Source organism: Pseudomonas sp. 05N36, from assembly GCF_056397385.1.
This window is the reverse complement of the sequence record NZ_JBFTNH010000001.1, coordinates 342,110-457,452: the sequence shown is the minus strand read 5'-3', so window position 1 is coordinate 457,452 and position 115,343 is coordinate 342,110. Positions and strand designations below refer to the sequence as shown.

General features: G+C 60.1%; 89 protein-coding genes, 2 pseudogenes and 1 riboswitch (2 of these 92 running past the window's edge). Of the genes and pseudogenes, 46 read left to right on the top strand and 45 right to left on the bottom strand.

Features of this window, described 5'->3' with window-relative positions; translation table 11 throughout:
• From AC1DIH_RS02070 to AC1DIH_RS01995, 16 genes are all read right to left on the bottom strand, one after another.
• Nucleotides 1–91, bottom strand: partial view of a DUF3261 domain-containing protein gene (locus tag AC1DIH_RS02070; protein WP_019691410.1) — the 5' end (the start) only. It extends 395 nt beyond the left edge of the window; only the first 91 of its 486 coding nucleotides appear in the window; it begins with the start codon at nucleotides 89–91; the stop codon falls past the left edge of the window.
• Nucleotides 91–831, bottom strand: a complete 741-nt coding sequence (locus AC1DIH_RS02065; RefSeq protein ID WP_477770410.1) for a class I SAM-dependent methyltransferase — start codon at nucleotides 829–831, stop codon at nucleotides 91–93. The genes AC1DIH_RS02070 and AC1DIH_RS02065 overlap by 1 nt, the downstream gene beginning before the upstream one ends.
• A complete protein-coding gene (locus AC1DIH_RS02060) occupies nucleotides 828–2,075 on the bottom strand; it encodes an NAD(P)/FAD-dependent oxidoreductase (protein ID WP_477770409.1) in 1,248 nt (415 codons plus the stop codon). Before AC1DIH_RS02060 ends, AC1DIH_RS02065 begins: the two co-directional genes overlap by 4 nt.
• A complete protein-coding gene (locus AC1DIH_RS02055) occupies nucleotides 2,062–3,222 on the bottom strand; it encodes a sodium:proton antiporter (RefSeq protein ID WP_477770408.1) in 1,161 nt (386 codons plus the stop codon). Before AC1DIH_RS02055 ends, AC1DIH_RS02060 begins: the two co-directional genes overlap by 14 nt.
• Nucleotides 3,219–5,558 carry an MMPL family transporter gene (locus AC1DIH_RS02050; RefSeq protein WP_477770407.1) on the bottom strand — a complete coding sequence of 780 codons (2,340 nt, stop codon included), beginning with the start codon at nucleotides 5,556–5,558 and terminating at the stop codon, nucleotides 3,219–3,221. Before AC1DIH_RS02050 ends, AC1DIH_RS02055 begins: the two co-directional genes overlap by 4 nt.
• On the bottom strand, nucleotides 5,542–6,126 hold the full coding sequence (locus AC1DIH_RS02045) for an outer membrane lipoprotein carrier protein LolA (RefSeq protein WP_477770524.1): 585 nt from the start codon (nucleotides 6,124–6,126) through the stop codon (nucleotides 5,542–5,544). The genes AC1DIH_RS02050 and AC1DIH_RS02045 overlap by 17 nt, the downstream gene beginning before the upstream one ends.
• A gap of 182 nt (nucleotides 6,127–6,308) precedes the next feature.
• The gene (locus tag AC1DIH_RS02040; RefSeq protein WP_477770406.1) at nucleotides 6,309–6,734 is read right to left on the bottom strand and encodes an acyl-CoA thioesterase; all 426 of its coding nucleotides are present in this window, start codon (nucleotides 6,732–6,734) and stop codon (nucleotides 6,309–6,311) included.
• Nucleotides 6,727–8,271 carry an HAL/PAL/TAL family ammonia-lyase gene (locus AC1DIH_RS02035; RefSeq protein WP_477770405.1) on the bottom strand — a complete coding sequence of 515 codons (1,545 nt, stop codon included), beginning with the start codon at nucleotides 8,269–8,271 and terminating at the stop codon, nucleotides 6,727–6,729. The genes AC1DIH_RS02040 and AC1DIH_RS02035 overlap by 8 nt, the downstream gene beginning before the upstream one ends.
• A complete protein-coding gene (locus AC1DIH_RS02030) occupies nucleotides 8,252–9,199 on the bottom strand; it encodes an LpxL/LpxP family acyltransferase (protein WP_477770404.1) in 948 nt (315 codons plus the stop codon). Before AC1DIH_RS02030 ends, AC1DIH_RS02035 begins: the two co-directional genes overlap by 20 nt.
• Complete coding sequence (locus AC1DIH_RS02025) at nucleotides 9,196–9,930, bottom strand: glycosyltransferase family 2 protein (RefSeq protein WP_477770403.1); 735 nt, start codon at nucleotides 9,928–9,930, stop codon at nucleotides 9,196–9,198. The genes AC1DIH_RS02030 and AC1DIH_RS02025 overlap by 4 nt, the downstream gene beginning before the upstream one ends.
• Nucleotides 9,923–11,602 carry an ApeI family dehydratase gene (locus AC1DIH_RS02020; RefSeq protein WP_477770402.1) on the bottom strand — a complete coding sequence of 560 codons (1,680 nt, stop codon included), beginning with the start codon at nucleotides 11,600–11,602 and terminating at the stop codon, nucleotides 9,923–9,925. Before AC1DIH_RS02020 ends, AC1DIH_RS02025 begins: the two co-directional genes overlap by 8 nt.
• Nucleotides 11,599–12,144, bottom strand: a complete 546-nt coding sequence (locus AC1DIH_RS02015) for a COG4648 family protein (RefSeq protein WP_477770401.1) — start codon at nucleotides 12,142–12,144, stop codon at nucleotides 11,599–11,601. Before AC1DIH_RS02015 ends, AC1DIH_RS02020 begins: the two co-directional genes overlap by 4 nt.
• A complete protein-coding gene (locus AC1DIH_RS02010) occupies nucleotides 12,141–12,395 on the bottom strand; it encodes an acyl carrier protein (protein WP_054595266.1) in 255 nt (84 codons plus the stop codon). Before AC1DIH_RS02010 ends, AC1DIH_RS02015 begins: the two co-directional genes overlap by 4 nt.
• A gap of 9 nt (nucleotides 12,396–12,404) precedes the next feature.
• Nucleotides 12,405–12,665: a phosphopantetheine-binding protein gene (locus AC1DIH_RS02005; RefSeq protein ID WP_054595267.1), complete on the bottom strand. Its 261-nt coding sequence runs from the start codon at nucleotides 12,663–12,665 to the stop codon at nucleotides 12,405–12,407.
• The gene (locus AC1DIH_RS02000) at nucleotides 12,646–13,455 is read right to left on the bottom strand and encodes a lysophospholipid acyltransferase family protein (RefSeq protein WP_477770400.1); all 810 of its coding nucleotides are present in this window, start codon (nucleotides 13,453–13,455) and stop codon (nucleotides 12,646–12,648) included. The genes AC1DIH_RS02005 and AC1DIH_RS02000 overlap by 20 nt, the downstream gene beginning before the upstream one ends.
• Nucleotides 13,431–14,150: a beta-ketoacyl synthase chain length factor gene (locus tag AC1DIH_RS01995; protein WP_477770399.1), complete on the bottom strand. Its 720-nt coding sequence runs from the start codon at nucleotides 14,148–14,150 to the stop codon at nucleotides 13,431–13,433. The genes AC1DIH_RS02000 and AC1DIH_RS01995 overlap by 25 nt, the downstream gene beginning before the upstream one ends.
• A gap of 359 nt (nucleotides 14,151–14,509) precedes the next feature.
• Between AC1DIH_RS01995 and AC1DIH_RS01990 the strand changes: the two genes are divergently transcribed.
• Nucleotides 14,510–15,280, top strand: coding sequence for a ParA family protein (locus AC1DIH_RS01990; protein WP_477770398.1), 771 nt, complete (start codon nucleotides 14,510–14,512; stop codon nucleotides 15,278–15,280).
• 143 nt (nucleotides 15,281–15,423) lie between these two features.
• Here the strand turns inward: AC1DIH_RS01990 and trxC are convergent, their stop codons facing one another.
• From trxC to tssD, 6 genes are all read right to left on the bottom strand, one after another.
• Nucleotides 15,424–15,858 (bottom strand): thioredoxin TrxC, encoded by a 435-nt coding sequence (gene trxC / locus AC1DIH_RS01985; RefSeq protein ID WP_477770397.1) that lies wholly within the window; start codon nucleotides 15,856–15,858, stop codon nucleotides 15,424–15,426.
• 112 nt (nucleotides 15,859–15,970) lie between these two features.
• The gene (locus tag AC1DIH_RS01980; protein ID WP_477770396.1) at nucleotides 15,971–16,198 is read right to left on the bottom strand and encodes a hypothetical protein; all 228 of its coding nucleotides are present in this window, start codon (nucleotides 16,196–16,198) and stop codon (nucleotides 15,971–15,973) included.
• Between the two features lie 47 nt (nucleotides 16,199–16,245).
• Nucleotides 16,246–16,572 carry a DUF6124 family protein gene (locus tag AC1DIH_RS01975; RefSeq protein WP_477770395.1) on the bottom strand — a complete coding sequence of 109 codons (327 nt, stop codon included), beginning with the start codon at nucleotides 16,570–16,572 and terminating at the stop codon, nucleotides 16,246–16,248.
• Between the two features lie 247 nt (nucleotides 16,573–16,819).
• Complete coding sequence (locus AC1DIH_RS01970) at nucleotides 16,820–19,291, bottom strand: toxin VasX (protein WP_477770394.1); 2,472 nt, start codon at nucleotides 19,289–19,291, stop codon at nucleotides 16,820–16,822.
• Complete coding sequence (locus tag AC1DIH_RS01965; protein WP_477770393.1) at nucleotides 19,291–19,863, bottom strand: DUF4123 domain-containing protein; 573 nt, start codon at nucleotides 19,861–19,863, stop codon at nucleotides 19,291–19,293. The genes AC1DIH_RS01970 and AC1DIH_RS01965 overlap by 1 nt, the downstream gene beginning before the upstream one ends.
• Nucleotides 19,860–20,903: a type VI secretion system tube protein TssD gene (gene tssD, locus AC1DIH_RS01960; RefSeq protein WP_477770392.1), complete on the bottom strand. Its 1,044-nt coding sequence runs from the start codon at nucleotides 20,901–20,903 to the stop codon at nucleotides 19,860–19,862. The genes AC1DIH_RS01965 and tssD overlap by 4 nt, the downstream gene beginning before the upstream one ends.
• A 443-nt stretch (nucleotides 20,904–21,346) precedes the next feature.
• Between tssD and AC1DIH_RS01955 the strand changes: the two genes are divergently transcribed.
• Entirely contained in the window at nucleotides 21,347–21,643 is a 297-nt protein-coding gene (locus AC1DIH_RS01955) for a type II toxin-antitoxin system HigB family toxin (protein ID WP_477770391.1), read from the top strand.
• Nucleotides 21,640–22,041 carry a helix-turn-helix domain-containing protein gene (locus AC1DIH_RS01950; RefSeq protein WP_477770390.1) on the top strand — a complete coding sequence of 134 codons (402 nt, stop codon included), beginning with the start codon at nucleotides 21,640–21,642 and terminating at the stop codon, nucleotides 22,039–22,041. The genes AC1DIH_RS01955 and AC1DIH_RS01950 overlap by 4 nt, the downstream gene beginning before the upstream one ends.
• A 6-nt stretch (nucleotides 22,042–22,047) precedes the next feature.
• On the opposite strand, the gene selO is transcribed toward AC1DIH_RS01950, so the two are convergent.
• The 5 genes and pseudogenes from selO to AC1DIH_RS01925 form a co-directional block, all read right to left on the bottom strand.
• Nucleotides 22,048–23,511 (bottom strand): protein adenylyltransferase SelO, encoded by a 1,464-nt coding sequence (gene selO, locus AC1DIH_RS01945; RefSeq protein WP_477770389.1) that lies wholly within the window; start codon nucleotides 23,509–23,511, stop codon nucleotides 22,048–22,050.
• 58 nt (nucleotides 23,512–23,569) lie between these two features.
• On the bottom strand, nucleotides 23,570–26,917 hold the full coding sequence (mscK, locus tag AC1DIH_RS01940; RefSeq protein WP_477770388.1) for a mechanosensitive channel MscK: 3,348 nt from the start codon (nucleotides 26,915–26,917) through the stop codon (nucleotides 23,570–23,572).
• A 34-nt stretch (nucleotides 26,918–26,951) separates the two neighbouring features.
• The gene (locus AC1DIH_RS01935; RefSeq protein ID WP_427537917.1) at nucleotides 26,952–28,694 is read right to left on the bottom strand and encodes a potassium/proton antiporter; all 1,743 of its coding nucleotides are present in this window, start codon (nucleotides 28,692–28,694) and stop codon (nucleotides 26,952–26,954) included.
• Nucleotides 28,695–28,983: 289 nt separating this feature from the next.
• Nucleotides 28,984–29,847 carry a methyl-accepting chemotaxis protein gene (locus tag AC1DIH_RS01930; RefSeq protein ID WP_408004026.1) on the bottom strand — a complete coding sequence of 288 codons (864 nt, stop codon included), beginning with the start codon at nucleotides 29,845–29,847 and terminating at the stop codon, nucleotides 28,984–28,986.
• Nucleotides 29,839–30,594: pseudogene (locus tag AC1DIH_RS01925) on the bottom strand (MCP four helix bundle domain-containing protein); the annotation flags it as partial. The pseudogene AC1DIH_RS01925 and the gene AC1DIH_RS01930, both read right to left, overlap by 9 nt.
• Before the next feature lie 290 nt (nucleotides 30,595–30,884).
• On the opposite strand from AC1DIH_RS01925, the gene AC1DIH_RS01920 reads away from it, so the two are divergent.
• The 4 genes and pseudogenes from AC1DIH_RS01920 (at nucleotide 30,885) to AC1DIH_RS01905 (ending at nucleotide 33,451) form a co-directional block, all read left to right on the top strand.
• Nucleotides 30,885–31,115, top strand: coding sequence for a hypothetical protein (locus tag AC1DIH_RS01920; RefSeq protein ID WP_019691434.1), 231 nt, complete (start codon nucleotides 30,885–30,887; stop codon nucleotides 31,113–31,115).
• Nucleotides 31,112–31,414 (top strand): cell division protein ZapA, encoded by a 303-nt coding sequence (locus AC1DIH_RS01915; protein ID WP_145018461.1) that lies wholly within the window; start codon nucleotides 31,112–31,114, stop codon nucleotides 31,412–31,414. The genes AC1DIH_RS01920 and AC1DIH_RS01915 overlap by 4 nt, the downstream gene beginning before the upstream one ends.
• 54 nt (nucleotides 31,415–31,468) lie before the next feature.
• Nucleotides 31,469–32,584, top strand: a pseudogene (locus AC1DIH_RS01910) (HAMP domain-containing protein); the annotation flags it as partial.
• Between the two features lie 21 nt (nucleotides 32,585–32,605).
• On the top strand, nucleotides 32,606–33,451 hold the full coding sequence (locus tag AC1DIH_RS01905) for a methyl-accepting chemotaxis protein (protein WP_477770523.1): 846 nt from the start codon (nucleotides 32,606–32,608) through the stop codon (nucleotides 33,449–33,451).
• Between the two features lie 142 nt (nucleotides 33,452–33,593).
• Here AC1DIH_RS01905 and AC1DIH_RS01900 read toward each other — a convergent pair whose 3' ends face one another.
• Entirely contained in the window at nucleotides 33,594–35,396 is a 1,803-nt protein-coding gene (locus AC1DIH_RS01900; RefSeq protein WP_477770387.1) for an acyl-CoA dehydrogenase, read from the bottom strand.
• A 256-nt stretch (nucleotides 35,397–35,652) separates the two neighbouring features.
• Nucleotides 35,653–39,606 (bottom strand): trifunctional transcriptional regulator/proline dehydrogenase/L-glutamate gamma-semialdehyde dehydrogenase, encoded by a 3,954-nt coding sequence (gene putA, locus AC1DIH_RS01895; RefSeq protein WP_477770386.1) that lies wholly within the window; start codon nucleotides 39,604–39,606, stop codon nucleotides 35,653–35,655.
• A gap of 460 nt (nucleotides 39,607–40,066) precedes the next feature.
• Between putA and putP the strand changes: the two genes are divergently transcribed.
• The 6 genes from putP (at nucleotide 40,067) to AC1DIH_RS01865 (ending at nucleotide 50,636) form a co-directional block, all read left to right on the top strand.
• Nucleotides 40,067–41,551, top strand: coding sequence for a sodium/proline symporter PutP (gene putP / locus AC1DIH_RS01890; RefSeq protein WP_477770385.1), 1,485 nt, complete (start codon nucleotides 40,067–40,069; stop codon nucleotides 41,549–41,551).
• A 258-nt stretch (nucleotides 41,552–41,809) separates the two neighbouring features.
• Nucleotides 41,810–43,819 carry a type VI secretion system Vgr family protein gene (locus AC1DIH_RS01885; protein ID WP_477770384.1) on the top strand — a complete coding sequence of 670 codons (2,010 nt, stop codon included), beginning with the start codon at nucleotides 41,810–41,812 and terminating at the stop codon, nucleotides 43,817–43,819.
• A complete protein-coding gene (locus tag AC1DIH_RS01880) occupies nucleotides 43,809–44,546 on the top strand; it encodes a DUF4123 domain-containing protein (RefSeq protein ID WP_477770383.1) in 738 nt (245 codons plus the stop codon). Before AC1DIH_RS01885 ends, AC1DIH_RS01880 begins: the two co-directional genes overlap by 11 nt.
• Nucleotides 44,546–49,213, top strand: coding sequence for an RHS repeat-associated core domain-containing protein (locus AC1DIH_RS01875; protein ID WP_477770382.1), 4,668 nt, complete (start codon nucleotides 44,546–44,548; stop codon nucleotides 49,211–49,213). Before AC1DIH_RS01880 ends, AC1DIH_RS01875 begins: the two co-directional genes overlap by 1 nt.
• Complete coding sequence (locus AC1DIH_RS01870) at nucleotides 49,206–49,580, top strand: hypothetical protein (RefSeq protein WP_477770381.1); 375 nt, start codon at nucleotides 49,206–49,208, stop codon at nucleotides 49,578–49,580. Before AC1DIH_RS01875 ends, AC1DIH_RS01870 begins: the two co-directional genes overlap by 8 nt.
• A gap of 216 nt (nucleotides 49,581–49,796) precedes the next feature.
• Nucleotides 49,797–50,636 carry a 23S rRNA (adenine(2030)-N(6))-methyltransferase RlmJ gene (locus AC1DIH_RS01865; RefSeq protein ID WP_123581938.1) on the top strand — a complete coding sequence of 280 codons (840 nt, stop codon included), beginning with the start codon at nucleotides 49,797–49,799 and terminating at the stop codon, nucleotides 50,634–50,636.
• A 115-nt stretch (nucleotides 50,637–50,751) separates the two neighbouring features.
• On the opposite strand, the gene msrA is transcribed toward AC1DIH_RS01865, so the two are convergent.
• The 5 genes from msrA to aceE all read right to left on the bottom strand — a co-directional run bounded on the left by msrA (nucleotide 50,752) and on the right by aceE (nucleotide 60,884).
• The gene (gene msrA / locus AC1DIH_RS01860) at nucleotides 50,752–51,399 is read right to left on the bottom strand and encodes a peptide-methionine (S)-S-oxide reductase MsrA (protein ID WP_477770380.1); all 648 of its coding nucleotides are present in this window, start codon (nucleotides 51,397–51,399) and stop codon (nucleotides 50,752–50,754) included.
• Nucleotides 51,400–51,476: 77 nt separating this feature from the next.
• Nucleotides 51,477–54,170 carry a sensor domain-containing phosphodiesterase gene (locus tag AC1DIH_RS01855; protein ID WP_477770379.1) on the bottom strand — a complete coding sequence of 898 codons (2,694 nt, stop codon included), beginning with the start codon at nucleotides 54,168–54,170 and terminating at the stop codon, nucleotides 51,477–51,479.
• A 363-nt stretch (nucleotides 54,171–54,533) separates the two neighbouring features.
• Nucleotides 54,534–55,937: an alkaline phosphatase D family protein gene (locus AC1DIH_RS01850; RefSeq protein ID WP_477770378.1), complete on the bottom strand. Its 1,404-nt coding sequence runs from the start codon at nucleotides 55,935–55,937 to the stop codon at nucleotides 54,534–54,536.
• Nucleotides 55,938–56,271: 334 nt separating this feature from the next.
• The gene (gene aceF / locus AC1DIH_RS01845) at nucleotides 56,272–58,227 is read right to left on the bottom strand and encodes a dihydrolipoyllysine-residue acetyltransferase (RefSeq protein ID WP_477770377.1); all 1,956 of its coding nucleotides are present in this window, start codon (nucleotides 58,225–58,227) and stop codon (nucleotides 56,272–56,274) included.
• An 11-nt stretch (nucleotides 58,228–58,238) separates the two neighbouring features.
• Nucleotides 58,239–60,884, bottom strand: coding sequence for a pyruvate dehydrogenase (acetyl-transferring), homodimeric type (gene aceE, locus AC1DIH_RS01840; protein WP_477770376.1), 2,646 nt, complete (start codon nucleotides 60,882–60,884; stop codon nucleotides 58,239–58,241).
• Between the two features lie 382 nt (nucleotides 60,885–61,266).
• Between aceE and glnE the strand changes: the two genes are divergently transcribed.
• The 16 genes from glnE to AC1DIH_RS01760 all read left to right on the top strand — a co-directional run bounded on the left by glnE (nucleotide 61,267) and on the right by AC1DIH_RS01760 (nucleotide 80,940).
• Nucleotides 61,267–64,206 carry a bifunctional [glutamate--ammonia ligase]-adenylyl-L-tyrosine phosphorylase/[glutamate--ammonia-ligase] adenylyltransferase gene (gene glnE / locus AC1DIH_RS01835; protein WP_477770375.1) on the top strand — a complete coding sequence of 980 codons (2,940 nt, stop codon included), beginning with the start codon at nucleotides 61,267–61,269 and terminating at the stop codon, nucleotides 64,204–64,206.
• Between the two features lie 196 nt (nucleotides 64,207–64,402).
• Nucleotides 64,403–65,437 carry a lipopolysaccharide heptosyltransferase II gene (gene waaF / locus AC1DIH_RS01830; protein ID WP_477770374.1) on the top strand — a complete coding sequence of 345 codons (1,035 nt, stop codon included), beginning with the start codon at nucleotides 64,403–64,405 and terminating at the stop codon, nucleotides 65,435–65,437.
• Between the two features lies 1 nt (nucleotide 65,438).
• A complete protein-coding gene (waaC, locus tag AC1DIH_RS01825) occupies nucleotides 65,439–66,500 on the top strand; it encodes a lipopolysaccharide heptosyltransferase I (RefSeq protein WP_477770373.1) in 1,062 nt (353 codons plus the stop codon).
• A complete protein-coding gene (locus AC1DIH_RS01820) occupies nucleotides 66,500–67,621 on the top strand; it encodes a glycosyltransferase family 4 protein (protein ID WP_477770372.1) in 1,122 nt (373 codons plus the stop codon). The genes waaC and AC1DIH_RS01820 overlap by 1 nt, the downstream gene beginning before the upstream one ends.
• Nucleotides 67,621–68,427, top strand: coding sequence for a lipopolysaccharide core heptose(I) kinase RfaP (rfaP, locus tag AC1DIH_RS01815; RefSeq protein ID WP_477770371.1), 807 nt, complete (start codon nucleotides 67,621–67,623; stop codon nucleotides 68,425–68,427). The genes AC1DIH_RS01820 and rfaP overlap by 1 nt, the downstream gene beginning before the upstream one ends.
• On the top strand, nucleotides 68,427–69,866 hold the full coding sequence (locus tag AC1DIH_RS01810) for a lipopolysaccharide kinase InaA family protein (RefSeq protein ID WP_477770370.1): 1,440 nt from the start codon (nucleotides 68,427–68,429) through the stop codon (nucleotides 69,864–69,866). Before rfaP ends, AC1DIH_RS01810 begins: the two co-directional genes overlap by 1 nt.
• A gap of 250 nt (nucleotides 69,867–70,116) precedes the next feature.
• Complete coding sequence (locus AC1DIH_RS01805; protein ID WP_477770369.1) at nucleotides 70,117–70,452, top strand: YceK/YidQ family lipoprotein; 336 nt, start codon at nucleotides 70,117–70,119, stop codon at nucleotides 70,450–70,452.
• A 173-nt stretch (nucleotides 70,453–70,625) separates the two neighbouring features.
• Complete coding sequence (locus tag AC1DIH_RS01800; RefSeq protein WP_145018522.1) at nucleotides 70,626–72,383, top strand: carbamoyltransferase family protein; 1,758 nt, start codon at nucleotides 70,626–70,628, stop codon at nucleotides 72,381–72,383.
• Entirely contained in the window at nucleotides 72,367–73,497 is a 1,131-nt protein-coding gene (locus tag AC1DIH_RS01795) for a glycosyltransferase (protein ID WP_477770368.1), read from the top strand. Before AC1DIH_RS01800 ends, AC1DIH_RS01795 begins: the two co-directional genes overlap by 17 nt.
• The gene (locus tag AC1DIH_RS01790) at nucleotides 73,497–74,393 is read left to right on the top strand and encodes an antimicrobial resistance protein Mig-14 (protein ID WP_477770367.1); all 897 of its coding nucleotides are present in this window, start codon (nucleotides 73,497–73,499) and stop codon (nucleotides 74,391–74,393) included. The genes AC1DIH_RS01795 and AC1DIH_RS01790 overlap by 1 nt, the downstream gene beginning before the upstream one ends.
• An 8-nt stretch (nucleotides 74,394–74,401) precedes the next feature.
• Entirely contained in the window at nucleotides 74,402–75,823 is a 1,422-nt protein-coding gene (locus tag AC1DIH_RS01785; protein WP_477770366.1) for a PIG-L deacetylase family protein, read from the top strand.
• A gap of 119 nt (nucleotides 75,824–75,942) precedes the next feature.
• Complete coding sequence (locus tag AC1DIH_RS01780; protein ID WP_477770522.1) at nucleotides 75,943–76,764, top strand: DUF6625 family protein; 822 nt, start codon at nucleotides 75,943–75,945, stop codon at nucleotides 76,762–76,764.
• The gene (locus AC1DIH_RS01775) at nucleotides 76,761–77,915 is read left to right on the top strand and encodes a glycosyltransferase (RefSeq protein ID WP_477770365.1); all 1,155 of its coding nucleotides are present in this window, start codon (nucleotides 76,761–76,763) and stop codon (nucleotides 77,913–77,915) included. The genes AC1DIH_RS01780 and AC1DIH_RS01775 overlap by 4 nt, the downstream gene beginning before the upstream one ends.
• A complete protein-coding gene (locus AC1DIH_RS01770; RefSeq protein WP_477770364.1) occupies nucleotides 77,912–78,796 on the top strand; it encodes a glycosyltransferase in 885 nt (294 codons plus the stop codon). The genes AC1DIH_RS01775 and AC1DIH_RS01770 overlap by 4 nt, the downstream gene beginning before the upstream one ends.
• 106 nt (nucleotides 78,797–78,902) lie before the next feature.
• Complete coding sequence (locus tag AC1DIH_RS01765) at nucleotides 78,903–80,159, top strand: glycosyltransferase family protein (RefSeq protein ID WP_477770363.1); 1,257 nt, start codon at nucleotides 78,903–78,905, stop codon at nucleotides 80,157–80,159.
• 55 nt (nucleotides 80,160–80,214) lie between these two features.
• On the top strand, nucleotides 80,215–80,940 hold the full coding sequence (locus AC1DIH_RS01760; protein ID WP_477770362.1) for a glycosyltransferase family 25 protein: 726 nt from the start codon (nucleotides 80,215–80,217) through the stop codon (nucleotides 80,938–80,940).
• 37 nt (nucleotides 80,941–80,977) lie between these two features.
• On the opposite strand, the gene AC1DIH_RS01755 is transcribed toward AC1DIH_RS01760, so the two are convergent.
• On the bottom strand, nucleotides 80,978–82,831 hold the full coding sequence (locus AC1DIH_RS01755) for an O-antigen ligase family protein (protein ID WP_477770361.1): 1,854 nt from the start codon (nucleotides 82,829–82,831) through the stop codon (nucleotides 80,978–80,980).
• A gap of 159 nt (nucleotides 82,832–82,990) precedes the next feature.
• Between AC1DIH_RS01755 and msbA the strand changes: the two genes are divergently transcribed.
• From msbA to hldE, 4 genes are all read left to right on the top strand, one after another.
• Nucleotides 82,991–84,796, top strand: a complete 1,806-nt coding sequence (msbA, locus tag AC1DIH_RS01750; protein ID WP_477770521.1) for a lipid A export permease/ATP-binding protein MsbA — start codon at nucleotides 82,991–82,993, stop codon at nucleotides 84,794–84,796.
• Nucleotides 84,797–84,980: 184 nt separating this feature from the next.
• The gene (locus tag AC1DIH_RS01745; protein WP_477770360.1) at nucleotides 84,981–85,685 is read left to right on the top strand and encodes a sulfotransferase family 2 domain-containing protein; all 705 of its coding nucleotides are present in this window, start codon (nucleotides 84,981–84,983) and stop codon (nucleotides 85,683–85,685) included.
• Nucleotides 85,678–86,289, top strand: a complete 612-nt coding sequence (gene cysC / locus AC1DIH_RS01740; RefSeq protein ID WP_477770359.1) for an adenylyl-sulfate kinase — start codon at nucleotides 85,678–85,680, stop codon at nucleotides 86,287–86,289. The genes AC1DIH_RS01745 and cysC overlap by 8 nt, the downstream gene beginning before the upstream one ends.
• A gap of 103 nt (nucleotides 86,290–86,392) precedes the next feature.
• Nucleotides 86,393–87,814 (top strand): bifunctional D-glycero-beta-D-manno-heptose-7-phosphate kinase/D-glycero-beta-D-manno-heptose 1-phosphate adenylyltransferase HldE, encoded by a 1,422-nt coding sequence (gene hldE / locus AC1DIH_RS01735; RefSeq protein WP_477770358.1) that lies wholly within the window; start codon nucleotides 86,393–86,395, stop codon nucleotides 87,812–87,814.
• A 143-nt stretch (nucleotides 87,815–87,957) separates the two neighbouring features.
• On the opposite strand, the gene AC1DIH_RS01730 is transcribed toward hldE, so the two are convergent.
• The 4 genes from AC1DIH_RS01730 to AC1DIH_RS01715 all read right to left on the bottom strand — a co-directional run bounded on the left by AC1DIH_RS01730 (nucleotide 87,958) and on the right by AC1DIH_RS01715 (nucleotide 91,493).
• Nucleotides 87,958–88,923: a metal ABC transporter ATPase gene (locus AC1DIH_RS01730; RefSeq protein ID WP_477770357.1), complete on the bottom strand. Its 966-nt coding sequence runs from the start codon at nucleotides 88,921–88,923 to the stop codon at nucleotides 87,958–87,960.
• Between the two features lie 43 nt (nucleotides 88,924–88,966).
• Complete coding sequence (locus AC1DIH_RS01725) at nucleotides 88,967–89,788, bottom strand: aldo/keto reductase (protein ID WP_477770356.1); 822 nt, start codon at nucleotides 89,786–89,788, stop codon at nucleotides 88,967–88,969.
• Nucleotides 89,785–90,960: an NAD(P)/FAD-dependent oxidoreductase gene (locus tag AC1DIH_RS01720; protein ID WP_477770355.1), complete on the bottom strand. Its 1,176-nt coding sequence runs from the start codon at nucleotides 90,958–90,960 to the stop codon at nucleotides 89,785–89,787. Before AC1DIH_RS01720 ends, AC1DIH_RS01725 begins: the two co-directional genes overlap by 4 nt.
• Nucleotides 90,961–91,160: 200 nt before the next feature.
• Entirely contained in the window at nucleotides 91,161–91,493 is a 333-nt protein-coding gene (locus tag AC1DIH_RS01715) for a DMT family transporter (protein ID WP_019691475.1), read from the bottom strand.
• A 103-nt stretch (nucleotides 91,494–91,596) separates the two neighbouring features.
• On the opposite strand from AC1DIH_RS01715, the gene AC1DIH_RS01710 reads away from it, so the two are divergent.
• Together AC1DIH_RS01710 and waaA are read left to right on the top strand one after the other, a co-directional pair.
• Complete coding sequence (locus AC1DIH_RS01710; protein WP_477770354.1) at nucleotides 91,597–92,487, top strand: LysR family transcriptional regulator; 891 nt, start codon at nucleotides 91,597–91,599, stop codon at nucleotides 92,485–92,487.
• 23 nt (nucleotides 92,488–92,510) lie between these two features.
• Entirely contained in the window at nucleotides 92,511–93,785 is a 1,275-nt protein-coding gene (gene waaA, locus AC1DIH_RS01705) for a lipid IV(A) 3-deoxy-D-manno-octulosonic acid transferase (RefSeq protein WP_477770353.1), read from the top strand.
• A gap of 57 nt (nucleotides 93,786–93,842) precedes the next feature.
• Here the strand turns inward: waaA and AC1DIH_RS01700 are convergent, their stop codons facing one another.
• On the bottom strand, nucleotides 93,843–95,282 hold the full coding sequence (locus AC1DIH_RS01700; protein ID WP_477770352.1) for a TolC family outer membrane protein: 1,440 nt from the start codon (nucleotides 95,280–95,282) through the stop codon (nucleotides 93,843–93,845).
• A gap of 195 nt (nucleotides 95,283–95,477) precedes the next feature.
• Nucleotides 95,478–95,583, top strand: a riboswitch (TPP riboswitch).
• 171 nt (nucleotides 95,584–95,754) lie between these two features.
• Between AC1DIH_RS01700 and thiC the strand changes: the two genes are divergently transcribed.
• Together thiC and cytX are read left to right on the top strand one after the other, a co-directional pair.
• Nucleotides 95,755–97,644, top strand: a complete 1,890-nt coding sequence (gene thiC, locus AC1DIH_RS01695) for a phosphomethylpyrimidine synthase ThiC (protein ID WP_477770351.1) — start codon at nucleotides 95,755–95,757, stop codon at nucleotides 97,642–97,644.
• A gap of 152 nt (nucleotides 97,645–97,796) precedes the next feature.
• Nucleotides 97,797–99,089: a putative hydroxymethylpyrimidine transporter CytX gene (gene cytX, locus AC1DIH_RS01690; protein ID WP_477770350.1), complete on the top strand. Its 1,293-nt coding sequence runs from the start codon at nucleotides 97,797–97,799 to the stop codon at nucleotides 99,087–99,089.
• On the opposite strand, the gene AC1DIH_RS01685 is transcribed toward cytX, so the two are convergent.
• The gene (locus AC1DIH_RS01685; protein WP_123581904.1) at nucleotides 99,058–99,804 is read right to left on the bottom strand and encodes an RsiV family protein; all 747 of its coding nucleotides are present in this window, start codon (nucleotides 99,802–99,804) and stop codon (nucleotides 99,058–99,060) included. The genes cytX and AC1DIH_RS01685 overlap by 32 nt on opposite strands.
• Nucleotides 99,805–100,027: 223 nt before the next feature.
• On the opposite strand from AC1DIH_RS01685, the gene AC1DIH_RS01680 reads away from it, so the two are divergent.
• The 8 genes from AC1DIH_RS01680 (at nucleotide 100,028) to AC1DIH_RS01645 (ending at nucleotide 109,006) form a co-directional block, all read left to right on the top strand.
• The gene (locus tag AC1DIH_RS01680; RefSeq protein ID WP_477770349.1) at nucleotides 100,028–100,645 is read left to right on the top strand and encodes an NUDIX domain-containing protein; all 618 of its coding nucleotides are present in this window, start codon (nucleotides 100,028–100,030) and stop codon (nucleotides 100,643–100,645) included.
• Nucleotides 100,636–101,088, top strand: a complete 453-nt coding sequence (locus AC1DIH_RS01675; RefSeq protein ID WP_019691483.1) for a DUF1249 domain-containing protein — start codon at nucleotides 100,636–100,638, stop codon at nucleotides 101,086–101,088. Before AC1DIH_RS01680 ends, AC1DIH_RS01675 begins: the two co-directional genes overlap by 10 nt.
• A 99-nt stretch (nucleotides 101,089–101,187) precedes the next feature.
• Nucleotides 101,188–102,003 (top strand): 3',5'-cyclic-AMP phosphodiesterase, encoded by an 816-nt coding sequence (gene cpdA, locus AC1DIH_RS01670; RefSeq protein WP_477770348.1) that lies wholly within the window; start codon nucleotides 101,188–101,190, stop codon nucleotides 102,001–102,003.
• Between the two features lie 236 nt (nucleotides 102,004–102,239).
• Complete coding sequence (locus tag AC1DIH_RS01665) at nucleotides 102,240–102,848, top strand: YqiA/YcfP family alpha/beta fold hydrolase (protein WP_477770347.1); 609 nt, start codon at nucleotides 102,240–102,242, stop codon at nucleotides 102,846–102,848.
• Between the two features lie 42 nt (nucleotides 102,849–102,890).
• Complete coding sequence (gene parE, locus AC1DIH_RS01660; RefSeq protein WP_477770346.1) at nucleotides 102,891–104,795, top strand: DNA topoisomerase IV subunit B; 1,905 nt, start codon at nucleotides 102,891–102,893, stop codon at nucleotides 104,793–104,795.
• A complete protein-coding gene (locus AC1DIH_RS01655) occupies nucleotides 104,795–105,778 on the top strand; it encodes an esterase-like activity of phytase family protein (RefSeq protein ID WP_477770345.1) in 984 nt (327 codons plus the stop codon). The genes parE and AC1DIH_RS01655 overlap by 1 nt, the downstream gene beginning before the upstream one ends.
• 78 nt (nucleotides 105,779–105,856) lie before the next feature.
• Complete coding sequence (gene parC, locus AC1DIH_RS01650; RefSeq protein ID WP_477770344.1) at nucleotides 105,857–108,121, top strand: DNA topoisomerase IV subunit A; 2,265 nt, start codon at nucleotides 105,857–105,859, stop codon at nucleotides 108,119–108,121.
• Between the two features lie 177 nt (nucleotides 108,122–108,298).
• Entirely contained in the window at nucleotides 108,299–109,006 is a 708-nt protein-coding gene (locus AC1DIH_RS01645; RefSeq protein ID WP_054595336.1) for a PqiC family protein, read from the top strand.
• Nucleotides 109,007–109,239: 233 nt separating this feature from the next.
• Here AC1DIH_RS01645 and AC1DIH_RS01640 read toward each other — a convergent pair whose 3' ends face one another.
• The gene (locus AC1DIH_RS01640) at nucleotides 109,240–110,781 is read right to left on the bottom strand and encodes an AhpA/YtjB family protein (RefSeq protein ID WP_477770343.1); all 1,542 of its coding nucleotides are present in this window, start codon (nucleotides 110,779–110,781) and stop codon (nucleotides 109,240–109,242) included.
• 134 nt (nucleotides 110,782–110,915) lie between these two features.
• Between AC1DIH_RS01640 and serB the strand changes: the two genes are divergently transcribed.
• Nucleotides 110,916–112,130 (top strand): phosphoserine phosphatase SerB, encoded by a 1,215-nt coding sequence (gene serB / locus AC1DIH_RS01635; RefSeq protein WP_019691491.1) that lies wholly within the window; start codon nucleotides 110,916–110,918, stop codon nucleotides 112,128–112,130.
• A 145-nt stretch (nucleotides 112,131–112,275) separates the two neighbouring features.
• Here the strand turns inward: serB and asd are convergent, their stop codons facing one another.
• The 3 genes in view from asd to AC1DIH_RS01620 are tightly spaced (at most 44 nt apart) and all read right to left on the bottom strand, a layout consistent with a single transcriptional unit that may run on beyond the window.
• The gene (gene asd / locus AC1DIH_RS01630) at nucleotides 112,276–113,136 is read right to left on the bottom strand and encodes an archaetidylserine decarboxylase (RefSeq protein WP_477770342.1); all 861 of its coding nucleotides are present in this window, start codon (nucleotides 113,134–113,136) and stop codon (nucleotides 112,276–112,278) included.
• Between the two features lie 18 nt (nucleotides 113,137–113,154).
• Nucleotides 113,155–113,970, bottom strand: a complete 816-nt coding sequence (locus AC1DIH_RS01625; RefSeq protein WP_477770341.1) for a rhodanese-like domain-containing protein — start codon at nucleotides 113,968–113,970, stop codon at nucleotides 113,155–113,157.
• 44 nt (nucleotides 113,971–114,014) lie between these two features.
• On the bottom strand, nucleotides 114,015–115,343 hold the 3' portion of the coding sequence (locus AC1DIH_RS01620; RefSeq protein ID WP_477770340.1) for an HDOD domain-containing protein. The gene runs 210 nt beyond the window's last position; only the last 1,329 of its 1,539 coding nucleotides appear in the window; its start codon lies beyond the right edge, outside the window; the stop codon is at nucleotides 114,015–114,017.

Sequence of the window (115,343 nt, the reverse complement as noted above, 5' to 3'; positions counted from 1 at the left end):
AGGCCAGTGTCGGGTTGCGCTCGGGCAGCGGCGGCTGGCTGGCGCAAGCGCTCAGCAGCAAGGCACAGCACACGAGCAGGAGGCGAATCATTAGGGCTTACCTTCGAGCGGTTTACGGGCAACCACGTTGACCAGGGTTTCTTCCCGTTGGCCAACCGGTTTTGGGCGGCGCAGTCCAAAGCGTTCGAGCAGACCGAAGTCCTTCGCGCGACTCCACCACAGATAAGGGTAGGACACGTTTTGCGGGCCGAATTCAAAACCCTGCTGGCGAATCATCTGCAAATACCCGTCGGCGCTCTTTTGCACGTGCATCGGGTGGCGGAACAACCAGCGAATCACCCAGGTGTCGATGTAGGCTTCGGTGGACTCGGCAAACATCAGATAGCCGCCCGGCTTGAGCACCCGATAGAACTCGGCGAGGGCTTGCTCCTGTTCCACCAGGTGGTGGAAGGTCTGGTGGCAGAACAGCAAATCGACGCTGGCGTCCGGCAGCTTGAGGGTCGCGCAATCGCTGCCGATCAGTTCGACGTCGATGTTCTGGCGCTGCGCCTCTTCGCCGCTGAGCATCAGGCTGTGCGGGTCGGCGTCGAGGCCGATCAGCCGTTGCGGGGCAAACACCTGATGCAGGTACTGGAACGACTTGCCCTGACCGCAACCGGCATCCAGCAGCACCGGATGGCTGGGCAGTGCTTCGCTGAACAAGCTGCGCAGGTCGTTGATTGCTACCCGCAGCACGTGGTGCTGCCAGGTGAAGCTGCGCAGGAACCAGAACCCGAAGCGGGTTTCTTCGACGTAACTGTCGCTGAGATAGTGTTGTTCGGTGTCACTCACGTTGCATCACTCGCACAAATCTCCGAGAGCATGCGCAACCGGCGCTTGGGTTCGCTGACGAACGGGTTGCGTTCGTCCCAGGCGTAACCGGCGAGGATCGCGCTGATCATGCGGCGGATCTCCGGAGCGCTGCCAGGATGGTAGATCACATCCTGGAAGGTCCCGGCATACCAGCCTTCGACGTAGCAGCGGAAGGTGTCGACACCGCGTTTCAGTGGCACCGCAAACTCGCGTTGCCAGTCCACGGTTTCGCCTTGCAGTTGGCGATGCAGAACGCCGGCGGCCATGCTCGCCGAACGCATGGCGATGGTCACGCCGGAGGAAAACACCGGATCAAGGAATTCTGCGGCGTTGCCGAGCAAGGCGAAGCCCGGGCCGTGCAAGGTTTTGACGTTGGCCGAGTAGCCGCCGATGGTCCGCGCGGGCGTGTCCCAATGGGCGTTTTTCAGCACCTTGGCCAAGCTCGGGGTTTCGGCGATGAAGCCACGCAGGCATTCGTCGAGATCGTCACCGCGGCCTTCGAAGTGTTCGGCTGCAGCAACCACGCCCACCGAGCAGCGACCCTGGCTGAACGGGATGGTCCAGAACCAGATGTCGCGCTGGGTCGGGTGGGTGGTGATGAGGATCTTTTCACGGTCGAAGTGCGGGCCGTCGATGTGGTCTTCGACGTGGGTGAACACGGCCTGGCGCAGCGGGAAGTTCGACGGTGCTTCAAGGTCGAGCAGGCGCGGCAAGACGCGGCCGTAGCCGCTGGCATCGAGCACGAAGTCGGCTTCCAGGCGGTATTCGCTGCCGTCTTCACGGCGAGCGCTGAGCTGGGGTTTCGCCCGCTCGAAGTCGGCACTGATGATCGTCTCGCCGTAACGTATTTCCACCCCTTGCAGCGCTGCCTGATCGGCCAGCAGTTTGTCGAAATCAGCGCGCTGGACCTGAAAGGTGGTCGGCTTGCCGTTGCTGAAAGTGTCGCCGAAATCGAACGTGCTGTAGCGCTCGCCCCAGGCGAATGCCGCACCGTTTTTCAGCTGGAAGCCGGCGGCTTGTACCGCTTCGAGCATGCCGGCTTCTTCGACGAAATCCAGGCAGTGCGAGAGCAGGCTTTCGCCGATCGAAAACCGCGGAAAGTGCTGACGTTCAATGATCAGCACGTCATGGCCGTTACGCTTGAGCAGCGCGGCGGCGATGGCGCCCGATGGGCCGGCACCGATAACGATGACCTGGCGACGTTCCGTATCAACTGTTGGCACTGGAGCTCCTGGCCGGGGCGGCGAGCGGTGAGGGGATTCGGTGCACGCCGGCGAGTGCCGGCAGCAGTGTTGCGATCAAACCCATCAGCATCAGCGCGAAATACAGCGCGGGACTGATCAGCTGTTGTTGCAGCAGCAGATTGAGAAAGACGATCTCGCTCAAGCCGCGAATGTTCAACAGCAGACTTTCGCGCCAGCGGTTGGCGCCGACAAACGATGTTCCGGCCCAACCGAGGCCGACCCAGTTACCCAGCAGTTTGCTGGCGATAGGAAATACCAGCAGCGCACCGAGCTGCATCCAGCTGAGGCTGTCCATGGCGCTGTGCACGTTGATCTGCACAATGCCGAAGGTCAGGATCAGCGGGATTGCGATGCCGTTCTGCAAGCGACTCATCCAGGCTGCCGATAACGGTAGCACCAGCGGTAGTTTGAGGGCAGCCATGCACAACAGATAACCGATGCCGAAAATCAGCGCATTGAGTTTGAAGTGTTCCGCCACCACCAGCAGCGCGAAGAAGCCCAGGCTGTGCAGCAGCGGCTGGCGCAACCCGAGCACACGCAGCAGCAACGGCAGGCAGGCGCCGGCCAGCGGCAGCAACAGGCTGCTCAGGTGCAGGCTGCCTTGGGCGAAGGCGAACAGGCTCCAGCAGGTCAGGTCAATGAGGATGGCGGTCTGTACCAGCCGGCGGGTCGCGGCCGGTGGATAGTTGATGTGCCGCAGGTACAGATACAGCACCGGAATCGCCGTGATCGCGAACAACAGGCCGACTGCCAGCGAACTCAACCACGGCTGATCCGGCAGCAACCAAATCGCTGTCGCCAGACCACAGGCGAACGGAATGCCGAAACTCGGCAAGGCGATTTTCAGGCTCTGACGGTCCAGCTTCAGGTCGATCACGTCGCTGAGGATATGCCCCAGCAACAGCGCGAAACTCAGGCTGTAGAGGTTTTTCAGCCAGCCTGGAGAGACCAGTTCGGCACCGCTCAACTGCCAGTACGGTTCAACCCAGAAATACATCAACAGCGGCAGGCCGAAGGTCGCCAGCAGCAACTGGCTGACAATCGGGATCAAGCCAAAATGACGCCCGACACGCGTCGCCACGGCGAACAGCGCCAAGGCCAGCAGCCAGAACAGCACGGTCATCATGCTGCCGGCTCCGCAACCGGCGCGGCGTGCGCCGAAGGTCTGGCCCACGGCGCGAGGATGAAGCTGAAGGCCAGCCCGAGGCTCACCGAAAGGCCGAAGTTGCTCACCGCCGGGGTGCTGGAAATCGCCAGCAGACCAAACGACAGCCAGGTGGTCGCCGCCGCCAGCAGCGTACCCAACAGGCTCACGGCGGCACCGCCGATCTGCTCGCGCATGAGGATCGCGTAATCGACACTGATCGCTGTCACCAGCAACAGCCCGAACACGCTGAACAGTGTCAGCGGCTGCCCCAGCCAACCGAGGCTGGCCAGGCTGCACAGGGCCGCCAGTAATGGCAGCGCGACGAGCCGCAGGGCGCCGCCAAGACCGAAGGGCAGAATCAGCAGCAACACGATCAATGCGCAGGACATCAGTTTCAGTTCAGCCGCGCTGATCTGGGTGGCGGCGAAGACCTTGTTCAGGTCGTCCAGACGATCCACCAACTGCACACCCGGCAAGTCCAGCGCTTGCACCCGCAGCAGCGCGGTATCGTTCAAGCCTTGCAGGCTGACCATCGCCGCCACGCCGTCATCCGAGGCGCCGATCCATAGCGGGCGCCATGGCTCGGCCAAGGGCCCGACCAGCGCTGCGTCGATGTCTTCGACCGGCAAGGCCTGCAACTGCGTCAGTTCGGCTTGCAGTGCGGTGGCCGGGATGCCGAGGTCGAGCAACGGTTGCCAGAATGCCGGGAGTTTATTCAGCGCTTCGCGAACCTGTTGCTGCTCGGAAGGCAGGCTGACCAGTTGGCTCAGCGCCAGGTAGCCTTTGAGCTTGTCCAGATTCACCAACTGATCCAGGCGGTCGCTGAGGGCTTTCTGGCGCTCGAGCAGTTGCTGCTGGTTGGCCGCGCGCACCAGGAAGAACTGGCTGGTGGGTTGATAGCCGGTGATCCGCGCAATGGTCTGCGCTTCGTTCATCAATTGCGGCGGCGCACTGACCCACTGACGGATGTCGTTTTTCGTGGTCAGGTGCCACAGGCCGCCCGCACAGAAGGCCAGGACCAACACCAGCAGGACCGAACTGCGCACGCGTTTGAGCAGCGCTGCACGCACGTTCACCAAGAACTCGGCCACCCGCAGCGGCCATTGCGCGGGCCGCAAGTCCGTACCCTTGAGCAGCGCCGGCAACAGGCACACCGCCGACAGGTAGGCGCCGAGCAGACCGGCGGCAGAGAACACGGCAATCTGGGTCAGCGCCGGGAACGGTGTCCAGGCCAGTGCCAGATAACCGATGCAACTGGTGGCCAGGCTCAGGGTCAGCCCCGGCAAAGTCACGCGCAGTGCAGGCCAGCTGTGCCAGGGTTTCAGGCTCCAGCTCTTGGACAGGTAATGCAGCGGGTAGTCGACCGCGACGCCGATCAGGCTCGATCCGAGCACCAGGGTCATCACGTGCATATGGCCAAACAGCGCGACGCAGGCTACCGCACCAAACAGCATGCCGACCAATACAGGGATGAAGGCCAGCAACACGCGGAATCTGCGGAACGCCAGCAACAGCAGCAACAGGATGCCGACGGTTGCACCACCGCCGACCCAGGTAATTTCGCGGGTCGCTTGCTGTTGCCCATTGGCGGCGTACAGCAGGCCACTGGCGGCGAGTAATTGCACGTCGGCCTGCGTGGCTTCTTCGCGGCTATGCTTGAGCAGCTCGGCGACCTTTAGTGGCAGGCGCATGTCGAATGCGTTGCCGCTGGTACGGGCTCGCAGCATGACCCAGCTTTTGCCGTCGGCGTCAGCGACCAATGTGCCGCTGCCAATGTCCAGTTGTACCGAACCGTGTTGCGGCTGGCTGTTCTGAATGCGTCCGGTCAGGCCCAGCCAGTCATCCTGGCTCGGCACCAGGCTGAAACCGGTAAAGGGGTCGAACAGCGCTTGCACGCGCTGCTGGATGAAGGCTTGTGGTTGTTCGATCAACTGTTGCCGATCGGGGGCCGAGAGCATCGCCAACCGACCTTGCAACAGCTGCGTGCGCAACGCGGGCAAGTCGGCTTGCAGGTTCCATTGGACCTTTTCGAACAATCCGCTGGCCAACCACTGTTCGCCGAGTTTTTGCGTCATGGCGATGGCTTGCTGGCGATCGGTGTGGCCGACCAGCACCAGCATTTCGCGGTTCAGCGGTTCCTGCATGCGCTGTTCGGCCTTGAGCTCCAGCGCATCCGGCGCGGTACCCGGTACCAGATCCATCAGGTTGGCCGACAGCGGTGCGCCGTCGTGCCATTGCCAACCGGCGAGTGCGAGCACCGCCAGCAGCAGGGTCAGAAATAGCCGTGGAAGCATCCGTTCACTCGGCAAAGTCATGTTGCTCCGCATCGCTCAATGGGGTGGCGCTGGTGGTGTCCTGCATGCACAAAACGGTGCTGTCGCCCTGGGTTTCCAGCAACTCGATACGCTGCACCAGTTCACCGCCGTCGATGTTGATCTGATTGAACACTTGCTTGAGCAGCATCGAACGCGGGGTCAGCGTGAGCTTCCAGTGCTGTGCTTCGCCGCTCAGCGACAACTCGAAATCCCGTTGCAACCCGCTGCTGTCGCCTTGCAGCACTGCGAGGAAGATGCGGTTCTGCTCGGCGCCGGCACTTTTGCCCGGCAGCATTTGCCAACCGCTGCTGTCACGCCGTGCGATGCCCTTGGTGCTGATCCGGTAATCCTGTTGCAGCGGCGTCTTGAGCAACCACAGCAAACCGTGATCCTTGGCCAGTACGAACGAGCCTTTACTGGTCAGTGGTTGCGGCAGGGCGCGCAGGTGTTTTTCCTGAATGAAACTGCCGTGGATCACGCTGGGTTTGGCCAGTTGATCGCTCAGCTGTTGCAGGTCGAAGGCGTTAGCCAGCGATGAAAAGCCGAGCAGCGCTATCAGTATCACCACAACCTTGTAGCCGCTACGTGTGGCGAGGGAGCTTGCTCCCGCTGGAGTGCGCAGCGCTCCCCAACCCAGACGACGGCATTCCGTCGGGGGGATCGAGTCGTCAGATTTACGGGTGCTGCGCGCCCGAGCGGGAGCAAGCTCCCTCGCCACAGGGCAGTCATCAAGTCGATTGGTGCTAAAGGTCATGGCAACATCCTCTCGACCGCATCGGTAAACACCTTCGGCGACGCCAGTTGCATCTCGCGGCTGGCGACATGCACGGCGACCTGCACCGAGCTGGCGCGGGTCAGGCGTTCGCCGGTGGCGAGGTCGCTGATCAGGTAGCTGATCTTCAGGCGGTTTTCCCATTCCACCAGGCTGGCGCGCACGTTGAGCGTCTGGCCGAACACCGCACCGCGCACATAACGCAGTTGCAGGTCGATCACCGGCCACGCGTAGCCGGATTCCAGCATGGCGGTGTAGTTGTGGCCGAGCATGTCGAGCAGGGCGCAGCGGGCGACTTCCAGGTACTTCACGTAATGGCCGTGCCAGACCACGTTCATCGAATCGACGTCGAAGAACGGCACGAGGATTTGCGTATCGGCGTGAAGCACTCCCTTGCTACGCATGCAGCCTCCAGTGTTGTTCGGCGATGCGTTGCAGACACAGGCGCAATTCACCTTCCAGGGCGCGGTCTTCAATGACCGGCGGGAAATCCTTGGCGAGCTCTGCGTGCATCGCCGCCAGCGCCGGCGGCAATGGCCGGGCGTCTTCTGCCTGGCTGCGCAACCAGACACCTTGATTGGCCGCCAACAGGGTCGCGGCGGCAACCTGTTCGGTCAGCTCCAGCACGCGGATCGCATCGCGGGCAGCGATGGTGCCCATGCTGACTTTGTCCTGGTTATGGCATTCGGTGGAGCGTGAGAACACGCTGGCCGGCATGGTGTTTTTCAGCGCTTCGGCGGTCCAGGCGCTGGTGCCGATCTGCACCGCTTTAAAGCCGTGGTTGAGCATCGCGCGCTCGGCGCTGGCGCCCGACAGGTTGCTCGGCAAGCCATGGTTGTAGCGTTCATCCACCAGCAATGCGAGTTGACGGTCGAGCAGGTCGGCAACGTTGGCGACGAGGTTTTTCAGGCTGTCCATGGCGAAAGCGATGTGCCCGCCGTAGAAGTGCCCGCCGTGCAGCACGCGTTCGGCTTCGGCGTCGATGATCGGGTTGTCGTTGGCGCTGTTGAGTTCAATCTCGATGAACGAACGCAGCCAGTTCAGGCTGTCGGCCAACACACCGAGCACATGCGGCGCGCAACGCAGCGAATAGCGGTCTTGCAGGCGATGCAGCGGCGCAGTCGGGGCGTCGATCGCCAGATCCTTGCGCAACCACGCAGCCACCTGCATCTGGCCCGGGTGCGGCTTGGTGGCGAACAGGCGCTCGTCGAAGTGCTCCGGGTTACCTTGCAGGGCGACCACGTTCAGCGCGGTGATGCGCGTGGCCAGTTGCAGCAGGTAGTCGGCACGGGCGAAGGCCAGGCAGGCAAGGCCGGTCATTACCGCTGTGCCGTTCATCAGCGCCAGCGCTTCCTTGGGCCGCAGTACCAGCGGTTCCCAGCCGAGTTCGCGGTGGACGTCGGCTGCCTGCCGGCGTTCGCCCTTGAACAGCACTTCGCGCTCGCCGGACAAGGTCGCGGCGACGTACGACAGCGGTGTCAGATCACCGCTGGCGCCCACCGAGCCCTCTTCCGGGATCAGCGGCAGAATGTCGTGTTCGAGGAAGGCGTGCAGGCGCTCCAGCAGCTCGATGCGAACCCCGGACACGCCGTGGCACAGCGACTGCAAACGCGCCGCAAGCACCGCGCGGGTCGCTTGGGCGTCGAGCAGTTTGCCCAGGCCGCAACCGTGGAAGGTGTACAGATGACGCGGCAGCGCTTCGACATGATGCAGCGGCACCGCGACCACGCAGGAATCGCCGTAACCGGTGGTCACGCCGTAGATCACGCCTTCCTTGTCCAGCAACGAATCGAGAAACCGCGCGCCCTTGGCGATGCGTTCACGGTATTCGCTGTCGTTTTGCAGTTGCACGGGCGCCTGACAGTTGGCCAGGGCCAACACGTCTTCGATGCGCAAAGGGGGTTCGCCGAAGGTTACCGGCTCAAGCAGATGCGTCGTCATCGGTCTTCCAGAATGGGTAAAAGTTGAACCATTGTTGGGGCGCCTCAAGGCAGCACTGGCCGAGGCGTTCGGCATAGCGCGTGGCCCAGTGGTGAATCACTTGCTCGCGGTCGCTGCGCTTCCATACCACCGCGTCGGCGAAGGGCTCGATGATCAGCCGATAGTCGCCCGCTGGTTTTTTCAGGCACATCAGAAAATTGACCGGGCACTTCAACAGGCCGGCCAGCAGCCACGGACCCTGGGGGAACGCGGCCGGATGACCGAGGAAGTCCACCGTCACACTGCGCCCGCCGTGCAGCGGTACGCGGTCGCCGGCAATCGCCAGCCACTCGCCGCGTTCCAGGCGCTGGCTCAGTTGCAGCATGATCACCGGGTCCAGTTCGCTGACCTGGATCAGCCGCAGATTGGTCGCGCCCGCTTCGCCCAGCAGGCGATTGAAACGCTCGGCGTGCTTGGTGTGCACCAGCACGTTCATGGTGACCCTTTCGCCGAGTTCGGCGAGGGCCCGGCAGACTTCGAGGTTGCCCAGGTGAGCGCCCACCAGCATCTGCCCGCGTGTGCCGCGCAATTGATTGCGCAACAGCGCCGGGTCGATGATTTCGATCTGTTCAATGCTCAACTTGCCGTTCCACACGTCGAGCTTGTCGAGCATGGAATCGGCGAAGGCCATGAACTGGCCAAACACCCGCCAATGAGTCGGGCGCAACTCGCTGCGGCCGCTCCAGTCGGCGAGGCGCTGCTGGTATTGCCAGGCACTGTGGCGGGCGCTGCGACCGAACAGGAAAAAATACAGGACGATGCCGTACAGCAGCGGGCTCAACAACCGACGCCCGAGCACTTTTGCGCAGAATGCGGTGAATTTCATCAGCCAGAAACTGCCGCGTTCCTTGTGGTCGGCCCAGTGCTCGTTGTCTGCATTGATGCTCATGTTCGCCACCGTCGCCAAAGAATGACCGGCGCCCGTAACAGCATGCCGAAGAACAGGCGGGTGTGCATGCTCGTAATCAGCACATTGTCGCGAAACAGCCGAAAATGCGAGACGCCATCCTGGGGGTAGTGAACCTTGGTGTGCAGCCAGCGCATCGGCAGATTGCGCCAGGCCAGGCGCACAATGATGTCAGTGTCGAAGTCCATGCGATTGCCGATCTTCACCGAGTTGATGAGCGCCAGCGTCGGCCGCAACGGGTAGAGGCGAAAACCGCACATGGAGTCGCGAATCTGCAACGAAAGGGTGTTGATCCAGACCATGACGTGCGTCAGGTAGCGGGCGTACAAACGGCCCTTCGGCACACTGGCGTCGTACAGCGGGTAGCCGCAGATCAGCGCATCGGGTTGGGCGCGTGACTGCTCGATGAAGGTCCGGACGTCACTGAGGTCGTGCTGGCCATCGGCATCCACTTGCAAGGCGTGGCTGAAGCCCAGGCGCGACGCTTCGCGAAACCCGCTCATGACCGCACCGCCCTTGCCCTGATTGACGGCGAGTTTGATCAGGAAAACCTGGTCACGCCGGGCCAGTTGCTCAAGCACCGCCGCACAGGCCGGGCTGCTGGCGTCATCCACCAGAATGCACGGCAGGTGGTTGGCGAGCAGCGCGTCGACCACGTTGGTGACGGCGGCTTCGTGGTTGTAGACCGGGATCACGGCGCAGGGGTTATGCATGCGCAGCCTCCAGCAAAATTCGTCCACTGGAGCAGGTAGCCGTCTCATTGCGATAGGCGAAATACAATTTGCTGCGCAATGGGTCGAAGCGCAGGTGCAGCTGGATTTCGTCGCCGGGGCGCACCAGTTGCTGGAACTTCAGCACTTCCATGCCGGCAAACTTTATCGGCAGCTCCATCAGTTGCCGACCCAGGTTCAGCGCCCATTCGACCTGCACCACGCCCGGTAATACGGGGGTTTGCGGGAAGTGGCCGCTGAAGTAGGCGAGGTCCGGCGGCACTGCCAGTTGCAGGCTCCACTCGCCGTCGGCTTCGGCCTGTTCCAATACGTGCGGCGCCTTTGGACGGGGCGCCAGCAGCAAGGCTTCAACGTCGGCTTGCGGCAGTTTGCCCTGGGCGTTCAGCGGCAGTTGACGCAGCAACCGCCAGCGGCGCGGCAGGGCCAGGGTTTCGCAATGTTGGCTCAAGTGCTGACGCAGTTCCTGGGTCAGCGTACGCCGGCCTTGATTACGCAGTGCATGCAGGCCTTGTTCGCTCAGCACCAGCAAGGCACCCAGCGAGGCGCGGTTTTCCTGAACCACGCCGAGGCGCGCTTCAGCGACCCAGTCGTGGGCCACCAGCGCCTGTTCCAGCATGGGCAACGAGATACGTTTTTCTTCCAGCTTGACGATCCGGTCCAGCCGTCCGAGCAGTTCGAAACGACCGTCGGCGTCGATGCGCGCGGCATCGGCGGTGTGTTCAACGTGGTCGACCGGCAAGTACGGCGAGGCGATGAGCAGGGCCCCGTCACGGTCCTGGCTGAGCACAACATCGGCAAACGGCTGCCAGAGATCGTCGCCTTGACGCCAGGCAATGCCACCGGTTTCCGAGCTGCCGAGAATCTCCGTCGGCCATTGTTGCAGGCGTGCGTGCAAGCGTTGTGCAGCCTCGGCCGGCAACGCGCCACCGGAAGAAAACACTCGGCGGACTGCGCTCAAGACCGGCCAGTCGAGGTTGTCGCCCATGCGCTTGAGCAGCGCCGGGCTGGCAACCCAAGCGAAGGCCGGGTGTTCGCGGCTGGTGCGCTGCAGGTCTTCCGGGAACGCCAACTGCCGGCGCACGAACGGACGCCCGGCGCACAGCGGCCACAGCACCCGAAACAGCAATCCATAGATGTGCTGCGTGCCGACGCTGCCGATGATGCAGGCGTCGCCCAGGTCCGCGCCCCACAAGTGCTCCAGCGCCTGAACTTCATTGGCCAGTTGCCGCAGGGTTTTCTCGATGCGCTTGGGTTCGCCGCTGGAGCCGGACGTGCACAGGCTCAGGTGACAGTGATCGAGATCCAGTTCGGCGGCAGTCAGCGGCGCCTGTTGGAAGTCAGTCAGCTGTGCGTCGTCTGCCACATCGGTCAGCCACAGGTCGACCGCCGTCGACCAGCGCAGACGGGTCTGGGGTTGCAGATCGGCAGGCAGCAGCACGCTGACCCCGGCACGCCAGGCGCCGAGCAGGGCGATGGCCAGTTGTGCGGCGTCTTCCAGGTGCACGGCGATGCGCGTTACACCTTGCGCTTGCAGGCCGGCGGCAAGGCGCAGGGCCTGCTCGCACAGGTCGGCGTGATTGAGCGCGGGATCCGCCGTGACGGCGCGCGCAGGTAGTGCCTTGAGCAACAGTTGCTCAAGTTTTATCCAATTCATGGGTGGCCTCGTACCCGTTGTCGTATGAGCCATTCAATGGCAAACAGCAAACCCATTAACCCGTAGGAGATCAGGCCGGTGTACAACATCCACCAACTCAGCGGCGCCCAAAGGGTCAGGGCAGCAGCGAGCAAACCGTTACAGAGGAAAAACACACTCCAGGCGATCGTCACCTGGCGGGTATAAACAATGGCCTTGTCCGGCAGATGCGGTTCGCGCAAACGCGCCAGCCGCTCGATCATCGGTTGCCCGAACTTCAGGCTCAGGCCAAACAGCGCCAGCATGAAACCGCTCATCAGCACCGGGTACCAGCGCAACAACACAGGGCTGTCGAACAGCGCCAGCAGCAGGCAAAACACAATGGCAACCACCGCCATCCAGACGCTGCCAGGGCGCCGTTCGCCCAGCAGCGCACGGGCCAGCCACAATCCACCCAGCAACAGACCGAACTGCCACGGGGCAAAGTGTTCCATGCCGAAATACACCGCAAAGGGGTACAGCAGGCCCGCGAGCAGCAGGCCGAGGCCGATCAGTCGGCTCATGCGGCCGGTTGAACCAGACGGTAGACCGCCTCGACCACGTCGCCGACGGTACGCACCGACTTGAACTCTTCGGCGGCGATTTTCTTGCCGGTCTGGCGTTTGATGTGATCGATCAGGTCGACGGCATCAATGCTGTCGATTTCCAGGTCCTGATACAGGTTGGCGTCCAGGGTCACGCGTTCGGGTTCCAGCTCAAAGAGTTCGACCAGGGCATCACGCAGGGTGTTGAAGATGTCGTCACGAGTTTGCATGGTCCGGTCTCAAGCTGCCTGTTTTGCAGTGACGAACGCCGCAAGGCTCGCCACGTTGGTGAAGTGACCACGAGTGTCATTGGCATCGGCGTCGATTTTGATGCCGTACTTTTTCTGGATCGCCAGGCCGAGCTCCAGTGCGTCGACCGAGTCCAGGCCCAGGCCTTCGCCAAATAGCGTCTGCTCGTCGCCGATGTCCTGCACGCCGATGTCTTCGAGGCCAAGGGCGTCAATGATCAGCAGTTTTATTTCAAGCTTCAGATCGCTCATCTTCGGCGAGCTCCTTAATAAAGTAATGGTGGAAATAATCGTTGAGCTTGCGCGAGGCCTGCGGTGCAGGGCCCAGCGCTGCGAAGGCCTGTGGGTCTATATCGGCCCCGACACGGAAACTGAAGTGCACGCGACGTTTGGGGATCCGATACCAGGGCTCGGCCTTGGTCAGGGTCGTGGGGCTGACCTTGATGACCACCGGGGTGACGATTCTCGCACCGCGCAGCGCAATTGCTGCCGCGCCCCGATGAAAGGCCGGTGGCTGGCCGGGTTGGGTGCGGGTGCCTTCGGGAAAAATGATCAGGGTCTGGTCGCTTTTCAGTGCGTCGGCAGCAGCGTCGAGCATCTCCATGCTGCCGTCGTTGCTGATGTACCCGGTGCGGCGTAGCGGGCCGCGTGTGAAAGGATTCTCCCAGAGGCTTTTCTTGACCACGCAGTTGGCGTGGGGCACCAGACCAATCAGGAACACGACGTCGATCAACGATGGATGATTGGCGATGATCATCTGTCCCGGACGCCCGAGTTTTTCTGCGCCCTGGATGTCGTAGGTCAGCACCCCCGAGCGGGCCATGAACCGGACAAAAAACCAGAATATCCGGCTGACGGTATAGCGCGCCCGTTGCCGATGGGTCTGGACATCGCCCGGCAAGCAGCTCAACAGCGGCAAAACCATCAATCGCAGGCACAGCGCGCCCAACCCGAAGAAGGTGAAGCTTGCGGCAGTGGCCAGCAAGCGCCAGTAATAGGCGTCGCGGTTTTTATCGGTTACTGGTTGCGTTGCCAGGTCCATACACGATTTTTCCAGGCATGTTGGCAGGTGGTCTGCTGGCCGAGCAGAGTACTCAACAGATTCAGCGCATGGGGCCAATGGGGTTTGGACAACGTATCCGTGGTGCTGTTCAGAGACAGCTGCCACTGATTTCCGGGCGTGATCAACAGGCCGACTGCATACGGGAACGGCACATCGTCGATCCAGGTCGAGTAGGCTTGCGGCGGTTGTTCTTCGGTGATCACCAGCAGTACCGCCGGCGCGCCTTCTTCAAGCAGCGCCGCAGCCTCGAGCATGCCGTGTTCAAGGCCATCGCCGGCCGCGGCGAGGGCGGTCATTTCGCTGGTTTCGCCGCGCAAGATCGACCACAGGCCGATGACGGCGTTGTGCACCGACAGACTGAACTGAGTCGGCGACAGCGGCTGATCGGCGGCCAGGTCGTTGAGAATCTCGAAGGTGCGCGGAGTTTCGCCGTGACGAGAAATGAAGACCAACGGTAGCTGTTCGTGACCCTCGGCCAACGGCCAGCCGACACTCAAGGCCATCCGCGCCAGACGGCTGAGTCGCCGACGCTGCATGGCCGGCAAAAACGATACGTCGGGGGCGGCATCGCTGTTCTCGAGCACGACCGGTTGTCGGCTCCAGGCTTGCCAATCGTCCACGCTTTCGAGCCCAGGGGCCCAAGCGCGCCATTGGGCGATATTGAATTTGATCACTGAAAATTCATCCCGCCCCTGCGGGCTTCCTTGACGCGGTGAGTCGATTGACCGGCGACTGACCCGGCATAACGCTACCGCCGAGTGGCGCGCATTATCCCGGTGCGGCGGGCTTTCAGCAAATACTGGCCCCAATTTGTTCGGTGTGCCATGCCGTTTATCCGCGAAAAAGCTGTCGTTTTGCCATTATTCGGTTTTTAACAGACGTATCTGTCAGTCGATTCATCACTCAAAGAGCGAAGTCGGACGGTTTTTTGCCGAGATTGCAGCTGACCGTGCAGTCCGACTGCCAACGAGGTAGCGAAGCAGCGGTGTCGGCAACTACACTCGGTCATTCTTTGATACACGGAGGTTTTGACATGCGGCGCGTGGTGTTCAATCAGAAAGGTGGCGTGGGCAAATCCAGTATTGCCTGCAATCTGGCGGCGGTCAGCGCCAGCGAGGGCTATCGCACGCTGCTGGTGGATCTCGATGCCCATGCCAACTCCACTCAGTACCTGACAGGTTTGACCGGCAACGACATCCCGATGGGCATTGCCGACTTCTTCAAACAGACCTTGTCATCCGGGCCGTTTTCGAAGAAAAACCAGGTCGATATCTATGAAACCCCGTTCGACAACCTGCACGTGGTCACCGCCACGGCCGAGCTGGCCGACCTGCAGCCCAAGCTTGAGGCCAAACACAAGATCAACAAGCTGCGCAAACTGCTCGACGAACTGGCCGAAGACTACGACCGGATCTACCTCGACACCCCGCCAGCGTTGAACTTCTATGCGGTGTCCGCGTTGATCGCCGCCGATCGCGTGTTGATTCCCTTCGACTGCGACAGCTTCTCCCGTCAGGCGCTGTACGGCCTGCTGGCGGAAATCGAAGAGTTGAAGGAAGACCACAATGAAGAGCTGCAAGTCGAAGGCATCGTGGTCAACCAGTTCCAGGCCCGCGCGAGCCTGCCGCAGCAGATGCTCGACGAACTGATCGCCGAAGGCCTGCCGGTGCTACCGGTGTACCTGGGCAGCTCGGTGCGCATGCGCGAATCCCACCAGGCCAACATGCCCCTGATCCACCTCGACCCCCGGCACAAACTGACCCAACAATTCGTCGAACTGCACAACCTGCTGGAAAACGCCTGATCCCTACAGACAACACAGAACCAATGTGGGAGCGAGCTTGCTCGCGATAGCGGTCTGACAGCCAACATCTCCGTTGAATGTCACGCCCTCATCGCGAGCAAGCTCGCTCCCACATTGAGTTCAGGGTGGCTTTGAGATCGTCGTCAGATCCCCTGACTACGCAACCAGCTCATCAACTGTGGCAGCGGAAACGCCCCGCTCTGACGCGCCACTTCCCGACCGTTCTTGAACAGAATCAAACTCGGAATCGAACGAATCCCCAACTGCGCCGACAACTGCTGATTCGCCTCACTGTCCAGCTTGGCCAACCGACACTTGCCCGCCAACTGCCCCGCCGCCTGCTCGAACACCGGCGCAAACGACTTGCACGGCCCGCACCAATCGGCCCACACATCCACCAGCAACGGCAGATCGCCCTTGATCTGACTGGCGTAATCGCCTTGCGTCAGCTCGAAGGGTTTGTTCAGCAGGACGTCGGCTTTGCAGCGCCCGCACTTGGGGTGGTCACCCAGGCGCTCGGCGGGGATGCGGTTGAGGCCGTTGCAGTGGGGGCAGGGGATCAACAGGGGGGCAGACATGAAGGGGCTCCGGAAAGTGGGCAATGCAACCAATCTGGAGCCGAGGCCATGGATTATCAAGGTGTGCAGGCGAGAGCAAAAAAATGGGCGACCTCAAGGTCGCCCATATTCATTACGCCGAAACCTGCGCCCGCAAGCGTCGCCCGATGACGTCCAGCATGTCGCAGCCGTCGCGCAGCGTAATGACAAGCGCCTGCGTAACCTCGTGCAGAGCGAAAGTTTCCAGCAGTTGGGTGGTGCTGCGGATGCGGAAGGCCGCTGATTCGTGCAACACATCGAGCGGGGCTTCGGTGTCGATCAGCAAGGAAGGGACGCAGCAGTCCACGCCGGTGATGGGCATGTATCAAGATATGGGAAACACTCCATTCGATAAACCAACGCGGTCCGTCAGTGGACGACGGACGGATTGAGCCGGCTGCCCGCCGAATCGGGCAGGTCGAGGTTCTCCAGTGCTCTGTTCACCAGCAGCTCGCCCAACACGATCATCTGCTGAATACCCAGCGCAACATTGCGGTGCGCGCCTTCAAGCTCAAAGGCCAGGTCGGTGGTCATCGCGTTGAGCGAGGCCAGGGTTTCGCTGGCGTGGATTAGCAAGGTTTCGGTGTCGATGTTGGGGGTGACGGTGAAGATGGGGCTGGGACGTTGGGTCGGGTTTTGGGTGTCGAGGGGATCGGTGGCGGTGAGGCTGAGTGGTTTGAGGGTGATCTTCTTCATGGTGAAGCTCCCTGAGCTATGGAGCCGCATAGCGGCATTTGCATGCCTTGATACTGCTCAGGCTGTCAAAACGGGCCGCCGATTTTGTGGCGACTCATGAAGACTATCCGCGTGGTCGATTTGGGACAAGTTCACCCAAGGCGCTACAGAGTGCGGGAAATGTCCTAGGACCAGGGGCGGGAAATTCAGATAAGTGAGCCGAGCGAACGAGTGCGGTGGTTTGGAGCTAAATGTGATCATGCTTCAGTTATAGATTTGTCCGTTGCTGCTCAAGATCAATCAGCCGAGTGGTAGGCCCGTCTGCCTGCAACCRCTCAAGGACTATTTTCGGCCAGCGGTTACGTGAGCGCTGTTTTGCGATTTTATAGGTGAAGTCTTGAACGAGGTTCAAGGGATGAAAAAGCAGATTCCCCAAAAACATCGCGACATCAATGCCGCTTAAGTAGTTTTTACCACCCGCCGCAACTTTTTTCTCAGCGATGATTTGACGGGTATGACCAAGAAATTCCGACTGCTTAAGATTGGCTGCAAGCTGACTTTTTACGAATGCGTCGGAGTCGCTCGGGTTTCCGTCTTGGTCAAACCACGGGCCGTTGTTCATGTACGAACGGATGTACTCCCAAAAGCCCTTTTGCATCTGCAGGGTCTTTCCTATGGGCGACCCCACACTGAGAGCCATATTGATAGCGGCTGTGTCGAAGTCTCCAGACTGGTAGGTATCGAATGCATCTATCCCATAAATAATGATGTCAAAACCGGAAACGATAGTTTGGAGTGCTGCCGTGGCAGTAGCTAGGCCTAAGGCTTTCGTGAGTGCTAGTCGAGCACTTACGGATTCTTTTCCAGTCTCTTTTAATGTGGATTCCCAATTAATTTCTGCTACTTTCTGTAGGACCGCGCTTGATGCCGAGGTTGCACCGAAAAAACCGCCGATGAAGCTCAGCATGTTCTTTGCGGAGTCGGAATTTCGGTATTCCCTTACTCCCCACCCGAAATTAACCGCGGCCATCAGTGCTACGACGCACTTGATAGGGGCTTTATCCATCGCGTCTTTACTGAGGTTGAGCAGATTTTTCAGATTGGTCTCAGGCGTAACCAATTCAGCAATCGATGGCAGCTTTCCTCCCACGATCTTTGCTGCTGGTGCTGGAACCAACATAAAAAATGGCAGTGCGTCCTGTACTGCGGAGGCAACTGCAGTCAGTTTCAGTTTTGAGGGTGGGGCGACTTGCCGAGTGCCCATCAAATCACTCAGCCATTCCCCCACCTGCTTCGGGCTGACCTTAGCTGTTTCAAAGCGTTGCCCGCCACGAGCCATGGCGGCGCCCATGTAGAGCTTGGCCGCGTTGCTCGCAGGTTTGGTAGTGTCATTCAGCTCTGCCCCCGCAACGGGTGCCAATGACAGGAACAATGCTTCCAGTGCCGGAGCAGGATTGTGTGCCATCAGTTTGTCAGCGGCATGGTTGATCGCTGCGGACAGAGCCATTGCTTTGCCCATATTGGCGGCAGCTTTACCTATTGTTGCGGCGTTATCGTTGATGCCATCTGACACATCTACGAGCGATTTCATATCGCCAACGCTCATGCGTTTGCCCAGCCCCAACAATGCCCACAACAACCACGGACTACCCGCTGTCTCTTTCTGTGGATCCAGTGCTTGGCCAATGGCCTTGGCGCTCAGACTGCACACAGACGCTCCGAGGCAGGCAGCGGCGAAATTCATTTCGAGTTCTGCACGTTTTGCAGGGTTGGTCATATCAAAGTGGCCGGCGGCGGTATCTATCGTCGCGGGGCCTTTGCTGTGCCGTGTCTTGAACCAGTCATCCCAGAGTGTGGAGAAGCGTCGAATATCGTTTGTGTAGCGCTTCTCTGCTGTCTCTTGCTCTTCCCATACTTTCTTCAGTTCTGCGAAGCGAGTAGCGGAAGGGAGTAGGCCATTGATCTTGGAGTCATTTTCACCCAGTGATTTGAGGGTTCCGGCAATGGCCCAATCTTCAGCGCGCTTTTTACGCAGGTCCTCAAAGGCTTTTTGTTGGGTCCGGATCAACGAGGCCAAGTCATGCCAGACACCCCACGCATCATCAGCAATCACATACGCCTGTTGCTCGCAGCGTTTCATGGCCTCCAGTGTTTGCTCCCACATTGGAGCATCTTTGGTAGAGGGTTCGCAGCTCCATTGAAAGCCTTCTGGCTCTTTGTAGTCACCGATGGCGTCATGAATACGTGCAGCTTTACCGCTCGCAGGTGCGGCGCCGGGGGTGAACGCGCGCATTACCCGCGTGCGGGTAGTGGCTTGGGTTTTAGCGGCCGAGAACTGTTTATCGGACCACTGCGTAGGAGACCAGGCCAGCATTGCCGGGGTGCCGGCAGGAAGCATGAGATAGGGCTTTTTGGAGCTGTCGATGACTTTGCCGCCGCGAGCGGTTTCTTGCAGCATGGCCGTTTCAACAGTGAACTCGATCAACTTCGCCGGGGATGTCTGCCACACATAGAGGTAGCCCGTGCGCAGGAAGCGTGCGATGTAGTTCAGCGGCTTACTGCGGGTGACGGGAGTTTTATCTCCGAGCTCAGGGAAGTCACCGTTTAGCGGTGGCAAGTTCAGGGTGCTAACGTCGAGGCTCGGGGTTGGGCCGATAGCGTAACGCAGCGGCAGGACGGCGGTGAGTAGGGGGCATTCTGCCGGTTTGAAGTCTGATTTTGCAGGCGCTGCCTGGGTCATTACACGGTCTCCTGTGGAGTGTCGGTGTCAGGAGCCAATGCTTCGAGCAACGGCCAGGTCAGAATGATTTGCGCGTCGATACCGCTATCGTTGGGTGCACAATTTTCTTCTGGAGTCGCATTGTTCCAGGTGCGGATGGGCGAACCGTTGTGATGCAGCCACACGTTATCAATCCCGTGCCAGAAACCGATTGGCCAGACCGCTCCGGTTAGCCAAGCCTGACGCAGAGGGGCTGCATCACCAAGACGCAGCCAGAATTCGCGACGGTCCGGGGAGTAGATGCGAATTCTGCGTTGCAAGGTGGTGAATACCTGATTCGGCGTTTGTGGAGTCTGAAGCCAGACGCCGTTCTTCAGGTTTTCATCGCCGTTGTGCCAGGCCTGGTAAATCGAGCTGCCAATGGCCGCGTCGAGCAGAATCGGACCTGCTTCGGCGATGGGGGCGTAAGGCGTACCGATGAGTAAGGGCATGGGTTGATGGCTGGGGTAATGTTGGTAAAACCATGCCAGTGCGTCGTCGAAGTGCGCACCGTCTATCAGCAGAAAACCGTTGCGGCTATCGGTGTTGGTCATTTCGGAGCACCTTTGGCGGCTTTTGCCGCCTCGCAGACCTCACAGACGCCCGCGCGGGCTTGCCTGAAGACTATGTTTTGTTTGACCAACGCTTCGATTGGCATGCCAGCCTTGTCCGCATCCGCCTGCTTCAACGGCCCCGGCAATATCGGCGCAGCACCCGTGCCACCGCCCGGACTACCACCGCTGTTCATGTTGATCACCGGCCCGCTGAGGGTCACGCCGCCAGCGTCGATTTTGATGAAGCTGCCGCCGCCCTTGAGGGTCAGTTCGCTGCCGGCTTCGAGCACCACTTTCAGGCCGCTGCTGAGGTGGATTTCCTGGCCGGCTTCGATGAATTGGCCAGTGCCGATTTTGATGTGCTGGTTCACGCCGACGGTCAGGTGGTCGTTGGCGCGGGTTTCGACTTTGCGGTCTTTGTGGACGGTGTGGTGTTCTTCGGCCTTGAACTTGCTGTAGCTGTTGGCCTCGACGGTGTCGTGGCGTTCGTTGCCGACGCGGATCTTCTGGTCGTGCTCGATGTTTTCATCCCAGTCGCGCTGGGCGTGCAGGAAGATCTGTTCCTGGCCTTTCTTCGGGTGCACCAGTGGCGGTCGGTTCGGCACGTCCCATGGAGTGGCCTGGAAGCGGTTGCGGTAACCCTGGTGGAAGTCGTCCTTGAGGTCGGAGGTGTCGCTGGTCACCGACTCTTCGAGGACTTGCGGCTGCTTGCCTTCGTGAAGGATTTCAGTCAGCAGCCAGAGGTCGTTCCACTTGGCTTTGGGATGCTGACTCAGGGCCAGGAAATGCCCGCTGACGAGCAGCGGCTGCCCGGACTGCGGGTCACGAGGAATGATGACCTGGTGACTGAACGCCTGAACCAGAATCTGATCTTCATGACCTTCCTGATAAACGTTGCCGACCGAGTCCTGACTGAAGTTGCCCTCGGTGATGAAACCTTGCTTGGTGCCGATTAGTGACAGATATGCGGGTGTTGGCATGAATGCTTTCCTTGCCTGATCAATCGAAGGTATCCGGGAGAGGAAAATCGCCCGATGCACACCTGACAGTGATCAAGCTTCATGCCATTTAAATTTAATCTATATAAATCAATAAGTTGAAGATTGTTTAAAACTGGCATCGATGAATCTTCAAGAAAAGTGCGCAACTTCTTGCGCACCACCGCGCAACAACTTGCGCAGTGCCTTGAAAGCCATACAGGCGATGCTGCAAGCCAGATCCAAAGCGGGTTATCCACAGGCATGCTGCGCAAGTTCTTGCGCAGCATGGCCATGTGACTGCCTGGCGTGCATGGCTTCAGAGCTATTGCGGGTGACACGGTAGAAAAGAATGCTCACATGTTCGCCAGCGTCAAAGGGGGCCGTGTATCTAGGCTGGTAGAGCGCATCGAACAGTGCACCGTTGGTCTGCCTGGGTGTATAGCAAGTTGCGATATGAATAGCCCTGGCTTAACCTCCATAGCAGGATGCGATAAGGATGTTGCATGCGTGTGATCACCGAAAAACGAATATGGGAGGCCAAGGAGCAATGGCCACATTCAGCCAATGCGCTGGATCAATGGTATCGACAGGTCAAGAGGAACAGTCCGGGCGACTTTGCGGCGATGAAGGCGATGTTCCCTGCAACCGATAAGGTGGGGGCGTTCCATGTATTCGATATTGGCGGGAACAAGCTGCGCCTGATCGCTGTCGTGCACTACTTGGCGCAACGGCTGTATATCAAGCAGGTGCTGGATCATCGTGAATATGACAAGGGTAAATGGAAGGAGGAGCGTCGATGAACGTTCTGATCAAACAAGCCGCTGAGCACTGGCACTTTGTGTCGCCGTTGCTGCGCAAACCGAAAAATGAGGCTGATTACGATGTGCTCGTCAAGGCGCTCGATGAGTTGCTGGACCTGATTGGTGAAGACGAATCCAGCCCGCTGATGAGTCTGGTGGATATCCTCAGTGACTGGATCGAGGCCTACGACCAGCAACACCGGCCAATGCCTGTGGCCAGTGGTGTTGATGCGCTGCGCTACATGATGCGCGAACACGGCTTGAGTCAGAGCGAGCTGCCGGGTGTTGGCGCGCAATCGGTGGTATCGGAAATCCTGAGTGGCAAGCGCCAGCTCAACCTGCGGCAAGTCCGCTGGTTGGCCGAGCGCTTCGGTGTGTCGGTGGAAACCTTCATCTAACCGCCCTTACGACGAACAGCTGATCTCCAGATGCTTGCCCCACTCAGGTGGGCGCTCGGCGTAGCTGTCCATACCAGGCTGTTCTTCGAACGGTTTGCTCAGTACCGCGTGCAGGCGGCGGACCTCGGTATAGTCGCCATTCTCCGCCGCATCGATGGCTTTCTGCGCCAGATAGTTGCGCAGGATGTAGAGCGGATTGACCGCGTGCATGCGGGCGCGGCGCTGTGCTTGATCGCTGTTGCCGTCGCGGGCGACGCGTGCGCAGTAGCGCTCGGCCCAGGCATCGAAGCCCTTGATATCGACGAAGTCGTCGCGCAAGCGGGCGACGGCGAGTTCGGCGGCTTGATCGCCCAGACGGCGGAAAAACAGGCTGTAGTCGACGCTGCTGTTTTGCATCAGTTGCAGCAGGTTTTCGACCAGTTGCTGGTCGCCTTCTTCGCCAGTGGTCAAGCCGAGGCGACGGCGCATCAGGTCCAGGTAATGAGCCTGATACAGCGGGAAGTACAGGCCGAGGGTTTCGCGCAGGGCTTCGACGCTGATGAACGGTGTCAGGGCCTGGGCCAGTGCGCTGAGGTTCCATTGGCCGATTGGCACTTGATTGCTGAACGAGTAGCGACCCTGATCATCGGAATGGTTACAGATGAAGTTGGCGTCAAAGTCGTCGAGGAAGGCAAACGGGCCGAAGTCGAACGTGACGCCGAGGATCGACATGTTGTCGGTGTTCATCACCCCGTGGCAGAAGCCATAGGCCTGCCATTTGGCGATCAGCTCGGCGTTGCGCTCGACGATTTCGCGGAACATTGCCAGGTACGGTTCCGGCTGTTCGAGGCACTCGGGGAAATGCATCGCCAACACGTGCTCGCCGAGGGCTTTCTGCTGTTCGGGCCGTTTGGTGTAGTAGAAGTATTCGAAGTGCCCGAAGCGCACATGGCTCGCCGCCAGGCGCAGGACCATGGCCGCGCGTTCCTGTTTCTCGCGCCAGACCGGGGTGTTCGAACCGATCACGCACAGTGCGCGGGTGGTCGGGATGCCCAGTGCGTGCAATGCTTCGGACGCCAGAAACTCACGAATCGACGAACGCAGCACCGCCCGGCCATCGCCCATGCGCGAGTACGGCGTTTGCCCGGCGCCCTTGAGGTGCAAGTCCCAGTGTTCGCCGGCCTCGTTGTAGACCTCGCCCAGCAGCAGCCCGCGACCATCGCCCAATTGCGGGTTGTAGGAACCGAACTGGTGCCCGGAATAGACCATCGCCCGCGGCTCGGCTTCTGCCCACAGCTTGTGGCCGCCGAACAGTTCGGCGAACACCGGCGTTTCGGCAACACTCGGGTCGAGGTCAAGCAGGGCCATGGCCGCCGGGCTGGCAACCACCAGTCGTGGTTCGCCGATGGGCTCAGGCAGTACATGAGTTGAGAGCGCGTCGCCCAGGCGGGCGAAGCGGTTGTCGAAGGTCAGTTCGTCGAGGGCTTTCAACGGCCATCTCCAGCAGAATGTCCGAGCATTCTGCTGGGGAATGGCGCGTGGCGTCCAGTCAGTCGAGTTGTACCGATGGCGGCTCGGGTGGGGTCTTGCCTGTATTTGGAGCCTTGGCGGGTTTGACTGCATCGCTGGTCAGCAACAGCTGTTCCTGGCCTGTCAGGTTTTTCAGGTGGATATCCACCTGACGGAAAGCGATGTTGATGTCGTGCTTCTTGAACTCGCTGTTGATGAACCGGTTGATTTCATCGAGTGCCGGGTTACGGTCGCCGAGGTCGCGCACGTGAATACGCAGCTCGTGATCCAGGGTGCTTTCACCAAAGTTCAGGAAGTACACCGAGGGCGCAGGGTCCTTCAGCACGCGCGGGTTTTCCATGGCCGCTCTGAGCAGCAGGGTGCGTACCAGCTCCAGATCAGAATCGTAGCCGACGCCCAGTTTGAGGGTGACCCGGGTCACGGTGTCGGTCAGCGACCAGTTGATCAGTTGCCCGGTGATGAACGTCTTGTTCGGGACAATGATGTCTTTGCGATCGAAGTCGGTGATGGTGGTGGCGCGGATGCGGATTTTGCTTACCGTGCCCGACAGGTTGCCGATGGTGATCGTGTCGCCGATCCGGACCGGGCGTTCGAACAGGATCATGATCCCGGAGATGAAGTTGGCGAAGATCTCCTGCATGCCGAAACCCAGGCCGACCGAGAGCGCAGCCACCAGCCATTGCAGTTTGTCCCAGCTCACGCCGAGGGTCGACAGGGTGGAAACGAAACCCACACCGGCAATCACATAGGTCAGCAGGGTGGTCGTGGCGTAGGCACTGCCCTGGGCCAGATCGAGCTTGGACAGCACCAGCACCTCGAGCAACCCCGGCAGGTTTCGCGCCAGGGCCACGGTAATACCGATGATGATCAGCGCACCGAGCATGTCGCCGATGCTGATCGGCACCATGCTCATGTTGGCACCGACGCCGCTGGTGTATTCGTACAACGTGATGTTGTCGAGGTACGAGAACACCGAGATCAGGTCTTTCCAGACCCAATACAACGCAGCGATGAAGCCGCCGAGCAAGGCCAGGCGGATCAGGCGCAGGGACTGTTCGTTGACTTTCTCGATGTCCAGTGTCGGCTCTTCGACGACCGCTTCACCGTCACCGGCTTCTTTGGCGGCCTGGCGTTTGGTCAGGGCGCGCTGGTAGGCCAGGCGCCGTGCCGCGACGGCCAGGCCGCGCACAAAGGTGGCTTCAATGATCAGCCAGAACATCAGCAGGTACAGGGTGTTGATCAACCGGTCGCTGAGTTTCAGTGCGGTGTAGAAGTAGCCAAAGCACACGGCGATAAACAGGGCGATCGGCAGCACAGTGAATAGAACGCCGACCGCTTTGCGAAACAGGGAGGCGCTGTTATGGGTCGGACTGTTGATCAGCAGGCGGCTGAGCAGCCAGGCCATCAAGGCGTAGCAGGTCAGCACCACGGCGATACCGATTACGTCGTCCGCCAGGGATGCCGGTTGCAATTCGGCAACCGCCACCACGGCGACCAATGCCAGCACCACCAGGCCCAGGCGACGGATCCAGCCGCGGAGGAATTCCACCAGCGGTCTTTCCCAGCGAAAGTGCAGTTCCGCCACTCCACCCGGCGCAAGGATCCGGTACGCGGTGTAGAACACCAGCCACGCCTGGGCAATTTGCAACAGGGCGGCGCCGAGGTTGGCGTTTTGCCCGCGGGCGTCGATCTGCAAGGCGAAACCGCACAGGGCCAGGGCCAGCGACACCGGCATTGCCAGCAGCACGTTGATCAGGATCGCCTGTGGCGTGTGCCATTGACTGTCACGTTTGAAGTGACCGATGTCCTGGTGCACCTTGTTCAGTCGCGCATAGAGGTATTTGCGCCGCCAGACCAGGAAGCCGATCAGCAGCACCAGCGGCAGAAACAGCAGTGGCCGCTGGGTCAGGCCATCGGCCAACTCGCTCAGGCTCGAAGCCCACGGCAGAGTGACGACCTGTTTCTCCAGGCGGTCCGGCACACCGCGCATCCATTCGAAATCCAGCGGCTTGTTGCTGGGAATCCAGAACATCTGCTCGTCGAGGGTTGCGCGCAGGTTCTGAGCGGTAGTGAGCAGTTGTTTCTGGTTCAGTTGCAGGGTGATGGATTCGTTGAGCAGCGCACTCAGTTCGCGGCTCAGGCGTTCCAGCAGGTCGGCGCGGGTGACGGCCAGGTCCAGCAGGGTTTTGCGCAGTTGCGGGGTGACCTGATCGGGCGGCTGGCTCGCCAGCAAATTATCCACATAGGCGCCAGGGGTGGTGATCAGTTCGCGTTGTTGATTGACCTCGAACTGGTACAGGCGAATGTCGGCGATGTCATTGGCCAGGTCCCGATCAAGCTTGAGGCGTGGCAGGGCCTGCTTTTGTTTGTAGAGAATCTTGGACAGCAACAGACTGCCCTTGAGCACGCTGATCTGCTCGTCCAGCGCCGCGTCGCTTTGGGTCACGCTGTCAAGTTGCTGCTTGGTCTGCAGGTTCTGCTGGGTCAGCTCGTTGAGACGGTCGGTGCTTTTGAGCAGGTAGTCGGAGAGCTTGAGGTTGGCGGCGCTTTCCGTGGCCAGCAGGTTGCTGCCGCCGGCCTTTTGCGCTTCGATCGATTGCTGAGTGACAGTCTGTTGCGACTGGGCCAGGCGCTTCTGGTTGATCAGGGTTTGCAGGTCCTGGATCTCGCGCTCCATGCGCGCGGTTTTTTCCTGCAGCAAGTCGTGTTGGCTGCTGCCCAGGTCCTGCAGTTGGCTGTTGCCGGCCAGTTCCTGGCGACGCAGTGGGATCAGCGCGTTCAACGCTGCCAGCTCGGCGTTGAGTGTGTCGCGTTGTTCGTTTGTCAGGGCTTTGCCATTGTCTTTGCCCAGCTTGAGGATGCTGTTGATTTGCAGGATGCGTGTCTGGCTGGTGCTGATCTCGGCCTGGGCGCGCTCGGGGCGGGTCTGGGCGGTGATGATCAGGCTGTTGGCATCGGCCAGGGCTTTTTGCAGATCGCTTTGCTGGGTGCTGCGTTCAGTGAGCATTTGCTCGAGCTGTGGCACCGACAGGTTGGCGTAACGTTGTTCGACCGGTACGACTTTGCTGGCCTTGAGGCGCTCCAGCTCGCGCTGGTTCTCGATGTTTTGCTTGGGCGCCGTGCTCAGTTGCTGCTTGAGGTCGTCCAGGCGCTTTTCGTAATCGTTCCTGTTGGACAGCTGGGTCAGCGTCTGTTGCAGCACCAGTTGCAGGGCTTTTTGATCGGCCTCGGGCAGCTTGCGCTCGGCGATCTTGTCCAGGCTCTTCTGGACAGACTCGGCGGACGGTGGTTCGGCCGCTTGCAGGGTGCCGACGGAGAGACTCAGCCCTAGCAGGGCAATAGCTAAAAATGTGCGCAAAGTTGGCATAGAGACCGATCGAAAACGTAACGAAAAAAGGAGTTTAGAGGAACAATCCGGGGCCCGGGCGACTTCCTTCGGGAAATCTGACGCCCACTTTGGCGATCTTGTTCCCGTCCATGACTGCGACCGTCCAAATGGTGTTGTTCCATTCCACCTGGTCGCCGACCACCGGAGCACCACCGACTTTCTGGGTGATGAAACGACCCAGCGGCATGTCCGGGTCGACCCCTTCGAGTTGCAGCCCGTACAGCGCTGAAACCGCGCCCAGCTGGGCGTCGCCTTCCAGAACGAAGTCGCCGAAGAAGCGCAAGTCGAGGCCTCGTTGCGGCGCCTGGCTGAAGAGTTTTCCGAGTGCCGGCAGGTTGTGTTCATGGCCGATTACGCAGAGCAAATCGCCGACTTCGAGCACTGTACTACCCGACGGATGGAGCAGTTGCTGGCCGCGAAACAGCGCCGCGATACGCGTTCCCTCGGGCATTTTCAGCTCGCGAAGGGCGGCACCGATGCACCATTTCTCCGCGCCAAGACGATAAACGAACAACTCCCACTCGCTGGTGACGTGCACTTCGAGGGCGGCCCGGGAGATCGGCGCGGGTTCTGGCGGGACGGTCACCTTCAGCAGCTTGGCGACCCACGGCAGGCTGGTGCCCTGCACCAGCAGCGAAACCAGCACGATGAAGAACGCGAGGTTGAAATACAGCTGGGCATTCGGCAGCCCGGCCATCAACGGGAACACCGCCAGAATGATCGGTACTGCACCGCGCAGGCCAACCCAGGAGATAAAGGCCTTTTCGCGCCCATGGAAGGCCTTGAACGGCAGCAGGCCGGCCATCACCGAGAGCGGTCGCGCAAACAGAATCATCCACAGCGCCAGGCCGAGGGCGGGCAGGGCAATGGGCAGCAAGTCATGGGGTGTCACCAGCAGCCCCAGCACCAGGAACATGCCGATCTGCGCCAGCCAGGCCATGCCGTCGAGCATGTGCAGAATGCCGTGGCGGCTGCGCACCGGACGGTTGCCGATCACCAGGCCGCACAGGTACACCGCGAGGAAGCCGCTGCCGTGCAAGGCGTTGGTCAGGGCGAACACCACCAGACCGCCGGCGATCACCAGAATCGGGTACAGGCCGGCGGCCAGGTGGATTCGATTGACCATTTGCAGCATCAGCCAGCCACCGCTCAGGCCGATGATCGCGCCGATGCCGAACTCGCGGACCAGGTGCCCGAGCAGGCTCCAGTGCAGACCTGTCTGGCCGCTGGCGAGCATGTCGATCAGGGTCACGGTGAGAAACACCGCCATCGGGTCGTTGCTGCCGGATTCGATTTCCAGGCTGGCGGTCACCCGCTCGTTCAGGCCTTTGCCACCCAGCAGCGAGAACACCGCCGCGGCGTCGGTGGAGCCGACGATGGCTCCGATCAGCAGGCCCTGGATCAGGTTCAGGTTGAACAACCAGGCGGCGGCCATGCCGGTCAGCACGGTGGTGATCAGCACCCCGACCGTGGCCAGCGACAACGCCGGCCATAACGCCACGCGGAAACTCGCGACCCGGGTGCGCAACCCGCCGTCGAGCAGGATTACGGCCAGGGCGAGGTTGCCGACCAGATAGGCGGTGGGGTAGTTATCGAAGATGATGCCGCCGCCGTCGACACCGGCAGCCATGCCCACGGCCAGGATGATTACCAGAATCGGGATCCCGAGGCGGGACGAAAGTGAGCTCACCAGAATGCTCGCACCTACCAGCAACGCGCCGATCAAGAACAGGCTGTTGATGGTCGTCGCATTCAATGGCAGTACTCCAGAAAGCTAAAGGCGGGCGCAAACTGACCATGCAGTCTGCGTGCCAGCGATTCTAACCTGTTGAAATGTGATGCTGTCAAAAAGCTTTTGAAAGCGCTCGACCACACCCGCTTGCGTCGGGCGCGATCACTGTGGCGAGGGAGCTTGCTCCCGCTGGGTCGCGCAGCGGCCCCAAAACAGACGCTGCGGTTTTCCAGAAAAAACTCATCAGCAATTTTACGGCTGCTACGCACCCCAGCGGGAGCAAGCTCCCTCGCCACAGGGTATTCAGTGACCGTTAAAGGCTGAACCGCCCAACCATATTGTTCAGGTCCAGCGCCAAACGCGACAGCTCGTTGCTGGCGGCGCTGGTCTGGTTGGCGCCGGTGGCCGATTGCACCGACAGGTCGCGGATGTTTACCAGGTTGCGGTCAACTTCACGGGCCACTTGGGCCTGCTCTTCGGCGGCGCTGGCGATCACCAGGTTGCGCTCGTTGATTTCGACGATGGCGCTGTTGATGGTGTCCAGCGACAGGCCGGCACCACGGGCGATGTTCAGGGTCGATTCAGCGCGTTCGGTGCTGTTGCGCATCGAATCAACGGCGTGTTCGGTGCCGCTCTGGATACTGCCGATCATGCGTTCGATTTCGCTGGTCGATTGCTGCGTGCGATGCGCCAGGGCGCGAACTTCGTCGGCCACCACCGCAAAACCGCGACCGGCTTCACCGGCACGCGCCGCTTCGATGGCGGCGTTCAGTGCCAGCAGGTTGGTCTGGTCAGCCAGGCCGCGAATCACGTCCAGCACCTTGCCGATGTCGCGCGACTCGTTGGCCAGGTCACCGATCAGCGTGGCAGTGCTCTGTACGTCGGCGCTCATGCGTTCGATGGCGCTGACGGTTTCCTGCACCAGGTCACGGCCGTCACCGGCAGAAGTGGTGGCGTTTTTCGAGGCTTCGGAGGTGCTCACCGCGTTGCGCGCCACTTCTTCCACGGCGCTGGTCATTTCATTGACCGCCGTCGCGGCTTGCTCGATTTCGTTGTTCTGCTGAGTCAGGCCACGGGCGCTTTCGTCGGTGACGCTGTTCAGCTCTTCGGCGGCGGAGGCCAGTTGAGTCGCTGACCCCGAGATCCGCTGCAGAGTGTCGCGCAGTTTTTCCTGCATCTTCAACATGGCCTGCAACAAGCGGCCAGCTTCGTCGCTACCGTCGACGATGATCGGCCGGGTCAGATTGCCCTCGGCGATTTCTTCAGCGGCGCTCAGTGCCTTGGCGATAGGCTGAGTGATGCTGTTGGTCAGCAGCCAGGCAAACAGCAGGGTCAAGCCCGTGGCGATCACCAGCAGGGTCACCACCAGATTGAAGGCGGAGGAATATTGGTCGGCGGCTTTCTGGTTGAAGTCGGCGGCTTGGTCGTTGTTGATCTCCACCAGGCGGTTCAGAGTGGTGTTAATCGCATCGGAGTTGGTCAGCAACTCGGTATTCAGAAGCGTGCGCAGTTCGTCGAGTTGGTTATTACGCGACAGCGTCTTCATCCGGTCTTCAATCTGGCGATACTGAGCCAGCAATTGCACGTACTGGTCGTAGGTCGTGCGTTCCAGAGGGCTGCTGATCAGTTTTTCATAGGCGGTTTGTGCCGAACGGATCTGCTGGCTGCGGGTGTCGAGCAACTCCAAGTTTTTTTGCTGGATATCCGGTTCGCGGTTGACCAGCAGGCGATAGGCCAGAGTGCGCTGGCGCAGGCCGATTTGAGTGAACTCGTCCAGGGCCTTGATACTCGGCACACTGTTCTGAACGATGTCTTCACCGGCAGCGCGAATCTTGCTCATCTGGTTCAAGGCGAACACACCCAGAATCAACATCAGTGCGCCAATCAGGGTGAAGCCTGTGAACGCCCTGGGGGCGATATTCATATTACGAAGGGACATGGTATTCACCATAAAGCGCGCATGGGCACGAGGTCAGAGACGAGGTATGCATGACTTATCGGTCATACGACTAAAGTCTTGAGCCGCTGTGCGCTTTTGTCGCTGATTGTTCGTACTGACGAGCTGTCAGGAACCAGAGCGGACAATCGCAGTCTTTAAAACTCGCAAGCAAGGTCGCCGCCAGGCAAATCAAGGCTTTGCGCCTGAATAACCCTGGCGCCAGTGGTGACTTTTCTTTATCGTACGCGCCCTTTGAAAATGCTCGGAAAATCAAAATGTTGGAAGCATCCCTAAGCCAATTGGAACAACTGGTCAGCGACCTGGTGCAACAGAACCAGGAACTGCTGGGCACGAACGCAACACTGAGCGCAGAACTGGCCCAGGCCAAGGATGAAAACGAAAGCCTGCAACTAAGCCTGATGGAACAGGAAGAGAAGCAGGGCGCCACTGTCGCGCGCATTCAAGCGCTGGTTGAGCGCGTGAGCGCAGGTCCTGTGAACGCATGAGACACGGTGCCGACGGGATAAAAGTCGTCTCGATTCTCGGGGAAGACTATTCGATCAAGGCGCCGGCCGGGGAAGAGCAGACCCTGCTGGACGCCGCATTAATGTTGAAAGCGGTGCTGGCCGAGACCAAAAAGAAATACCCGACCCTGATCGGGGACAAACTGCTGGTGCTGACGGCAATGAACTTGTGCTCGCAGCAACTCGACATGCAGAAACGTCATCAGCGGGAACTCGACCGTTACCAAGAGCAAGTCAGCGCCACGGTTGAAGTGATTTCGAAGACGATCAATCAGGCCTGATCAGCTTGCGCACAACCAAAGAGTATATTGTCGACTGAGTTGTATACAATCGGCATGGCTGTTGCAGTAGTTTTGCCTCTTACTCTTTGGGGGTGCTTCATGCAGTTCTGGCGACGCAGTATTCAATGGCAGTTGATCCTGAGTATGGGCACCGCCCTGCTGGTCAGTATTCTGATCGTGGTCGGCATTTATACCCTGGTGGTCAACCGCCTTGCCCAGCGCTATCTGGTCGAGCAAGCGCTGCCGTCGAGCATCGAAGCGATGCGCAACGACATCGAGCGGATTCTGGTTCAGCCGCTCACCGCAGCCAAGGACATCGCCAGCAACAGCATGGTGCGCGAGTGGTTGGCCGAAGGTGAAAACGCCGACCGGGCCAGCGGCTTCGTCAGCTACCTGGAAGGCATCCGCGCCGAGCACAATGCCTTTACCGCGCTGATCGCAGGCACGGCGTCGGGCCACTACTTCACCGAAAAAGGCCTTGATCGGACCCTCAGTCGATCCAATCCCGCAGACGCCTGGTTCTACGCTTTCCTCGACGGCAACCAGCCGCGCACCCTCAATATCGACAACGACACGGCGACCGGCGAATTGGCCTTGTTCATCGACCTCAAGGTCTCGCAGGGCGGCAAAGTCGTGGGTGTTGCCGGGCTGGGCCTGAGCATGAAGGAACTCTCGGAGCTGATTCACAACTTCAGCTTCGGCGAGCGCGGGAAGGTCTATCTGGTGCGTTCCGACGGGTTGATCCAGGTCCATCCCGAGGCCGGGCTCAGCAACAAACGCCAGCTGGCTGAACAGATCGGCGACTCGGCTGCACAAGCGGTGATGGGCCATCAAGGCCCGACCAGCAGCGGCTTTGTGCGCGATGGCGAAGACTATCTGGCCCTGAGCCTGCCATTGCGCGATCTGGGCTGGACCCTGGTGGCCGAAGTGCCGCAATCGCAAATTTACGCCGAGGCCCGACACGCGATGTGGCTGACCAGTGCCATCGGTCTGGGCGTTGCGCTGGTGTGCCTGTTATTGGTGGTGTTGCTGGCTCGCGGCCTGGTGCGGCCGATCCGGCAGGTAACAGCGGCACTCGTAGCGATTGGTAGCGGTGGTGGCGATTTGACTCACAGGTTAGATTCCAGTCGCGCCGATGAGCTGGGTGATCTGGCTCGAGGCGTTAACCGTTTCCTTGAAAATCAACGCAACATGATCGGCGAAGTGCTGACCACCAGCGAGCGATTGCGCACGGCCGTCGGGCAAGTCGCGCGGGTGGTGGAAAATACCGCCGAGCGTTCCGGACGACAGCAGGAAATGACCGACATGGTCGCCACCGCCGTGCACGAGATGGGCCTCACCGTACAGGAAATCGCGCAGAACGCCGGCAACGCGGCGGTCGCCTCACAAACGGCCCGCGATGAAGCGTTGCTGGCGCGTGAGGTAGTCGGCGGTTCCATTCGGCATATCGAAAGCATGTCCGATGAAATCGGTATTGCTGCTGGTGCCGTTGGCGAATTGGCGACTCAGGTAGCGTCCATCGATCAGGTGCTGGCGGTGATTCGCGGGATCTCCGAGCAGACCAACTTGCTGGCGTTGAACGCAGCGATTGAAGCGGCGCGGGCCGGAGACATGGGTCGGGGCTTTGCGGTGGTGGCGGATGAAGTGCGGACACTGGCACGCCGTACGCAGTCGTCCACCGATGAAATCCAGCAGATGATCGGCAGCCTCAAGCAGGGCGCAGAAAATGCCGTGTCGTCGATGCACTCAGGGCAAGCGGCGACCGGTACCGGCGTCGAGTCGAGCCAGCGCACTGGAGCGTCGTTGACCGCAATTACCGGGCAGGTCGAGCGCATCAGCGACATGAACCATCAAGTGGCGACGGCCACCGAAGAGCAGTCGGCGGTGACCGAAGAGATCAACCGGAATGTGCAGGGGATTTCCGATCTGGCACGGGCTACGGCGGGAGAGGTGAGGGCGTGCCGGGAGGATTGCCAGACGTTGCAGCGGTTGGCGGATGATTTGGCGCAGCAGATGGGTGGATTCAAGCTGAAGTAAGTGTTGATGATGCGTAAGCCATCGCGAGCAGGCTCGCTCCCACACTGACTCTGTAGTGATCACAATATTTGTGAACACTGGAAATCAACTGTGGGAGCGAGCCTGCTCGCGATGGGATCTCGGTAGTGCTGCAAGGCTTTGCTCAGAACCACTCATCCTGCATCTTCAGGCACGTATCATCCCGCGCCTCAAGAATCGCCAGTTCATGGTGGCAACCCGGTACTTCCCATGTCAGGAAATACCGCGCCGCCTGCAGCTTGCCTTTATAGAAGCCGATATCCGCCGCATTGCCCTTGGCCAACCCTTCTTCAGCGCGGATTGCCTGTTCCAGCCAACGCCAGCCGATCACCGTGTGACCAAAAACCTTCAGATACAGCGCCGAGTTCGCCAGACTGCTGTTGACCTTTCCTTGGCCCAGATCCGTCAGCAGGCCGATGGTCACGGTTTGCAGGCGCGCCACCAATTTCTCCAGCGGTTCACGTAGCGGCGTTAACGATTCGTACACATGGGCGCGTTCGGCGGTATTGGCGATCAGTCGGATCAATTGCTTGAGCCCCGCGCCGCCGTTTTGCGCCAGTTTGCGACCCAGCAGGTCCAGCGACTGAATGCCGTGAGTCCCTTCATGAATCGGGTTCAGGCGGTTGTCGCGGTAGTACTGTTCCACGGGGTATTCGCGGGTGTAGCCGTGGCCGCCGAGGATCTGGATCGCCAGTTCGTTGGCTTTCAGGCAGAACTCCGACGGCCAGGATTTGACGATTGGCGTCAGCAGGTCGAGCAATTCATGGGCTTGTTTGCGCTCGACTTCGGTCTCCAGCGTGGTGGTGTCGTCAAACAGTCGCGCGGCATACAAACCGAGGTCGAACGCGCCTTCGACGTAAGCCTTTTGAGTCAGCAGCATGCGTTTGACGTCGGCGTGCTGGATGATCGAGACCGGCGCTGTGCTCGGGTCCTTGCTGTCCGGCAGGCGACCTTGCGGGCGCTCGCGGGCGTATTCCAGCGAGTACAGGTAACCGGCGTAACCGAGCATCACCGCGCCCATGCCGACGCCGATTCGCGCTTCGTTCATCATCTGGAACATGCAGCTCAGGCCTTGATGCGGCTTGCCGACCAGGTAGCCGACACACTCGCCGTTATCGCCGAAGTTCAGCGCGGTGGAGGTAGTGCCGCGCCAGCCCATCTTGTGAAACAGCCCGGCCAGCAGCACGTCGTTGCGCTTGCCCAGGCTGCCGTCATCGTTGACCAGGAATTTAGGGACGATAAACAGCGAAATGCCTTTCACGCCCGCCGGTGCATCCGGCAGTTTGGCCAGCACCATGTGCACGATGTTTTCCGACAGCGGATGGTCGCCGCCGGAGATGAAGATCTTGTTGCCCTTGAGTCGATACGTGCCATCAGCGGCCGGTTCGGCGCGGGTGCGGATGTCCGACAGCGAGGAGCCGGCGTGAGGTTCGGTCAGGGCCATGGTGCCGAAGAAGCGGCCGTCGATCATCGGTTGCAGGAAGCGCCGCTTCTGCTCGTCGGTGCCGAAACTTTCGATCAGGTTGGCCGCGCCCATGGTCAGGAACGGGTACGACGTCGTCGCGGCGTTGGCGGACTGGAAGTGTGCAAAACAGGCTTGCGAGAGCAAGGTCGGCAACTGCATGCCGCCGGCCTCGAAACTGCGTGCGGCGTTGAGAAAGCCTGCCTCCAGGAACGCATCCACCGCAGGTTTCACTTCCGGAATCAGGATCGCCTTGCCATCTTCGTAGCGCGGTTCGTTCTCGTCGCCCTTGCGGTTGTGCGGGGCAAAGAGCTTCTCGGCAAGGCTGCGCGCCGTACCAAGGGCGGCGTCGAAGGTCTCGCGGTTGTGCTCGGCGAAACGCTCGCGCTGGGTCAGGCCCTCGGCATCAAGGACTTCATACAGCTCGAAAGCCAGATTGCGGGAACTGAGCAACGTCTCGGACATGGCGGCCTACCTATATTGGAATGGACCGAGTCTAGGCGTGGGAATAGAGGCTGAACAGGATGATTGATGTGGGTGATGGTGAGGCAGAGCAGAGACTTGGCTAGCGACACAAAGCAACTGTGGGAGCGAGCCTGCTCGCGATGGCGGCTGCACATCCAAAGAAGATGTGACTGACAGACCGCTATCGCGAGCAGGCTCGCTCCCACAGGGATTTGCATACCGGGCGCCCATTGCAGGCACCCGGTCGTATTGCGGTTTAACCGATGGTCATCAAGCTGGCATTACCACCCGCTGCAGCGGTGTTGACGCTCAATGCACGCTCGATCACCAGGCGCTCCAGCGCAATGTTGGTTTCGCCTTGCGACAGACCCTGAACCCCGACGATCGCGCCGGCACGCTTGGCCACTTGCTGGCAGACCGCGCGCAACTGGTCCGAGTCGCCGTGATGCAGAACGGCATCAAATACCACGTCGTCCTTGGCCCACTCGGGAACCCGCTGGATGCGTGCCTGAATTTCCTTCGGCAGCCGAGCGAACACGGCCTTGCTGGTATCGGTTTCCGGCCACACCGCCGAGCCACCCACGGCCAGTACTGCAGCCAGTTGACTCAACAGATCGCCTTCGACTTCCGCCAGGCACAGCACGTGTTCACGCGGCAGGATGGCGTAGCTGTTGCGCTCGCCTGTCGGGCCGCTCAGCGTGCGGGTAATCCCGCTTTGCGATTGCGTGGCGAACTGTGCACACAACGCGCTCAGTTCGGCCAACTTATTGCTGTCGGCCCAGGTTTGCAGGGCGGTCAGCGGTTTGCTCATGGCGTCACGCAGACGAACGTCCGGCGCGCTGATGGCATCGCCGCGAGCGAAGGACTGTTCGATCGCGTCGGTAGGCCGCGTCGACAGCAAGCGGTACAGGTACAACGGTCCACCGGCTTTCGGGCCGGTACCCGACAGGCCTTCACCACCGAACGGTTGCACACCGACCACGGCACCGACGATGTTGCGGTTGACGTAGACGTTACCGGCGTTGACGTTGTCGATCACCTTGGCGATGGTTTCGTCGATACGCGTGTGTACGCCCAGCGTCAGGCCGTAGCCGGAAGCATTGATCTGCCCGATCAGTTGATCGATGTCTTTGCGCTTGTAGCGCACTACGTGCAGCACCGGGCCGAAGATCTCCCGCTGCAACTCGTCGAAGCTTTCCAGCTCGATCAGGGTTGGCATGACGAACATGCCGCGCTTGCATTCTTCCATGTCGGCGATGGCGACCTGGTAGACGTTGCGACCTTTGTCACGCATGGCCTGGATGTGTTTCTCGATGCCTGCTTTCGCTTCGGCGTCGATCACCGGGCCGATGTCCACGGACAGGCGCTCAGGGTTGCCGAGGCGGCATTCCGCCATGGCGCCCTTGAGCATTTCGATCACGCGGTCGGCGGAATCTTCCTGCAAGCACAGCACGCGCAGTGCCGAGCAGCGTTGGCCGGCGCTGTCGAAGGCCGAGGACACCACGTCAATGACCACTTGTTCGGTCAGTGCCGAGGAGTCGACGATCATCGCGTTCTGGCCGCCGGTTTCGGCGATCAGCGGAATCGGACGGCCCTGGGTATCCAGGCGACCGGCGACGTTGCGTTGCAGCAAACGCGCAACTTCGGTGGAGCCAGTGAACATCACGCCTTTGACCCGGTCGTCGCCAACCAGGCGGGCACCGACGGTTTCGCCACGGCCCGGCAGCAGTTGCAGCACGCCTTCCGGAATCCCGGCTTCGAGCAATATGCGTACGGCTTGAGCGGCGACCAGCGGTGTTTGCTCAGCCGGTTTGGCCAGTACCGGGTTGCCGGCGGCCAGTGCGGCGGCGACTTGGCCGCTGAAAATGGCCAGCGGGAAGTTCCACGGGCTGATGCACACCACCGGACCCAATGGGCGGTGGGCGTCGTTGGTGAAATCATTGCGCGCCTGCACCGCGTAGTAACGCAGGAAGTCCACGGCTTCACGCACTTCGGCAATGGCGTTGGCAAAGGTCTTGCCGGCTTCGCGAGCCAGCAGGCCCATCAGCGGCTGAATCTCGCTTTCCATCAAATCGGCGGCACGTTCGAGAATTGCGGCGCGCTCGGCGGGCGGGGTGGCCTGCCAGATCGGAGCAGCGTTCAGTGCGCACTGGATGGCGTTGTCGACGTCGGTGACGGTGGCTTCTTGCACATGACCGACCACGTCTCGCAGATCCGACGGATTCAACACCGGTGCCGGGGTTTCAGCGCTGGAAGCACAGCCAAGCATCGGCGCGGCTTTCCAGTTGTTGTGCGCGGTGGCCAACAGGGCGCAGGACAGCGATGCCAGGCGATGTTCGTTGGCCAGGTCGATGCCGCTGGAGTTGGCACGCTCGCTACCGTACAGGTCACGTGGCAGCGGAATACGCGGGTGCGGCAGACCGAAGCCGCCTTCCAGCGTCGCCATCTGCTCGATGCTGCTCACTGGATCGGCTACCAGCTCCTGAATCGAGATCGACTGGTCGGCGATACGGTTGACGAACGAAGTGTTCGCACCGTTTTCCAGCAGGCGACGTACCAGGTACGCCAACAGTGTTTCGTGAGTGCCGACCGGTGCGTACACGCGGCACGGACGGTTCAGTTTGCCTTCGGAGACCTTGCCTACAACCTGTTCGTAGAGCGGTTCGCCCATGCCGTGCAGGCACTGGAACTCGTACTGGCCGGGGTAATAGTTCTGACCGGCAATGTGATAAATCGCCGACAGGGTGTGGGCGTTGTGCGTGGCGAACTGCGGGTAGATGACTTCCGGCACCGAGAGCAGTTTGCGTGCGCAGGCGATGTAGGAAACGTCGGTGTACACCTTGCGGGTGTAGACCGGATAGCCTTCCAGGCCTTCGACTTGGGCGCGCTTGATTTCGCTGTCCCAGTAGGCGCCTTTCACCAGGCGGATCATCAGGCGGTGACGGCTGCGGCGAGCCAGGTCGATCACGTAGTCGATCACGTACGGGCAACGCTTCTGGTAGGCCTGGATCACGAAACCGATACCGTTCCAGCCGGTCAGTTGCGGTTCGAAGCACAGGCGTTCGAGCAGATCCAGCGACAGCTCGAGGCGGTCGGCTTCTTCGGCGTCGATGTTCAGGCCGATGTCGTATTGCTTGGCCAGCAAGGTCAGCGACAGCAGGCGCGGGTACAGCTCGTCCATCACGCGTTCGTACTGGGCACGGCTGTAACGCGGGTGCAGCGCCGAGAGCTTGATCGAGATGCCCGGGCCTTCATAAATGCCACGACCGTGGGAAGCCTTGCCAATCGAGTGGATGGCTTGCTCGTAGGATGCGAGGTATTTCTGCGCGTCGTGTTCGGTCAGTGCGGCTTCACCGAGCATGTCGTAGGAATAGCGGAAGCCTTTGGCTTCGAACTTGCTGGCGTTGGCCAGGGCTTCGGCGATGGTTTCGCCGGTAACGAACTGCTCGCCCATCAGGCGCATGGCCATGTCGACGCCCTTGCGGATCATCGGCTCGCCGCTTTTGCCGATGATCCGGCTCAGGGACGAAGTCAGGCCTGCTTCGTTGTGGGTGGCGACCAGTTTGCCGGTCAGCAACAGACCCCAGGTGGCAGCGTTGACGAACAGCGACGGGCTATTGCCCAGGTGTGGCTGCCAGTTACCGGTGCTGATCTTGTCGCGGATCAGTGCATCGCGAGTGCCTTTGTCCGGGATGCGCAGCAGCGCTTCGGCCAGACACATCAGCGCCACGCCTTCCTGGGACGACAGGGAAAACTCCTGCAACAGGCCCTGAACAATACCTGCACGGCCGCCGGCGCTCTTCTGATTGCGCAGTTTTTCGGCAATCGAGGCTGCAAGCTTGTTAGTGGCTTCGGCCATTGGTGCCGGCAGGCGCGCCTGCTCCAGCAGCATCGGTACCACTTCCGGCTCCGGACGACGGTAGGCGGCGGTGATCGAGGCGCGCAGTACCGATTGCGGGAGGATGCTTTCAGCGAATTCGAGGAAGCACTGATGGGCGTGATCGACGTGGACCTCGGCACCATCATCGGCTTCGGAGCGGGTCAAGCCGCTCAGCTCGGTCAGGGTTGCACCACCCTCGAGTTTTTCCAGGTAATTGAAAATCGCCTGTTTGATCAGCCAATGCGGCGTGCGATCAATCGAGGTCGCGGCAGCTTTGAGGCGCTCGCGGGTCGGGTCATCGAGTTTGACCCCAAGGGTGGTGGTAGCCATATTTTTATCCTCATGTTTGCCACGACTGCGTGGCATCAGCTGGCGGCAAGATTAGCCGTGCGCCGAAAGAGGTGCAACCGGGTGCAACCCTTTTTTTGTCGGAATAATCGGCAGCTTGTCAGGAAATAAATTCCGGTATGGAAGCCTCGCTCCTGCTTGGTGCTTTTTACGGTAGTCGCCAAAGGTTCTTGCTCCGAAAAGGAGCAAAAAACCGGGTTTAAAAGAAATTACGTGTCAGGTGCAACTTATTCCCAAAAACAGGTTGCACCTTATTTGCTTTGTTGAATAGCATTCGCGCACCAAGGTGCAACCGCCATTGATGCGGTTCATCGGCTGATGGCTTTCCTGGGGAAACATCAGTCATAAATGCGCGGATGCCCTGATCGTCTCTCAAACGTCATTGTTTGGCGGCGGTTCAGCAGACCGCCGCTACATAAAAACAAAGCCAGGGCGTAACTCAATGAGTGCAAGCAATCCAACCTTGATCACGTTCGTGATCTACATCGCAGCCATGGTGCTGATCGGCTTCATGGCCTATCGCTCCACCAACAACCTTTCTGACTACATTCTGGGTGGCCGCAGCCTGGGCAGCGTCGTGACCGCGCTTTCCGCGGGTGCCTCCGACATGAGCGGCTGGTTGTTGATGGGCCTGCCGGGCGCCATCTACATGTCGGGTCTGTCGGAAAGCTGGATCGCCATCGGCCTGATCGTCGGGGCGTACCTGAACTGGCTGTTCGTGGCCGGTCGTCTGCGCGTGCAGACCGAACACAACGGCGATGCGCTGACGCTGCCGGATTACTTCTCCAGCCGTTTTGAAGACAAGAGCGGCTTGCTGCGGATCATCTCTGCTGTGGTGATCCTGGTGTTCTTCACCATTTATTGCGCCTCTGGCATCGTGGCCGGTGCCCGTCTGTTTGAAAGCACCTTCGGCATGTCCTACGAAACTGCATTGTGGGCCGGCGCTGCGGCGACGATTGCCTACACCTTTGTCGGTGGTTTCCTGGCGGTGAGCTGGACTGACACCGTACAAGCCACGCTGATGATCTTCGCCCTGTTGCTGACACCGATCATCGTGTTGCTGGCTACTGGTGGTATCGACACCACGTTCCTGGYCATCGAAGCGCAAGATCCAGGCAACTTCGACATGCTGAAAAACACCAGCTTCATCGGCATCATTTCGCTGATGGGCTGGGGGCTGGGCTACTTCGGTCAGCCGCACATCCTGGCGCGCTTCATGGCGGCGGATTCGGTCAAGTCGATTGCCAACGCCCGTCGCATCTCCATGACCTGGATGATCCTGTGCCTGGGCGGCACCGTGGCGGTGGGCTTCTTCGGTATCGCTTACTTCTCGGCGAACCCGGCCGTGGCGATGCCCGTGAGTGAAAACCACGAGCGCGTGTTTATCGAACTGGCCAAGATCCTGTTCAACCCATGGGTCGCCGGTGTGTTGCTGTCGGCCATTCTGGCTGCCGTGATGAGCACCCTGAGCTGCCAGTTGCTGGTGTGCTCGAGTGCCCTGACCGAAGACTTCTACAAATCCTTCCTGCGTAAAAACGCTTCTCAGGTTGAACTGGTCTGGGTCGGCCGCGCCATGGTTCTGGCCGTTGCACTGATCGCCATCGCATTGGCTGCCAACCCGGAAAACCGTGTGCTGGGTCTGGTCAGCTACGCTTGGGCCGGCTTCGGTGCGGCGTTCGGTCCGGTGGTACTGATCTCGGTACTGTGGAAAGGCATGACCCGTAACGGCGCACTCGCCGGCATCGTGGTGGGTGCGCTCACCGTGATCGTCTGGAAGCACTTCAATCTGCTGGGGCTGTACGAAATCATCCCGGGCTTCATCTTCGCCAGCCTCGCTATTTTGCTGGTCAGCAAAATGGGTGAGCCGTCGGCCGGTATGCTGCAGCGTTTCGCCGCGGCGGAAAAAGATTTCCACCTGAACAAGTGATCGGATGAGCTGATGCTCTAATCCTTCGCTGAATAAAAACGGCTCGCAGCCTTATGGATGCGGGCCGTTTTTTCGTTCGCCGGTTTAAGGAGGCGTTGCTACAGCCCGTCCTACAGGAATGTCTGTAGTTATTAATCCCGATATCTGAAGGAAAACTCTCTAAAAAATCAGGGCAAATCTGATTTTTCTGACCCTCGATCTCCCCCCCTTGTCGCTCATGCAGAATCGCCCGCCTTCATTCTGCTTCAGAGGCATCGGATGCTCACGTCTGCCCATCAACCGCGTTTCACGTTGACTCTCGACGGCGTCCAGAATGAGCTCAAAGTGCTTGAGTTCACGGGCAAGGAAGCCATCAGCCAACCCTATCGTTTTGACCTGGAACTGGTCAGTGAACACCCGGACCTCGACCTTGAAAGCTTCCTGCATCGTCAGGCCTTTCTCCGTTTCGATGCACAGGGTTCCGGTATTCATGGCCAGGTGCATCGTGTCGCCCAAGGCGATTCCGGCAAGCGTCTGACCCGCTACCAGATCAGTCTGGTGCCGCGCCTGACCGATCTCGATCAACGCATCAACCAACGAATCTTCCAGCATAAAAGCGTTCCCGAGATCATCGCTCTGGTGCTCAAGGATCACGGCATTCTGGGGGATGCGTTCGACTTTCGGCTCGATAGCAAATACCCCCGGCGCGAGTACTGCGTGCAATTCGCCGAGAGTGATCTGGCGTTCATTCAGCGTCTCTGCGCCGAGATCGGCATTCATTACCACTTCCAGCACAACCCGAATGGGCACCTGTTGGTGTTCGGTGACGATCAGACGTTTTTCCCCAAGCTGGTGCAGCCGACCCTTTATCTGCCAGGCAGTGGAATGACCGCCGACCAACCCGCGATCAAGCGCTTCAACGTCCGCCTGGAAACCCGCACCACCGCAGTCACCCGTCGCGACTACGACTTCCACAAACCCGGCCTGTTGCTGCAAAGCACTGTCGAAAGCAAGCAGCGCTCGGTGTTGGAGGATTACCGCTACCCCGGTCAGTTCACCGATCGCGACCACGGCAAACACCTGGCGCAACGGGTGCTGGAGCGCCATGGCGCGGATTTCCGTCAGGCTGAAGGTCGCAGTGATCAATCGGCGTTGCTCACCGGCCATTTTCTGAAGATCGCCGAGCACCCGCGCACAGAATGGAATGACCTGTGGCTACTGACAGAAATTCAGCACCACGGCCGGCAGCCGCAAGTGCTGGAAGAGTCAGCTGGCAGCGGTGGTTTTCAGGGGTATCGCAATACCTTTCTGGCGACGCCGTGGGACGTACCGTTTCGTCCGCCATTGGCCGATAACAAGCAGCGAATACCGGGTTACCAGAACGCAGTCGTCACTGGGCCGACCGACAGCGAAATCCATTGCGACGAGTTCGGACGGGTCAAGGTGCAGTTCGCCTGGGACCGCGAGGGGCAACTGAACGAGCATTCCAGCTGTTGGCTGCGAGTCGCCAGTGGCTGGGCTCATGACGGTTACGGCAGTGCGCTGATCCCGCGTGTTGGAATGGAAGTGTTGGTCGGGTTTGTCGATGCCGACCCGGACAAACCCTTGGTCATGGCGTGCCTGTCGAATGGTGCCAACCCGGTGCCGCTCGATCTGCCGGCGGAAAAAACGCGCAGCATTTTTCGCAGCCAGAGCAGTCCCGGTGGTGGCGGTTACAACGAGCTGCGCGTTGAAGACCGCAAGGGCGCCGAGGAGATCTATCTGCGGGCCCAGCGCGACTGGACCCGGCACGTATTGCACGACCTGCACACGCAAGTGGGCAACCAGCGAAGTGTGGTGGTCGCGGGTCTCGATCGGCATGAACTGAAGGCTGATGAACAGCGCATTACCCACGGTCAGCGCCAAACCGAAGTGAAGCAGGACGATCACCTGGTGGTGGTCGGCGACCGGCACATTCGGGTGACCAGTCAGGCGCTCAATGCCAGTCAGCAATTCCATGTCAGCGCCGGACAGCAAGTGGTCATCGACGGTGGTGCCAGCGCGACCATTCAGGCGGGCGGGCAGTGGATCAACATCAGCGCTGCCGGGATCTTCAGCAGTGTGCCGATTCAGCTGGGTGGCGCGCGGATGGCGGCGATGGCTGCCGCACCAAGGTTACCGGACGTTCCATTGAAACTCGCCGCAGCGCCAGCTGCGCTGCTGAGTGCCGCGCAGATTCTGAGCCTGAAAAGCGACGCACCGTTCTGCGAAGAATGCGAACGCTGCAAGGAGGGTGTCTGTGCAGCCTGATGCCTTGTCACCTCGTGCCTGGCTGGAGCGCCATCCGCTGAAACCTTCCGAGCAGCTGTTTGCGGTGTTCGGCAATGCCAGCTCTGCCGAGCCCCTTCAAGCCTGGCAACGCTCGATCACTGCGCAAGCACCGAGCCCCATCTGGGCTGACACCGTTTACGCCGAGTGGGGACCGGTGATGCCCTATGTCGGCATCGTCGAGGCGGGCAGTGAGTTTCTGGAATGGGCCGCCACAACGGAGTCTCACGACTGGGGCTGGCTGGCGGTGTCTTCTGCTCCTCAAGAGGCTTTGGTCGACCATCTGTGCAGCCTTACGCAAGCCCTGTTACCCAACGGTAACGCAGTGTTTTTCCGCTTCTGGGACGGACGTTACTTGCTGCCGATTCTTCAGTCTGAGCAGATTGATGTCGCTCAACTGATGCCGCCGATCGGGCGCTGTCTGATCAATGGCCGGGCTCTGGAAATCGGTGGCTGTGCACTGAAAACATCGAGGGTTTTTCCATGGTGGGAGATTCCCGGCGCGCTATTGGAACAACTCGCGGTGCAGTCTGCCGCCACCCGAATCAACAACCTGCTGACGTGGCTGAGCGACGATCGCCCGGACCTGTACGAAGCGTTTTCCGAAAGCGTTTTACGGCACAAAGTCGCGATCTTTCTTGACGCACCTGACCTGCCTCAAGCACCGAAAACTGCCTTGGTGGAGTTCCTGATGGCGGAGCTGAACTGATGGAGCAGATCGTACGCATCGAGCAGGAACTCGACAGTTTCAAAGACACCCTCAGCCTCTACCGCGAACAACTCAACCACTGGTTCATCAAGGCCGCCGACAAGGTTAGCCACGCTACTGACCTGCCGTCGCTGATGGGCATGGAACGGCTGATCAAGTTCGGCAGCATGACCTCCGCGGTGAGCAGCGGCGATGACGATTTCATCTCCAGTGTGGCGCAGTGCCCGGCCGGCGGCCTGTTGCAGATCGAGAGCAAGTTCGAATCGGTCTACGACGTTCCCTTGGGGAATATTCAGGTTGATGTGATTGCCGTGGAGGGCGGTGAAAAGACACCGGTCCTGCTGGATGAAAACGGCGAAGGGACGTTTAAGGGGACCGCCGGGAAGTTCTATCGGGTTCATGTCCAGAGCGAAGTGACGCCGGAGCAACTCGATGAGCTTTTTGACGCTTACGGTGGGTTGACCAAGGACCTGGAACGCTGGCTGCGCAGCGAGTGGGAAGGGTTAAAACCGCAGTGGTCGCAGCAGTCGGCGTCGGCATCGCTGGCGGCGGTGGGCAATGGAATGCTCGCCGGAAGTTGGGCGGCTATCGAGGGTGTTTGGGACAGCATTGGCCTGATTGGCGACATCCTCAAGGACCCAGCGAAGTTTGCCGAAAGGCTCGGTGGCAGCGGTGCGGCCCTGGCCGATCTGGCGCAAAAGTCGCCGGAACTGATGGAAAAAGCCCTGCTGCTGGCCAGTGACGAAGCGGCGCTGTGTTTGTTGTTACGCACTGCGAGTCTGTGGCTGGAAGCGTTGCCGCCGAGTCAGATGGCCGGAACCACGGCAGAGGCAGTTTCGAAGGCAGTGGTCGAGCTGGTGATCGATCTGCTGATTGGCATCGTGCTGAGCTTTTTCGGGGTGGGCATCGCCTATCTGTCGGTGCGGCTGATGCGCTACGGCCAATACATCGTCGACGCCGCCCTGCGCTTCGTCGCTGCGATGTTCAAGATCATCGACAGCTTCATGGACTACGTCGACCGCTACAAAAAAATCGCCGCACGGGGTGTCGTGGCGGGTCTGAAAAAAGGTCGGATGCAACTGCGCTGGAATGGCCGCAAGAACTCCACGCTGAATAAACACGAACCTCACGTGGATGTCCCGGCGCAGGCGAAAAACCCCAACGGCGACAGCGCCGATTCGGCAGATAAAACCGCCACCAACAAATGCCCGGTGTCGATGGTCACCGGCGAAGAACTGCTGACCCTGGTCGATGGTTCGCTGGACGGGATTCTGCCGTTCGACTTCACCCGGCTCTATCGCACCAGCGCCGCCGAGATCGATAGCGGACTGGGCTTTGGCTGGAGCCATTCGCTGGCGCATCGCCTGGATATCGACGGCGACAACGTCATCTGGATCGACCACGAAAACCGTCGTACGGCATTCCCGTTACCGAACGTCGAGCGCCCGGCGATCCATAACAGTCTGTCGCGGGCGGCGATTTATCTGGGTGATGAGCCCGAGGAACTGATCCTCGCCCAGGCCGGCGGCGACGCGCGTTTTTATCACTTTCATAACGGTCGGCTGACAACAATCAGTGACGGTTACGACAACCGATTGCGCATCACCCGCGACCGTCAGGAACGCATCAAACGCCTCGACAACGGCGTGGGTCGCGCGTTGCTGTTGCGTTATGACCGCAGTCATTTGATCGCCGTCGATTACCAGCGCTTTGTCCCTGCCCCAACCCTCGACGAGGCCTGGCATACCGAGCAGACACTGGTCAGTTATCGCTACGACGAACGCGATCAACTGATCGAAGCGACCAACGCCGTGGGCGAAAGCGAGCGCTACGACTACGACGCTCAGCACGTCATTTTGCAGCGGCAATTGGCCGGTGGCGCGAGCTTTTTCTGGGAGTGGGGAAGGTCCGGCAAGGCTGCCAGGTGCATTCGGCACTGGGCGTCGTTTTCGCAGATGGATGCGCAGTACGTCTGGGATGACCAGGGCGGTGTCACTGTCCTGAATATCGATGGCAGCGAAGAGGTTTACGTCCATGACGATCGGGCGCGGCTGGTGCGCAAGGTCGACCTGGAGGGGGGCGAACATCTCAAGGCCTACGATGACAAGGGGCGGCTGATTGCCGAGCAGGATCCGCTGGGGGCCGTCACTGAATACCGTTACGACGAGGCCGGACGGCTTGTCGCGCTGATTCCACCGGAAGACGAGCCGACGGCCTACGAATACCGCGACGGCTTCCTGCATGCGCGGTATCGCGGCAAGGCCGTGTGGAAATATCGACGCAATGCTCAGGGCGATGTCACTGAAGCGACCGATCCCGACGGGCATGTCACGCATTACCACTACGACCCTCGGGGGCGGCTGCTGTCGATCCGTTATCCGGACACCAGTCGGCATGTGTTCGTCTGGAACGGCTTGGGGCAACTGCTCGAAGAAACGTTGCCAGACGGTGGCCAGCGTCGTTTTTCCTACGATGCTTTGGGTCGGCAGATTACCCGGCAGGACGAACATGGTGCCGTCACTCGCTACCAATGGGATGCCGTCGGGCGACTGATTCAGACAACACTTCCCACCGGCGCCAGCCGCGCCTTCAGCTACAACGCCTACGGAAAAATCACCGCCGAACGTGATGAGCTGGGTCAGGTCACGCACTACGAATACGCCGATGATTCGCATCTGGTCAGCCGTCGGATCAATGCCGACGGCACGCAACTGCGTTATCGCTACGACAACGCGCTGTTGTTGCTGACAGAAATCGAGAACGAATCCGGCGAAAAATATCAGCTGGACTACACGTTCAATGGCCTGATCCGACAGGAAACCGGTTTCGACGGCCGCCGTACTGCCTATTCCTACGACCTCAATGGCCATCTGCTGGAGAAAACCGAGTTCGGCGACGATGGCTCAACGCTGATCACCACCTACCAGCGCGATACGGCAGGACGGTTGCTGGTCAAGACCCTGCCCGATGGCGTCAACGTCGAGTACCGCTATGACGGCCTTGGCCGACTGGTCAGCGTCGATGACGGTCATGACCACCCGTTGGAGTTCGAGTATGACCAGCAAGATCGGCTGATCACCGAACACCAGGGCTGGGGCACCTTGCGCTTTGGCTACGACGCCTGCGGCCAGCTCAATCGCCTGCGACTGCCGGACAACAGCACCCTCGATTACCACCACGCCAAGGGCGGGGCGCTGACGGCCATCGATCTCAACGGCACGCGGCTGACCACGCACATCTTTGACGCAGGACGCGAGCAGCAACGCCAGCAAGGCCAACTGCTTAGCCAGTATCACTATGACGAACAGGGCCGGTTGCACGCCCACGCGGTCAACCAGTCAGACCGACCGCTGTACATGCGCCACTACAGCTATGCGGTCAACGGCAACCTGGCCGCCATCGCGGACAGCCGCCACGGTCAGCGCAGCTATTACTACGACGCGCTCAACCGCCTGACCCGCGTACGCCATGCCCGCGGCGAACCGACGCAAAGCTTTGAACACGACCCGGCCGGCAACCTGCAAATGCACGATCGCCCGGGCCTGGCGACGATCAAAGGCAACCGCCTGCTGCTGCAGGGCGACCGCCATTACGACTACGACGCCTTCGGCAACCTGATCTTTGAGCGCCGCGGTACCGGGCAGAAACTCGTCACCGAATACCGCTACGACTGCCAGCACCGGTTGATCGGCATCACGCTGCCGGATGGCAAAACCGCCAGCTACCGCTATGACGCTTTCGGTCGGCGCATCGCCAAAACCGTCGACGGCCACACCACCGAGTTCTTCTGGCAAGGCGACAACCTCGTCGCCGAAAGCAGCAAAGAACACTACCGCAGCTACCTCTACGAACCCGGCAGCTTTCGCCCCCTGGCCATGCTCGACGGCAAAGGCCCACGCAAGGCCTGCCCGTTCTACTACCAACTCGACCACCTCGGCACCCCGCAGGAACTGACGGATTACAGCGGCGAGATCGTCTGGTCGGCGACCTACAAGGCTTACGGAAAACTCGCCAGCCTGAAGCACTTTGGCGAAGAACAGCTTGAACAGCCGCTGCGCTTTCAGGGGCAGTACTTCGACGCCGAAAGCGGCCTGCACTACAACCGCCATCGCTACTACAATCCGGACATCGGCCGCTACCTGACACCCGACCCGATCAAATTGGCGGGCGGGCTAAACGGCTACCAGTACACCCCGAATCCGACGGGGTGGATTGACCCGCTGGGACTGAGCGGAAATTGTCCGCCACCGAACAAGCCGGGTTGTAAGGCGCCGGATGATGTGGGTGGCGCAGCGGTTGATGAGGGCGAGCCAACAGCTCCATTACCGAAGTCGCGCCCACAAGATTTTGGAAGCGAGGGAAAGCTTGATGGGCATTATGAAAAACATGGTGCAGAGTTTGGGGCAACGAATAAAGAAGAGTACTTGCTTATCGCTCGTGACGTTATGAATCATGGCACTCGAGTGGAATACAAATATCAGGGTGAGATTCGAGCGGGTTATTTGCAGCTAATGGGTAATAATCGTAGAGGTGATGCCAAGTTTGCTTTTGTTGGAACAAACAATAATCATGAAATTACGACTTTGCATACAAAGAGCGGGAAGGATTTTTGGAGAGCAATAAACGGTGATCCATACGATAAAGTCGTGAGGCCCTCGAATGAGTAAAGTAGAACGTGCACTTGTCCTCTCGGTTGGCGAGGTGGTTGAAGAAGAGGTCGTGCTGCTCGTTAACGGCACGATTGTTAAATGTTTTGCGAGCTATTGTCCCGAAAAAATTGAGCAGGGAGCATATTGCGATGTTGAGCTTGAGATGGTTCTTCCTGACGGCGAATTCGTTGTAGCTGCCCAAAAAACCGATGTCATGATTGAAATGTTGGGCGATGGTTTTTCGTGTTTTCTTTATGGGTATTTGGATGGAGGTGTCTTCAGATCGTTTGTTGAATTTCCGGACCAGGAAATTCACTACGAATATCCGTCTCTCAATGGGCAGTTTGTAAAGGTCAAAGTAGATCGAATTGATGCTGCCTTCTGAGGATGCTCTACGAGGGAAGCGTTTTCAGAGGGCGAAATTTCTGGGCGAACTTGTCGGAGATTTCCTGCACGTTGTAGCGATGAGCATGAACTGGTGCGAAATGAGTTGATCGTTCCCACGCGTGGGAACAATCGTGGTTTGTCCGCCCGCTCAGCTGCCAACCCCTGACGCTGGACGCGGTACAAGGTAAACTTCGTCTCCTTCGCAGGAGCAGCCATGAATTATCGTCACGCCTTCCACGCCGGCAATCACGCCGATGTGTTCAAACACCTGACCTTGACCCGCCTCATCGCCTTGATGTCGCGCAAGGAGCAGCCGTTTGCCTATCTCGACACCCACGCCGGCATTGGTCTGTATGACCTGCAGGGCGATCAGGCGAGCCGTACCGGTGAATACCTGGAAGGCATCGCGCGCTTGTGGGGCGAGCAGGATCTGCCGCCGCTGACCGCCGATTACATGCGGGTCTTGCATGAGATGAACCCGGATGGCGAGTTGCGCTACTACCCCGGCTCGCCCGAGCTGGCGCGGCGTTTGACCCGTCCGCAGGACCGGGTGTTGCTCAATGAAAAACACCCGGAAGACGGGTTGCTGCTCAAGGACAACATGAAGGGCGATCGTCGGGTCAAAGTGCACCTGGGCGAAGGCTGGCACGTGCCACGGGCGTTGTTGCCGGTGCCGGAGAAGCGTGGGTTGATGCTGATTGATCCGCCGTTCGAGAAGCTCGACGAGATGCAGCGTTGCGCCGCGTCGCTGAAAGAGGCGATTGGCCGGATGCGTCAAACCGTGGCGGCGATCTGGTACCCGGTGAAGGACCAGCGCATGTTGCGTCGTTTCTACCAGGACCTGGCGGGCACCGGTGCGCCGAAGTTGTTGCGCGTGGAGTTGCTGGTGCATCCGCTGGATACGCCGAACAGCCTGAACGGTTCCGGGCTGGCGATTGCCAATCCGCCGTGGGGGCTTGAGGAGGAGTTGCGCGAGTTGCTGCCGTGGCTGTCGAAGAAGCTTGGCCAGACCCAGGGCGGGTGGCAGATGGATTGGTTGATCGCCGAGAGCTGATCAGTAGCATGGGTGGCGTCTGAACCACCGCTATCGCGAGCAGGCTCGCTCCCACAAGGTTGATACATGACCTGTGGGAGCGAGCCTGCTCGCGAAGCTGTTCAGAGGCAGTATTTCAAATCGGGCAGGTCACGCCCGTACCGCCAATCCCGCAATACCCTTCAGGGTTTTTCGCCAGGTATTGCTGGTGATAGGCCTCGGCGTAGTAGAACGTCGGGGCTTCTTCGATTTCAGTGGTGATGGTGCCGAGGCCGGCCTTGGTCAGTTCAGCCTGGAACACTTCCTTGCTGGCCTTGGCCGCTGCCAACTGGCTTGGGTTGGTGGCGTAGATCACCGAGCGGTACTGGGTGCCGATGTCGTTGCCCTGGCGCATACCCTGAGTCGGGTTGTGCAGTTCCCAGAACATCGCCAGCAATTGTTCGTAGCTGACTTTTTCCGGCTCGTAGACCACGAGCACGACTTCGCTGTGGCCGGTCAGGCCCGAGCAGACTTCTTCGTAGGTCGGGTTCGGGGTGAAGCCACCGGCGTAACCCACGGCCGTGCTGTACACACCTTCGCGCTGCCAGAAGCGACGCTCTGCGCCCCAGAAGCAGCCGAGGCCGAAGATCGCGAAATCCACATTGCCCGGAAACGGACCCAGCAGCGGATGGCTGTTGACGAAGTGTTCGTCCGGTACTTTTATCGGGGTTTCGCGGCCAGGCAGCGCTTGTTCTTTAGTCGGGAGCACGTTTTTGTTCACCAGGATTTCCGAGCGCAGAACCATGATCAGTCCTCTCAGTCAGGTTGGGATGAGCGATATACGCATTAAGACCCACAGTGTGCCCGAGTGTTACAGCGCTGTCAGGCGATTGGGCCACGCGGATAGCGTTTGAGCTTCTCGATCAGCTCGGCGCCCGGGATCGGTCGGTCGAACAGGTAGCCCTGGCCGACATCGCAGCGGTGGCGACGGAGGAACGCCAGTTGTTCGGCGGTTTCGATGCCTTCGGCGACCACTTTGAGCTTGAGGTTGTGGGCCATGGCGATCACGGCCGAGGTGATTTCCATGTCGTCCTGGTTGTCCGGGATTTCATGGATGAAGCTGCGATCGATCTTGATGATGTCGATCGGGAATTTCTTCAGGTAGCTGAGCGATGAGTAGCCGGTGCCGAAGTCGTCCATGGCCAGGGTCAGGCCCAGGCGCTTGAGTTGGTCGAGCTGCAAGTGCGTGTCTTCGGTGGCTTCCAGCAGCAGGCCTTCGGTCAGCTCCAGTTCCAGCAAGCGCGCGGGCAGTTGCTCTTCCTTGAGGATGTTGGCAATCGATGAGACGAGGTCCGGGTCAGAAAACTGCTTGGGTGACAGGTTGATCGCTACCTGCAAATTGCCCAGCCCGGCGGCGGTCAGCTCTTTGCTCATGCGACACGCCTGACGGGCAATCCATTTGCCGATGGGAATGATCAGGCCGGTTTCTTCGGCGACACTGATGAACTGATCCGGACGGATCATGCCCTTTTCCGGATGGTTCCAGCGCAGCAACGCTTCCATTCCCAGCAAGCGTCCGGAGCGCAGGCACAGCTTGGGCTGGTAGAACACGTCCAGCTCGTTCTGGGTCAGGGCGCGGCGCAGGTTGTTTTCCACGAACAGCTTGTAGCTGGCCTCGGCGTTCAGCGCTTCGGTAAACACCTGAACCTGATGTTTGCCGTTGGCCTTGGCCTTGTGCAGCGCGAGCCCCGCGTTACGCATCAGGGTCTGTGGATCACGGCCGTGCAGCGGCGCGCAGGCCAGACCGACGGAGCCAGTGACGCTGATCAACTGGTTGTCGACGAACATCGGCTTATCCAGCGTCATCAACAATTGGCTGGCGATCTGTTGGCCGGCTACAAGGTGGGTGTCGTCGAGCAGCACCGCGAATTCGTTACTGGCGAAACGCGCCAGGCTGCCGCTCGGGCTCAGGCTGTTGCGCAGCCGCCGGGCCAGGCTGATCAGCAGTTTGTCGCCGGTCTGGTGGCCGAGGCTGTCATTGATTCGCTTGAAATTGTCGATGTCTACCAGCAGCAGGCAGATCGGGGCGTCGCTGTCACGGGCGAAACGCTCATCGAGGTTGCGGATGAACGCCGGACGGTTGCCCAGGTTGGTCAGGTTGTCGGTGTAGGCCAGGCGCTCGATACGTTGCTGGGCGAGCTTGGTCTGGGTGATGTCTTCGTAGATGCCGATGTAGTGGGTCAGTTCACGGTTGTCGCCGTAGACCTTGGAGATCGACAACTGGCCCCAGTACGGTTCGAGGTTTTTGCGTCGGCTCTTGAACTCGCCCTGCCAGCTGTTGCTCTTGGCCAGGCTTGAGGGCGCGTCGAACAGCAGTTCGCTGAGGTTCTCCAGCGCCGGGAGTTCCGACAGCCGATGGCCGTGGACTTCTTCGGTGCTGTACTGGGTGATCGCGGTGAAGCTCGGGTTGACGTACTCGACCACCCCGTCGCAATTGACCAGCAAAAAGGCGTTGGCGCTTTGCTCGACCGCGCGCTGGAACAGGTGCAGGGCGCTGGTGGCAGTGCGGCGGTTGTGGTTGTTGATGACCTGGGCGAATTGGTCGGCCAGCTCGCCGGCGAAGGCGATTTCGTCCGACTGCCAGGCGCGGGTCATGCCGGTTTGCTCCAGGCACAGCACGCCGACTACCTGACCATCGACACGGATGCTGGCGTCGAGCATGGCATTGATGTCACGCGGGCGCAGGCTCTCGGCCATGCTTCGGGTGCGCGGGTCGCGCATGGCATTGTGGGCGTCGATTGCACGGCTGGTGTGCAAGGCTTCCAGGTAATCCGGGAAGTTGCTGGCGTCAATCACGTCCGGTAACCAGTACTCTTGAGAGGCGCGGTGGTAGGCGGAAATCGGCACCAGCTTCTGGCCTTCGAGGTTCCACAGGCTCGCGCAGTCGATTTCGTAGATGTCGCAGGCGCTGCGGGTGATCAGTTCGGCGGCTTCTTGCAAGGAGTTGCCGGTGCTGTAGCGCTGGCGGGCGAGCAGCAGGATCAGGTCTTGCTGGGCGCGAACGCGATCCAGGTGCAGCAGTTGTTCCTGCTGGGCGCGCTGGTTCAGTTCCAGGGCAATCTGCAGGCGCGAGTTCTGGGTTTCCAGGTCCAGCGCCGGTAGCAGCGGATCATCGGTAAACAAACCGTCGACTACCAGCAGATAGCCGCGTAGCAGGTGGCGATTGTGTTGTTTGTAGGCTTCGCCCAGTTCAAGCAGGCTGAGGGAACCTTGGGCGGTGTGGAGCGTGTAGCGGACCAGGTAATGCGGGCTTACGGTCAATTGCTGCTGGATCGCATCGTGCAATTGATAGCGCGCTTCGGGCTCCATCAGGCTCGCGTAGGGTGAGTCGACCAGAGCGCACAGCTCGACAGCGGGCAAACCGAACTGGCGTTCGCAATTTGGGTCAAGGAACAGCAGCGCCCAGCTTGGTTCATTCAGCCGTTCGAAACGCAGCATGCCGAGCCGCGAGGGCACAGGCAACTGCGTCACTACCTCGGCCACCATACGGCTGGTGGCATCGGGATGGCTTTTCATGGAAGAAACTCGCTTCGAAAATGCTGATCGCGCCGGGCTCGCGCCCTCTTTACTGTTGCCTGCGGCAAGGTTGCATCATGCTGCACTGACTGACAAGTAAGGATGAAGGCTAAGTGCTATAAGACTGTGTCGGCAGGCAACCGCATTTCTGCAATAAGTTGCTTGCGCGGGCTCTCGTAGCAGCTGCCGAGCCCGCGAGGCTGCGTTCGAGGCGGACCGCGATCGGGCGAAGTCCTCGTAAATCCTGGGTACTCGGTTTGCCTGAAAGAGCCCGTTAGCTGATTCAACGTCTGCTTCGCAGCCGAACGCAGCCTCGCGGGCTCGGCAGCTGCTACGGGAGCAGTGTTTTACCGTATTTCCGTTCTATAGAGTGCTGCGCAGTGCGATGCTTATCGATTGCAGGGCGTTGCCATTCGCGTCGTGGTAAGTCACTTGTATGTGCTGCGCGTCGACCACCAGGTGTGCAAAGTTATCCTGGCTGACCACGTTGCTGGTCAGTTGGTGGTGATAGTCGCCCACGGCGGTCCGCACCAGTGGCTGGTCGAGTATGAAGGTCGAGGCTTTGGCGTAGGGCAGCAGCGCGCTGTTGCACAGCGGCGACGAGACGATGGTGTGAACCTCGAAATCCGGGTCCTCGCTGTGACTCAGGCGGCTGGTGAGCGAACCATGAACATCACCGGAAACGATGATGACGTTCTTGATCTTGTGGGTCCGGATGGTTTCCAGCAGACGCAGACGCTGCTCGGGAAAAGCTTTCCAGGCATCGTCGCCATGGTGCTTGCGGTCGGGGAAGAACATCACGCTGGTGACCACGAACTTGACCCGTGCCGGGCTGTTGATCAGCCATTTGAGCAGGGCTTGCTCCTGCTCAGCATCGAGGATGCGTCGATCGTCGGCCGAGAGCGTGCGTCGGGTTCGACTGTCGGTCACGAACCATTCGATATCCCCTTCGGAAATCTGATACCAGTAATGTTTTAGTTCGCGGTTGGGTTGCCCGTTGGGTAGTAACTCGTGAACAGGACTGTGACTGGCCTGATATAACTCATACGCCCTTGTTGCGTTTGTGTAGAGGAACTTATCGTTTTTGCTTTCATTGGCTGGCCAATTGTCTTCTATTTCGTGGTCATCCAGGATCATGTAGGTCGGGAGTGACGCCATCAAGTTTCGAATATGCGGCTGAGAAAAAGCGGTGCGGTACTTGCTGAGAATGTCCTTGTACTCTCGATCAGGAGCAATAATATTCAGGTCATCGACATAAACCTGATCGCCCGTCATCAGCAGAGCGCTGATCGGTGGTGATGATTGTTTAGCCAGTGTGTTGATGGCGGCAAAAATCCTATCGCCCTTGGCGGGCGCTGATGGCACACCCAGTGTCATGCGCAGGTAACGGCATGAGCCAACGATATAGCCGCGTGCAGCGGTGGTTTTGCTCGATGCGGTACGAAAACGATAGATTTCTTTCGGCCATTGCAGGGGGAGTTCTTGCACCGTTTCCACGGTGTGCGCGGGGCTCATGGTACTGAACCAGCCAGCCTGGTACTCGTAGGCGGTATCGGCGTCGAGGTTGTTGAGCGCAATAACGTCGGACAGGTCGTGACGTGCGGTTAAAGCAACAAACAGTCCTTTGGACCAGTGGGCATCAGCGGCGCGGCGATAACGTATCCCCGCAAAGACCGGGGCATTGTTTTCTACATCGCCGCGTAAAAAAATACGGGCATGGTTAGTTGTCGTGTGGCCAATAATCGGGCCAACAGTCGGTTTGAACATTTTCGAGTCCATTCGAAATGTAGCGGTGAAAGTTATAGTGTTTTGTGAAAACGGTTAGTGCACTTTGTTGGCGCTATCCTATTGTTCGTTGGGCGATAAATATTGATAGGCAAGTGGACTTTGGCTGTGGTCTGGATAAGCCACGGAAGTAGTCCCGACTGTTATCGGCAGTAGGAATACATACAGCACTTGATCGAACGTCGACGCATGCTGAAGTGGCGGGTGTTTTTCGGGCAAAAAAAGCCCCGCCAAATTGGCGGGGTTGAGGTACGAGCGTGGCGCTCGGAAAACGTGGAACGCGAGTGGCCCTCCGGTGAAGGAGGGCCGCCCGGTCTTACAGCAGCATGGTGCGGATGTCGCCCAGCAGGTCGCTCAGACGCTTGGTGAAGCGTGCAGCAGCAGCGCCGTTGATCACACGGTGATCGTAGGACAGCGACAGTGGCAGCATCAGTTTCGGCTGGAAGGCTTTGCCGTCCCAGACTGGCTGGATGGTTGCCTTGGAAACACCGAGGATCGCCACTTCCGGCGCGTTGACGATCGGCGTGAAGCCGGTGCCGCCAATGTGCCCGAGGCTGGAAATCGTGAAGCAGGCACCTTGCATCTCGTCTGCCGAGAGCTTCTTGGTCCGGGCTTTTTCAGCCAGGGAAGCGGCTTCGGCAGCCAGTTGCAGCAGGCTCTTCTGGTCGACGTTCTTGATGACCGGTACCAACAGGCCTTCAGGGGTGTCGACGGCGAAGCCGATGTTCACGTATTTCTTGCGGATGATCGCTTTGCCGCTTGGCGCCAGCGAGCTGTTGAAGTCCGGCAGTTCCTTGAGCAGGTGTGCGCAGGACTTGAGCAGCAGTGGCAGTACGGTCAGCTTGACGCCAGCCTTCTCGGCCACGGCCTTCTGTGCGACACGGAAAGCTTCCAGCTCAGTGATGTCAGCCGAATCGAACTGGGTCACGTGAGGCACGTTCAGCCAGCTGCGGTGCAGGTTGGCGGCGCCAGCCTGCATCAGGCGGGTCATCGGCACTTCTTCGATTTCACCGAAGCGGCTGAAGTCCACGACCGGAATCGGCGGGATGCCCGCGCCGCCGGTTGCGCCGCCAGCGGCCGGTGCTTCCTTGGCCTTTTGCATCATGGCTTTGACGTAAACCTGCACGTCTTCTTTCAGCACGCGACCGTGTGGGCCGCTTGGGCTGACCGCGCTCAGCTCGACGCCGAATTCACGGGCCAGTTGGCGCACCGCAGGACCTGCGTGAACCTTGGCGCCAGGCTTGGCTGGAGCAGCGGCCGGGGCGGCAACTGCAGGCGCGGCTGCAGCCTGAGCGACAGGTGCAGCAGCAGAAGCGCTCGGAGCAGCAGCGGCTGGAGCCGGGGCTGTAGCAGGTGCTGCGCCTTTGACTTTCAGCTTCAGGATCAGGTCGCCGGTACCGACTTCGTCATCCAGCTTGATGGAAATGCTTTCCACCACGCCAGCGGCAGGCGATGGAATTTCCATGCTCGCCTTGTCGGATTCCAGGGTGATCAGCGACTGGTCGGCGGCAACGGTGTCACCAGCCTTGACCAGGACTTCGATGATCTTGGCCTTGCCCGCCGAACCGATGTCCGGGACGTGGATGTCCTGAACGCTGTCGGCAACCGGTGCAGCCGGAGCCGCAGCGGCTGGCGCCGGAGCAGCGGCAGCAGGCGCAGCAGCCTGGGCAGGAGCGGCAGCAGCACCCGCCACTTCCAGATCCAGAATCAGATCGCCCGTGCCGACTTCGTCGTTGAGCTTGACGCTGATGGCCTTGACCACGCCAGCGGCAGGCGAAGGGATTTCCATGCTGGCCTTGTCGGATTCCAGGGTGATCAACGACTGATCAGCCGCGACGGTGTCGCCGACCTTGACCTGGATCTCGATGATCTGGGCCTTTCCCGACGAACCGATGTCCGGCACGTGCACTTGCTGAATGCTGGCAGCAGCCGGCGCGGCAGCAGGCGCCGCCGGCGCAGGTGCGGCAGCCGGTTTGGCTTCAGCTTTGGCTGGCGCAGCGGCCGCCGCAGGGGACTGTATAGAGGCTGGGGCTGCGGCACCTTCGACTTCCAGTTCCAGCAGTTCGTCGCCTTCTTTCAGGCGATCGCCCAGCTTCACTTTCAGGCTCTTGATGATGCCGGCCTTAGGCGCAGGCACTTCCATGCTCGCCTTGTCCGATTCCAGCGTCAGGATGCTCTGATCGGCTTCGATACGGTCGCCGACCTTCACAAACAGTTCAATTACTTCACCTTCACCGCTGCCGATGTCAGGTACGCGAATGAGTTCGCTCACAGAGTCTCTCCTCAGCAGTCCAGTGGGTTGCGTTTTTCCGGGTTGATACCGAACTTGACGATGGCTTCAGCCACCACCTTAGGTTCGATGTCACCACGGTCAGCCAGTGCTTCAAGGGCTGCCAACACCACGAAATGACGGTCGACTTCGAAGAAATGACGCAGTTTCTTGCGGCTGTCGCTGCGGCCGAAACCGTCGGTGCCCAGCACTTTGAATTCCTTGGACGGAACCCACTGACGGATCTGCTCGGCGAACAGCTTCATGTAGTCGGTCGATGCGATGACCGGACCTTTACGGCCGATCAGGCAGTCTTCAACGTAGCTGCGCTTAGGCTTCTGGCCAGGGTGCAGACGGTTGGTGCGCTCTACGGCCAGGCCATCTCGACGCAGTTCGTTGAAGCTGGTAACGCTCCACACGTCAGCGCCGACGTTGAACTCTTCACGCAGAATCTTCGCCGCTTCACGGACTTCACGCAGGATGGTGCCGGAGCCCATCAGCTGAACGTGGTGCGCCGCTTCGCGGGTGTCTTCTTCGAGCAGGTACATGCCCTTGATGATGCCCTCTTCCACACCGGCCGGCATGGCTGGCTGCTGGTAGGACTCGTTCATCACGGTGATGTAGTAGAAAACGTCCTGCTGCTCTTCGGTCATCTTCTTCATGCCGTCCTGGATGATCACCGCCAGCTCATAGCCGTAGGTTGGATCATAGGTGCGGCAGTTCGGGATGGTGGCAGCCAGGATGTGGCTGTGACCGTCTTCGTGTTGCAGGCCTTCGCCGTTCAGCGTGGTCCGGCCGGCGGTGCCGCCGATCAGGAAGCCACGGGTACGGCTGTCGCCAGCGGCCCAGGCCAGGTCGCCGATACGCTGGAAGCCGAACATCGAGTAGAAGATGTAGAACGGCAGCATCGGCTGGTTGTGGCTGGAGTACGAAGTACCGGCGGCGATGAAGGAGCTCATGGCGCCCGCTTCGTTGATGCCTTCTTCGAGGATCTGGCCCTTCTGGTCTTCCTTGTAGAACATCACCTGGTCTTTATCGACTGGCTCGTAGAGCTGGCCGACGGAGGAGTAGATGCCCAACTGACGGAACATGCCTTCCATACCGAAGGTGCGGGCTTCATCCGGGATGATCGGTACGATGCGCGGACCGATTTCCTTGTCCTTGACCAGTTGCGCGAGGATCCGCACGAAGGCCATGGTGGTGGAAATTTCACGGTCGCCCGAGCCGTCCAGAATCGCCTTGAGGGTGTCCAGTGGAGGAGTCGGGATGTTGAAGCTCTTGGCGCGACGCTGAGGCACGAAACCGCCCAGTGCGGTACGGCGCTCGCTCAGGTAGCGGGCTTCGGCGCTGCCTTCTTCCGGTTTGAAGAACGGCAGGTTTTCCAGCTCTGCGTCCTTGACCGGGATGTCGAAGCGGTCGCGGAACAACTTCAGGCTCTCGACATCGACTTTCTTGGTGTTGTGCGCGGTGTTTTTCGCTTCGCCGGCACCGGTGCCATAACCCTTGATGGTCTTGGCCAGGATGACGGTCGGTTGTTCTTTGTGGTTGACCGCTTCGTGGTACGCCGCGTAGACCTTGTACGGGTCGTGGCCGCCACGGTTGAGCTTCCAGATCTCGTCGTCGGACAGATCGGCAACCATCGCCTTGAGTTCTGGCGTGTTGAAGAAGTGTTCACGCACGAACGCGCCGTCTTTGGCTTTGTAGTTCTGGTACTCGCCGTCGATGACTTCGTCCATGCGGCGTTGCAGGATGCCGTCGACGTCCTTGGCCAGCAGTGGGTCCCAGAAACGGCCCCAGATGACTTTGGTCACGTTCCACTGAGCACCGCGGAACACGCCTTCGAGTTCCTGGATGATCTTGCCGTTGCCGCGAACCGGGCCGTCGAGGCGCTGCAGGTTGCAGTTGATGACGAAGATCAGGTTGTCCAGCTTCTCGCGGCCGGCCAGGGAGATCGCGCCCAGGGATTCCGGCTCGTCGCACTCGCCGTCGCCCAGGAAGCACCAGACTTTCTGTTTGCCTGGCTGGATGAAGCCACGGTGTTCCAGGTACTTCATGAAGCGTGCCTGGTAGATCGCCTGGATCGGGCCCAGACCCATGGATACGGTCGGGAACTGCCAGAAGTCAGGCATCAGCCATGGGTGAGGGTAGGACGACAGGCCCTGACCATCGACTTCCTGGCGGAAGTTGTTCATCTGGTCTTCGGTGATGCGGCCTTCCATGAATGCACGGGCGTAAACGCCTGGCGAGGTGTGGCCCTGGAAGTAGATCAGGTCGCCGCCGTGTTCGTCGGTAGGGGCCTGGAAGAAATAGTTGAAGCCAATGTCGTACAGGGTTGCGCTGGAGGCGAAGCTGGAGATGTGACCGCCCAGGTCAGAATCTTTCAGGTTCGTACGCATCACCATGGCCATCGCGTTCCAGCGTACCAGCGAGCGAATGCGGCGTTCCATGAACAGGTCGCCAGGCATGCGTGCTTCGTGGGTAACGGGAATGGTGTTGCGGTATGGCGTGGTGATGGCGTAAGGCAATTGCGAACCGCTGCGGGTTGCGAGTTCGCCCATACGGGTCATCAGATAGTGAGCACGGTTTTCGCCTTCTTTGTCGAGAACCGATTCCAGGGCGTCCAGCCATTCCTGGGTTTCGACGGGATCGAGGTCTTGCATGGCTTGCTCCAGGGCGGAAAGGCTTCCAGAATCGGTTGCCTGAGTTAGCGACTGGCCTTGTGGGCAGACGTTATAAATTCTTGGAATGCCGGAGGTTGATTCGGCGGCGTGTAGTTTTACTACAAATCGTCGGCCATTTCAGCCTTTCGAATGTATATACGAGTAGTAAAACTACACAGGATGAGCGTGTGGCCTCCTGCTGCGTTGTGAGAATAATCGTTACTGTTGGTCTTTAGCTAACCGAGATAGGTGGAAGTTTGATGCTGGCTGCCAAAAAAACAGATATTTCAGCTATTTCTAACTTTTGTTCGACAGTCCTTTGCGTAGTGCATTTCATGTATTCACTACAGACAGCCCTTTCTACGCCGATCAAGGATAGACCATGAGCCTTCCTTCGCTTGCCGAACTGCCGGCCATTCTTCTTCCGCTTGTCAGCCGTGCCGAGCAGTCGTTCCGTGCCGCTGTTGCCCTGTTTGACGATGATCATGGCCTGTCGACCTGGTCGCCAGAGCGCTGGGCAGCGTTTGCCCGAGTGACCGCGGCCAGCGATTTTGTCATTGAGCAGAGCCTGCGTGACCCGTTGATGTTGCTTGAGCTTGTGCAGTCCGGCGAACTCGACCGAAGTTTCGCCGCCGGTGAAATGTGCGCCCAGATCGCCGCCGCTGTGCAGGCGGCCACCACCGACGATGAGTTGGGCCGCGTATTGCGCCGTCAGCGCAACCGTCAGCAAGTGCGGATCATCTGGCGCGACCTGACCCGCCAGGCGGATCTGATCCAGACCTGCCGCGACCTCTCGGACATGGCCGATGCGAGCATCGATCAGGCTTATCAATGGTTGTATCAGCGCCATTGCCAGCAATTCGGTACGCCCACCGGGCGGCGCAGCGGCGAGCCGCAGCAAATGGTCATCCTCGGGATGGGCAAGCTCGGCGCCGTGGAGCTCAACCTGTCGTCGGACATCGACCTGATCTTCGCTTACCCCGAAGGTGGCGAAACGGTTGGCGTGAAGCGTGCGCTGGATAACCAGGAGTTCTTCATTCGTCTGGGCCAGCGGTTGATCAAGGCGCTGGACCCGATGACCGTCGACGGTTTTGTATTCCGCGTCGACATGCGCTTGCGGCCGTACGGTTCATCCGGTGCGCTGGTGCTCAGCTTCAACGCATTGGAGCAGTACTACCAGGACCAGGGGCGCGACTGGGAGCGTTACGCGATGATCAAGGCGCGGGTGGTGGCCGGTGATCAGGCGGCGGGCGCGCAATTGCTCGACATGCTGCGACCGTTCGTTTACCGGCGATACCTGGACTTCTCGGCCATCGAAGCGCTGCGCACCATGAAGCAGCTGATTCAGCAGGAAGTCCGGCGCAAAGGCATGGCCGACAACATCAAGCTCGGCTCTGGCGGCATTCGCGAAGTTGAATTTATCGCGCAGGCCTTCCAGCTGATTCACGGGGGGCGCGACCTGAGTTTGCAGCAGCGCCCTCTATTAAAAGTACTCGGCACGCTGGAAGGGCAGGGTTACCTGCCGCCGGCAGTGATCGCCGAGCTACGTGAAGGTTATGAATTCCTGCGCTACACCGAGCACGCGATCCAGGCGATTGCCGACCGTCAGACGCAAATGCTCCCGCATGGTGAGCAGGATCAGGCGCGCATTGCCTTTATGATGGGTTTTGCCAACTGGACCGCGTTCCATGAGCAATTGATGTATTGGCGCGGCCGGGTCGACTGGCACTTCCGTCAAGTGATCGCTGACCCGGATGAAGAGGAAGGCGAGGAGAGCGAAGTGGTGGTCGGCGGTGAATGGCTGCCGCTCTGGGAGGAAGCCCAGGATGAAGAGGCTGCTTGCCGACAGTTGGAAGAGGGCGGTTTTGTCGATGCGCCCAAGGCCCTGAAAACGCTTGCCAGCCTGCGCAGCAGTCCGCAATTGCGGGCGATGCAACGTCTGGGGCGCGAACGGCTCGATGCCTTTATTCCACGGTTACTGGCGCAAGCGGTGGAACATGCCAGCCCGGACCTCGTGCTGGAGCGCGTGCTGCCGCTGGTTGAGGCGGTGGCGCGGCGCTCGGCGTATCTGGTGTTGCTCACCGAAAATCCCGGCGCACTGCGACGCCTGTTGACCTTGTGCGCGGCCAGCCCATGGATTTCCGAGCAGATCACTCGCTTCCCGCTGCTGCTCGACGAATTGCTCAACGAAGGGCGGCTGTTCAAGCCACCGTTGGCACCGGAGTTGGCCGCTGAATTACGCGAGCGGCTGACGCGGATTCCCGAGGATGATCTCGAACAACAGATGGAAGCCTTGCGGCATTTCAAGCTGGCGCACCGCCTGCGGGTGGCGGCCTCGGAAATTGCCGGCAGCCTGCCGCTGATGAAAGTCAGCGACTACCTGACCTGGCTCGCCGAAGCCATTCTGGAGCAAGTGCTGGCCCTGGCCTGGCGCCAGACGGTCGCCAAGTACGGCTCACCGCAGCGTTCCGACGGAACCTTGTGCGACCCGGGTTTCGTCATTGTCGGTTACGGCAAGGTCGGCGGCCTGGAGCTGGGGCATGGTTCGGACCTCGACCTGGTGTTCATCCACGATGGTGATCCGCAAGCGGAAACCGACGGCCCGAAACCGATCGACGGCGCGCAGTTCTTCACCCGGCTGGGGCAGCGGATCATCCATTTGCTGACCACCCAGACCAACTCCGGCCAGTTGTACGAAGTCGATATGCGCCTGCGCCCTTCCGGCGCGTCGGGGCTGTTGGTCAGTTCGTTGGGGGCGTTTGAGCGCTATCAGGAAAACGAAGCCTGGACCTGGGAGCATCAGGCACTGGTGCGGGCGCGGGTGCTGGTCGGCAGTCAGGATGTCGGCCAGGCCTTCGAGAAAGTCCGGGCGAAGGTTCTGGGCCGGGCGCGCGATTTACCCAAGTTGCGCCAGGAAGTCAGTGAGATGCGCGCCAAGATGCGCGACAACCTGGGGAGCAAGGGCACCGCTGCCGGGACCGCGCCCAATGCCTTTGAAGCCACTGCGCCGTTCGACCTCAAGCAGGACGCCGGTGGTATCGTCGATATTGAATTTATGGTGCAATACGCCGCCTTGGCGTGGTCTGACACGCACCCTTCGCTGCTTCGCTATACGGATAACATCCGTATCCTGGAAGGTCTGGAGGAGGTCGGGTTGATGCCCGCCGAAGACGCCAGCCTGTTGCGTGAGGCCTATAAAACCTACCGCTCGGCCGCTCATCGTCAGGCCCTGCAGAATGAGGCCGGGGTGATTGCGGGGGATCAGTTTGTGGCCGAGCGACGAGAAGTGTTGCGGATCTGGCGCGAGCTGGGGTTAAGCTGAACAGGATATTTGAAGAAACACTCAATACCCAATGTGGGAGCGAGCCTGCTCGCGATGAGGCCGTCACATCCAACATTTATGGTGACTGTCAGGCCGTCATCGCGAGCAGGCTAGCTCCCACAGTGGATCGACAGCGTTTTGTAGAATTCTCGAGGCGGGGAGGCAATGGCCTCCCCGGTTCGTTTTTGGAAAACACATGAAAATTCTGATCGTTGGGCCCAGTTGGGTCGGTGACATGGTGATGGCGCAGACACTCTTCCAGTGTCTGAAACAGCGTCATCCTCAGTGCGAAATCGACGTGCTGGCCCCCGAGTGGAGTCGGCCGATCCTTGAGCGGATGCCCGAAGTGCGTCAGGCCTTGAGCTTTCCGCTCGGCCACGGCGTGCTGGAGCTGGCAACGCGGCGGCGGATCGGCAAGTCCCTGGCCGGCCAGTACGATCAGGCGATTTTGCTGCCCAACTCGCTGAAGTCGGCGCTGGTGCCGTTCTTTGCCGGCATCCCGAAACGCACCGGTTGGCGTGGCGAGTTCCGTTACGGCTTGCTCAACGATGTGCGCACCCTCGATAAAGAGCGTTACCCGCTGATGATCGAGCGCTTCATGGCACTCGCCTATGAGTCGGGCGCCGAGTTGCCCAAGCCCTATCCGCGACCGAGCCTGCAAATCGATCCGACCAGCCGCGACGCCGCGCTGGCCAAGTTCGATCTGGCCCTTGATCGTCCGGTGCTGGCGCTGTGCCCGGGTGCCGAGTTCGGCGAGTCCAAGCGCTGGCCGTCGGAGCACTATGCCAAGGTCGCCGAAGCGAAAATCCGCGAAGGCTGGCAAGTCTGGTTGTTCGGTTCAAAGAACGATCACGCGGTCGGCGAAGACATTCGCTCGCGACTGATTCCGGGCCTGCGTGAAGAGTCGGTGAACCTCAGTGGCGCTACCTCGCTGGCCGAGGCTATCGACTTGCTGTCCTGCGCCGATTCCGTGGTGTCCAACGACTCCGGCCTGATGCACGTCGCGGCAGCGCTGAACCGTCCGCTGGTGGCGGTCTACGGCTCGACGTCGCCAGGCTTCACGCCGCCACTGGCCGAGAAGGTCGAGATCGTTCGCCTGGGCATCGAGTGCAGTCCATGTTTCGATCGCACCTGCCGTTTCGGTCATTACAACTGCTTGCGCCAGCTCACGCCGCAACCGGTGAACGAAGCGTTAGAACGCCTGCAAGGCGCTCCGGTAGAGGTCCGTTAAGTTGCGGGTACTGTTGATCAAGACTTCTTCGCTGGGCGACGTGATTCATGCGTTGCCGGCGTTGACCGACGCGGCACGGGCGATCCCGGGCATCAAGTTCGACTGGGTGGTGGAAGAAGGTTTCGCCGAGATCCCGACCTGGCACCCGGCGGTTGGCAAGGTGATTCCGGTGGCGATCCGTCGCTGGCGCAAGAACCTCTGGCAAACCGTCAAAAGCGGCGAGTGGAAACGCTTCAAGCAAAGCATTCGTGCCACCCAATACGATTTGGTGATCGATGCCCAGGGCCTGCTCAAAAGCGCCTGGCTGACCCGCTACGTCCGCGCGCCGATAGCCGGGCTGGACAAAAACTCGGCCCGTGAGCCCATTGCCGCGCGGTTTTATTCCCGACGTCTGGCGGTAGCCCGTGGGCAACACGCTGTGGAACGACTGCGTCAGTTATTCGCCGTGGCGCTCGGCTACGACCTGCCGCAAGGGTTGGGCGACTATGGCCTGAACGTCGAGCGGTTGGTCGAGCTGCCGCGCAAGAATCCTTACGTGCTGTTTCTGCACGGCACGACGTGGGACACCAAGCACTGGCCGGAAGCTTATTGGCGTGAGTTGGCCGAACGCATGGGCCACCTCGGCATGGCGGTGAAACTTCCCTGGGGCAACCCGGCCGAAAAGGCCCGGGCCGAGCGCATCGCCAAAGGTCTGCGCAATGCCGAAGTACTGCCCAAATTGAACCTGGCCGGCGTCGCCAAAGTGCTGGCCGGTGCGCAAGCCTGTGTGGCAGTCGACACGGGCCTCGGTCATCTGGCCGCTGCGCTGGACGTGCCGACGGTGTCACTGTTCGGTCCGACCAATCCGGGTCTGACCGGTGCCTATGGCAAAAGCCAGGTGCACCTGGCGAGCGACTTCCCGTGCGCGCCGTGCCTGCAAAAAAAATGTGCATACCAACCGACGGCTGAAGATCAGCGTCGATTCGATCTCAAGCGCGAGTGGCCGCTGTGCTTCACTCGCCTGAACCCCGAGCGTGTCGCGAGCCGATTAAGCACGTTGTTACTGGCTGAGGAGCTGCGCTGATGCAATTGGCTTTTGTCCTTTACAAATATTTCCCGTTTGGCGGATTACAGCGCGATTTCATGCGCATCGCCCTGGAATGTCAGCAGCGCGGGCATCAGATCCGCGTCTACACGCTGATCTGGGAAGGCGATGTGCCGCCGGGTTTCGAAGTGCTGGTGGCGCCGGTCAAGGCGATCTTCAATCATCGCCGTAACGAGAAGCTGAGTGCCTGGATGGAAGCCGATCTGGCCAAGCGTCCGGTGGACCGGTTGATCGGCTTCAACAAAATGCCGGGGCTCGACGTCTACTACGCTGCCGATGGCTGCTTCGAGGATAAGGCGCAGACCCTGCGCAATGCCCTCTACCGGCGCTGGGGCCGCTACCGGCACTTCGCCGAGTACGAGCGCGCGGTGTTCGCCAAAGATGCGAAAACCGAAGTGTTGATGATTTCCGAAGTCCAGCAGCCGCTGTTCATCAAGCATTACGACACGCCGCTTGAGCGCTTCCATCTGCTGCCACCGGGCATTGCCCTGGACCGGCGTGCGCCGGCCAATGCCGCTGAAATTCGCGCTGAATTCCGTCGCGAATTTTCCCTGGCTGACGATGACTTGTTGCTGGTGCAGATTGGGTCCGGGTTCAAGACCAAAGGTGTCGATCGCAGCCTCAAGGCGCTGGCCGCGTTGCCAGCGGAACTGCGTAAACGTACCCGGCTGTTTGTAATTGGCCAGGACGACCCCAAAGTATTCCAGCTACAGAGTGCCACGTTGGGGCTCGGCGATAACGTGCAGTTCCTCAAGGGCCGCAGCGATATCCCGCGTTTCCTGCTCGGTGCCGACCTGTTGATCCACCCGGCGTACAACGAAAATACCGGGACGGTATTGCTTGAAGCGCTGGTGGCCGGCTTGCCGGTGTTGGTCAGTGCGGTGTGCGGTTATGCGCATTACATCGCCGAAGCCGACAGCGGCCTGGTGCTGGACGAACCGTTTGAACAGGTGCAACTCACGCAGTACCTGACGACCATGTTGAGCGACGACGCAGCGCGTGCGGCCTGGAGCCGTAATGGCCTGGCCTTCGCTGACACGGCCGATCTCTACAGCATGCCGCAGCACGCAGCGGATGTGATTCTGGCGGAGCAACACTGATGAAGCTGATTCTTGCCGAACCGTTCAAAAGCCTTTGGGCCGGGCGCGATGCGTTCACCGAAGTCGAAGGCCTGAAGGGCGAGGTTTACCGTGAACTCGAAGCTCGTCGGACCCTGCGCACCGAAGTGGCCGGGAACGGCTTCTTTGTGAAAATTCACCGGGGCATCGGCTGGGGCGAGATCTGCAAGAATCTGCTCACTGCCAAACTGCCGGTACTCGGTGCAGGCCAGGAGTGGCGGGCTATCCAGCGTTTGCAGGAAGTCGGCGTGCCGACCATGACCGCTGTCGCTTACGGCGAGCGTGGCAGTAACCCGGCGGACCAGCACTCGTTTATCGTCACCGAAGAACTGGCGCCGACCATCAGCCTGGAAGACTTCAGCATCGATTGGGTCAAGCAGCCGCCGGAACCAAAACTCAAGCGTGCGCTGATTGCCGAAGTGGCGCGCATGACCGGCATGATGCACCGCGCCGGGGTCAACCACCGCGACTGCTACATCTGCCACTTTCTGCTGCACACCGATAAACCGGTGACGGCTGACGATTTCAAGCTCTCGGTGATCGATTTGCACCGTGCCCAGACCCGCCGGGCGATCACCCGGCGCTGGCGTAACAAGGATCTGGCGGCGTTGTATTTCTCGGCGCTGGATATCGGCCTGACGCGGCGCGACAAGCTGCGTTTCCTCAAGGGTTACTTCCAGCAACCCTTGCGCCAGATTCTGCGTGAAGAGGCGTCGTTGCTGGCGTGGCTCGAGGGCAAGGCCAACAAGCTGTATGAACGCAAGCAGCGCTATGGAGATGCGCTTTGATGCGTTTGTCTGAATTGAAAAACGCCGGTCGTACGCCTGGCTTGCCATTGAGCATCGAGCTGGCGGATGCCGCAGGTCCGGCGCAGTTGCAACTGCTCAGCGTGTTGCGGGTTTTGCCGGGCCAGCGTTACGTGGGCGCCGCTGTTTGGCGCGGGCGTCCGGTGCTGGCCAAACTGTTGGTGGGCAGCAAGGCGGCGCGGCATTTTCAGCGTGAGCTGGACGGTGTCCGTCTGCTCGCTGCGCAAGGCTTGACCACGCCGAGGCTGCTGGCCGATGGCCTGAAGGATGGCGAGGGTGGTTGGCTGCTGTTCGACTTCCTTGAAGGCGCTGAAAGCCTCGGCGATGCCTGGAAGCAGGTCGAAGCGCTGCCGGCGCTGGCGGACGCGCAAGCGACGGTGTTGGCCGAGGCGCTGGGCGCCATCGGTCAATTGCACAGCAAGGGCCTGTGGCAGGAAGACTTGCACCTGGACAACCTGCTGCGCCACGACGGCCAGCTGTACTTGATCGACGGTGCGGGTATTCGTGTCGAGCAGGCTGGTCAGCCGTTGTCCCGACAGAAAGTCCTGGAGAACCTCGGGGTGTTTTTCGCTCAACTGCCCAAGTCGCTTGAGCCGTTCACCGAAGAGTTGCTGGTGTATTACCTGTTGAGCAACGGCGAGCACGCCTTGCCACTGGAAGCTTTGCAGAAACAGGTCGACAAGGTCCGCAGCTGGCGATTGAAAGACTTTCTGATCAAGGTCGGTCGCGAATGCACGTTGTTCAGTGTGCAGCGCGGGGCGTTCGGTTTGCGTGCGATCCGTCGCGAAGAAGAAGCGGCCATGCTGCCGGTACTGGCGCAGGCCGATGCCTTGCTCGATCAGGGGCATCTGTACAAGACCGGTGGTGCGGCGAGTGTCGGCAGGGTCGAGGTGGCGGGGCGCACGCTGTTGGTCAAGCGCTACAACATCAAGGGCGTTGCCCATTGGCTCAAACGCTTCTGGCGCCCGAGCCGTGCCTGGCATTCATGGCGCGAGGGCAATCGCCTGGCGTTCCTCGGCATTTCCACACCGAAACCGCTGGCGCTGTTGGAAAAGCGTTTTTTCTGGCTGCGCAGTCGGGCCTATCTGGTTACCGAGTATTTGTCGGGGCCGGACATTATTGAGCGCTTTGCGCCGTTCGTTGAGAGTGGTGATGCGCCTGAAGCTGAGTTGCTGGCGCTGGATCACTTGTTTGCCGAGCTGATTCGCGAGCGCATCAGTCATGGGGATTTCAAGGGGCATAATCTGTTTTGGGACAAGGATCGCTGGTCGTTGATCGATCTGGATTCGATGTGTCAGCACGGTTCGGTCAGCAGTTTCGCTCCGGCGTATGCGCGGGATCGGGCGCGGTTTATGCGTAACTGGCCTGAGAGCAGTGCGTTGTATCAGGTGATTGATCAGCGGTTGCCCAGGCAAGTGTAGGCGCTGAGCTTGCTTGCAATGGCGGCCTGACAGCCGCCCAATCTCCCGCAGATGTACCCCCATCAAACCTGTGGGAGCTGGCTTGCTCATGGGCTTTTGTAGGAGTTGAGCTTGCTTGGTGAAGGCAGTAACCGTTTGTGTCGTTGGTGGCAACCCTTTATGAATCATCCTACGTGATCTACAGAAGTCGTGATCTGTGGGGCCATCAATCGCGGTGCTAGCGTTGCCTGATGTTCTCGGAGGGCAAACCTTGACTATAAAAACGGCTATTTCGCTGGGGGCTTTTTCACTTGCTTTGGGTGGTTGCGGGACTGTGAGCACGGTGTTGCAAGATGATGCCGATGCGGCCCGTGGTCTCAGGAAGCAGAAAACCTACTGCCAGTCCATTCCTCGTATCTACAGCGGTCTGGCTTATGATTTCTGTATCTTGAATGCGCCCCCGGAACCGACGGGAATTCTTGTGCCGCTGGCATTGCTGGATTTGACGGTGTCGGGTGTCCTGGACACGGTGTGCTTGCCGTACACGATTTACCGGCAGGCTACCGACGGTAATATCAGGATTTACTGGCGAGCCGGACGGGGTTGAACGTGCTCGCGCACAGTCGCCCAAGGCGATCTCCCCGCGTCAAACAACCTCTGGGTCATTCCCGCCATCTTTACGCTATAATCCCGCCCTTTAGCTGTTTCTCGCCCTTTTGCGAGGACACATTATTTCCAGGCGCACGTCGCCTGCATGCAGACTTAAGAGGCTAGACCCCTGTGGCATTGACGATTCTTGGCCTGTCCGGCGCCCTTAGCCATGATCCTTCCGCAGCCTTGTACATCGACGGCAAGCTGGTCGCGGCTGCTGAAGAAGAGCGCTTCGTACGCGATAAACATGCAAAGAACCGCATGCCTTACGAATCGGCGAAGTTCTGTCTGGAACAGGCGGGTATCAAACCTTCCGATGTTGACGTAGTGGCGATCCCGTTTGCCCCGATCAGCCTGTTCGGCAAGGCCCGCTGGCACTACGCCAAGCGTTACTGGTACGCCCCGGACCGCGCGCTCGACGCGATCCTGATGGGCAACCGTCGCTACAAGCGCTATCGCAACAAGATTGTCTGGTGCCTCGAGCAACTGGGCTTCGATCCGAAGAAAATCAAGATCGAGCCGGTCGAGCATCACCTGGCTCACGCCTCCAGCGCCTATCACTGTTCCGGTTTCAAAGAGAAAACCGCGATCCTCGGGATCGATGGCAAGGGCGAGTACGCCACGACCTTCTTCGGTTATGGCCAGAACGGCAAGATCCACAAGATCAAGGAATTCTTCGACCCGGATTCCCTCGGCGGCCTGTACGGCGCGATCACCGAGTTTCTCGGTTTCGAAATGCTCGACGGTGAGTTCAAGGTCATGGGCATGGCGCCGTACGGCGACGCCAGCAAATATGATTTCTCCCGCCTGGCGTCGTTCGAAAACGGCGAATTGGTGATCAACACCGATTACGCCAACGTCATCGGCCTGCGTCGCTACAAAGAGAAGGGCAAGGGTTTCTACTTCTCGCCGAAGCTGATCGAGTGGCTGGGGCCGAAACGCGAAGGCGATATCGCTGACGAACCGTACATCCATTACGCCGCGAGCATGCAAGCGCTGTTCGAGAAGCTGGCGTTGCAGATGATCGACTACTACCTGGGCGACGTGCTCAAGGAAACCGGCAAGCTGGCGTTCGCTGGCGGCTGTGCGTTGAACGTAAAGCTGAACCAGAAAATCATCGCTCGCGACGACGTCAAAGAGCTGTTCGTACAGCCAGCGTCCGGCGATGCTGGCACCGCGGTAGGGGCTGCGGCTTACGTGTCCCACGCCCGTGGTGTTCCGGTCGAGAAAATGGAACACGTTTACCTCGGCCCGTCCTACAGCAATGAAGACGTGATCGCGGCCTGCGCCCGTCACCCAAATGCGCCCAAGTGGCGCAAGCTCGACGACATGCCGGAAAAAATCGCCAAAATCATGGTCGATGGCAATCCGGTGGCCTGGTTCCAGGGGCGCATGGAGTTCGGCCCGCGTGCGTTGGGCGGTCGTTCGATCATCGGTTGCCCGAGCGCCACAGGCGTGGCTGACCGGATCAACCACCAGATCAAGTTCCGCGAGCGCTGGAGGCCTTTCTGCCCGTCGATGCTCGACACCGTGGCGCCGCAGATGATCAAGATCGATCACCCGGCACCGTTCATGACCTTCACCTTCGAAGTGGCTGAAGAGTGGAAAACCCGCGTGCCGGAAGTCGTCCATGAAGACGGTACGTCCCGTGCCCAGGTGCTCAAGCGCGAATACAATCCGCGCTACTACGACATGATGAAAGCGCTGGAAGTGCTGACCGGCAATGGTGTGTCGCTGAACACCTCGCTGAATCGCCGTGGTGAGCCGATGATCTGCTCGCCGACCGACGCCCTGAACATGTTCTTCGGCTCCGATCTACAGTATCTGATCATGGAAGATATCCTGGTGGTCAAAGACGGCGCGGACGCTTATGACACGCTCGGCTGAACGCCATGTGCTGCAGTTCTGTCACGGCTATGACGGGCCGTTCCTGGACTGCGTCCGACAGTACGCCAGCCTGTTTGCAGGGTCTGGTTATCGAGTGACCACGGTGTTTCTCACCGGGGTCGCCGATGCTGACGTTGCAGCAGGTTGTGCGTCTGATGAAGTGCTGTTCATGGAATACAGCTCCAAGGCCATTCGTGGGCTGAAGCTGGGAGCGATTGCCGATCTGCGCAAAATCGCCCAGTCACGCAATTTCAGTTTTTGTATCGCCCACCGTTTCAAGCCGATCTATATCGCCTTGCTCGGTACGGCGTTGCCGGTGATCGGCGTGCATCACGGCTTTGGTGATTACCAGCGGCGGACGCGCAAGCTGTTCGCGCATTTTTTTCGCAAGCGCCTGAGCCTGCTCGGGGTTTCCGATGCGGTCCGCGACGACATGCGCCGTTGCTTGCCGAAGTGGCCGGCGGCGCGGATTCAAACCCTCTACAACCGCATCGATGTCGACGCATTGCGGGCCTCTCAGGTGTCCTTCGATGAGGCGCGCGATGCCTTGGGGCTGTCGCCGGATGCGTGGGTGATCGGCAACGTCGGTCGCCTGCACCCGGACAAGGACCAGGCCACCTTGCTGCGTGGCTTTGCCCAGGCCTTGCCGCGTTTGCCGGTCGACAGTCAACTGGCGATTCTTGGCTCTGGCCGTCTGGAGCAGAAGCTCAAGGATCTGGCTCGCGAACTCGGTATCGGTGACCGCGTGCTGTTTCTCGGCCAGGTGCCGGAGGCGCGTCGCTACTTCCGCGCCTTCGATGTGTTTGCCCTGAGTTCCGACCACGAACCGTTCGGCATGGTACTGCTTGAAGCCATGGCCGCCGGTGTGCCGTTGCTGGCCACTGCGTGTGGCGGGGCTGCGGAGGTGGTCGAAGGTGTCGGTATTTTGTTCCCTCTGGGAGATGCCGAGCACCTGGCGCAGGGCCTGCAACACCTGGCCGTGATGAATCAGCACGAGCACCAGGTCTGCGCCGAAATGATGCTTGACCGCCTGCGCGAGCGTTTCTCGGATCGCGCGGTGCGCGAGGCGTTCTGGCGTCTGCCGCAAGTCCTTGAACTGACGGCGAGGGCCTGATGCTCAACCGATTTCAAGGCTGGCGCGAGCGTGGCTGGTCCGTTGTCGACGCGTCGACGTATAGCGATGCCTGGCAGCGTTTTGGCGGTAGCGTCGCGACTCATCCACTGGTGGTCGAGCGTCTGGCGCAGTTGGCCGATATCCCGGTGCGTTACCTGGCCTGGGAGCAGGGTGRCGAACTGAAAGCCGCGATCCCGACCTGGGGCCGCGACCTGGCATTGTCCAAGGACGTGCTCAAGCGTAACGGCAAGAAAGGTCTGTTCGATCTCGGCAACGCTGAATTCATCCTGCCGGCTGCAGCCGACGCGCAAGCACTGTTGCGGCACCGCGGGCGCTATTTGTCGGCATTGAATGAAGGTCGCTTTGCCGGTCTCAAGCTGCAAGCCGAACAACTGGCCATGGCCCGCACACCTGAAGAGCTGTCGAAGAAGTTTCGCTACAACCAGCGCCGTGAACTGCGCTTGCTGGAAGAGGCCGGTGGCGTGATACGACCGGTCAGCGACTTTTCCAGTCAGGAGCTGGCGGCGATCTACTGCGATTTGTTCCAGCGTCGTTGGGGTTTCCCGGCGACGGGTGCGCCGCGCATGAGCGAGGTGCTCGAGCTGCTGCGCGAGCTGATGATCGGCTCGGTGATTTTCCTCAAGGATGCGCCGATTGCGATTCAGTTGGTCTACCGTGTTGAAGCGCCAGAGTGGATCAGCGTCGAGTACATCAACGGTGGCGTCGACCCCGAGACTCGCGAATTCAGCCCCGGCAGCGTATTGAGTTTTCTCAATACCCAAAGCGCCTGGGAGCACGCGCGCGCAATCGACAAGCCGCTGCGCTTTTCCTTCGGGCGTGCCGATCGTGAATACAAGGACCGCTGGTGCAACCCTGTGCCGGTGTTTACCGTGTGAGCCAGACCATGAACCAGCCCCTCAGTCGCAAGCAGCAATTGCTCAAGCGTCATCGACGTAACAAGCGCATCGGCCTGTTGATCGGTGTCTTGCTGTTGATTGCGGTTGGCGTGCTGGTCACCTGGTGGCTGCCGCTGGTGCTCGCGGTCCTGGCCTGGGTCGCCCATGAAGCGTGGTTCGCCGACCATTTGTTTTACTCGCCCAAGGACGATTACCAGTACAGCTTCCCGCCTTACACGCAGCAACCCAAGGTCCGACTGGAGGGGGCGCGTCTGCTGCTGGACGACGGCGTCATCCTGACCGACGACGCCACGCTGGTACTGGCGCTGCGGGTAAAAAGCACCTGGCTGGGACGTTTTTTCGATCCGGCAGTCGAGTTGTCGGGTGGCGACAATCCAGACCGGCAAGCCTTCGAACGTGGAGTAGACGGCCTGCGTTACCTCAACCTCAGTGGTCAGGCACATGTTCTGTCGCAGGGTGATTTGCGTGTGCGTGGGCGTTTCTGCCGATTGCTCGGCGAGCCCGTGCTCTGGTCGTTCGAGCACCCTGATTATCGCCGTCAGCGAGTGATGGTGATCGCGCCTCACGCCGATGATGCAGAACTGGCCGCATTCGGTTTGTACAGCCAGGCCGACGAGGCCTGGATTGTCACGTTGACCGCTGGCGAAATTGAAGCCGGGCACTATCGACAGATGGGGCTGAACGCCGTTGAGGCGTCGCGCATCAAAGGCCGCTTGCGCGCCTGGGACAGCATTACCGTGCCGCGCTGGGCCGGCGTGCCTGAGTCTCAGTGTGTGCAATTGGGGTATTTCTGCCTGCAATTGCCAGCCATGCAGGCGGCGCCGAATCAACCGGTGGGTTCGCGTGAAGCGAATCTGAACGACACGCGACTGTTTCGCCAACTCAATCCGTTCGCGCTGCCCGGTGACCGCGATGGTGCGCCGACCTGGAATAACCTGCTGGCCGATCTGCGTGAGCTGCTGCTCAAGGCGCGCCCTGAAGTGATCGTCCTGCCGCATCCATCGCTCGATCCGCATCCCGATCACATCTGTGCACAGCATGCGGTGCTGGAAGCCTTGAAGGGGCTTGAGTGGCAGCCAACTACACTGCTCGGTTACGCGAACCACCTGCACGACAATGATCGCTGGCCAATGGGTGATTCAGAGGCCGGGATTGCGTTGCCGCCGGTGTTTGATCCGGCGCAGGTGCTGCAGCCATATTGCCTGGCATTGTCGATCGGGCAGCAGTGCGACAAGGCTATGGCGCTGGGGATGATGCATGACTTGCAGCCGCGTGCGCCGTTCAAGCGTCGCCTGCGTCGTGGATTGCAGCGTCTGTTGGCAGGGCGTTCGGGCTCGCCTTATGGAGAGAACGAGTTCTTTCGCAAGGCGGTCAGGCGTCATGAGCTGTTCTGGGTTTTGAAACATTAATAAAGACGTGCGGGTATAGCGTTACTTCGTATTCTTTTCTCTGTAGTGAGCTCTCAGTGAATAATCCGTCTTCCCGCATTCTTTTCCTTATTCCTTATTTCGGTCGCTGGCCGTTCTGGATGCCGTTCTTTCTCGAGAGCTGCCGGCGTAATGCGGACATCGACTGGCTGTTGTTCAGTGACTGCGGTCGTCCACAGAATCTGCCAGACAACGTAAAGATCGAGAACATCGGTTTCAGTGAATACTGCCAATGGGTGTCGCGCCGCCTGAATATCGATTTCTCGCCTGATGTGGCTTACAAACTCTGTGACATCAAGCCAGCGCTCGGTCATATCCATGCCGATCGCCTGACGGGTTACGATTTCTGGGCTTTCGGTGATATTGACCTGGTGTATGGCGACCTGCGTCGCTATTTTACGGCTGAGCGATTGGCCCGCTTTGACCTGTTTTCGACCCATGAGCGACGAGTTTCCGGGCACCTGTGTCTGATACGCAATACGGCTCGCCATCGTGAGTTGTTCATGCGGATCAAAAACTGGCAAACGCGTTTTACCGATCAGAAACAATACGCTCTGGATGAAGGGGCGTTCAGCCGGATTTTCCTCTGGCGCAAGAATTTCCCCAAACCGTTATTCAATCTGGTTGGCAAGTTCAATCCGTGGCGGCGGCGCAGTGAATTCACCGAAGCGTTCAGCACCCCCGGCGGCCATATCAAGTGGCACGATGGCTCTGATAATGTTCCCCAGCGTTGGTACTGGCGTGATGGTTGTTTGACTAATGATCAGGACGGAGAGCGCTCGTTTCTGTATTTCCACTTCTATATCTGGAAACGCAATGAGTGGTCACGGATGTCCGAGCCTGATCCTGAATACGTAAAAGGCCTGGCTGCCAAGTCAGCTTGGGTCATTGACGCAACGGGTTTTACCGGGGATGAACCATGACTCAGCGTTCCAAGGTCTTGCAGCTGCAGCCGGACTATAACGTTAAAGCGCACGATTTTGCCGACCTTGCGGAGCAGATCGTCAAAGCCCTTCCGGTAGAGCGATATGAAATAACGGCGGCGTTCTTGCGCGGCCGGCCGGGGCCAGGTGAGGCCGTGAGCCGTGCTGCTCGCTCGGTCTATTTCGAGTTCTCCGACAAGTCGCTCAAGGGGATGCGCCTGCGAGCCATGTGGCGGCTGTATCAGTTTTGCCGAAAAGAAAAGTTTGATGTGGTCATCTGCAACCGCTTCAAACCGGTGAACATGCTGTTACAACTCAATCGTTGGCTGAAAATACCATTGTGTATCGGCATCTCCCATGGCTTCGGCGAGTACGACCGTTTTTACCGGCGGCGTCAGGCCCAGAGCCTGGTCGACGGTCACTGGCGTTTTGTCGGTGTGTCACCAGCGGTCAAGCAGTACTTGCTCGATTGTGATTGTGGCTTCACTGACCTCAATACCTATGCCATTACCAATGCCATCGATATCGAGCAGGCTGAAGGTTTGCAGCACTCCCGTGAGCGTTCGCGTGAGTTGTTGGGGCTTGATCCATCGGTACGCTTGATCGGCGCGCTTGGGCGTTTGGTGCCCGTTAAAGGTCATACCTACTTATTGCAGGCTTTTGCCACGCTCAAAGACAAATATCCCCAGACGCAACTGGCGATCATCGGTGCCGGTCGCGAAGAAGCCCGTTTGGCCAGCGAAATTGAACGATTGGGTTTGAGCGGACGCGCACATCTTCTGGGGTTCAAGGAAAACGCCCTGCAGTATGTTCGCGCATTCGATATCTGGACCATGCCCTCGTTGGCCGAGGGATTGGGTCTGGCATTGCTCGAAGGCATGAGCGGCCATTTGCCGGTGATTGCCTCGAATGTGCCAGCCATGCTCCCGCTGGTTCAGGGCGCGGGTGGTCTTGCTGTCGAGCCGGCGAATGTCCCGTCTCTTGCCAAGGCGCTGGATACCTATCTGGGGCTTTCGGATGAGGAACTCAAAGCCAAAGGTGAGCAGGCCTACCGTTATTTGCAAGAACAGCACGATATCGACGTGTTCCGTCAGGAGTATCTGCAATTGATCGAATCAGGGCTGAGTCAGGCGCGCAAGGGGGAGGCATGAAAGACGACCAACCTGTGGTGACGGTGATCATCGCGTCTTATAACCACGGCCCGTACATTGAGCAGAGTATTCTCAGCGTCCTGAATCAGACCTATCCGAATATCGAATTGCTGGTCGTCGATGATGGCTCCATAGATGACAGCGTCGAGCGTATCCAGCGACTGCAGGAACAGCACTCGTTCGACTTCCAGATTCAGCAGAATCAGGGGTTGACCAACACGCTCAATGGCGCGATTGCTCGGTCCAAAGGCAGCTTGATCGTCCCGTTCGGTTCTGACGACATCATGTTGCCGGAGCGCATTGCGATTCAGGTCGCTTATATGGATGGCAAGCCCGAGGTTGGTATTTGCGCTGGCAATATCGAGCTGATCGACGCCGATGGAAACCTCTTTCCCGAGAAGCGTCAACGTCGGGATGTACCGTTCCGACGCCTTGATTTCGATGACATGTTCCTCGAGCGCAAACCCTATCCGCCGGCCCCGACACTGATGATTCGGCGTGAGGCGCTGGACAAGGTAGGCGGCTTCGACCCGGACATTCGTCTGGAGGACCTGCTGATCGAGTTGAAGGTGACTCACGCCGGTTACTTCATCGATGGTCTGAATGTACTGATGGCGCGCTACCGCAAGCACGCGACCAATTCGTACAAGAATCATCGTTTCATGGTCGACAACATTCTGCGGTCCTACGCGCTGTTCAGCGATCATCCGTTGTATGACGAGGTGCGTTACAAGTTTCTCAACTCAATGTTCCTAAAGACGGCTAATCGCGATCGGGCACTGGCTCGTGAACTGCTGGCCCAGATCCCTTTCAAAGCCTGGTCTGCAAAGACCTGGCGCGGATTGGGGCGGTTGTATTTTTCCCCTCTGGAAAAAAACTGAGGGGGCAATGCAATGGGCTGGATTCAACGCTTTCTGGAAAAACGCGCCAGGCGCGCCTTGGGGTTCGCTTGACGAAATACTACGGTAACTGTCTATTGGGGACAGCATGATCCAGGATGTTTCTGGCAATAGCTGGGCCGACAAGGCTCATGCCCTGGACCGCTATCGCTGGCGGCGATTGCGCGAGCGTCATTCCTGGCTGGGCAGCCTTTTGCGTTTTGGTCGCGATGCTTGCGTAGACTGGTTTTTCGGCTGGAGGGCGCGGGCGCGACTGGCGGCGGAGGTCGTGGCTGAGCCCTGCGATTTCCTGTTGCTGCAGTCAGCATCCAAGGTCATTCCCTTGCAGCGCAAGAAACTGCTGATTGCGGCCCTGCGTGCCAGCGGCCACTCACTGGTGGAAACTGCACTGCAGGTGCCTCGGACCATTCTTGCCCAGCGTTTGCTCAAGCATCCGCAGCAGGCGGTGCCACTGCGCTATTTTGGCTATGCCGCGCATGCCGAATGGCTGGTGGCTCACCACCAGCCGAAGATTCTTCTCAACGACCGTAACGGTAGCCTGTATGCGCCTTTCCTGCGTCTGGCGCTGAACCGGCATCTTCACTTGCTGGTGCACTTGGCGCACGCGACCACGGTCGAGTCTTCGAGTCGCCTGGGGATGAACGACTACGACTATTACTTCATGTTCGGCCGCAGTTCGCTGGAGGCTTTGCAGTCACGGCCGCTACGCTTCGGCAGTTCGAATGCGGTGCTGTCCGGTTCGCACATGATTGACGCTGCCTACGACCTGCCGCCGCCCGATCCTGAGCGGCAGGTGCTGCTGGTCCTGGGTGTTGGCCCAGACAAAGAGAAGGAGCGCAGCTACCAGCGAACCTATGCTCTGGTGCGCGACTGGGCGGCGCAGCACCCTGAGTACCAGGTGCTGATCAAGGCGCATCCGCGTAGCCGGGTTTCGTTTTGGCACGGCGCGGCCGCAGTACTGTCCAACGTGCAGGTTCTGGACCATGGAGTGGGTCTGGCCGCTGCGCTGGAGCAGGCTTCGATCGTTGTAAACATTATGTCTAACGCAGTTATCGAGGCGGCGCTGGCGCGGCGTCCGGTCATTTATGTCAATGTTGGTGAAAATCACGACATTTTTTCTCAGGAGCGCTTCCTGGGCGAACGTATCACCACGACCGCAGAACTGACGGCGAGGGTCATCTGGGTTCGAGGCCACTATCAGCAGTGCCAGGAGCGGGCTCGGCATTTCGCCGAGTTTCACCTGGCGCACGGGGTAGAAGGGCTGGACACCACCGTCGGCTTGTTGGTTGACCTGTTGCAGGCAGAGCCTGTGCCTTCTCTGGTGCTTGACGGCACCGTCCAGTAGCGGCCGGGAGCCACGCCTGGCACTTTAATAATCACGGTTGCGGTGGTAACGGAAAATGATTTGGCCTTTTGCACATGCCYGCGTCATCAATCTCGACAGCAGGAAGGATCGCTGGGCTCGCATACAGGCACACTTGCGGGGGCTGGGGCTGCAGGCCGAGCGTTTCAGTGCAGTGTCGATGCATCGGCTGGACAATGATCCGCCTTCGCCGCAACTGCGCGAATTCTTGCTGCGCGTCGATGGCGACAGCGACAGGTTCGAACACAAGTTGCGCGCTACCTGGGCCTGCATGCGCAGCCATCTTGCGGTGATTGCCATGGCCAAGGATCGCGGCTGGCCGCAGGTGCTGGTCCTGGAGGACGATTGCGAGTTTGAGTCCTATGCGCCTGCGGTCCTGCGTCGGGTGCCGGCACAGTTGTTGTCACGGGACTGGACCATGCTGTACTTGGGGGGCACGCTGAAAAAGGGCGGACAGACACGCAAGGTGTCAGCCAATCTGGTGGCGGTCAATCGGGTGCGCCTGGCTCATGCTTACGTGGTCAAGGCAGAGCTCTATGATCGGATCCTGCAAGAGGCGCCTCTCAGTGGGCTGCCGCTCGACTGGTATTACTCGGAAAACCTCCTGCCCACCACTCGCGCGTTCCTTGTGCGCCCCCTGCTGGCCCGGCAGAGCCTGATGGTCATGAGTGATATCGAGCAGGTAGTGCGCAAGCCCAAGCTCAAGACCCGACAACTTCTGGGCCGGCTGGCTGCGCGCCTACGCTACGGCCTGCTCGGATAATGTGCCGGCAGTAGCCGGGGAGGCGCCGCAGGTTCAATCAGCTCGCCAAGCCAAGGGAATGCACTTGCTTGTGAATGCATTTGACGGCGTTGTCTGGTGCCAGGAGGGCGTAGCCCTGAAGCAGGTCGGTAAAATGCGCGTCGAACAGCCAGCGCCGGTCTTCCGTGTAGCGCTGCATATGGCGCAGGTTGCGTCGACGAAGCTCCAGGTTCAGAGGTGAGGGCAGGAGGCGCAAATCGGCCAGATCAATCAGGCCGAACTCGCCGTCCTCCAGCAACAGAACATTACCAAGGTGCAATGAACGGAAATAGACCCCGCGTTCGTGCAGTTCCGCCAGGAAGCGCCCAAAACGTTGCACCAGTGCCTGGCGCATACTCACGCTGGGCATGGCTTGCAGCACTTGGCGCAGGGTTCTGCCTGGCAGGGGCTGGTAGCGTACGGCACTACTGCCATCGGGCATGCGGTACAGATCGAGGATCGGTGGAGTGTTCAGGCCTGCACGGGCCAGGCGCTGACTGTTTTCGGCGAAGCGCTCGGAATAGGGATAAAAGCTACCAGAGGTATGCCAACGGCGGGCACGGAACAGTTTCAGAAAACTGCCATCCTCGAGTTTGAGGACTTTGGGCCCAAGGCCGTCCTCTTCGATCAGCTGAGCGTTGGCGGTCATGCGTTGGGCATCGTCGGCACAGAGGCTGCGAACCGAAAGCTTCGACAGACGGTTGGTGCGCTGGGCAATGCTCAGCGCAGCCATCAGTGCCAGCGGTATCCACAGCAGGAACCAGTGCTCCCGAGGGGTGTACAGGATGTCGCCACCCTCTGCCAGGCTGGCCCCTATACCGAATACCATCAGGGTCGACGCCAGGATAAACAGCGGTTGCGAGCGCTGGCGCCAGCAGTTGAACAGCCCTAGAAGCTGCATGGCCAGCCAGGGCAGGAACCCGATGATGCCGACATAGAAAAGTACGCCCAAGGCAAAGCTATGAGGTTCGCGGAAGGGATACCCAACCCCCGGATCGATGCTCAGTGTCGCGTCATAACCATGGCCAGTCCAGGGGGCATCAGCGATCAGATGCAGTGCCTGTTTCCAGATTTCGAAGCGGTAGGAGTCACCGCGGGCCAGGATCATATCCGGGAAGGCGGCCAGCACGCTTGCGGCGATGACGCCCATGATGGCCAGTAGCAACAGGGAACGACGGTTCCAGCAAATGAATGCCAGCCAGACGCCTGCCATGGCGATGGCAACCAGAGGCGTTCTGGAACTGGTTGCCAGGGCGGCTGCGAACATGATCAGAAAGGCCGGGAAAATGCCGAGCAGCAGCTTCGGATTGCGCACGGTCATGCCCAGAAAGAACCAGTAGGTGCAGAAAAAGCCGAACAGGTGGGAGCTGAGCAAGGGGTTGTCAAAGGCGCCCCCGCCGACCATTCGGTCGCCCGCTGTATAGTGCGACAGGAAAATATAAAGATTGAATACGCTGGCGACCAACGCTACCAGGGCTGCTGCCAGCAGGACGAGCTTGAAGCTTTCGGCACGGTAGCGCAGCAGCAGGCTGGCGCCAGCAAAGAGCATGAAAATATACAGCGGTGGTTTTGTCAGGCTGAACAGGCTGTCTGGCGTAGGGCTCCAGTTCAGTGACAGCAGCGCCCAGCCGGAATAAAGCAGGAATACCTGAACCAGCGGCTCTCGCAGGACGTTCTTCAATTCACCGGGGCGAATGCACAGGGCAATCAGGGCGGGGGTGCTCACGAGGCCGTAAAACAGCTTTTGATAGCTGCCGCGCGTAGGCAAAAAAAACAGTCCGCAAAGCAAAAGAAAAAAGCCCAGCGGCAGCATCCACAGGCAAATGAAATCGAAAACCCGGGTCGTTCTGGTATTGATGCTGCTGAATGGCATGCTGAACTGAATTCCGATTAAGGGCCGGTAATACTAACGTATCCGTCTACCCTGGTCCTGTGGAATATTACCGCCGGGCCCCCCGTTCGAACGATCCCGACTGAGACCGGAAGAAGCTGTGATAAAGTCAGCATCCTTTTTTTGAATACTTCGCGTGATATGACCGACTCCAGTCTCTCCGCAAGCCCCTCGAGCTTGAAAATCTACTTCCGACTCCTTGGTTATGTGCGGCCTTATATCGGCCTGTTCATTCTGAGTATCGTCGGGTTTCTGATTTTCGCGTCGACTCAGCCGATGCTTGGTTACGTGCTCAAGTATTTCGTTGATGGCCTGTCCAATCCCGAGGCCGCACTGTTCCCCTCGATACCCTATCTGCGCGATCTGTCATTGATGCATGCTGTCCCCTTGCTGATCATCCTGATCGCTGCGTGGCAGGGCGCCGGTTCATACCTGGGCAACTTCTTCCTGGCCAAGGTCTCGCTGGGCCTGGTACATGATTTGCGCGTGCAACTGTTCAACAACCTGCTGGTACTGCCGAATCGCTATTTCGATCAGCACAACTCCGGGCACCTGATATCACGCATCACCTTCAACGTGACCATGGTCACGGGAGCGGCGACAGATGCGATCAAGGTCGTGTTCCGGGAGGGCATGACGGTTGTCTTCCTGTTTGTCTCCCTGCTGATCATGAACTGGCGCCTGACGCTGGTGATGGTTGCCATTTTGCCGCTGATTGCGTTCATGGTGAGTCGCGCCAGCACCAAGTTCCGCAAGCAGAGCAAGAGGATCCAGGTGGCGATGGGCGATGTGACCCATGTGGCCTCCGAGACCATCCAGGGGTATCGCGTGGTCCGCAGCTTTGGCGGTGAAATCTATGAGCGCGCCCGATTCAAGCGCGCGAGCCAGAGCAACACTGACAAGCAGCTGCGCATGACCCGCACCAGCGCCATCTATACACCGATGCTGCAGCTGGTGATCTACACCGCCATGGCGGTGTTGATGTTCCTGGTGTTGGCCCTGCGCGGTGATGCGTCGGCGGGCGACATGGTGGCGTACATCACCCTTGCCGGCTTGCTGCCTAAACCGATTCGGCAGCTTTCGGAAGTCAGTTCGACGATTCAGAAGGGCGTTGCCGGGGCCGAGAGCATTTTCGAGCAATTGGATGTGACGCCCGAAGTCGACCGAGGCAGTATCGAGCGTGACTCCGTTACGGGTCGACTCGAGGTGCGTCACCTTAGCTTCACCTACCCGGGTTCCGACCGTCAGGTGCTCGATGACATCAGCTTTACTGTCGAGCCTGGGCAAATGGTTGCCCTGGTGGGGCGTTCAGGAAGCGGCAAGTCGACGCTGGCCAATCTGATTCCGCGTTTCTATCACCACGATAAAGGCGAGATTCTTCTCGATGGGATTGAAGTCGAGGAGTACAAACTGCTGAACCTGCGTCGGCATATTGCTCAAGTGACGCAGCATGTCACCTTGTTCAGTGACACGGTGACCAACAACATTGCCTATGGCGACCTCGCTGGCGCTCCCCGTGAAGATGTCGAGAAAGCCGCGAAAGATGCCTATGCCATGGACTTCATTGCGCAGTTGCCTCAAGGCCTCGACACCCAGGTCGGCGAGAACGGCGTGCTGTTGTCCGGCGGTCAGCGTCAGCGTCTTGCGATTGCCCGGGCGCTGCTGAAAAACGCCCCGTTGTTGATTCTTGACGAAGCGACGTCGGCCCTTGATACCGAATCCGAGCGGCACATTCAGGCCGCCCTGGATCAGGTAATGAAGGGGCGTACGACGCTGGTGATAGCCCACCGTTTGTCGACCATCGAGAAGGCCGATCTGATCCTGGTCATGGATCAGGGCCAGATTGTCGAGCGCGGTACCCATGCCGAACTCCTGGCGAAGAATGGCTATTACGCTCGATTGAATGCACTGGGCCTCGATGAGCCCGCACCGCAAGGCATCGCCTGATTCCTATTTCAGGGTGAGCCATGCTCACCCTGAAGCCGCCTCAGCGTGCAATGCGCTCAGGGCGTTTGTGTCCAGTTCTTTACAGTCTTGACTATGTCTAAATAAATTTCGGTATTTCGCCTGCTACGGTTCGTGCATGAATCATTGGCTTCGGGGTGGCTGTTCGCCTCGTGTAGGTACCGAAATGTTGCAGCGCTTTTTATGGAAGCTCTTACCTAAACAGCAGCGAGCGTTCCTGCTGGGGCGTTTGTCGGTCAGGGATCGACAAGTCGTGAACAAGGCGATGTCAGGCAATGTGCACTTCCCCAAGGCTTTCCAGCAGCGCTCCTGCGTGTTCATTCACATCCCCAAGTGTGCCGGGAGCAGCGTTTGCGCCGCGCTATTCGATGGCTGGATGCCCGGGCATTTGCCGCTGTACTGGTACGAACAGCAATTTCCCGAGCAGTTTTCCAGCAGCTTCAAATTCACCTTCGTTCGTGACCCTTTGGAGCGGGCCTATTCGGCCTACGCTTTTCTGCGTGGCAACGAACTGGGGGAGCGCGACCGACGGTCCCAGGCGCTGGTTCGTCATTACCGTGATTTCGATGACTTCATCGGCCGCTGGCTGCACCCGGAGAACGTCCAGAAACAGCTGCATTTCGCTCCCCAGACCGACTTCATGGTCGACTCCATGGGGCATATGGCGATGGATTTCGTAGGGTATCAGGAACACCCGGATCGTGACTTTCAAGTGCTTTGCGAGCAGTTGGGGGTTGTCTCGTCATTACCCCATCTGAATGGCTCTCAGCATCGCCAATCGGCACCCGCCCGTGATTTTTGTTCGGTTCGTACCCGCCATTTGGTGCGACGGGTCTATCAGCGTGACTATGAGATGCTCGGCTATGAATAAATTGTCGTTTGTTTGCGAACAACCCCCACAGATCCGCCCTTACGCATTGTCGTTGTCACCCGCGGCCCGAGCAGCGCTCAAGCATCAGCAACCGTGTTGCCTGTGGCTGACGGGGCTGTCCGGTGCCGGCAAGTCGACCTTGGCCAATGCGCTCGAGGTACAGCTCAATGAACAGGGGCGCCACACCTTTGTGCTGGATGGCGACAACCTGCGCAACGGTTTGTGCAATGACCTGGGCATGGGCGCTGCAGCGCGCAAGGAAAACATCCGGCGTATTGCCGAAGTGGCTCGATTGATGGTCGACGCGGGGCTGATAGTGATTGTCTCGGCGATTTCGCCGTTTCAGGCCGATCGAGCATCGGCCAGAGCCTTGTTTCGCACGGACGAGTTTCTTGAGGTGTATGTCAGCACGCCATTCGATATCTGCGCCCGGCGCGATCCCAAGGGCTTGTATCAAGCCGCACTGCAAGGGCGAATCAAGGACTTCACCGGTCTCGACAGCCCTTATGAAGCACCGCAGCAGGCGGATTGCGAAATCAACACCGACGAGGTCGAACTGGCCGACGCCGTGCAGCACATCCTGGCTGTTTTGCTTAAAAAATGAACAATATGGCGGCGTGATACACCCCTGTTGAAGCTGTCGAACTAGGTAGCGCCCACCCTGTGCTAATATCGCGCCCCTGTTCATTTTGTATGTGGGTTGCTCCATGAAGTTGTCCATGCCGCGATTCGATCAAGCCCCTGTCTTGGTGGTCGGCGATGTCATGCTCGACCGTTACTGGCATGGTGGTACCTCACGGATTTCTCCTGAGGCACCGGTGCCGGTGGTCAAGGTCGAGCACATCGAAGACCGCCCGGGCGGTGCTGCCAACGTTGCCTTGAACATTGCCGCGCTCGGCGCGCCGGCGTCCCTGGTCGGTGTGACCGGTGATGACGAGGCCGCCGATAGCCTGAGCAATAGCCTCAAAGGCGCCGGAGTGCGTGCGTTGTTTCAGCGCATCGCGCATCAGCCGACCATCGTCAAACTGCGGGTCATGAGTCGTCACCAGCAATTGCTGCGTATCGACTTCGAACAGCCGTTTGCCACCGACGCACTGGCGCTCGGCGCTGAAGTCGACGGTCTGCTCGAAGGCATCAAGGTGCTGGTGTTGTCTGACTATGGCAAAGGCGCGCTGAAGAACCACCAGGCCTTGATCCAGGCCGCCCGTGCCCGTGGCATTCCGGTGCTGGCGGATCCCAAAGGCAAGGATTTCTCGATTTACCGCGGTGCCAGCCTGATTACCCCGAACCTCAGCGAGTTTGAAACCATTGTTGGTGGTTGCGTCGATGAGCACGATCTGGTCAGCAAGGGCGCGAAGCTCATGCACGACCTTGATCTGGGTGCCTTGCTGGTCACGCGTGGCGAGCACGGCATGACCTTGCTGCGTCCTGATCATCCGGCGCTGCACTTGCCCGCGCGGGCCCGCGAAGTGTTCGACGTGACCGGTGCCGGTGATACGGTGATTTCTACGTTGGCGGCGGCGATTGCTGCTGGCGAAGAACTGCCGCACGCAGTAGCCCTGGCCAACCTGGCCGCAGGCATCGTGGTCGGCAAGCTGGGTACGGCGGCGATCAGTGCTCCGGAATTGCGTCGCGCGATTCAGCGTGAAGAAGGTTCCGAACGTGGTGTCCTGGGCCTGGAGCAATTGCTGCTGGCCGTCGACGATGCGCGTGCGCACAAAGAGAAGATCGTCTTTACCAATGGCTGCTTCGACATCCTCCATGCAGGCCATGTGACCTACCTGGAGCAGGCGCGGGCGCAGGGCGATCGTTTGATCGTTGCAGTCAACGACGATGCATCGGTGAGCCGCTTGAAAGGTCCTGGGCGGCCGATCAACAGCGTTGACCGGCGCATGGCGGTACTGGCAGGTCTGGGCGCGGTGGACTGGGTGATCAGCTTCCCTGAAGGCACTCCGGAAAACCTCCTGAGGCAGGTCAAGCCGGATGTGCTGGTCAAGGGCGGCGATTACGGAATCGACCAGGTGGTCGGTGCCGACATCGTGAGCGCTTATGGCGGAACAGTGAAAGTGCTGGGGCTGGTGGAAAACAGCTCGACGACCGCAATAGTCGAGAAGATCCGCAAGACCTGAAACTGTGGCGAGGGAGCTTGCTCCCGCTCGCCTGCGCAGCAGGTGTAAAACCGGCAAACGCGGTGTATCTGTAGAAACTCGATGGCGGGTTTTAGGGCCGCTTCGCGGCCCAGCGGGAGCAAGCTCCCTCGCCACGGGGTAAGTTAGCGTGCCACCTTGCGTGGCACGATTTTCTTCAGCAGCAGCCTGGCCTTGCCGGTCAATCGGCTGAAACCCGATGCCTTGCCCGGTTGGCTCAAGCCTTGCTGCCTGAGCCAGTCCTTCCAGCGAATCCGTTCGTCACGCACCAGCCAACCTTCCTGTTGGGCAAAACTCTCTGCCAGATACAGTCCGCGTGTGCTTGCCGGGTAGAGCTGATCTTTTTTCAGGGTGTAGAGCTCGGGCAGCGGCTGGCCATCCTCAAGCGGCATCAGGTACAGATCAGGGCGCTTGCGATCCAGTCGTGCGACGAGTTGATCGCCTTCAAGCCGTTCATCGACATGAAACAGGCTCAGGGATTTGGTTTCCTTGGGCACGTCCAGGCGCAAATCGTAGATCAACTGCAAGGACGCCGTGGGCAGATGCACGTAGGCCCGTGGGCGTTCGATCAGCTGCATGTTGGCGCAGCGCACCGGGCGAGCAGCGCCAGACAGCGGCGTCAGGCGGAACGGCAGCGCCTCGCGGTAATGCAGCGCGCTGGCGTAGGGTGCTGGCAGCCAGGTGTCATTGAAGCGCCCGCCAAGCCAGCCTTCGGGGGTTTCCAGCAGGCATTCTTCAGCGATTTCCTGAATGGCCGTGTGCAACGGCAGGTTCAGCTCATGGGCCGGCACATAACCCGAGATCAGTTTGAGCACCACGTCGCCACGGTCCTGGCGGCGCTGACGGACCAGCACCCAGTAATCGCGATTCTGCCAATGCAGGGTCAGCCGTACCGAGACGCCAAGGTTGGCCAGCTCCAGTGAAAAGTGCTCTGGATTGGCCACTGTGACCGGGCGCCGACGTTGCAGGGTCTGGGAAAAATTCAGCGGCCTGCCGACACTCTGATAACTCAGGCCTTCGGGAGTCGCTTCGACGTATAACGGCAGGGTCTTGAAGTTGCTGGGGTTCTTTCTTATGAGCGTTCGCGGCATGTCGGCTCCTTCTTGCGTCGGGGTCGGCCGCCTTGGCGGCTGTTCAACGACTACGTAGGACTTGAGCAACAGTCGCCACATTGTGGGCGAGGTGCAGCGGATTAATGGTCCCGACAATAGCACTGGCGACACCGGGTTGCGCAAACAACAGCTCGAAGCTGGCGCGTACCGGATCAACACCCGGGCTGAGGCAGACGTGACCGCTGGCCAGAGCCTTCTTCACCAGGATCGCTTTGCCGTGGGCAGCAGCGTAGTCGATGACTGGCCGTTCGGCCTGTTCGTTGAGATTGTAGGTGACCATGGCGCAATCGCCTTGTTCCAGAGCCTTCAACCCGCCATCAACCGTTTTTCCGGAAAACCCGAACCCGCGAATCTTGCCCTCGCGTTTAAGCTCGGCGAGGGTCTGATAGACCTCACAGTCGTTGAGAATCGCCAGGTCGTTACCGTCCGAATGCACCAGCACCAGGTCGATGAAGTCGGTTTCCAGGCGTTTCAGGCTGCGTTCGATGGAAAAACGTGTGTGCGCAGCGCTGAAGTCATGGTGCGACAGGCCATCGGCGAATTCTTCACCGACCTTGCTGACAATCACCCACTCCTGACGCTGACCGCGCAGCAGCGGGCCGAGACGTTCTTCGCTGCGGCCATAGGCGGGGGCGGTGTCGATCAGGTTGATGCCCAGCTCGCGGGTCAGCTTGAGCAACCTGCGCGCTTCGTCATCGTCCGGGATCTGGAAGCCATTGGGGTACTTCACGCCTTGGTCGCGGCCGAGTTTCACCGTGCCCAGGCCCAGTGGAGAAACCAGCAGGCCAGTGCTGCCCAACGGACGATGCAGGTCGTGCAGGTCGTGCAGGGTGGCTTGGCTCATGGCAACAATTGCTCCCAGGCAGGCACGCCCATCGGCGGTTTTGGCAGGGATGGCAACGGCGCCGGGTGGCTTGGCTGGATGCCGTCGCGTTGCAGCGACGCCATTACCCGGTCAGCGAAGTCCGGTGCCAGCGCCAGTTTGGTCGGCCAGCCCACCAGCAGACGATCCTGCTCGGCGAGAAAGGCGTTGTCGGGTCGGCTCAGGCCCGATTGCAGCGGCTCGGCGCGCTCGACCCGCAAGGTCGCCCATTGCGCCTGGCTGAGGTCGACCCACGGCAACAGGTTGCCGAGTTCTTTCTGCGCGGCGGCAATTTGCGCGGCAGGTTCACGAGCCACGCCTTCGGCTTCGGCGATATCACCGCCCAGGTACCAGACCCATTGACCATCGGCGGCCGGGTGGGTGGTGACGGTGATGCGCGGCTTTGGCCCACCGCCCAGGCAGTGGGCGTAGAGCGGTTTCAGGCTCGGGCCTTTGACGATGACCATGTGCAGCGGCCGACGTTGCATGGCCGGCTGGCTCAGGCCGAGCGCCGTGAGCAAGTCGGCGTTGCCAGCACCGGCACTGAGGACGATGCGCTGTGCGCGGATTTCGCGCTCGTCGACGCGCAGGCCGACCAGTTCGCCGTTTTCCAGCAATGGCTCGATCTTCTGCCCGGCCAGCAGGCCGTCACCGGCAAGCTCAGCCAGACGCCCGATCAGGCTTGGCACATCGACCACCAGTTCCGCGAGGCGATAGACCTTGCCCTTGAAGCGCTTGTCTTGCAGGGCCGGCGGCAGCTGCTCGCCCTTGACCTGGTCGACCCGGCCGCGCACCGCTTTGCTGGCGAAGAAACTGGTGAGGTTGCCGGCGAGGGTGCCAGGGGACCACAAATAGTGGGCTTCGGAGAGCAGACGCACGCCGGACAGGTCCAGCTCGCCGTCGCCGGCCAGCGCTTCACGCCAACGGCGCGGCATGTCGGAAATCGCTTCGGAGGCACCGGTCAACGCACCATGCAGCGCGTACTTGGCGCCGCCGTGGATGATCCCCTGGGACTTCACGCTCTGCCCGCCGCCGAGGCTGGCACTTTCCACCAGTACGGTCGAGAAACCCTGGCGACGCAGGCGTGCGTTCAGCCAGAGGCCGGCGACACCAGCGCCGACAATCAGTACGTCGGTGGAAATAACGGATGGCATGCAGCGACCTCAGCGTTCAGGACTAGAGGCGCAGTATACAGAGCACAGCGATCCCTTGTAGCAGCTGCCGCAGGCTGCGTTCGGCTGCGAAGCAGTCGTAAAACCTGACGACGCCGCTCTTCAGATAGATCGAAGGCGAGGACTTCGTCCTCGAACGCAGCCTTCGGCAGCTGCTACGCAAAGCAGTCTGGCGGTGCTCTTTAGTGCCCGGCGGTTTTCGAGAACAGCTGGATGACCACCACGCCCAGGACGATCAGCGCCATGCCGAGCATGGCCGGGATGTCGAGTTTCTGGTCGTAGAGAAACAGCGCCGCGATGCTGACCATCACGATCCCCATGCCGGCCCACACCGCGTAGGTGACGCCAACCGGAATGGTGCGCACCACCAGGGTCAGCATCCAGAACGCAATGCCGTAACCGACAATGATCAACAGCAAAGGGAGTGGTGTGCTCAGGCCCTTGACTGCTTTCATCGATACGGTGGCGATCACTTCGGCGCAGATGGCGATAGCCAAGAGGTAGTAAGCGTTCATGGTGTGATCCTCGTATTTTGGCCTGCTTGATGAGGTCGGCATTCTAGAGGCTTTAGAGATGGGGTAAAGTCATTACCTATCTGATTTGAAGATGGGTTGAATCATGAGTGTGCAATGGAATCTGGAGCAGATGCGTTTGTTCGTCAGTGTGGCCGAGCAGCGTTCATTTTCGGCAGTCGCGCGCAATCAACGCAAGGCGCAGTCGGCGGTCAGCAGTGCGATAGCACTGCTTGAAGCAGACCTTGGCCTGAACCTGTTTGATCGCAGTAGCGGCCGCCAGCCGCGCTTGACCGAAGCCGGCAGCGCGTTGCTCGAAGAAGCGCGAGAGGTGCTGCGCCAGTGCGAGCGTCTCAACGGGCGGGCGCTGGCGTTGATGCGGGGGCAGGAAGCGCGGCTGCGTCTGGCGCAGGATGAGGCCATGCCTTATCAGCCGGTGCTCGACAGTCTTGAAGCATTGGCCGAGCGATTTCCCAGCCTGGAAGTGCAACTGGCCAGTGCCGCCCAGGGCGATGTGGCGCGCAAACTGGTGGAGCGCCGGGCCGATCTGGGCTTGCTGTTTTATCACGAGCAGATTCCCGAAGCCCTGGAGCGTCGGGTGCTGGGCAGCGTCGAGATGGTCACGGTGTGCGGAGTAGGGCATCCGCTGGCCGTGGAAGGGCAGGTCAATTGCCAGCAGATGGCGCAGCATCGACAGCTGTTGATGGCCACGCATTCCAGCGTCTACCCCGGCAGTGAGCAAGCCAGCCCGCAAGTCTGGCGCGCCGACAGCTTCTACGTTCTCGCCGAGTGGCTGATGCGTGGCCTGGGGTGGGGCTGGCTGCCGCGGCATGTGGTGCAGTACCCGGCGTATCACGGGCAGATGGTCGAACTGGTCAGCGAATGGACCCCGCCAGCCTTGGTGGTGGAGTTGGTCTGGCGGCGTGATGAACCGCTGGGGCCAGCGGCGCGTTGGTTGGCGGAACGTTTTGCCGTGCACTTGCAGGCGATTGGCTAAAAAAGCCGATAAACTCCGCCGCCATGAATAGAACTCTCTACACCGTGCTGTTTTACCTGGGGCTGCCACTGGTAGCGATTCGGCTGTGGCTGCGTTCGCGCAAGGCACCGGCGTACGCCAAACGTATTGGCGAACGTTTCTCCATCGGCTTGCCGGTGATGAAACCCGGCGGCATCTGGGTGCATGCGGTGTCGGTTGGCGAAAGCATTGCCGCTGCCCCCATGATTCGCGGATTGCTCGAGCGTTATCCACAGCTGCCGATCACCGTGACCTGTATGACCCCGACCGGGTCCGAGCGGATTCACGCAATGTTCGCCAATGAGCCGCGCATCCAGCACTGCTACCTGCCTTACGATCTGCCGTGTGCGGCGGCGCGGTTCCTCGACCGGGTTCAGCCGAAACTGGCGGTGATCATGGAAACCGAGTTGTGGCCCAACCACATTCATCAGTGTGCCAAACGCGGGATCCCGGTGGCGCTGGCCAATGCCCGGCTCTCGGAACGTTCGGCCAAAGGCTATGGCCGTTTCGGCAAGCTGACGCAGCCGATGCTGGCCGAAATGAGTCTGTTTGCGGTGCAGACCGAAGCCGAGGCCGAGCGTTTTCGGCAGTTGGGCGCACGCGCCGAAACGGTCGAAGTGACCGGTTCGATCAAGTTTGATTTGCGCATCGACCCCCAGTTGCTGCAGCGGGCCGCCGAGTTGCGTCAGCAATGGCAAGCGGTCGAACGTCCGGTGTGGATCGCCGCGAGCACCCATGAAGGTGAAGACGAAGTGGTGCTGGCGGCGCATCGACAATTGCTCGCCAGCCATCCGGATGCCCTGCTGATTCTGGTGCCGCGTCACCCCGAGCGTTTCAACCCGGTGTTCGAACTCTGCCAGCAGCAAGGTTTCAACACGGTCCGGCGTTCGACCGGTGAAGCCGTCAGCGCCAGCACCTCAGTGCTGCTCGGCGACACCATGGGCGAGTTGCTGTTTCTCTACGCCTTGGCCGACAGTGCGTTTGTCGGCGGCAGTCTGGTGCCCAATGGCGGGCATAATCTGCTGGAGCCGGCAGCACTGGGCAAACCGGTGTTGAGCGGGCCGCACCTGTTTAACTTCCTTGAGATCGCCGCGCTGATGCGCAGCGCGAAGGCGTTGCAGGAAGTGGATGACGCCCAAGGCCTGGCGCTGGCGGTGCAGCGGCTGTTCGAGTTGCCACGCGATGCGCAACGGATGGCAGAGGCGGGGCTTACGGTGATGCGCGCCAATCAGGGCGCCTTGCAGCGATTGCTGGATGGGTTGGGGCGGTTGATCAACTAATTCGGAACCTGACACCTGTGGCGAGGGAGCAAGCTCCCTCGCCACAGGGTTGTTTTTTTACTGGCCGGGATTAGCTTTCAGCTGTTCCGCCGCAGCCTTGGCCAGGTCCGGTGGCAGGAAGTCCTTGTCCGGGTTGTAGTCGGCCTTGAGGTAACGCTTCAGGTCCTGCAAGTCGCCCGGGCTGAGGGTGCCGGCCGCCTGCTTCAGGCGCAGGTTGTCGAGAATGTAGTCGTAGCGGCTGTTGTTGTAGTTGCGTACCGAGGTATACAGCTGACGCTGGGCGTCGAGCACATCGACAATATTGCGCGTCCCCACCTGATAACCGATCTCCGTGGCTTCCACCGCGCTCTGGTTCGAGATGATCGACTGGCGGCGAGCCTGCACCTGCTCGACATCGCTGTTCACCGCACGGTGCAGGTTGCGGGTGTTTTCCACTACTTGCCGACGCAGCGCTTCGCGTTGCTGTTCGCTTTGGTCCAGGCGCGAGTACGACTCGCGAACCTGCGAGCTGGTCAGCCCGCCGCTGTAGATCGGAATGTTCAATTGCAGGCCGACCGTGCTTTGCGAGACGGTGCCGCCGTACGCTTGACCGAAGGGGCTCGGGTTGCTGAAGCCCAGTGCATCGTTGTCACCGGTCTTGTACTGCGCCACGGCGTCGAGGGTCGGCGCGTGACCGGCCTTGCGCTGCTTGAGCGTTTCTTCGGCGGCGCTGACCGCGTAGTTGCTGGCCAGCAGGTTGAGGTTCTGTTTGGCGGCAGTGTCGACCCAGGCCTTGGCGTCGTTCGGCGCTGGCGGCAGGACCGGCAAGGTGTGGACGATGCCCTGAATCGAGTTGTACTGACGGTTGGTCAGGGTGATCAGCGCTTCGAACGCATCATCCACCTGGCGCTGCGCGAGAATCCGGTTGGCGCGCGCGGTGTCGTAACTGGCTTGCGATTGCAGCACATCGGTCTTGTCCGAGAGGCCCACATCGAAGCGCTCATTGGACTGATCGAGCTGGCGCTTGAACGCGGCTTCCTCGGCCTTGGTCGAGGCGAGGTTGTCCTGGCTGCGCAGCACATTGAAGTAGGTTTCGGCGCTTTGCAGAATCAGGTTCTGCTCGGTCGCCGAAAGTTGCAGCGCCGCTTGCTCGTTGACATCCTTGGCCGCCTGGAGCTGGAACCAGCGATCGGCGCGGAACAACGGCTGGGCCAGCGTTGCTTGATAGAAGTGGGCACTGCGGTTGGCGATGGCTGACGGCTGGTCGATTTTTGTCCGCACATCGGCAACCTGGGCACCCCCCGAGAGGTTTGGCAGCAGGCCGGCTCGGGCCTGGGGCACGACTTCCTTTTGCGCGCCATATTGAGCGCGGGCGGCGGCCAGGTCGGCGTTGTTGTCGACAGCTTCCTGGTAGACGCTGACCAAATCGGTATTGGTCGATAATGGCGCTTCTGCTGCCCAGGCCATTCCGTTGGACGCACAAGACACGGCTAGAGCCAGTGAGAGTTTGCGCAGCATGAGGCGATCCCTAAAATTTTATTACGTCGATAATTTGAGCGCCAAGGCTACGGCGCACGCCCTGCAGCGTCAAGGCACAGCATGGCGTTGCGAGTGTAGATGCGCCAACCGGCGGCAACAATCCTGTAATTACGCCATTCATCACGCTGATTGCTCCGGTGTTGGCGTTCTATGCCAGTTGTGTCTAGACTGGCCGGGTTCTTGTCGGGGTGCCTTGCTATGAGGCTGAGATCGAATAATTTCGGATCCCGTTGAACCTGATCAGGTTTAAGCCTGCGTAGGGAACAAGATTTCTCGTCACCCGGCGAGTCCTCTTGTGCTTCGTCCGGGATGTTGTTCGACAATCGAACAGCCCTCGTGCACTCAGCACAGCACTCATCCAGCTGGAGTTTTCACTGGTGGGCTGCGTCCATTCGTTACAGGTTCGCTCCGACAAAATTCCACTGCCTGGATGAAGTCTGGAGAGCCCGTGATGACTACAAAATCAAAAAATGCGATCAATCTGAGTGACTCGGCCAAAGTCGATCAGCAATCGGTTCAGCCCTTTACCCGCTCGCAAAAAATTTATGTTCAGGGCTCTCGCCCGGACATCCTCGTGCCAATGCGCGAAATCAGCCTCGACGTGACCCCCACCGACTTCGGCGGCGAGATCAACGCACCGGTCGTGGTCTACGACACCTCGGGTCCGTACACCGACCCCAACGTCATCATCGATGTGCGCAAAGGCCTGGGTGACGTGCGTTCGCCGTGGATCGAAGCCCGTGGTGATACCGAGCGTCTGGCCGGCCTGAGTTCGAACTTCGGCCAGGAACGCCTCGCCGATCCGGAGCTGACCAAGCTGCGTTTCGCTCACGTCAACAACCCGCGCCGCGCCAAGCCAGGCGCCAACGTCAGCCAGATGCACTACGCCCGCAAAGGCATCATCACTGCCGAGATGGAATACGTCGCCATCCGCGAAAACATGAAGCTCGAAGTGGCCCGCGCCGCAGGTTTGCTGGATCAGCAGCACGCGGGCCACAGCTTCGGCGCCAGTGTGCCGAAAGTCATCACCCCGGAATTTGTCCGTGAAGAAATCGCCCGCGGCCGCGCGATCATTCCGGCGAACATCAACCACACCGAACTGGAACCGATGATCATCGGCCGTAACTTCCTGGTGAAGATCAACGGCAACATCGGCAACAGCGCACTGGGTTCGTCCATCGAAGAAGAAGTGGCGAAACTGACCTGGGGCATTCGCTGGGGTTCGGACACGGTCATGGACCTGTCCACCGGCAAGCACATTCACGAAACCCGTGAGTGGATCATCCGCAACTCGCCAGTGCCGATCGGTACCGTGCCGATCTATCAGGCCCTGGAAAAAGTCGGTGGTGTCGCCGAAGACCTGACCTGGGAACTGTTCCGCGACACGTTGATCGAGCAGGCTGAGCAGGGCGTCGATTACTTCACCATCCATGCCGGGGTGTTGCTGCGCTACGTGCCGATGACCGCCAAACGCGTGACCGGGATCGTTTCCCGTGGTGGTTCGATCATGGCCAAGTGGTGCCTGGCGCACCACAAAGAGAACTTCCTCTACACTCATTTCGAAGACATCTGCGAAATCATGAAGGCCTACGACGTCAGCTTCTCGCTGGGCGATGGCCTGCGCCCTGGCTCGATTGCCGACGCCAACGACGAAGCGCAATTCGGTGAGTTGGAAACCCTTGGCGAGCTGACCAAGATCGCCTGGAAACACGATGTGCAGTGCATGATCGAAGGCCCTGGCCACGTGCCGATGCAGTTGATCAAGGAGAACATGGACAAGCAGCTCGAGTGCTGCGACGAGGCGCCGTTCTACACCCTCGGCCCACTGACCACCGACATCGCACCGGGTTACGACCACATCACCTCGGGCATTGGTGCGGCAATGATCGGCTGGTTCGGTTGCGCCATGCTTTGCTACGTCACGCCGAAGGAACACTTGGGCCTGCCGAACAAGGATGACGTGAAGACCGGGATCATCACCTACAAGATCGCCGCCCACGCGGCAGACTTGGCCAAAGGACATCCGGGCGCACAGATCCGCGACAACGCCTTGAGCAAGGCGCGTTTCGAGTTCCGCTGGGAAGACCAGTTCAACCTCGGCCTGGACCCGGACACCGCGCGTTCGTACCACGATGAAACCCTGCCGAAGGACTCGGCCAAGGTCGCGCATTTCTGCTCGATGTGCGGGCCGAAATTCTGCTCGATGAAAATCACCCAGGAAGTCCGCGAGTATGCGGCCAACCAGCGGATCGAAACCGTCGACGCCGAAGTCGCCCAAGGTCTGGCCGAACAGGCTGAGCGCTTCAAGCAGGAAGGCAGTCAGCTGTACAAAAAAGTTTGATCTGACCTGAGGTGGCGGTGCCTGCACCGCCGCCATCGCGAGCAGGCTCGCTCCCACATTGGATTTGTGTCGTTCACACATCCCCTGTGGGAGCGAGCCTGCTTGCGATGGCGATCATCACAACAACACATGTTCCTCTGAGATAACCCCCCTTGAGTATTCAACCCAGTACCTATTCTCCCGACCACGCCGTGCCTCTGGCCCAGCGCGTGTTCGGTGCCCGTGATCTGTTCTCCCTGTGGTTCTCCCTCGGCATTGGTCTAATGGTCTTGCAGACCGGGGCCTTGCTGGCGCCGGGGCTGGGGTTGTCGGGTTCGTTGCTGGCAATTTTTCTGGGCACGCTGGTCGGTGTTCTGCTGCTGGCGTGCGTCGGGGTGATCGGCAGCGATACCGGCCTGTCGGCCATGGCTGCACTCAAACTGAGCCTCGGTACTCGCGGTGCGAGCCTGCCGGCGCTGTTGAACCTGCTGCAACTGATCGGTTGGGGCTCGTTCGAAATCATCGTCATGCGCGACGCGGCCAGTCTGCTCGGCGCTCGTGCGTTCAGCGACGCTAGCCTGATGGCCAATCCATTGCTCTGGACGCTGGCGTTCGGCGCCTTGGCGACCTTGCTCGCGGTTAGTGGTCCGTTGACGTTTGTCCGTCAGATCCTGCGCAAGTGGGGCATCTGGTTGCTGCTGGCAGCGTGCATCTGGCTGACCTGGAACCTCTTCGCCAAAGCCGATCTGGCCGCGCTGTGGGTACAGGCCGGTGACGGTTCGATGCCATTCGCCGTGGGTTTTGATATCGCCATCGCGATGCCGCTGTCGTGGCTGCCGCTGATTGCCGACTACTCGCGTTTCGGCAAGCGTGCGAAAAGCGTATTCGGCGGCACGGCGCTGGGCTTCTTCATTGGTAACTTCTGGTTGATGAGCCTGGGCGTTGCCTACACCCTGGCGTTTGCCCCGAGTGGTGAAGTCAACGCCTTGCTGTTGGCCCTGGCCGGTGCCGGTCTGGGTATTCCGCTGTTGCTGATCCTGCTTGACGAGTCGGAAAACGCGTTCGCCGACATTCACTCGGCGGCGGTCTCCAGCGGGATTCTGTTGCGCATGAAAGTCGAGCACCTGGCCTTGGCCATCGGTGTGATCTGCACCTTGATCGCGTGCCTGGCGCCACTGGCCCAGTACCAGAACTTCCTGCTGTTGATCGGCTCGGTGTTCGCGCCGCTGTTCGGCGTGGTGCTGGTGGATCACTTCATCCTGCGCAAGCGCAGTGCTCAAATTGCGTCAGCCGCCTTGCGCTGGCCGGCGTTGCTCGCCTGGCTGGGCGGGGTGAGCACCTATCACTTGCTGGCGAATCTGTATCCGGAGGTCGGCGCAACCCTGCCATCGCTGGTACTGGCAGGGCTGCTGCAACTGCTGCTGGGCCGGGTCTTCAGCTACGCTCCGGCACCAGCTCAGGCTTGATCTGACCCTTGAGACGAGCGTAGGGGATGGTCATCTCGATGAGGCCACTCGAATAGGGCGCGATGGTCGCAACGTTGTACTTGAGCACCACCCCGGCGCTGGTCAAGGCCACGTTCGGGGTTTTCTGGAAGGGCCAGCTTTTGACGAAGTCGGGGTCACGATCCAGCTGCGAGTTGATCAGCCAGCTATTGTGCGCAACTTGCGCAGTCTTCCAGAACGCCACTTCCTGCCCCGGCAACAGCATGTCGTTCAGGCTCAGCTCTTTTTGCAGCTGGCGCGAGTAGTTGATAAAGCCCCGCCCCGGTGTGCCATTGGCCGCGCCCGTGTCCAGATAACTGGACACTTCAATGATCACCAGTCCGTCATGCTGCTCACGTACCTTGGCTTGCAAGTAGACGCTGTTGCGATCGCCTGACTCACGCAGGAACTGTTCGCGGTAGGCGTTGAGGGAGGCGGGTAGCGCCGCGCCCGGTGAGGTGCGGGTCATTTGCAGCAGGCGCTGTTCGACGATCCGGTCCAGTTGCGGGTCGGTCGGGAAATGCACCGTGTCGATATTCACCAGCGGGCAGTCGGGGCCGTCGCACCCCGGCTTGACCTGCTCGGACGCATCGCGAGTGGATGTCACCTGTGCCCGATAGCTGGGTTGGAACAGGCTTTGGCAGGCGCCGAGCGTGAGGGCAATACAGGCCACGGAGGCGATTTTCAACAGCGACATGGGCGTCCTTCATGAATCAGAGAAAGGCAAAATTCAGGGTCTTCGACTGCCAGCGGCGCAGTCGGTTCGCCACTAAGCTAATTAGAGCCAATTAGAGTTGTTTTCACCCCTTGCCGTCTATCCCGCTGACGGCAAAGAGGCTGCATCAAACGGTGCGGGCGCGTTAGGATGGCGCGAAGCCTGGGGGGAGCCTCGGACGGATAGACAGTAAACGAGGATTGTTATGACTGATTTTGCCAATGCCACCCCGACCATCGTAGACGTCGTGCGCCGCGAAAACTGCTTCAAGGGTTTTTACCAGCTTGATCGCGTGCACCTGCGTCATGAGCTGTTTGCCGGTGGCATGAGTCGCGAGATCAGCCGCGAGTTGTTTGTTCGTCATGATGCGGTGTGTGTCCTGCCTTACGATCCGCAGCGGGACGAAGTGGTATTGATCGAGCAATTTCGCGTTGGTGTATTGGGCAAGACCGAAAACCCGTGGCTGATCGAACTGGTCGCCGGTCTGATCGATAAGGATGAAATACCGGAAGAAGTTGCTCACCGCGAAGCGCAGGAGGAAGCTGGACTTGTATTCACTGCGCTGTGGCCGATGCTCAATTATTTTCCGTCGCCCGGTGGCAGTACCGAATACGTGCACTTGTATCTGGGGCGGTGTAACAGTAACGGGGCCGGCGGCATTCATGGGCTGGTGGAGGAAGCAGAAGATATTCGCGTGACGGTCTGGGATTTCGAAGATGCCCTGCAAGCCGTACGTGATGGACGGATTTCCAACGCGGCGAGCATCATTGCCTTGCAATGGCTGGCTTTGAACCGCGTTGAAGTGAGGGGGTTATGGTCGTAAACAAACAGCGCGATCGTTATCGGGTCGATCTTGTGGGGCTGCAAAGCGCCTGCGAGGCCAACTACGCCCGACTGATGCGCCTGTTACCGGAGATGCGCAACCAGCCGGCTGCCCGGCGCATTGCCATGACCCAGGGCGAGCAGATGCTGGGCGTGCTGATGCTGGAAGTGTTGCAGGCGTGTCCGTACACCACGACCTTGCGCGTGCGCCAGGAGCACAGCCTGCCATGGCTGCCGGTGCCGCAGCTGGAAGTGCAGGTCTACCACGATGCGCGTATGGCCGAAGTCATCAGTGCCGAACATGCACGGCGCTTTCGCGGCATCTATCCTTATCCGAATGCGTTGATGCATCAGCCGGACGAAAAGGCCCAGCTCAACGTGTTCCTCGGCGAGTGGCTGAGTCATTGCCTGGCCTGCGGGCATGAGTTCGAAGTCGTACGCTAGTTGTGAACTGCGTCCGGTTCACGGGTTTCCTCTTTTCAATTTCCCCCAGCATAATTGCGCCATTCATCCATATTCGTGATCACGCCTTGGGAGAACGCCTTGCCGAGCGTATCCACTCTGACAGCCAACGATGCCGTATTGCTGGTGCAGCTCTCTGACAGCCATCTGTTCGCCGAGGCGGATGGTACGTTGCTGGGCATGAACACCCGCGACAGCCTGCAAAAGGTTATCGAGTTGGTGCTGGCACAACAGCCGCGCATCGATCTGGTGATCGCCAGTGGTGACGTGTCCCAGGATGGCACGCTTGAGTCGTATCAGCAGTTTCGCGAGATGACCCGGCAGATCGATGCGCCCGCGCGCTGGATTCCCGGCAACCACGATGAGCCGCAGATCATGGCCCGGGCCGCGGTCCAGAGTCAGTTGCTGGAGCCCATCGTGGACATCGGTAACTGGCGGATCACCTTGCTGGATTCGGCAGTACCGGGTTCGGTGCCAGGGTATTTGCAGGATGACCAACTGCAATTGCTCGTCCGCGCCTTGAGCGAAGCGCCGGAGCGCCATCATCTGGTGTGCTTGCACCATCATCCGGTGTCCATCGGTTGTGCCTGGATGGAGCCGATTGGCCTGCGCAACCCGGACGCCCTGTTTGCCGTGCTCGATCGCTTCCCGCAGGTGCGGGCAGTGCTCTGGGGGCATGTGCATCAGGAGATCGATCAGTTGCGCAACGATGTGCGGCTGATCGCTTCGCCATCGACGTGCATCCAGTTCGAGCCTGGCAGCGTGGATTTCAAGGTCGATACCCTGGCGCCGGGTTATCGCTGGTTACGGTTGCTGCCGGACGGACGGCTGGAAACCGGGGTCGAGCGCGTGACCGGGTTCGACTTCCAGGTCGATTATGGTTCGAACGGCTACTAAAATTTTTGTGGCTCAGGAAAACCGAGTCGCGCCCTTCGTCGGAACGCCGCCCGGAGCAGGCTCGCTCCCACATTGATCTCGGGCGTTCACAAATGGTGTGCTCAGCGCAGATCCACTGTGGGAGCGAGCCTGCTCGCGATGGCGTCCTTAAAGAGGGCCTGATTTCTGTGGATGTCCCCGATCCGCCCGACTCCCTGTAAACTGCGGCATCTTTGCCCGTCTCACAGGGAGCTCGCATGTCTGGTTCGATCCTTTATATCCACGGTTTCAACAGCGCACCCGCGTCGAAAAAGGCCTGTCAGCTGGTCGATGTGATGGATCGTCTGGGTCTGGGCGACCAGTTGCAGGTGCCGGCCTTGCATCACCATCCGCGTGAGGCCATCGGTCAGCTGGAACAGGCGATTGCCAGGCTGGGGCGGCCACTGCTGGTCGGCAGCTCCCTCGGCGGCTACTATGCCACTCACCTTGCCGAGCGCCATGGCCTCAAGGCCCTGTTGGTCAACCCTGCCGTCAGCCCGCACCGGATGTTCGACGGATACCTGGGCACGCAGAAAAACCTGTATACCGAAGAGACCTGGGAATTGACCCACGACCACGTGACGGCCCTGGCCGAGCTGGAAGTGCCGGCGCCCCAGGACCCGCAGCGGTTTCAGGTGTGGTTGCAAACCGGGGACGAAACGCTGGACTATCGCCTCGCCCAGCAGTATTACCGAGCCTGTGCCTTGCGTATCCAGGCTGGCGGCGACCATAGTTTCCAGGGGTTCGCCGGGCAATTGCCGGCCTTGTTGAGTTTTGCCGGCATCGGCGCAGATGTGTACCAGGCGATCGATTTCACAGCACTGTGAACCTTCGCCCCTATTTTCATGAACGACTGACGACGAGACCCCATGGCCACTCCCAGCGCTAGCTCTTATAACGCAGACGCCATCGAAGTCCTCTCGGGCCTCGACCCGGTGCGCAAACGCCCCGGCATGTACACCGACACCAGTCGGCCGAACCACCTTGCCCAGGAAGTCATCGACAACAGTGTCGACGAAGCCTTGGCCGGGCATGCGACATCGGTGCAGGTCATTCTCCACGCCGACCACTCCCTGGAAGTCAGCGATGACGGCCGTGGCATGCCGGTGGACATTCACCCTGAAGAGGGCGTCTCGGGCGTCGAGCTGATCCTCACCAAGCTGCACGCCGGCGGCAAGTTCTCGAACAAGAACTACCAGTTCTCCGGCGGTTTGCACGGGGTGGGTATTTCGGTGGTCAACGCCCTGTCGACTCAGGTCCGGGTGCGCGTCAAACGCGATGGCAACGAGTACCAGATGACCTTCGCCGATGGCTACAAAGCCACCGACCTGGAAGTGGTCGGCACCGTTGGCAAGCGCAACACCGGGACCAGCGTGTACTTCGCGCCGGACCCGAAATACTTCGATTCACCGAAATTCTCCATCAGCCGTCTCAAGCACGTACTCAAGGCCAAGGCCGTGTTGTGCCCGGGGCTGCTGGTCAGCTTTGAAGACAAGGCCACCGGCGAAAAAGTCGAATGGCATTACGAAGACGGTCTGCGTTCCTATCTGGTAGACGCAGTCAGCGAATTCGAGCGTCTGCCCGACGAGCCTTTCTGCGGCAGCCTGGCCGGTAATAAAGAGGCGGTCGACTGGGCGCTGCTGTGGCTGCCTGAAGGTGGCGACAGCGTCCAGGAAAGCTACGTCAACCTGATCCCGACGGCCCAGGGCGGTACTCACGTCAACGGTCTGCGTCAGGGCTTGCTCGACGCCATGCGTGAGTTCTGCGAGTTCCGCAACCTGCTGCCGCGTGGCGTGAAGCTGGCACCGGAAGACGTCTGGGAGCGCATTGCCTTCGTCCTGTCGATGAAAATGCAGGAGCCACAATTCTCCGGCCAGACCAAAGAGCGCCTGTCGTCCCGCGAGGCGGCAGCGTTTGTTTCCGGTGTGGTCAAGGACGCCTTCAGCCTGTGGCTCAACGCGAATCCCGAGTTGGGCCTGCAACTGGCTGAACTGGCAATCAACAACGCTGGCCGCCGCTTGAAGGCCAGCAAAAAGGTCGAGCGTAAACGCATCACCCAAGGACCGGCCTTGCCGGGCAAGCTCGCCGATTGCGCCGGGCAGGACCCGATGCGTTCCGAGCTGTTCCTAGTGGAAGGTGATTCCGCCGGCGGTTCGGCCAAGCAAGCGCGGGACAAAGAGTTCCAGGCGATCCTGCCGCTGCGCGGGAAAATTCTGAACACCTGGGAAGTCGATGGCAGCGAAGTGCTGGCCAGCCAGGAAGTGCACAATATTGCCGTGGCCATCGGCGTTGATCCGGGCGCTGCGGACATGAGCCAGCTGCGTTACGGCAAGATCTGCATCCTCGCCGACGCCGACTCCGACGGCCTGCACATCGCGACCTTGCTGTGTGCCTTGTTCGTCCAGCATTTCCGTCCGCTGGTGGACGCCGGTCACGTCTACGTGGCGATGCCGCCGCTGTACCGTATCGACCTCGGCAAAGAGATTTACTACGCCCTCGATGAAGCCGAGCGCGATGGCATTCTCGATCGCCTGGTGGCCGAAAAGAAACGCGGCAAGCCGCAGGTCACCCGATTCAAAGGTCTGGGTGAAATGAACCCGCCGCAACTGCGTGAAACCACCATGGACCCGAACACTCGACGCCTGGTGCAGTTGACGCTGGATGATTTTGACGCCACCTCGGAAATGATGGACATGCTGCTGGCGAAAAAACGCGCTGGCGACCGCAAGTCCTGGCTGGAGTCCAAAGGTAATCTGGCCGAGGTTCTGGGCTGATGCGGAGCGGTTTCGCCCTCGCATTGCTGCTGTTGGCGTCCGCCGTTGCGGCGGAGCCTGCGCCTGAACTGACACTGGTTGCCGAGCACGCCGTGGACGGCATGCGCGGCGGTAACCTGTCGGGGCTGGCGCAATGCGGCAAGGATCTGTGGGCGGTTTCCGATCGTGATGATGATCAGATCTACCGGCTCGATAGCAGCGAGCGTGTCTGGCAGGCCGAAACCGTGCGCATCAATGTGCCGCCGGTGCCTGACAGCGGGTTGCCTTGGGGGCTGAAGTCGCGCACCTGGGCGGCATCGTTCGTGCGCGGTGGAAACCTGGACTTCGAGGGGATCACCTGCGACAAGGCCGGTAACCGCTACATCGTCAGCGAAGCCCATGCGGCGGTGCTGCAAGTGCCGGTACAGGGGCCAGTCGCGTGGCTGAAAATTTCACCGATCATGGTTCGCGAGGCGCGAGCCAGCGGCATGTTGCTGCATTTCAACGCGCTGTTCGAAGGGCTGGCGATCAGTCCGCAAGGTGATCAGCTATGGCTGGCGGCCGAGCGCGAGCGGCGTGGTTTGTTGCTGGTCAAGCGCCAGCAGACCGTCTGGGACTGTGACGGCAACTGTGTGCTGTTGAGCGAAGCTGGCAAGGAAATGCAGCCCGCGCAATTTCCCAACGCCAAGCCGGTATCCAAGGATTTTGCGGATCTGGCACTGTTCAACGGCAAGCTCTTCACCCTGGAGCGCAACGCTTTTCAAATCTGTCGTCGCGATGCGCTGAGCGCCAAGGTCGAGCGCTGCTGGTCATTTGCAGCTGAAGCCTTGCAGGAACATCGACGTTATTCACAGCCCTACGGTCTGGCCGAAGCACTGGTGGTCGATGCCGATGGCGCCTGGATCGGCATCGACAACAACAACGGTGTCCGTGCGGATGGCGAGGCCCGGCCGATTGTCTGGCGCTTTGCAGCGCCGCAAGGTGGCTGGAGCGCGAAGCTGTGAGCATCCTGAAAACACTTGAATTTACCCAGCGCAGTGGCACCTTGTTGCTGCGCCAGACAACGAACTGATGAGGCCCGCATGAGCGACTCCCTGGATCTCAGCCTGGACGGCGTTGAACGCCGCTCACTGGYCGACTTCACCGAAAATGCCTACCTCAACTACTCCATGTACGTGATCATGGACCGTGCTTTGCCGCACATCGGCGACGGCTTGAAACCTGTGCAGCGGCGTATCATCTACGCCATGAGCGAGTTGGGGCTGGACGCTGACTCCAAGCACAAGAAATCCGCGCGTACGGTCGGTGACGTGCTCGGCAAGTTCCACCCGCACGGTGACTCGGCGTGCTACGAAGCCATGGTGTTGATGGCCCAGCCGTTCAGCTACCGCTACACGCTGGTGGACGGGCAGGGTAACTGGGGTGCGCCGGACGATCCGAAATCCTTCGCCGCCATGCGTTACACCGAGGCGCGCCTGTCGCGTTATTCCGAAGTGCTGCTCAGCGAACTGGGCCAGGGCACGGCGGATTGGGGGCCGAACTTCGACGGCACCCTCGACGAGCCGCTGGTATTGCCGGCACGTTTGCCGAACATCCTGCTCAACGGCACCACCGGCATCGCCGTGGGTATGGCCACCGACGTTCCGCCGCACAACCTGCGGGAAGTCGCCACGGCTTGCGTGCGTTTGCTCGATGAACCGAAAGCCACGGTCGAGCAGCTCTGTGAGCACATCCAGGGCCCGGATTATCCGACCGAAGCGGAAATCATCACGCCGCGCGCCGACCTGCTGAAAATCTACGAAACCGGTCGCGGTTCGGTGCGCATGCGCGCCGTGTACCACATCGAAGACGGCGACATTGTCGTCACCGCATTGCCGCACCAGGTCTCCGGCGCCAAAGTGCTGGAACAGATTGCCGCGATGATGCAGGCCAAGCCGTCCAAGGCGCCGCAAGTGGCGGACCTGCGCGATGAGTCGGACCACGAGAACCCATGCCGTATCGTGATCATTCCGGTCAACAGCCGGGTCGATCATGAGGCGTTGATGCAGCACCTGTTCGCCAGCACCGAGCTGGAATCAAGCTACCGGGTCAACATCAACATCATTGGCCTGGATGGCAAGCCGCAGCTGAAGAACCTGCGGGCGTTGCTGGTGGAATGGCTGGAGTTCCGGGTTCAGACCGTGCGCCGCCGCCTGCAATTCCGCCTGGACAAGGTCGAGCGTCGCCTGCACCTGTTGGACGGCTTGCTGATCGCGTACCTCAACCTGGATGAAGTGATCCACATCATCCGTACCGAGGAACACCCGAAAGCCAAGCTGATCGAGCGTTTTGCCCTGAGCGAGATCCAGGCCGACTACATTCTCGATACTCGCCTGCGTCAGTTGGCGCGACTCGAAGAAATGAAGCTGCGCGATGAGCAGGATGAACTGCTCAAGGAACAAGCCAAGCTGCAAGCCTTGCTGGGCAGCGAAGCCAAGCTGAAGAAGCTGGTGCGCAGCGAGCTGATCAAAGACGCCGAAACCTATGGCGACGACCGTCGCTCGCCGATTGTCGAGCGTGCCGAAGCCAAGGCGCTGACCGAGCACGATCTGCTGCCGAACGAAAAAGTCACCGTAGTGCTGTCCGAGAAAGGCTGGGTGCGCTCGGCCAAAGGCCACGACATCGACGCCACCGGGCTTTCGTACAAGGCCGGGGACGGCTTCAAGACCGCAGCGGCCGGTCGTTCCAACCAGTTTGCGGTGTTCATCGACTCCACCGGTCGCAGTTATTCGGTGCCGGCGCACACGCTGCCATCGGCCCGAGGCCAGGGTGAGCCGCTGACGGGGCGCCTGACGCCGCCGCCCGGCGCGACCTTCGAATGCGTGTTGATGCCTGAAGACGATGGGCTGTACGTCATCGCCTCGGACGCCGGTTACGGTTTCGTGGTCAAGGGGGAAGACCTGCAAGCCAAGAACAAGGCCGGCAAGGCGCTGTTGAGCCTGCCGAACAACGCCAAGGTGATCCTGCCGCGTCCGGTCGCTGACCGTGAGCAGAACTGGTTGGCCTCGGTCACCACCGAAGGTCGCCTGCTGATTTTCAAAATCAGCGACCTGCCACAGCTGGGCAAGGGCAAAGGCAACAAGATCATCGGTATCTCCGGCGAACGTGTGGCCAGTCGCGAGGAATATGTCACCGATATCGCGGTATTGCCGGAAGGCGCGACCCTGGTCCTGCAGGCCGGCAAACGCACGCTGTCGCTCAAAGCCGACGACCTCGAACACTACAAAGGTGAGCGCGGACGCCGTGGCAACAAGCTGCCACGGGGCTTTCAGCGCGTTGATGCATTATTGGTAGAAGCTCTCAATTAAGCGGCCCAGGGCGCTCGATCTGCGATTTAACCCGTAGATCGATACTTTCGCGCTGGAGTCGGAGGCCATATTCACGGATGATATGGCCTTTCAAACGTGGGCGTGGTCCTGCGTTCTTCATATTGATTGAGTATTTTTCACTGTGACCGGCTCGTTCGCCGTCACTTGGATGGGATGATGACTGTTCTGCGCCTTCCTCTACTTTTGTTGCTCGCTGGCGTATTTGGCCTGGCGGGTTGCAGCGTTCACCAGCCGGTGTCGCTGTATCAGCTGGACAGCGGAAGTCCGGCTCAGCCTGCGCAAAGCGCGGGCATGGCGGTTTTGTTGGGCCCGGTATCGATCGCCGATTACCTGCAACGTGAAACCCTGCTGCAGCGCCAGCCTGATGGCAGCCTGCAGGCGTCCACCGACGGTCGTTGGGCGGGCAGCCTGTCTTCGGACATCAACCAGCTTCTGTTGCGCCAGGTGGCCGGCCATCTGGACAGCCAGCGCGTAGTGCTGGCACCGGCGACCTTGGGTTTCACCCCGGATGTACAGGTTTTGCTGTCGATCACTCGCCTGGATTCGGGTGAGTCGCAACCGGCGATCCTCGATGCCCAGTGGCGTTTGATCGACCGTCGTGGCCAGGTGCGTGACAACCGCATCATTCATCTGCAAGAGCCACACGCCAGTGGTACGGCGGCTCAGGTGCAGGCCCAGGGCATATTGCTGCAACGTTTGGCCGAACAGCTGTCGGTCGCGCTCAAGCCGCTGGCCAATCAGCCACCGGTTGTCGAAGCACCGCGTAAACCTGCGTCCAAACCAGCGGCGCCGGCAGAACCGGAGAAACCGAAGATCCCGATGGCTTCACCGATTCGCACGGACATGGAAGTGTTCAGGTTCTAAGGTGAATGCCGTACAGACAAAGCCCGCGTTGATGCGGGCTTTGTTGTTTCTGCAGGTTGGGAAACTCTAGCGCTGCTCCCGGCCTCATCGCGAGCAGGCTCGCTCCCACATTTGATCTAGGACGCTCCCAAATCCACTGTGGGAGCGAGCCTGCTCGCGATGAGGTCGGAACAGGCGACAAAAAAGCCCGCAGACAATCACTCGTCTGCGGGCTTTTTGGTTCACGGCCGGGTTCAGCTCTTGGCGCGTGTCTCATGCATGCGCGCCAGTTGCCGCTCCAGCATCGACGGGTAAGGCTCCATCAACCGTTCGACGCAGCAAGCGCCTTCCGGGCTGGCGATTGGGCGGATCCGCGCACGTTGGCGGATCAGCCCATCGTCGCTGATCTTGCGTTCCACCAGCAGCAGGTTTCGGCTGTGTTGGGACAAGGCGAGAGCGTCCTGAGCCGTTTCGGTCAGCAGCAGATCAATCTGGCTGAGGCCGAAGAGCCCGTCGCCCAAGGTCAGGCCCAGCTGCAGTTGCAGGGTGATGCCGCTGTCGGCGACTTCGATCTGCAACTGGTGGCCGAGCGCACGCAGCAACTCACCGCAGCAAATGGCGTTGGTCAGGTAGTCGTCACCGCTGTCTTCACTGTGGAACAACATCAGCGTGCTGCCATCGTTCAGGGTGTGCAGTTCGCTTTCATACAGCGAAGCCGCCTGGTCCAGGCAGTCGCGATAACGCTCCAGCAGTTCGGTCAGGCGTGCGCGCGGCAAGCGGCGCAGTTGCTCCTGAGCACCCAGCTGCACCGCCAATACCGCGCTGTGCTGCGGTTGCGCCGGGGCAGCAGGCTTGGTGAGTTGCGGCTTGGCAGCGGGCGTGACGGCAGCGGTGTCGCGAAGGTCGGCAAACGGATCATCTTCGTCCAGTTCGTCTTCTTCAGCGCTGACCACGTGCCGTGCTGCCGGTTTCAGGCCGGCCACCGGAGCGCTTTCATCGAAGCTCGGGTCGCGCAGATTGCGCACTTCGAAGGTCGGCTCGGCCTCTTCAGTGTCTTCGAAATCGTCGAACTCAGGTTCTGGCTCGGGTTCAGGCTCGACCTTTTCAGGTGCATAACTGCTGTGGAGCTGACGGGCCAGGTCCCCGATTTCGTCCTGGCGCTGAATCGCCGGGGTGTGTTCGTCAATGTCACGCAGCCACACCCGCAATTGCAGCAGCGGGGTGGAGATGTGCCGACCCAGGCGCAAGCTCAGGGCCAGGGACAACGCCAGCAGGATCGCGCTGAGAATGCCCATGCTTTGCAGGCTGATGGTCATTGGCTGCTGGAACTGCGCCATGTCCAGGCTGATCCGCAGTTGACCGGCCGTCACGTCCTGAAAGGTGATCTTGCTCTCGTACATGCCTTCGGCTTCGCCCAGCAAGCCATGCTTGGGACGCTGTCCGGCCTCGGCGAGAATCCGGTTGTCCACGCTATAAATAGCCGCGTGAGCCACCAACGGGTTCTTGGTCAGGTTGTTCAGCAACACGTTGAGGCTGAGGATGTCGTTGGACACCAACAGCTCGGTTGCCGACATCGCTGTCTGGGTGGTCAGGCTCTGGCCGAGGGCATCCGCTTGCTCGTGCATGGCCTGTTTGAACTGCAGACCCATCACGCAGGCGTAGATCACCAGGGCCAATGCGACCAGGATCACGTTATGGCTGGCAATGCGCAATGCAATCGGTACACGGCGATGGCGCAGTGCCCGGAAGATCAGCAGAAAGAAGTTATCGGTTTTGACTGGCGTAGGCCGGTTCACTGAGCTCGGCTCTTTTGTCCGTGAAGTTGAGGCGCAGTATAGCGACAGGCCCCAGACCGGCAAAGCGCTCGCTGTGCCCGATGGTCACTGAAAGTGGGTAGAATGCGGTTTTTTTCCACTTGCGGGGGTGCGCCTTGCGCGAAATCGTCCTGATAAACATCACGGGAGTCGACCGTCCGGGTCTGACTGCGGCCATTACCGGTGTACTGGCCCAGGGTGGTGTGAACATTCTCGACATCGGTCAGGCGGTGATCCACGACACGTTGTCGTTCGGCATCCTGGTTGAAATTCCCGACACCGAACAGGGTTCGTCGGTGCTCAAGGACATCCTGTTCAAGGCCTACGAGCTGGGGCAACAGGTGCGTTTCACGCCGGTCTCCGAAGAGGATTACCAGCAGTGGGTCGGCGCCCAAGGCAAGAAACGCCACATTGTGACCTTGCTGACCCGCAAAGTGACGGCCGAGCAGTTGCAACGCGTGAGCTCGATCACTGCGAAATACGGGCTGAACATCGATCACATCGACCGTCTGTCCGGACGTATGCCGCTGGACACTCCGGCCGACAAGGGCAAGGGCTGCATTGAGTTTTCCGTGCGTGGCGAAGCGGCTGATCCGCAGGCCCTGCGTGCCGAGTTCCTCAGCGTGGCCCAGGAGCTGAACGTCGATATCGCCTTCCAGGAAGATTCGCTGTTCCGGCGCAACCGGCGTCTGGCGGTGTTCGACATGGACTCGACACTGATCGAAGCCGAAGTCATCGACGAGCTGGCCAAGGCGGCCGGGGTGGGCGAGAAGGTGTCGGAAATTACCGAGCGGGCGATGGCCGGCGAACTGGATTTCCGCGCCAGCTTCAAGGAGCGCCTGGCCTTGCTCAAAGGGCTGGACGTCAGCGTGCTGGACTCGATCGGGGCTTCCCTGCGCCTGACCGAAGGCGCTGAAACCTTGTTCGCCGAACTCAAGCGCCTGGGCTACAAGACGGCCATTTTGTCGGGCGGCTTCACCTACTTCGCCAAACAGCTGCAAGCCAAGCTGGGCATCGACTACGTGTTCGCCAATGAACTGGAAGTGGTCGACGGCAAAGTGACCGGTGTGGCTGTCGAGCCGATCGTCGATGCACAGCGCAAAGCCGATTTGCTGCGTGAGCTGGCGCACAAGGAAGGCTTGCGTCTGGAGCAGACCATTGCCGTCGGCGACGGTGCCAACGATTTGCCGATGCTGGCGATTGCGGGTCTGGGGGTGGCGTTCCGTGCCAAGCCGCTGGTCAAGCAGTCGGCCAAGCAGGCGATTTCGACCCTGGGTCTGGATGGCGTGCTGTATCTGCTGGGCTTCAGAGACCGCGACGGTCAGCTGTAACACCACGCAGTTTGTGTGGGAGCGCAGGCCTTTGTGGGAGCGAGCTTGCTCGCGATAGCATCACCTCGGCTTATCAGATAGACCGAGGTGCCTGTATCGCGAGCAAGCTCGCTCCCACATTTCCCACATTGGATCTGCGTGCAGATCAGGCGTTCGGCAAGCCCATGCCTTGGCCCATTTGCACTGGCGAACCAGCCGCCAGCTCTTCAGCCCACTTCACTTGATTCGGGCCAAACAGCACAACTGCCGTCGAACCCAGTTTGAAGCGACCCAGCTCGGCACCTTTTTCCAGGTGAATCGGCGCGCGGGCAGCTTCGTCGTAGCGGAAGGTTTTCAGTTCGCGCTTGGGTGGCGTTACCAGCCCGGCCCAGACGGTTTCGATCGAAGCGACAATCATCGCACCGACCAATACCACGGCCATTGGCCCGCGCTCGGTGTCGAAGATGCACGCGACGCGTTCGTTACGGGCGAACAGCTCCGGAACGTTTTCCGCGGTGGTCTGGTTGACCGAGAAAATCCGGCCCGGGATGTAGACCATTTCGCGCAGGGTGCCGGCCAGCGGCATGTGGACGCGATGGTAGTCTTTGGGCGACAGGTAAATAGTGGCGAAATCACCGCCCATGAACGGCGCAGCGTTTGCCRCATCACCGCCAAGCAATTCCAGCACGCTGAAACTGTGGCCCTTGGCCTGGAACACCCGGCCGTGCTCGATCGGGCCAAGCTGGCTGACGGCACCGTCGGCCGGGCTGAGGATTGCGCCTGGAGTCTGGTCCAGTGGGCGTGCGCCGTCTTTCAACGCGCGGGTGAAGAATGCGTTGAAGTGTTCGTAAGCGGTCAGGTCCTCGACCAGTGCTTGCGACATGTCCACCTGATAACGCTTGGCGAACCAGGCGGTGAAGGCGTTCTTGAACCAGCGCACGCGGCATTCGGCAATGCAGCCGGCCAGACGCGACAGCAGGTGATGAGGCAGCAGGTACTGGCTGAGGATAAACAAACGCTTATTCATAACTTTCCTTAGAAAACCTTAAATCTCTACGGGCGTGTCGGGGTGATTGCCCCATTCGCCCCAGGAGCCGGCGTAGCCTTTGACCCGCGGATAACCGAGTGCCTTGGCCACCAGATAGGTGAAGCCAGAGCGATGGTGGGTCTGGCAGTGGGTAATCACTTCTTTGTCTTTGCTGATCCCGAGCTGTTCGAGGATCTGCGGCATATCGGTGCGGATGCGCAGGTTGCGCGTCTTGTCCATGCCCGCGGTCCATTCGAAATTGACTGCACCGGGAATGTGTCCGCCTTTGGCCGCGAGGACTTTCTCGCCGGAGTACTCCAGCGGTCCGCGTGCATCCCAGATCGCCAGGTCGGCGGCGCCGAGACGGCTTTGCAGGTATTCGCGGGTGGCCGTGGGTTCGTCGTGCAAGGTCAGTGCAACCGGGCCGCCGACAGATGCTGGAACCGCGGTCGACACCGGCAAGCCTTCCGCCAGCCAGGCCAGCAGACCACCGTCCACATAGTGGTAGTTACTGTGGCCGATGACATCCAGCAACCAGATGAAGCGTCCGGCCCAACCGCCGCCTTCATCGTCGTAGACCACGTAGACCGCGTCCGGGTTATGCCCCAGTTCGCCGAACAGGGCTTCAAGCGCCGCCTGTGACGGCAGCAGGCCCGGAGCCGGCGGATGACCCAGTTGAGTCCGTTTGGGGTCGACGAAGCGCGCGCCGGGAATGTGGCCTTCGGCGTAGCGGGCGCTGCTGGTCAGGTCGACCAGAATCAGTTCGCGAGCATCAAGACGGGCGAGCAGGTCGCTCGGCTCGATCACCAGCGACAAGCCAGAGAAGTCAGACATGTGAGGTCTCCAGAGCACAAAGGGGGAGGATTGTAGCGCAGGAACTACTGGCCGCGGTTGGTAAAGCTGTGCAGGGCCTTTTCGATGCACTGTGCGGTTTTGCCGAAGGCTTGCACGGTGATTTCCGAAAAGGGACCGCCGCCCTGGTCCGCCACGACCAGCATGATCACCCGGCCATTGTTGACCAGTGAGCGCAGCAGCAGGTGCTCGCCGCCGAACAATGAACGCAGGCTGGCGGGTAGCAAGGCTGAAAATTGTGCGGTGTTGGCTGGTGTCAGGCGTACCTGAGCCTGTTGCGAGAGCAGGCGTTGCAGCACGCTGCTCTGGCTGACCACACAGTTCAGCGTTGCAGCCTCTTTAGGCAGGCCGTGAATCTGATGTACGCGCAACTGGCTGTGGGTGCGATCAGCCATCAGAATCATCACCCGGCGCATGCCGCAGGCAACCAGTGCATCCCGCGCAGAGGTGGTCAGGTGCATGGCGTTGGTAAAGCGGCTTGGCTCCGCCAGCAGTTCTGCGCATTGCTTGCGCCACTTTGTCAGGTCTTCGGCGGTGGGGGCGGGCGCCGGAAGCTGGCCGCGATGAAGGCGCCGCTCGTCCCATGGCCAGAGCAATGCCCCGGCGGGATGCCAGAGGTCGGGCATGGCATGGTTGCGCGCGCTGAGTGCGGCTTGCTGGTGCAGTTGCTGCTGGACCTCGTCCATCGGCATTTGCAGGTAGAGGCTGGTCAGAAACTGCCAGCGCAGGCAGTGAGGGCTGCTCCAGGCTTGCTGCGCCGATAACGCCAGACCGTTGGCCATCAATACTGTGTTGGCCGGTTGATTGAGCCAGCGGCGCAGGATCGGGTCGTCATCAAGACGGTTTTGCTGGCGCAACGGGTGCTCGGCGTCGCGGGCGATATGCACGACTTTCGCCAGTTCGCGTTGTTCATTGAGCAGCAATCGATAGCCTTGTCCTACCCAGATTGGCAGGCGCCAGACTTCCACCAGTGCCTGGCCGAGTTCCAGCAGGCGGACACCGAACAATTCTTTTTCGACCTTGCTTGCTGGCTCGCGCTTGTGCAGGACCCGCAGCTCCCAGTCTTCCAGCAGCTGCGGGAAGGTCAGGGCCAGTGGCCAGAACGGCGAGAGGAACAGCAGGCTACCCCAGTGGATATCCTGCCAGAGCCGCGCCAGGCGACTGGCAAAAAAGCCGTTGGCCTGTTGGGTCGCGTGCAGGCTGATCAATTGAAGTTGGCGCAGGGCCGGCGGGATTTCGTTCTCGGGCAGGGCGGGCAGGCGCGCGAGCAGTTCTTCGGTGCGCTTGAGACCGAGGCGATTGATCGCCACTTCCAGGTTCTCGCTGGGCTCGCTCATGCTGCCGTGGGTGTGGCG

Excerpts from the sequence above, each read along its gene's own strand:
- AC1DIH_RS02055 (WP_477770408.1), bottom strand. The coding sequence starts at position 3,222 with ATGATGACCGTGCTGTTCTGGCTGCTGGCCTTGGCGCTGTTCGCCGTG.
- AC1DIH_RS02050 (WP_477770407.1), bottom strand. The coding sequence starts at position 5,558 with ATGACTTTGCCGAGTGAACGGATGCTTCCACGGCTATTTCTGACCCTG.
- AC1DIH_RS02040 (WP_477770406.1), bottom strand. The coding sequence starts at position 6,734 with ATGCGTAGCAAGGGAGTGCTTCACGCCGATACGCAAATCCTCGTGCCG.
- AC1DIH_RS02035 (WP_477770405.1), bottom strand. The coding sequence starts at position 8,271 with ATGACGACGCATCTGCTTGAGCCGGTAACCTTCGGCGAACCCCCTTTG.
- AC1DIH_RS02030 (WP_477770404.1), bottom strand. The coding sequence starts at position 9,199 with ATGAGCATCAATGCAGACAACGAGCACTGGGCCGACCACAAGGAACGC.
- AC1DIH_RS02025 (WP_477770403.1), bottom strand. The coding sequence starts at position 9,930 with ATGCATAACCCCTGCGCCGTGATCCCGGTCTACAACCACGAAGCCGCC.
- AC1DIH_RS02020 (WP_477770402.1), bottom strand. The coding sequence starts at position 11,602 with ATGAATTGGATAAAACTTGAGCAACTGTTGCTCAAGGCACTACCTGCG.
- AC1DIH_RS02015 (WP_477770401.1), bottom strand. The coding sequence starts at position 12,144 with ATGAGCCGACTGATCGGCCTCGGCCTGCTGCTCGCGGGCCTGCTGTAC.
- AC1DIH_RS02010 (WP_054595266.1), bottom strand. The coding sequence starts at position 12,395 with ATGCAAACTCGTGACGACATCTTCAACACCCTGCGTGATGCCCTGGTC.
- AC1DIH_RS02005 (WP_054595267.1), bottom strand. The coding sequence starts at position 12,665 with ATGAGCGATCTGAAGCTTGAAATAAAACTGCTGATCATTGACGCCCTT.
- AC1DIH_RS02000 (WP_477770400.1), bottom strand. The coding sequence starts at position 13,455 with ATGGACCTGGCAACGCAACCAGTAACCGATAAAAACCGCGACGCCTAT.
- AC1DIH_RS01990 (WP_477770398.1), top strand. The coding sequence starts at position 14,510 with ATGCGGCGCGTGGTGTTCAATCAGAAAGGTGGCGTGGGCAAATCCAGT.
- trxC (WP_477770397.1), bottom strand. The coding sequence starts at position 15,858 with ATGTCTGCCCCCCTGTTGATCCCCTGCCCCCACTGCAACGGCCTCAAC.
- AC1DIH_RS01980 (WP_477770396.1), bottom strand. The coding sequence starts at position 16,198 with ATGCCCATCACCGGCGTGGACTGCTGCGTCCCTTCCTTGCTGATCGAC.
- AC1DIH_RS01975 (WP_477770395.1), bottom strand. The coding sequence starts at position 16,572 with ATGAAGAAGATCACCCTCAAACCACTCAGCCTCACCGCCACCGATCCC.
- AC1DIH_RS01965 (WP_477770393.1), bottom strand. The coding sequence starts at position 19,863 with ATGACCAACACCGATAGCCGCAACGGTTTTCTGCTGATAGACGGTGCG.
- AC1DIH_RS01955 (WP_477770391.1), top strand. The coding sequence starts at position 21,347 with ATGCGTGTGATCACCGAAAAACGAATATGGGAGGCCAAGGAGCAATGG.
- AC1DIH_RS01950 (WP_477770390.1), top strand. The coding sequence starts at position 21,640 with ATGAACGTTCTGATCAAACAAGCCGCTGAGCACTGGCACTTTGTGTCG.
- mscK (WP_477770388.1), bottom strand. The coding sequence starts at position 26,917 with ATGCCAACTTTGCGCACATTTTTAGCTATTGCCCTGCTAGGGCTGAGT.
- AC1DIH_RS01930 (WP_408004026.1), bottom strand. The coding sequence starts at position 29,847 with ATGCAGGAAAAACTGCGCGACACTCTGCAGCGGATCTCGGGGTCAGCG.
- AC1DIH_RS01920 (WP_019691434.1), top strand. The coding sequence starts at position 30,885 with ATGTTGGAAGCATCCCTAAGCCAATTGGAACAACTGGTCAGCGACCTG.
- AC1DIH_RS01915 (WP_145018461.1), top strand. The coding sequence starts at position 31,112 with ATGAGACACGGTGCCGACGGGATAAAAGTCGTCTCGATTCTCGGGGAA.
- AC1DIH_RS01905 (WP_477770523.1), top strand. The coding sequence starts at position 32,606 with ATGATCGGCGAAGTGCTGACCACCAGCGAGCGATTGCGCACGGCCGTC.
- AC1DIH_RS01900 (WP_477770387.1), bottom strand. The coding sequence starts at position 35,396 with ATGTCCGAGACGTTGCTCAGTTCCCGCAATCTGGCTTTCGAGCTGTAT.
- putA (WP_477770386.1), bottom strand. The coding sequence starts at position 39,606 with ATGGCTACCACCACCCTTGGGGTCAAACTCGATGACCCGACCCGCGAG.
- AC1DIH_RS01885 (WP_477770384.1), top strand. The coding sequence starts at position 41,810 with ATGCTCACGTCTGCCCATCAACCGCGTTTCACGTTGACTCTCGACGGC.
- AC1DIH_RS01875 (WP_477770382.1), top strand. The coding sequence starts at position 44,546 with ATGGAGCAGATCGTACGCATCGAGCAGGAACTCGACAGTTTCAAAGAC.
- AC1DIH_RS01870 (WP_477770381.1), top strand. The coding sequence starts at position 49,206 with ATGAGTAAAGTAGAACGTGCACTTGTCCTCTCGGTTGGCGAGGTGGTT.
- AC1DIH_RS01865 (WP_123581938.1), top strand. The coding sequence starts at position 49,797 with ATGAATTATCGTCACGCCTTCCACGCCGGCAATCACGCCGATGTGTTC.
- msrA (WP_477770380.1), bottom strand. The coding sequence starts at position 51,399 with ATGGTTCTGCGCTCGGAAATCCTGGTGAACAAAAACGTGCTCCCGACT.
- AC1DIH_RS01855 (WP_477770379.1), bottom strand. The coding sequence starts at position 54,170 with ATGAAAAGCCATCCCGATGCCACCAGCCGTATGGTGGCCGAGGTAGTG.
- AC1DIH_RS01850 (WP_477770378.1), bottom strand. The coding sequence starts at position 55,937 with ATGTTCAAACCGACTGTTGGCCCGATTATTGGCCACACGACAACTAAC.
- aceE (WP_477770376.1), bottom strand. The coding sequence starts at position 60,884 with ATGCAAGACCTCGATCCCGTCGAAACCCAGGAATGGCTGGACGCCCTG.
- glnE (WP_477770375.1), top strand. The coding sequence starts at position 61,267 with ATGAGCCTTCCTTCGCTTGCCGAACTGCCGGCCATTCTTCTTCCGCTT.
- waaF (WP_477770374.1), top strand. The coding sequence starts at position 64,403 with ATGAAAATTCTGATCGTTGGGCCCAGTTGGGTCGGTGACATGGTGATG.
- AC1DIH_RS01820 (WP_477770372.1), top strand. The coding sequence starts at position 66,500 with ATGCAATTGGCTTTTGTCCTTTACAAATATTTCCCGTTTGGCGGATTA.
- rfaP (WP_477770371.1), top strand. The coding sequence starts at position 67,621 with ATGAAGCTGATTCTTGCCGAACCGTTCAAAAGCCTTTGGGCCGGGCGC.
- AC1DIH_RS01810 (WP_477770370.1), top strand. The coding sequence starts at position 68,427 with ATGCGTTTGTCTGAATTGAAAAACGCCGGTCGTACGCCTGGCTTGCCA.
- AC1DIH_RS01795 (WP_477770368.1), top strand. The coding sequence starts at position 72,367 with ATGACACGCTCGGCTGAACGCCATGTGCTGCAGTTCTGTCACGGCTAT.
- AC1DIH_RS01785 (WP_477770366.1), top strand. The coding sequence starts at position 74,402 with ATGAACCAGCCCCTCAGTCGCAAGCAGCAATTGCTCAAGCGTCATCGA.
- AC1DIH_RS01780 (WP_477770522.1), top strand. The coding sequence starts at position 75,943 with ATGCCGTTCTTTCTCGAGAGCTGCCGGCGTAATGCGGACATCGACTGG.
- AC1DIH_RS01775 (WP_477770365.1), top strand. The coding sequence starts at position 76,761 with ATGACTCAGCGTTCCAAGGTCTTGCAGCTGCAGCCGGACTATAACGTT.
- AC1DIH_RS01770 (WP_477770364.1), top strand. The coding sequence starts at position 77,912 with ATGAAAGACGACCAACCTGTGGTGACGGTGATCATCGCGTCTTATAAC.
- AC1DIH_RS01765 (WP_477770363.1), top strand. The coding sequence starts at position 78,903 with ATGATCCAGGATGTTTCTGGCAATAGCTGGGCCGACAAGGCTCATGCC.
- AC1DIH_RS01755 (WP_477770361.1), bottom strand. The coding sequence starts at position 82,831 with ATGCCATTCAGCAGCATCAATACCAGAACGACCCGGGTTTTCGATTTC.
- msbA (WP_477770521.1), top strand. The coding sequence starts at position 82,991 with ATGACCGACTCCAGTCTCTCCGCAAGCCCCTCGAGCTTGAAAATCTAC.
- AC1DIH_RS01745 (WP_477770360.1), top strand. The coding sequence starts at position 84,981 with ATGTTGCAGCGCTTTTTATGGAAGCTCTTACCTAAACAGCAGCGAGCG.
- cysC (WP_477770359.1), top strand. The coding sequence starts at position 85,678 with ATGAATAAATTGTCGTTTGTTTGCGAACAACCCCCACAGATCCGCCCT.
- hldE (WP_477770358.1), top strand. The coding sequence starts at position 86,393 with ATGAAGTTGTCCATGCCGCGATTCGATCAAGCCCCTGTCTTGGTGGTC.
- AC1DIH_RS01730 (WP_477770357.1), bottom strand. The coding sequence starts at position 88,923 with ATGCCGCGAACGCTCATAAGAAAGAACCCCAGCAACTTCAAGACCCTG.
- AC1DIH_RS01725 (WP_477770356.1), bottom strand. The coding sequence starts at position 89,788 with ATGAGCCAAGCCACCCTGCACGACCTGCACGACCTGCATCGTCCGTTG.
- AC1DIH_RS01720 (WP_477770355.1), bottom strand. The coding sequence starts at position 90,960 with ATGCCATCCGTTATTTCCACCGACGTACTGATTGTCGGCGCTGGTGTC.
- AC1DIH_RS01715 (WP_019691475.1), bottom strand. The coding sequence starts at position 91,493 with ATGAACGCTTACTACCTCTTGGCTATCGCCATCTGCGCCGAAGTGATC.
- AC1DIH_RS01710 (WP_477770354.1), top strand. The coding sequence starts at position 91,597 with ATGAGTGTGCAATGGAATCTGGAGCAGATGCGTTTGTTCGTCAGTGTG.
- waaA (WP_477770353.1), top strand. The coding sequence starts at position 92,511 with ATGAATAGAACTCTCTACACCGTGCTGTTTTACCTGGGGCTGCCACTG.
- AC1DIH_RS01700 (WP_477770352.1), bottom strand. The coding sequence starts at position 95,282 with ATGCTGCGCAAACTCTCACTGGCTCTAGCCGTGTCTTGTGCGTCCAAC.
- thiC (WP_477770351.1), top strand. The coding sequence starts at position 95,755 with ATGACTACAAAATCAAAAAATGCGATCAATCTGAGTGACTCGGCCAAA.
- AC1DIH_RS01685 (WP_123581904.1), bottom strand. The coding sequence starts at position 99,804 with ATGTCGCTGTTGAAAATCGCCTCCGTGGCCTGTATTGCCCTCACGCTC.
- AC1DIH_RS01680 (WP_477770349.1), top strand. The coding sequence starts at position 100,028 with ATGACTGATTTTGCCAATGCCACCCCGACCATCGTAGACGTCGTGCGC.
- AC1DIH_RS01675 (WP_019691483.1), top strand. The coding sequence starts at position 100,636 with ATGGTCGTAAACAAACAGCGCGATCGTTATCGGGTCGATCTTGTGGGG.
- AC1DIH_RS01665 (WP_477770347.1), top strand. The coding sequence starts at position 102,240 with ATGTCTGGTTCGATCCTTTATATCCACGGTTTCAACAGCGCACCCGCG.
- parE (WP_477770346.1), top strand. The coding sequence starts at position 102,891 with ATGGCCACTCCCAGCGCTAGCTCTTATAACGCAGACGCCATCGAAGTC.
- AC1DIH_RS01655 (WP_477770345.1), top strand. The coding sequence starts at position 104,795 with ATGCGGAGCGGTTTCGCCCTCGCATTGCTGCTGTTGGCGTCCGCCGTT.
- AC1DIH_RS01645 (WP_054595336.1), top strand. The coding sequence starts at position 108,299 with ATGACTGTTCTGCGCCTTCCTCTACTTTTGTTGCTCGCTGGCGTATTT.
- AC1DIH_RS01625 (WP_477770341.1), bottom strand. The coding sequence starts at position 113,970 with ATGTCTGACTTCTCTGGCTTGTCGCTGGTGATCGAGCCGAGCGACCTG.